Consider the following 113487-nt stretch of genomic DNA (forward strand, 5'->3'; position numbering starts at 1 on the left):
GAAAACGAGGCTGTCTCTTTATCGTGGCGGCGGCCGTCGGCCCGCCTCAGGACCGGCGGGGTTTCAGGACGAGTCCCTTTTCGAAGGGGCGCCAGAGCCGCGCCTTTTGCTCGTCCGTCAACTGGTCGGTGGGCCGGTGGTTTTCGCGGCGTTTGAACTGGATCCAGGCGGGGAACTCCGGGGCGCCGCCGTTGTCCAGGACCACGTCGCCGCCGTTGAAGCCGAGGAGGTTGTAGACCCAGTAGTTGTGGCGGCGCCCGTCCCGGCCCCGTTCCCCCCTGACCAGGGCGACGTGGAGGAACCGGCAGGTGCCGTCGGCCCGAAGATCCAGGAAGTCCCGCGGGTCCGGGTACCAGGTCCGGACCACCGAGACCTCGTAGCCGCCGGGGGCCGAGAGGACGAAGGCCACGTTGGCCATGGCGGCCTCGAGGCCCGGCTGTCCCGACCACACGAAGACCACGAAGTCCGGCCGGTGGTCGCCGTTGAGGTCCGCCCAGTAGACGGCGCGTTCCGTCCTGGGTCGCCGGGCCACGAGTTGTGGGGACAGGACTTCCCGGCCCCCTTCCAACACCGAGAGGAAGACCCCCTTCGGGTCCAGGGAGGGGATGACCCGGAGCCGGACCCGGGGCGCCGCCCCTCCGGCCTCGAAGGTGAGCACCGGGAGCCGCCAGTCCGCGGGCGACTCCACGATGTCCACCACCGCGCACTCGTGGACGGCGCAGGCCGGGGGAGACGCCCCGGGTGGGAAGGGGAGGTAGCGGGGATCGGCCGCCGCCGCCGGGGCGGCGGCCGCCGCCAGGCAGGCGGCGACGGCGGCCGCCAGGAAGATCCTCGGGTGGCGCATGGCGGTCCTCCGGGTGGCGGTGCGTGTGCTCGGGGTTCGGGCGGTCACCGGTTCTCCAGGACGTCGCGGATCCACGAGAAGGCGGCCGCGGCGGCCGGGAAACCCACGGTGCTCACCATCAGGTTGACCACGTGAAATAATTCATCGGGGGCAGCCCCGGCGTCAAGGGCCCTGCGGGCATGGGAATGGACCGCCCCCTCGCTCCGGATCCCCACGGCCGCGGCCAGCTGGACCAGGTGGGTGGTCTTCTCGTCGAGGGGGCCGGCGGTGCGGGCCCGGCGGGCGGCCTCCCGGTAGGCGTCGAACATCTCGGGGAATCGCTTCTGGTATTCCTGGAAGTTTGCGGGGCAGGTGGTGCAGGGGTCCATGGAGCCTCCTGAAGTCCGGTGGGGAAGGGGTCCCCGTGCCCCCGGCGGTCCGCGCCGCCGGTCATCCGCCCAGTATGTCCCGGAGGGCCGCTTCCACGGTGGGGAAGCGGAACTCGAAGCCTGCCTCGAGCAGGCGCTTCGGCACCACCCGCTCGCCCCTGAGGATGACCTCGGCCACCTCTCCCAGGAGGAGCCGCAAAAGGGGGGCCGGGACCGGCAGCAGGGCCGGCCGGTGCAGCACCCGGGCGAGGGCCCGGGTGAACTCGGCGTTTCGCACGGGGTTCGGGGCTGCCAGGTTCACCGGGCCCTCGAGGTCTTTCCGCTCGGCGAGGAAGGTGACGGCGCGGGCGAGGTCCGCGACGTGGATCCACGAGAACCACTGGCGCCCCGAGCCGAGGCGTCCGCCGAGGCCGAACCGGAAGGGTGGGAGCAGCCGGTCCAGGGCGCCGCCGCCCGGGCCGAGGACCGTCCCGAAACGGGTGACCACCACGCGGGTGCCGTGGTCCCGGGCCTTCTCTGCCTCCGCCTGCCAGCTCCGGGCGACCTCGGCCAGGAACCCGTCCCCGGGCGGGGCGTCCTCGGCGAGGATCTCGTCGCTCCCTCCCCGGTACCAGCCCACGGCGTTGGCGTTGATGAGGGTGCCGCCGGCGCCCGGGGCCCGGCGGGCGAGGGCCGCCACGGCCATCCGGGTGGACCGGACCCGGGTCTCGAGGATCTCCCGACGGACCGTCGGGGTCCAGCGGGCGAAGATCGGGCGCCCCACCAGGTTGACCAGGACGTCCGCCGCCGCGGCCGGTTCCTGCCATCCGCCGGGTTCGAGGGGGTTCCCGGCCACGGCCGCCACGCCCGGCGGCAGGGTCTTCTCCCCGGCGGCGGACCGGACCAGGGCCGCCACTTCGTGGCCCGCCTGGACGAGGTGGCAGAGGAGCGCCGTCCCGACGAAACCCGTTCCTCCCATCACGAAGAATCGCATGACCGTCCTCCCGGCCCGGCGTGTGCCCGCCGTTCGCCTTTTCGTTTGTCCTGGATCCGCGGGCGTTCAAGAACGGGCCAGATGCAAGGCGGCGACATCGATAATACCCCAAGTATATCGACGAGTCGTCAACGCTGCAGATGGCCCGTTATCGGGCGCCCCGAAGGGCGGCGGGGTGCCCCGTCCCTGGTCCGAAGTCCCCGGGGCCCGGCCCAATCCGCTGGAGGCCGCCACGGATCCAGGAGCATGACCGGGGATCATGTGCGGTTGAGACGCCAGTCGTAGGGGAGATAGCGCAGCCGGAATCCGCCGGGAGTCTCCCGCATCCGGGCCGCCAGGTCTCCGTCGCGGACGTAGGCCGCCAGGAACCGGATCCGGTCCTCCGGGCGGTCGCCGAAGTCCCGGGCGTACCACCGGAAGACCCGGGAGAGGAAGAGGGTGTCCCGGGCCGGGTCGAAGCGGAGGCCCTCCCCGTTGACGAAGGTCTCCGCCGCCAGCTCCAGCTGGTGGTCCAGGTGCTCGGCGGTGTAGACCTCGATGGGAGGGCACGAGGAGGAGGCGCAGACCAGGGCGAAGTGGATGCGGGGGTCGAGGGGGGCGAGGGCGAGGGCCCGCCGCGGGTCGCGCCGCCCGAAGGGGCGGAAGAGGCCGCCGGGCCGGCGCCGGTTGCCGCGGAGGATGCCGTGCTCGATGTGGTCGGGGGACAGGGTGTGGGGGCCGACCCGGTAGCGGATCTTCCGGAAGAAGGCCGGGACCTCCTTCACCGAGTCCCGGATGCCCAGCTCGATGACGCCGTGGATGACCAGCACGTTGTAGAGGTTGATCCAGAAGGCCTTCCTGGCCTCCGGCGTCTCCAGGGCCGAAGGATCGAAGGCCGAGAGCCCGCAGGCGAGGTCCAGGTAGTCCCGGTACTCGGGCGATCCCCGCATCTCCTCGTAGGCCACCCGCCCCCGGGCCGTGTCGAAGAAGGCCCCCCTGAGGATGTTGAGGTGCCGCATGAGCCGGGCGGCCAGGGCGGACGTGTCCAGGGGGCAGCTCTCGCCCGAGGCGTTCAGGACCAGCGGGCGGCCGAGGCGGCCGGGGCGCCGCGGTCGTGGGCGTTCGAGGCGGACCTCCGCCCGTCCCTGGGCCCGCCTCAGGGCGGCCACGCCGATCACCAGCCCGATATGGGTGAAGGCCTGGGGATAGTTGCCGAGGGCCTGGCGCCAGGCGGGGTCGTATTCCTCGGAGAAGAGGCCCAGGGGGCCGGCCAGGGCGGCCACCCGCCGGAGCGTCTCCTCCGCCTCTTCCAACCGCCCGAGGCCGGCGAGACACTGGGCCAGCCAGCAGGTGCAGAGCAGGAAGGCCCCCTCCCCGCCGGGGAGGCCGTCGCCTCCCTTGTACCGGTACAGGAGGCCGTCCGCCGCAAGCTCGGCCTGGACGGCCTCCACCGTGGCGCGGACCCTGGGGTCGTCGAAGGGGAGGAAACCCACGAGGGGAAGGCGCAGGCAGGCGGCGTCGAGGGTATCGCTTTCGTACCGCTGGACGAAGGCCCCCCGGGCGGGGTTCCACCCCCGCCGGAGGACTTCGTCCCGGATGGCGTCCCGGGTGGCCGCCCAGGCCCGCCGGTCGCAGGCAAAACCGTAGCGGCGGGCGATGGTGAGCCCCCGGTCCATGGCGACCCAGCACATGACCTTGGAGTGGACGAAGTGGGCCGGCGGGCCCCGGACCTCCCAGATGCCGGAATCAGGTTCCCGCCAGTGGGCGGCCACGTGGTCGCACACGGATCTCAGGAAGGGCCAGAGGTCCGGGCGGATCTTCCCCGCGTAGTTCGAAAGGCGCAGGGCCGCGTCCAGGATCTCTCCGTAGATGTCCATCTGCTGCTGGCCGGCGGCCGCGTTGCCGATCCGGACCGGTGCGGAGCCCTTGTATCCCTCGAGGTGGCCGAGGACGTCTTCCCGGAGGTCTTCCTCGCCGCGCAGACCGTACATGATGCGGAGATCCCGCGCCGACCGGTGCTTGAATCGTTCCTCGATCCACCCGAAGTAGCGCTCCATCTCTTCCAGGTGGCCGAGCTCGTACAGGGCCTGGAGCGTCAGGGAGGCGTCCCGGATCCAGGTGAACCGGTAGTCCCAGTTCCGCCCCCCGCCGATCTCCTCCGGGAGGGACGTGGTGGCCGCGGCGGCCACGGCGCCGCTCGGCCGGAACTGGAGGAGCTTGAGGACCAGGGCGGAGCGTTCCATGAGGGGGGTCCAGGGCCCGAACCAGGGCCGCCGCCCGGTCTCCCGGGTTTCGAGCCAGCGGCGCCAGAAATTCCGGGTGGCCTCGAGGCAGCGTTCGCAGGCCTCGGGGGCCGGCGGGGCGGGCCCCGGCCCGTAGTCCAGGCCCCACCACAGGACGTCGCCCCGGCGGAGGACGGCCCGCCCCCGGGCCCCGGCGCCCTCGATCTCCATGGGGAAGGGTGTCGCCAGGTCCAGGCGCCCCCCGCCGCCCTCGGCGGCCAGGCGTCCGGGCGCCTCCAGGCGGACACGGGTGGCGGCCCGGGCGTAGTCGAACCTCGGCTCGAAAAAGGCCTCCACCTCGATCTCTCCCCGGGTGCACTCGAGGCGGCGGAGGAGGCGCGAGGGGGGTCGGCCGCCGCCGTCTTCGTCCACGGGCATGAAGTCCGTGAGCTCGGCCTCGCCGGCCCGGGTCCGGAAGGCGGTCACGAGGATGTTGGTGCCGGCCAGGTAGCGGGCGGCGGTGTCGAAGGGGGCGGTGGGGGCGATCCGGAACCGGCCCCCCTTTTCGTCGTCGAGGATGGCCGCGAAGACGCCGGGGGCGTCGAGGTGGGGCGCGGGAAGCCAGTCGATGGACCCGTCGGGCCCCACCAGGGCGATGGTGTGGAGGTTGCCGATGGCGCCGTAGGTCTCGATGGGGTGGTAGGTCATGGGGTCGCTGGCGCGCCGATTCGATCCCGGGTATTTAGAAGGGGACTTCGGCGCGTTTCTTTTCACCTTAGGCCATGTCCGGTCCGCGGCCAAGGGGAGGCGGCGCCCTGGAGGGTCCCCGGTGCCTGGAAACCGGCTCGCCCGAGCACACAGTCCTTATCTCCTGGCCCACGCCGGCCAGCCCGTGGATTGGTATCCCTGGTGCGAGGAGGCCTTCCGGCGGGCGCGGATGGAGGATCGGCCGGTCTTCCTCTCCATCGGTTACGCCGCCTGCCACTGGTGCCACGTCATGTCCCGGGAATCCTTCGACGACCCGGAGGTCGCGGCGGTCCTGAACGAGACCTTCGTGAACGTCAAGGTGGACCGGGAGGAACGGCCCGACGTGGACGCCGTCTACATGGAGGCCTGCCGCCGGCTGACCGGCGGGGGCGGCTGGCCCCTCACCGTGATCCTCACGCCCGACGGGCGGCCCTTCTTCGCCGCGACGTATCTGCCGAAGGCATCACGCGGCGGCCGGATCGGGCTCCTGGACCTGGCCCGCCACGTGAAGCGGCTCTGGGCCACCCGCCGGGAGCCGGTGCTGCGGGCCGCGGCGGAGGTCACCGCCGTCCTCGCCGAGGAGGGCCGGGCGGCCTCCGGCCCCGGCCCGGACGCCGGCACCGTCCGCCTGGCGGTGGAGACCCTCTACGGGATCTTCGACCGGGTGCACGGGGGGTTCGGGGAGGCGCCCAAGTTCCCGTCGGGCACCGTCCTCTCCTTCCTCGTCCGCCATTGGCGCCGGGCGGGTGACCCGCGGGCCCGGGAGATGGCCGACTTGACCCTCCGGCGCATGCGCCGGGGCGGCATCTTCGACCAGGTGGGCCTGGGCTTCCACCGGTATTCCACGGACGGGCGATGGTTCCTGCCCCACTTCGAGAAGATGCTCACCGACCAGGCCCTCCTGGCCACGGCCTACGCCGAGGCCGCCGCGGCCTTCGGCGAGCCGGAGTTCGCCCGGACCGCCCGCGAGGTCTTCACCTACGTGCTCCGGGACCTGGCGGCCCCGGAAGGCGGCTTCTTCTCTTCGGAGGACGCGGACGTCGAGGGAGAGGAGGGGCGTTACACCACCTGGACCGAGGCGGAGATCCGGGCCGTGTTGCCGCCGGAGACGGCCGATGCCCTGTGCCGCGTCTTCGGCGTGGAACCCGAAGGCAACTACGCGGAGGAGGCCTCGGGCCGGGTCACGGGGCGCAACGTCCTCGCCTTTGCGGATCCCGGGGCGCCTCTGCCCGGCGACGACACCGTGGCGCGCGGCCTGGAACGTCTGGCCGAGGTCCGGGCCCGGCGCCGGCGTCCCCGCCTGGACGACAAGGTGCTGGCCGACTGGAACGGGCTCATGATCGAGGCGCTGGCCACGGGGGCGCGCGTGCTCGGTGACGACGCTCTCGCCGCCGCCGCGGTCCGCGCGGCCGATTTCGTCCTCTCCCGGATGCGGGGCCCGGGCGGGCGGCTGTTGCACCGCTGGCACCGCGGGGCCGTGGGCATCCCGGGCTTTCTCGACGACTACGTCTTCGTGACCGCCGGCCTGATCGCCCTCCACCAGGCGCTCCACGACTCGAGATACCTGGCCGCCGCCGTGGAACTCCAGGACATCCTCGACGAAGACTTCCGGGACGAGGCGGGCGGCGGTTATCACTTCACGTCCGCGGACGGGGAACCCCTTCTCGTCCGGCGCAAAGACATTTATGATGGGGCCGTTCCTTCCGGGAACGCGGTGGCGGCCGGGAACCTTCTCCGGCTGGCACGGTTGACGGGCGAGCCCCGGTACGAGGCGGCGGCCGACGCCCTCTTCGGCGCCTTCGGCGCCGCCGTCCGCGCGGCACCCGCCGCCGCGGTCACGCTCCTCGATGCCTCGGCCGCCGGGTCCGGGGTGGACGTGGTGGTGGCCGGGGAGGCCGGCGCCCGGGAACTCGTCGCCGTGACCCGGGAGGTGTGGCACCCGGACGACCTGGTCGTCGTTCGGAAGGCCGCCCCGGGCGAAGCCGAGGCGGCGGCGCCTCCCTTCGCCGCGGCATGCGGCCCCGTGGAGGGGCGGGCGGCGGCCTACGTCTGCAGCCGCCGCTCGTGCCGTCCGCCGGTGACGGACCCGGCGGCGCTTCGCCGGCTCCTGGCCGAGGCCCGGCAGGCGGGCGCCTTCCCGCCGGACCGGGATGCGCCCGGCGGGCCCGGCGCCTGAACGGCGCGGAGGGGCGCGGCCGGGCCCCCGCGGCTCCACGGCGACGAGAGGTTCGAAGGCCCCGCGGCGGCCATGCGTCCCCGGGGCGCCATCATCAACAACCAGAAGAGAGGACCCAAATGCCAGAACCCTTCACACAGCTGGACGAACGTTGCGTCAACGCCATCCGGATGCTGGCCGTGGACCAGGTGGAAGCGGCCCGGTCCGGCCATCCCGGCATGCCCATGGGGGCGGCGCCCATGGCCTATGTCCTCTGGACCCGGTTCCTGCGTTTCGACCCTCGGGACCCGGCCTGGCCCGACCGGGATCGCTTCGTGCTCTCGGCGGGTCACGGCTCCGCCCTGCTCTACGCCCTTCTCCACCTCTGCGGCTTCGATCTCCCCCTGGAGGAACTCAAGCGGTTCCGGCAGTGGGGCAGCCGGACCCCGGGGCACCCGGAGTACGGTCACACGCCGGGGGTGGAGACCACCACGGGCCCCCTGGGGCAGGGACTGGCCAACGGGGTGGGCATGGCCATGGCGGAGCGCTTCCTGGCCGCCCGCTTCAATCGCCCCGGGCACGAGATCGTGGACCACTACGTCTACGGCATCGTGAGCGACGGTGACCTCATGGAGGGGATCTCCCACGAGGCCGCCTCCCTGGCGGGGCATCTCCGCCTCGGCCGCCTGATCTACCTCTACGACGACAACCACATCTCCATCGACGGCCCCACCGAGATCTCCTTCACCGAGGACCGCGCGGCCCGCTTCGCCGCCTACGGGTGGCACGTCCAGCGGGTCGAGGACGGCAACGACCTCGCCGCCATCGCCGCCGCCATAGAGGCCGCGAGGGCGGAGCACGACCGCCCCTCCCTCATCGCCGTCCGGACCCACATCGGTTACGGCAGCCCCCACAAGCAGGACACCCCGTCCGTCCACGGCGAACCCCTCGGGCCGGAGGAGACCCGGCTCACCAAGGAACGGCTCGGGTGGCCGGTGGAACCGCCCTTCTTCGTTCCGGACGACGTGCGGGACCGTTTCCGTGAGGCGGCGGAGCGTGGCGCGGCCGCGGCCGCGGCCTGGCGGGAGCGGCTCTCGGCCTTCCGGTCGGCCTTCCCGGACGCCGCCGCCGAGTGGGACCGGGCGCTGGCGGGCCGGCTCCCCGAGGGATGGGATGCCGAGATCCCCGTGTTTCCGGCGGACCCGGCGGGGGCCGCCACCCGCGTCACCTCCGGGAAGGTCCTGAACGCCCTGGCCAAGAGGGTGCCCAACCTCGTCGGGGGGTCGGCGGACCTCTCCCCCTCCAACAAGACCCTCATCGAGGGGGAAGGGGACTTCGGGCCCGGGGACTACGGTTGCCGGAACGTCCGCTTCGGTGTCCGGGAGCACGGGATGGGCGGCATCCTGAACGGGATGGCCCTCCATGGCGGCCTCCTCCCCTACGGCGGCACCTTCCTCATCTTCTCCGACTACCTCCGCCCCTCCATCCGGCTGGCCGCCCTGATGCGGCTCCACGTGATCTACGTCTTCACCCACGACAGCATCGGGCTCGGCGAAGACGGTCCCACCCACCAGCCGGTGGAACACCTGGCCGCCCTCCGGGCCATGCCGGGGCTCACCGTGGTGCGACCGTGCGACGCCAACGAGACCGCCGAGGCATGGCGATGGGCCGTGGCGGAGGCGGAGGGCCCCGTGGCGCTGGCGCTCACCCGGCAGAAGGTGCCGGTGCTCGACCGCGGCGCCCTGGCCCCGGCGGACGGGCTCCGAAAGGGGGCCTACGTGCTCGCCGACATCGGCGGCGGCGCCCCCCGCCTGATCCTCGTGGCCAGCGGTTCCGAGGTGGCCCTGGCCCTGGAGGCCGCCCGGGAACTGGCGGCCGAGGCGGGAACGGTCCGTGTGGTCAGCATGCCGAGCTGGGAGCTCTTCGAGCGCCAGCCGGAGGCCTACCGCCGGGAGGTCTTCCCGCCCGAGGTGACCGCCCGCGTGGCCGTGGAGGCCGGGGTCGCCCAGGGATGGGAGCGCTACGTCGGTTCGGCGGGAGCGGTGGTGGGACTGGAGCACTTCGGGGCCAGCGCGCCCGCCAAGGTCCTCTTCGAGGAGTTCGGCATCACGGCGGCGGCGGTGGTGGATCGGGCCCGGAAGCTCCTTCGCGGTGGCGGGGCCGGCTAGGAGAGACCCCCACCGCCTCCCGGCCCGGCGCCCCGGGCCTCGGGCCGGGCCGTGGATCGCCGGCGGGGCGGCGCTCCTCGTCCTCCAGGGCGCCGTGGCCGTCCTGTCGCCCCGGTTCGGCCCGGCCGTCCCCATGGCCCTCCGGCCCATCGGGTGGTTCGTCGCCCTCCAGGCGGCGGCCGGAGGCGCCTACCTCTGGGCGGTCCTGGCGGGCCCCCGGCGGGGCGAACCCGGCCCCCGGATGTTGGCCTGGATGCTGGCGGTTGGCCTTGCGATGCGGCTGGCGGCGGGGCTCACGGCGCCCGTCCTCGAAAACGACTTCGAGCGGTATCTCTGGGACGGGGCCGTAACGGCCGCCGGCCTCAACCCCTACGCCGTGGCACCGGCCGAGGCCCGAGACGGCGGCCCCGGGTGGCGGCGGCTGGCGGCCGTCGCCGGGGACCTTCCCGCCCGCATCAACCACCCGGATCTGAAGACCGTCTATCCCCCCACGGCCCAGGCGGCCTTCGCCCTGGCCCATCTCGTCCGTCCCTGGAGCCTGGGTGCGTGGCGCGCCGTCCTGGCGGCGTTCGACCTCGCCGCCCTCGGGCTCCTCGCCCTCCTGCTCCGGTTGGCCGGCCGGTCTCCGGGCCGGCTTCTGGTCTACTGGTGGAATCCCCTCCTGGTCAAGGAGGTCTACAACTCGGCCCACGTGGACGTGGTGGCCCTGCCCCTGGTGCTCCTGGCCCTTCTCCTGGCCCTCCGCGGCCGGCCGGCTGGGACCGGGGGCGTCTTGGGCCTGGCCGCCGGGGTGAAGCTCTGGCCGGCCCTGCTTCTTCCCGCGTTCCTGCGCCGGGCTGCGGGCGGACGCTGGTCCGCGGGCGCCGCCGGGGGGCTCGCCTTCGCCGTGGCGGCGGCGGTGCTGGCCGTCCCGGTGGTCGCCGGAGGGCTCGACCCGTCCTCGGGCCTGGTGGCCTATGCCGACCGGTGGGAGATGAACGACGGGCCCTTCATGCTGGTCCTGTGGGGCTGGCGGGGGCTGCTCGGTTCCGCGGGCGGGGCGGCGCCGGCGCTGGCGCGGGCCACGGTGGCGGCGGTGGTGGCGGTTCTGGCGGCCCGGGCGGCCCTGGCGCCTCCCGGCGGCCCTGCGGAGACCGCTTCCAGGGCCCTCGTTCCCGTGGCCGCCCTCTTTCTCCTCGGCCCCACCCAGTTCCCCTGGTATTTTACATGGATGCTGCCCCTCCTGGTCTTCCGCCCCAGCCCGGGCCTCCTGGCCTACACCGCGCTTCTGCCCTTGTATTACTGGCGTTTTGCATGGGAGGCACGTGGCCGGGTCCCCGTCTTCGACGACGGAATCGTGTGGGTCGAGCACGCGCCGGTTCTGGCGATCCTCGCCTGGGAATGGTACAGGGCCCGGGCTCGGCGGGCGGGGGGCGGCGCATGAGGCGGGGGCGGCGTGTCGCCGTGGTGATCCCGGCGATGGACGAGGCGGCCGCCATCGGCCGGGTGCTCGCCGAGGTGCCGGGCTGGGTGGACGAGTGCATCGTCGCCGACAACGGGTCCACCGACGGTACCGGCGAGATCGCCGCCGCCCTCGGGGCCAGGGTGGTGCGGGTGGCGCGCCGCGGCTACGGGTCCGCCTGCCTGGCAGGGGTCGCCGCCGCCGTTTCCGCCGCCGATGTGGTGGTCTTCCTCGATGGGGACTACAGCGACAACCCCGCCGAGATGGACCGGCTGGTGGACCCGGTGCTCCGGAACGAGGCGGACCTCGTCGTCGGTTCCCGGGTACTGGGCCGGCCGGAGCGGGGGGCACTCCCGCCCCAGGCCCGCTTCGGGAACTGGCTGGCCACCCGGATGATCCGTCTCTTCTGGGGCGCCCGGTTCACGGACCTGGGTCCTTTCCGGGCCGTGAGGGGCGAGGTCCTCCGGTCTATGGGCATGACGGACCCGGACTACGGCTGGACCGTGGAGATGCAGCTCCGGGCGGTGCGCCAGGGGATCCCGTGGATCGAGGTGCCGGTGGGGTACCGGCGCCGGATCGGGCGCTCGAAGATCACGGGCACCGTGAAGGGCGTGGTGGGCGCCGGGACGAAGATCCTGTGGACCATCCTCCGCGCTCGGCTGGGCGGGCTGCCGACCCCGGAGCGGTGGCGTCCCCGGGAGGCCGTCGTCCTGTTCACCCGTTTCCCCCGGCCGGGTACCACGAAGACCCGGTTGATCCCGGCCCTCGGTCCCCGGGGGGCGGCGGATCTCCAGCGCCGGATGACGGAGCAGGCGGCGGCCACCGTGCGGGCCGCCCAGGCACGGCGGGGGTTCCGTGTCGAGGTGCGCCACGAGGGGGGCTCGGAGGAGGAACTGCGCCGCTGGCTGGGAGCGGGATGGACCTACCGGGCGCAGGGGCCGGGGGACCTCGGGGCGCGCCTGGACCGGGCGGTCCGGGAGGCCTTCTCGTCCGGGGCGGCGCGGGTGGTGCTCCTCGGTGCCGACTGTCCCGGCCTGCGGGCGTCGGACATCCTCCGGGCCCTTCGGGCCCTCGATCGCGCCGACGCGGCGGTCGGCCCCTCCGCGGACGGCGGCTACTACCTCTTGGGGCTCCGGCGGGTGGTGCCCGGCCTCTTCGAGGCGATACCGTGGGGGACGGCCTCGGTGAGGGAACGGACCCTGGCGGTTCTCCGCCGCCGCGGCCTCAAGTGGCGACTCTTGCCGGTTCGGCGGGACGTGGACCGGCCGGAGGACCTGGTCGTCCTCCGGGGGCGGTCATGAGCGGGGGTGCGGGACGCTCCGGGAGGTGCTGGCGGGCCTGCTAGGGGCCGGTGCCGTCCCCGGGGCCGGCGGGATCCGTGGGGGTGTCTTCCGGTGTGGTCTCGGCTGGGGTCTCGCCGCCGGCCTTCTCCAGCTTGCGCTTGCGCTTTTCTTCCCGTTTCCGGAGGCGGGCGAGTTCCTTCGCCCGCTTCTTGCCCTTGTAGTTGGGTCGTCGTGCCAAGTGTGAGGCCTCGCTTTCCAGGTGAAGGGGCGGCCCGTGGCGGGGGCCGCCGAGGACGCAAAAAGGCTCCCCCCGTCACCGGGGGGAGCCTTTGCATGCCGCTAGATGCGGGTGACGTTCACGGCCTTGGGGCCCTTGGGGCCGCTTTCCTCGTCGAACCGGACACGCTCGCCCTCGGAGAGGGACTTGAAGCCCTCGCCCAGGATGCCCGTGTGGTGGACGAAGACGTCGTGGCCGTCGGCGCTCTCGATGAAACCGAAGCCCTTGGAATCACTGAACCACTTCACTTTGCCTTCCGACATTCCGGGTACCTCCTTTCTTCAAAAATTGGGTCTCGGAATGGCGGTTGCGACAAAAAAAAGCCGCAAAGTCTGGTGTCTTTGCGGCCTGCAACGAACAAACACATCCGAAACTTCATGGTCCACACTACCTGCCTTCCGCCCGCTTGTCAACAAGGATCTTCAAGGGGCCGAAAGGAGGCAGCGGGAGTCGTTATCGAAATCGGCCGAAAGGCCGAAGAGCAGGTTGACCCCTGCCGGGCGATGGGGCAATCTGGCAACGTCCAACGTGATCGTCAACTAGGGAGAAAGTCCATGCGCGAGAGACGGGAGAAGATCCTTTCGGGGACGCGGCTGCGGTGGGGTCTCATGCTCTGCCTGGCCGTCGCCGCGTTTTCCGCCGTCCAGGCGGCTGCCGCCACGGAGCCGGCAGCCGGGGCGGCCCTCGAGCACCTCTATCTCACCGGCCGGGTCCTCGACAACCACAAGGAACCCGTGGCCGACGCCGAGCTCCAGGTCCTGGTGAACGGCGAGGTCCAGCCCGTCCGAGAGGGGAAGCACCGGGAGGCCATGGACGCCTTCACCACCGCCTCCGACGGGAGCTACCACGTGGTCTTCGGGCTCCCACCCGGCACCCTCGAGACGGCCCGGGTGGAGCTTGCCGTCTACAAGCCGAGCTTCGCGCGGCTCAAGGTCCCGCTCTCCTTCGAGGACATGGCCGTCCGCGGCCCGGACTACTACCACGCCCTCGACATCCAGCTCGAGCGGACCCTGGGGCCCGCCTTCTGGATCGCCACCTGCATCTTCCTCCTGGCCTACATCCTGATCTCCTTCGAGCTCCTGCACCGGACCCTGGCCGCCATGCTCGGGGCGGCCCTGATGCTGCTCATCAGCTACACCCTCGGGACCCTGGACCCCGACTACCACATCCTCTCCTACGAGCGGGCCGTCCACGCCATCGACATGAACGTGGTCTTCCTCCTCATGGGGATGATGATCATCGTGGGGATCCTCAAGAACACCGGGGTCTTCCAGTGGTGCGCCTACAAGTCGTACCAGTTGGCCCGGGGCAACGTCCTGGCGCTTTCCAGCATCCTGATGGCCTTCACCGCCTTCGCCTCGGCCTTCCTCGACAACGTGACCACCATGCTGCTGCTCACCCCGGTCACCATCGAGATCGCGCTGTCGCTGGGCATCTCGCCGCTGGCGCTCCTCGTCCCGGAGATCCTGGCCTCCAACATCGGCGGCACGGCCACCCTCATCGGGGACCCCCCCAACATCATGATCGGCTCCTACGCCGGGCTCACCTTCATGGACTTCGTGGTCAACCTGGCCCCCACGGTGGTGGCCAGCATGGTGGTGCTCTTCGTCTACTCGAAGTTCGCCTACGGCGGCGACTACGCCCGGGCCCGGGTGGAGGACGTCCCGGCCTTCATCGAGAAGCTCCGCGAGGAGTACCGCATCACCGACCGCTCCCTCCTCACCGTGGGCCTCATCGTCATGGGCATCACCGTGGCGTTCTTCCTCACCCACGGGTTCTGGCACATGGAGGTGAGCATCGCCGCCCTCTTCGGGGCCTCGGTGCTCTTCACCTACGGGATCGCCACCAAGCGGGTGGATCTCCTGAAACTCATCGAGAAGGACATCGAGTGGGCGACGCTCCTCTTCTTCATCTTTCTCTTCATCCTGGTGGGGGCCGTGGAAGAGACGGGGCTCCTGGCCCTCATCTCCGACTGGGTGCTCCGGCTCTCCGAGGGGAACCTCGTCGCCGCCATCTGCCTGATCCTCTGGGTCTCCGCCATCATGAGCGCCTTCGTGGACAACATCCCCTTCACCGCCACCATGCTGCCCATCGTGGCCTACCTCACCCGGGTGATCCCCGGGGCCGACTCGGGCGTCCTCTGGTGGGCCCTGGCCTTCGGGGCCTGCTTCGGCGGCAACGGCACCATGATCGGCGCGAGCGCCAACGTCGTGACCCTGGGCATCGCCGAGGCCGCCGGGCACCCGGTCCGCTTCTTCCAGTTCATGAAGGTGGCCTTCCTCTACATGGTCCTGAGCGTCGGCTTGGCCAACGTCTGGCTGCTGCTGTTCTATTAAAAGGCAAGGAGGCGGAAGCATGACGCCCACCACAGTCTCCCCCCTCACCAGGTTTCTCCTCCCCGTGGACGAGAGCGAGGCCGCCGGGCGGGCGGTCACCTTCGCCGGCTGCCTCCTCTCGGCCCTGGAGGACCGGGTCACCGGCCTCACCCTCCTCCACGTGCTCGACGGGCACTTCCTGAGCCAGCACATGGCCAATATCGACACCCGGGCGGAACGGGTCCTCGAGTCCGACCTCTTCCAGCGCCTGCGGGACCAGCACGTCGACGAGAAGATCCGCCCCATGCTCGCCGCCTACGAGGCGGAGCTCCGGCGCCTGGGCGTCACCGCCCCCGTCGACACCCTGGTGGAGGACGGCGACGTGGCCGACCGGATCGCGGCCGTGGCCGAGGAGGGGGGCTTTTCCACCGTGATGCTCGGGCGGCGGGGGCTCTCCCAGCTGAGCGAGACCTTCCTCGGCAGCGTCACCTCGTCGCTCCTCCACAAGGCCTACCATCCCGCCACCTACGTGGTGGGGAGCGATACCGTGCTGGAGGCGGGCGGCTGTCCCTTCCCCCACGTCTTGGTGGCCCTCGACGGCTCGCCCCACTCGGAGGCGGCCCTGGAGGAGGCGGCCGTGCTCGCCGGGTGCTTCGGCGAGGGGCTCGCCCGGGTGACCCTGCTCTACGTGGAAGACGGTGACGCGGAGGGCGAGGCCCTCCTCGCCGGGGGGCGGGCCCGCCTCGAGGCCGCCGGGGTTCCCGGCGGCCGGATCGCCTCGCTCACCCGGGAGGGCGACGTGGCGGAAGCCATCATCCAGGCGGCCGCGGACCTCGGGGCCTCCCTCATCCTCATGGGCCGGAAGGGACGCTCCTCCGTGGCGGACCTCTTCACCGGGGGCGTCAGCAGCGCCGTGCTCCACGGTGTGGCCGGCCCCACCGTGGCCGTCGTCTGCGGCCGGCAGGAGGCCGGCTAGGGGACGGAAAGGACGGCGCCGCCCCGCGGGGGCGGGGAGGGTACCCGCCGCACCGTGTCCGGTGCCCCGAGTGCATCGGGCGGCGCCTGTCCGGGTGGCGCCGTGACGGCTATTCGCCGTGCACGATGGTGGTGAACTTGTTGTAGATCCCGAGGATGCTGTAGCTCTTGTGATCCACGTGGTGGATCTTGGTGATGTGGCCGTTCTTCATGGCTGTCTCGATGCTGGCGTCGCCCATGGCCACCAGGCCGAGGTAGCCCACGGCCGTGGCCGTCCCCACCTTGGGGGAGCGGGCCTGCGAGGTGGCGGCCACCGGCCCCTGGATGTCGGTGTAGACCATGCCCACGATGGGCGTGGCCACGCAGCCGGAGAGCAGGAACAGGGCCAGTACCGGGAACGTCGCTCGGAGCAGGATTTTTCGCATCTCGTCGACCTCCATCTCTTGTGGATTGGGGTACCCTCCTGTCCCCCTAGTATCCACACCTGATCCCGTCGATCAAGGGAAAATCTGCGGCATGTCCTGGGCCCCGGGGTTCAGGGGACGAGGCCCTCGGTCCTTTCGCTGAAGATCTCCGCGGAGAAGACGTGGATCTCGGTGGCGGGGTCCCGCCAGCACCCGGGCGGAAGACCCGCCTTCCGGCAGGTCTGGTCCAGGAAGGTCTCCCTGTCCCAGCCGTATTCCACGGCGACCTGGGGCAGGAGGACACCGTGGAAGGGGCCGTTCGAGAGGTAGATCCCGTGGGTGCCCACCTGGATCTCTTCCACGTCGGTGATGCGCCGGAGGGGAGTGAGGGCGGAGATCTCGATCTCCACCTCGGCCAGCTCCGCCTCCTGGAGGGGCGGAAAGCGCGGGTCCTTGAAGGCGGCCGATATGGCCATCTCCGCCACGGTCTCGTAGAGGGGCCGCGGGGTGGTGAAGCAGCCGATGCAGCCCCGGAGGGCCCCGTCACGGTGCAGGGTCACGAAGGCCCCCCGGGGTTGTTCCAGGCCGGGGGTCTTCCGGAAGGAGAGGGAGATCTTCTTCCCGGAGAACCGGGCGGCGATGGCCTCCCGGGCGATGCGGAGGAGCTCGGCGCGTTCCGGCGGGGTCAACGGCTCGGATGACATGGGCTGGGCCTCCATCGCGCCCCGGCCGCCGGCTCAGGCGGGCGGGGGGGTGTCGGCGGCTCCCGCCTGGGCCCGCGGGCGGAAGCGCCGGATCTCCCGGGCCGGGTTCCCCGCCACCACGGTGTAGGGGGGGACGTCGCGGGTGACCACGGCGTTGGCCCCCACCACGGCCCGTTCCCCGATGGTGACGCCCTTGAGCACGGCGCACCCCGCCCCGATGAGGGCCCCGTCCCCGATGACCACGGGGGCGGCCTTGAGGTCGGGGCAGAGGGCCGGGGGGAGGTGCGGGTGGTCGAAGACGTGGTCGTGGTCGGTGACGAGGACCCGCTCGGCGATGCCGACGTTTCGGCCGATGGTCACCGAGGCCGCCGCCCCGCAGTGGAAGTGGGACATGATGACCGTTCCGTCGCCGATCCGGATCCGGGGCGTGGCGCCGTCCCACGGGCCCACGGCCTCGAGGCGGGCGTTTCGGCGGATGGTGACGCGGCTGCCGATGTGGATGGCCCGGGGCTTGGCGAGGTTCTCCCACCGTTCCACCCGGGAGCCCGGCCCCACCGAGCCGAAGACCCGGCGGAGGTAGAGGCGCCGGAGGGTGTCGAGGAACCCCCTTATGATCTTTTTGAGGTTGAGGCTCATGCGGGCGGGCGCTCTGGGCCGAAGACGGCGCTTGCGCCAATATAGGGCGGCCCCGGGCGGACTGTCAACGACGATGGCCCCGCGCCGGCCGCCGTCCTTCGGACCGCTCGCCGGGAGGCGCCCTTGAATTGCCGGGGGGTCTCGATTAAAGATACAGCCGACTTTTCCGGAGGGGGCCGCCCCGGCCCCCTCCGGGCCGTGGAGAGGAGTGCGTGCACGTGGCGATCACCGCCGTTCGAGGGTTCAAGGATCTCCTGCCGGGCGAGACGGAACACTGGCAGCGGCTGGAGGCGGCCGCCCGCCGGGTGTTCCGGAGCTTCGGTTTCCGCGAGATCCGGCTGCCCGTCCTGGAGAAGACCGAGCTCTTCGCCCGGAGCATCGGGGCGCACACGGACATCGTGGAGAAGGAGATGTACACCTTCACCGACCGCAGCGGCGACTCCCTCACGCTCCGGCCGGAGGCCACGGCGGGCATCCTCAGGGCCGTGGTGGAGCACAAGCTCCACGGATCCGGGGCCACGTTGAAGTTCTTCACCATCGGCCCCATGTTCCGGCACGAACGGCCGCAGAAGGGGCGGCTCCGGCAGTTCCACCAGATGAACGTGGAGATGGTGGGGGCCGCCGAGCCCCTGGCCGACGTGGAGGTGATGGCGGCGGCCTGGGAGGTGCTGGCCGCGGCCGGGGTGGCGGCGGCGGACGTCCAGCTCCAGGTGAACTCCCTGGGCTGTCCGGCCTGCCGGCCGCGGCACCGGGAAGACCTCCTTCTCTACCTCCAGGGCGTCGAGGACCGGCTCTGCGACGACTGCCGGCGCCGTGCCCGGGAAAACCCCCTCCGGGTCTTCGACTGCAAGCAGGAAGGGTGCCGCGCCGCCATGCAGCGGGCGCCCCTCATCAAGCACTCGCTCTGCCCGGCCTGCGCCGACCACCAGGGGCGGGTGCACGACGCCCTGGAGGCCATGGGGATCCCCTACGTGGCGAATCCCTACCTGGTTCGGGGGCTGGACTACTACATGCGGACCACCTTCGAGATCGTCTCGCCGCGGCTGGGGGCCCAGAGCGCCGTGGCGGCGGGCGGGCGCTATGACGGCCTCGTGGCCGCGCTCGGGGGGCCGGACCTGCCGGGGGTGGGCATGGCCGTGGGGATGGAACGGCTCCTCCTGCTCTTGGACGCCGGGCCGGAGGGGCCCGCGTGCGACGTCTTCGTGGCGGCCCTGGGGGAGGAGGCCCGCCTGGCCAGCCTTCCCTGGATGCAGGCCTGGCGGCGGGCGGCGCTTCGCGTGGAGACGGCCTACGGAGACCTGAGCCTCAAGGCCCAGCTTCGCCACGCCCACCGGGCCGGCGCCCGCCTGGCCCTCATCGTCGGCGAGCGCGAGCTGGAAGAAGGGCGTCTGATCCTTCGCGACATGGCCTCCGGCGACCAGCGGGAGATCCCCTTGCCAGAGGTGGAGGCCGCCGTCGCGGCGGCGGCGAGGTGAAGCGGATGGAATCCATGCACGGGCTGAAACGGACCCACGACTGCGACAGCCTCACCGAGGCCGCCCTGGGCGAGGAGGTCGTCCTCATGGGGTGGGTCCACCGGCGGCGGGACCACGGCGGGCTCATCTTCATCGACCTTCGCGACCGCCGCGGGCTCACCCAGGTGGTCTTCGCCCCGGAGGTGGACGCGGGCAGCCACCAGAAGGCCCACGGCCTGCGGAGTGAATACGTGGTGGCCGTCCGCGGCCTGGTCCGGCGCCGGCCCGAGGGCATGGAGAACCCGAAGATCCGGACCGGCATGATCGAGGTGGCCTGCCGGGAGCTGCGGATCCTCGCCCGGGCGCGGACGCCGGCCTTTCCCCTGGACGAGGACGGGGAGATCGCCGAGACCCTGCGTCTCAAGTACCGGTACCTGGACCTCCGGCGTCCTTACATGGTGGAGGGACTGGCCCTGCGCCACCGCGTCTGCCAGGCCATGCGCCGCTACCTGAACGACCGGGACTTCCTCGAGGTGGAGACCCCCGTGCTCACACGGAGCACCCCCGAGGGCGCCCGGGACTACCTCGTCCCGAGCCGGGTGAACCCCGGCCGTTTCTACGCCCTGCCGCAGAGCCCGCAGCTCTACAAGCAGATCCTCATGGTGGGGGGGATCGAGCGGTACTACCAGATCGCCCGGTGCTTCCGGGACGAAGACCTCCGGGCCGACCGGCAGCCCGAGTTCACGCAGCTCGACATGGAGATGAGCTTCGTGGAGGAGGAAGACGTCATGGCCCTGGTGGAGGGCCTCATGGCGGCGGTCTTCGAAGAGGCCTTGGGGGTGCGGCTCGAGCCGCCGTTCCCGCGCCTTTCCTACGGCGACGCCATGGACCGGTACGGAACGGACCGGCCCGATACGCGGTACAGCCTCGAGCTGCGGGACCTCACCGACGTGGCCCGCGGGTGCGGGTTCAAGGTCTTCCGGGAGGCGGCCGCCGGCGGCGGGGTGGTGAAGGCCGTCAACGCCGCGGGCATGGGGGATCTCTCCCGCCGGGAGATCGACGAGCTCACCGATTACGTCTCGGCCTTCGGGGCCCGGGGCCTGGCCTGGGTGAAGATCCGGGAGGACGGCTCCTGGCAGTCGCCCATCGCCAAGTTCTTCACCGACGGCGAGCGGGCCGCCATGGGGGAACGGCTCGGGGCCGCGCCCGGCGACATCCTCTTCTTCGGCGCCGACCGGGCCGAGACCGTGCACCGGGTGCTGGGGGAGCTTCGGGCGGAACTGGCCCGGCGGCGCGGCCTCATCCCGGAGGGCACCTTCAGCTTCGTCTGGGTCACCGACTTTCCGCTCCTCGAGTACGACGAGGACGAGGGACGCTACGTGGCCGTCCACCACCCCTTCACCGCCCCCCGGGAGGAAGACGTGGAGCGCCTTGCCGACGCCCCCGCCGCCGCCCGTGCCCGGGCCTACGACCTCGTCCTGAACGGCGTGGAGATCGGCGGCGGCAGCATCCGCGTCCACACCCCGGAACTCCAGGCCCGCCTCTTCGAGGTGCTTTCCATCCCGGCGGCGGAGGCGGCGGAGAAGTTCGGCTTCCTGCTCGCGGCCCTGGAGCACGGCGCCCCGCCCCACGGCGGGATCGCCTTCGGGCTGGACCGCCTGGTCATGCTCATGGCCGGGCGGGAGACCATCCGCGACGTCATCGCCTTTCCGAAGACCCAGAAGGCCCAGTGCCTCCTCGCCGAGGCCCCGTCCCCGGTGAGCATGGCCCAGCTGGCCGAGCTCTACCTGAAGCCCGGCTGGAAGGCGGGGTGAGGCCCCGGGCGCGTCGAGAGCCCCCGGCCGCTCCTCGGACGCCCGCCTCCCGGCCGGCGGGGGGCGCAGTGACATGAACCGGGAGCCCCGCCGCGAGCAGGGCGCGGTCCGAAAGACCTGGGCCGGCCGCGTCTCCATCGCCCTCATCTTTCCCAACACCTACGCGGTGGGGATGGCGAATCTCGGCCTCCAGGCCGTCTACCGGCTCCTGAACCGCCACGACGGCCTGGCGGCGGAGCGGGTCTTCCGGCCGCCGGGAGGCCCCTCCGCCCCCTGGATCTCCGAGGAATCGGGTCGCCCCCTCGCCGATTTCGACCTCGTTCTCTTCTCCCTGAGCTTCGAGGCGGACTACCCCGGGGTGCCGGCGGCGCTCCGGGCCTCGGGGATCGCGCCCCGGGCCGCCGAGCGGGGCGGGGCCGCCCCCTTGGTCCTGGCCGGCGGGGTGGCGGCCATGATCAACCCGGAGCCCGTGGCCCCGTTCCTGGACGCCGTGCTCCTGGGGGAGTTCGAGGCCCAGTCGGAGGTCTTCGCCCGGCTGGCGCCGCACCTGGCGAACCGGGATCTTTCCCGGGAGGAACGGCTGCACCGGCTTCGGGCCGATGTGCCGGGGACCTACGTCCCCGCCCTCTACCGCCCCAGGTGGACTCGGGATGGGCGCTTCGCCGGGTTCGCGCCCGGGGCCGGTATCCCCATTCCCGTGGTTCCGGCCAGGGCGGACCCGGGGGCCGGGGCCGCGCCGGCCACCCGGGTCCGCAGCCCGGACGCCGCCTTCGGGGACATGCACATGGTGGAACTGGCCCGCGGGTGCGGGCGGGGGTGCCGTTTCTGCGCCGCCGGCTTCGTCTACCGTCCGCCCCGTCCCTGGCCGGCCGCGGCCATCCGAGCGGCCCTGGACGCCCGGGCGGAGGCCGGGCGGGTGGGGCTCGTGGGCCTCGAGTTCCTGGGCCGCCGCGAGGTGGAGGAGATCTGCGAGGGGCTCCTGCGGGAGGGGATCTCCCTGGGGTTCTCCTCCCTGCGGGCCGACGCGGTGACGCCGCGTTTCGCCCGGCTGCTCGCAGCCTCCGGGGCCCGGGTCGCCACCCTCGCCCCGGAGGCCGGCTCGGAGCGGCTCCGGCGCGTCCTCAACAAGAACCTCTCGGAGGCGGACCTCCTCCGGGCCGCGGATGCCCTGGCCGGGGCCGGCATCCCCAACCTCAAGCTCTACCTCATGCTGGGGCTGCCCACCGAGACCGAGGCGGACGTCCGGGCCGCCGCGGACCTGGTGGAACGCATCCGGGAGGTGCTCCTCGCCCACGGCCGCCGCCGGGGGCGCCTGGGCCGCATCACCGTGACCGCCGCCTCCTTCGTGCCGAAGGCCTGGACCCCTTTCCAGTGGGCCGCCTTCGATCCCGGGGGGTGCCTGGCCCGCCACCGGCGCCTCCTCTCCCGCCTCGTCGGTCCGATCCCCAACGTCCGGCTCCGGCTCGACTCCATGCGGGAGGCCCGGCTCCAGGCGGTCCTCAGCCGCGGCGACCGGCGGCTCGCCCCGGTCCTGGAGCGGGTGGCCGGCGGCCAGGCCTTCGCAAAGGCATTATCGGCGGAGGGCCTTCGTGCCGATCTCTATACCAGGGAACGCTCCCGGGACGAGCCCTTCCCATGGGAAATCGCCGGTCACGGGGTGCGGCGCGCCTATCTCCTGGCGGAATGGGACCGGGCGCACCGCGAGAAATCCACCCCGTTCTGCCGGCCCGCGGGCTGCAGCCGTTGCGGTGCCTGCGGTGACCGGCCCGGCGGCGTGCGCGGCAGGCCATGACGACCGACGACATCTTCCAGAAACCGGCCACGGAAGCCCCGAAACGGACCCCGGAGGAGGTGGCCGCATGGATCCTCGACACCCAGGAGGTCGTCCGCTTCGGCTCCGACGTGGTCCGGGCGGCCATGGACCTTCCACCCTGGCGCGAGGCCGACCCGAAGACCCTGGTCCGTGCCCTCGACATCGTCTGCGAGAACTTCCACATCGAGCTCCCCGCCGAGGTGAAGGATTCCCTCCAACGGGCCCCGTACGAGAAGGTGAGTTTCTTCGCTTCCGCCAGGGGCGAGGACCTCCTCCCAAGGATGGTGGACATCAATCCCGCGCCCGAGGTCCGGACCTTCATCGTCAAGGGAGAGGAACCCCGGGACGGGGAGGACGGGTTCGTCCAGCTCCTCTACGACTTCCGCGTGCGGCCGGGCCGGCCGCTGCCCGACGGTTCCATCGACTTCCGGGACATCAACAAGTTTCCCCAGGCCCAGGAAGGCGAGTTCCTCGTCCGGGTCTACGAGCCCACCGAGGGAAAGCCCGGGACCGACGTCTACGGGCTCCCCATCCCCGCGCGGCCCGGAACTCCATGCGACCTCAAGGTCGGCGACGGCATCCACGTGGAGCGCGAGTTCGATGCCGATCTGGAACGGCCCTTCCGGCTGCTTTCCGCTGCCAAGTCCGGGATCATCGTGGCGGAATTTTCCGGGGAGAAGCGGGACGCCGCCTCCCTGAAGGCCCTCTCCCTCCAGAACCAGATCGTGGTGAAGGACGTGGACTTCAGCACCGGCAACCTCGGGGACCGCCTCGACGAGATCCGGTGCCTGGCCGACGTGGTGGTGGAGGGCGACATCCGGGGCAGCTTCGTGGTGCTGGTGGAGGGGGCCTTGGAGGTCAAGGGCGCCATCGAGGGCGAGAACGTGGAGGCCTCCGGGCCCATCACCGCCTCCTTCATCCGGAGCTCGGCCCGGTCGGGTGCCACCATCCAGACCGGGGCGGCCGTGAATGCGAGGCTCCTGGCGGAGGAGGCCGTGGTCGTCGGGCGGGAGGTGGCCGGGTGCCGGGTGGTGGCGCCCCGGTTCGAGACCTCCCCCCAGGGCGTGGCCGAGGTCTTGTGCGGCCACGTCCACGTGGTGGCTCGGAAGGTCCGGATGGAGAAGGCGGCCATCCGGAACGAGGTGGTCCTGGACCTCGGGACGGAGCTCTTCGCGCGGCTCGACGACCTCGCCGAGCGGGAGGCCGACATCCGGCTCCGCAAGGAGGCCGAGTCGCGGAACCTCAAGGACCGGGTCAAGGTCCTGGCCAACAAGCTGAAGTTCGCCCAGGTGGCCCTTGATCCCGAGGACCAGCCGGCGCTTCAGCAGCTCCGCGGGATGCTGGTGGCGGTCCTGCGGGGCCAGATGGCCTTGGATGATGCCCGCCGGGGCCTCGAGGCCTGGGTCCAGGAGGCGGTCCCGTCACTCTATCGCATGGGGAAGTGGGTCCGGCAGATCCTGGCCATCCTGGGGAACATGGTCCAGCTGGAGGCCCAGCGGGCCGAGATCGCCGGCATGCGGGAGGCCGTGGTGGAGGAGCTTCGCGGGCTCTCGGTGGACGTGGAGGGGACCGTATGGTCGGGCGGCCGGGTGGTGATCCGGTGCGGGACCCTCGAGGAGGTCGTCCAGCCGCCGCCGGAGGTCGCCAAGGAGAAGGTCGAGATCCACCTGGTCTACGACCCGGACGTGAAGCGGCTGGTGGAGGCCTTCTGAGCCCGAGGGGCTCCGGGCGGTCCTAGTCCGCTTCCTGTTGCTGGCGCCGGAGCCGGAGCTGGAGCACCTGGCGCTGGAAGATGTGTTCGATGAGGCGGTCCAGGTCGTCCTCGGCGATCCAGATGAACTTCACCGCCACCGCGTAGGGGGCGCCACCGCTCTCCCGGTCGCACCGGAGCACCTCGCCGTAGAGCCGCATGAAGGTGTGGCTCGGCAGCAGGCCGAGGTCCATCTCGAGGACCTGGCCGACGGGGATGGCCTCGTCGCTCTGGAAGGCGATTCCGACCCCGCTGATGTCCACGAGGTGGGGCTTGGCCTCGCATTCGTCCTCTTCGGGCCGGGCCAGCCGGTTCAGGAGCATCGTGAGCTTCTGGTCCAGGATCTCCACCACCGCGGCCAGGGCGGGGTCTTTCTCCCGAAGGCGCTTCAGGGGGGCGTCGATCTTGGGAAACTCGTAGGCCCGGGTGCATTCCGACCAGGGCGTGGTCCTTCCCTCCCGGAAGGCCTGCATGATGCCCTCGAATGCCTCCCGGGTGATGGGCCGCCAGGCCAGGAGGACCTGGTCGTGGATGCGGATGTGGCTTCGGCGGTCTTCGCTGTTCATGTCCTTGTCCTTGCCATCGAGGAATGAGGCGGCGTCGGCTCCGTCGCCATGACGAGAACGTCCGAAGCAACCCGGCCGCCCACGACCTTTTGCGACGCCGTCATCCTTCCGGCTTGAGGGGCGGCATCATCTCCTGCTCCCGGAAGCCCTTCTCCGTGATGGGGGCCACCTCGAGATCCTCGAGCTGGGTCGGCTGCATGAAGATGATTTCCACCCGGCGGTTGGCCGCCCGGTGCTCCGGGGTGTCGTTGGGATAGCGGGGGCGGCTCGGTCCGTAACCCGTGGCGGCCATCCGGTTCGGCGCGATGGTGCCCTTGGCGAGGAGATACTCCACCACGCTGGAGGCCCGGGCGGCCGACAGGCTCCAGTTGCTCGGGTACCGGCCGCCCCGAAGGGGCACGTCGTCGGTATGGCCCGCCACCAGGACCTCTCCGGGGACCTCCTCGATGATGCGCCGGATCTTGTCCAGGTAGGCCCGGGCCGCCGGCTTCAGGGTGGCCCGGCCCGGCGGGAAGGTGATCTCGTTGTCGAGCCGGAGGATCACCCGGTCGTCCAGGGCCTCGATGTCGATCTCCCCCTTGATGAGCTCCAGCATGATGGCGGAGCGGATCTTCTCGAGCAGGACGTCCACGTTGAAGGTGGCGGCGAACTCCCGGGAGACGATGTCGAGGCCCTTGGGGAGGTCGGGGTGGTACTCCTCCCGCTGGACCCCGAAGGCCTCCTTGAGGGAGCCCGAGACCTCCTTGAACATGGCCGGGTCCATGGTGGAGAAGGAGAGCAGCAGTACGAAGAAGCAGAGCAGGAGGGACATGAGGTCCCCGAAGGTGACCATCCATTTCGGTGCCCCGGCCTCCTCGGTCTTCTTTGGCATGGCGGTCCTACTCGCCTTCCCGCTGCTTGGGCGGGAGGAAGGTCTTGAGGAGCTCCTCGAGCACCCTTGGATTCAGGCCCTTTTGGAGGCCGAGCACCCCCTCCACCACGAGCCGCTTGTTGAGTTCTTCCTCCTGGCTGCGGCGCCGGAGCTTGTCGGCGATGGGCAGCGCCATGAGGTTGGCGATGATGGCGCCGTAGAGGGTGGTGAGGAGGGCGACGGCCATGGAGGGGCCGATGCTGGCCGGGTCCTTCATGTTTCCCAGCATCTTCACGAGGCCGATCAGGGTGCCGATCATCCCGAAGGCCGGGGCGGCGTCGCCCAGGGAGCGGAAGATTCCCTGGCCGAGGTCGTGGCGCTCGAGGGTGAGGTCGATCTCCTTGTCGAGGACCTCCTGGATGAACTCGGCGTCGTGGCCGTCGACGCAGTACATGATGGCCTTCTTGAGGAACTCGTCGTTGATGGGCTGCTTCTCGAGCTTGAGGAGGCCTTCCTTGCGGGCGATGTTGGAGAGGGTCACCAGCTCCCGGATGATGTCCTCCGGGGGCTGGACCTTCACGAAGAAGGCCTTCATGGCCACGTTGATGCTGTTGATGAGGTCGCCCAGGGTGAAACGGATGAACGTGGCGCCCATGGACCCCCCCACCACGATGAGGACCGAGGGGACGTCCACGAAGCCCATCACGTCTCCGCCGAGGACGATGGCCGAGAGGATGAGGACGAGGCCCGAGACGAGGCCGACTACGGTTCCGATATCCATGCAGGCACGCCTTTCCAGCCGTCGATTGGAATCGCGCCGGGCGGTGGAGGGCCGGCCGCCCCGGGGCGGGTCCGCGCGGGTTCTCTCCCTTTATCGGCCGGGACGCGCCAAATTTTAAATGCAAAGGGGGGAGGCGGGGCGGGGATCAGTGGTTCCCGGCGCGGCGGAGCCCGGCTTCCTTGAGGCCGCAGTAGAGCACCGGCACCACCAGCACGGTGAGGACCTGGATACACATCCCCCCGAAGGAGGGGATGGCCATGGGGACCATGATGTCGGACCCCCGGCCGGTGGAGGTCAGCACCGGGAGGAGGGCGAGGATGGTGGTGGCCGAGGTCATGAGGGCCGGCCGGATCCGGCGGGTGGCCCCTTCCACCACGGCCCGGCGGATTTCCGCCGTGGTGGCCGGGGGGCGCTCCGCGAAGGTCTGGTCCAGGACCGTGGCCACCAGGACGCCGTTGTCCGAGGCGATGCCGAAGAGGGCGAGGAAGCCCACCCAGATGGCCACGCTCAGGTTGATGGGGTGTACCTGGAAGAGTTCCCGCATGTTCACCCCGAAGACCGCGAAGTCCAGGAACCAGGGCTGCCCGTAGAGCCAGACGGTGAGGAAGCCCCCGGCCCAGGCGACGAGGATCCCCGAGAAGACCAGGGTCGTCACCGGCACCGACCCGAAGTGAAGGTAGAGGATGAGGAAGATGATGAAGAGGGCCACGGGGAGCACCACTCGGAGCTTCCGCTCCGATCGGACCTGGCTCTCGTAGCTCCCGGTGAAGGCGTAGCTCACCCCGGCGGGAAGGACCAGCTCGCCCGAGGCGATCTTCTCCTGTAGGTGGCGCTGGGCCTCGCGGACCACGTCCACCTCGGCGGTCCCCGGGCGCTTGTCGAAGACCACGTAGCCGGTGAGGAAGGTGTCCTCGCTCTTGATGACCTGCGGGCCGCGGACGTAGCGGACCTCGGCGAGCTGCCCGAGGGGGATCTGTGCCCCGCCCGGGGCGGGCACCAGGATGTCCGCCAGGCGTTCCGGCGAATCCCGGAGCTCGCGGAGGTAGCGGACCCGGACGGGGTAGCGCTCCCGTCCCTCCACGGTGGTGGTGACGATGCGGCCCCCCACCGCGGTCTCGATGACGTCCTGGACGTCGCGTACCTTGAGCCCGTAGCGGGCGATGGCCTCCCGGTCGAGGTGGATCTCGAGGTAGGGCTTTCCCACGATCCGGTCGGCGATGACCGTGGATGGCTCGATGGAGGGGACCTCCTTGAGGAGCCTCTCGATGTCGAGCCCCGCCTTCTCGATGGCGGCCAGGGTGGGGCCCTTGACCTTGACGCCCATGGGGGCCCGCATCCCGCTCTGGAGCATGACCACCCGGGCGGCGATGGGCTGGAGCTTGGGGGCCGCGGTGGTGCCCGGGAGGGCGGCCGCGGCCACGATGGCGTCCCAGATGTCGTCGGGACTCCGGACGCCGGGCCAGGCCTTTCGCCCGGGGTTGAGCTCCGGGTCGAGGGCCGGGCGCCAGAGGCGGAAGGGGCGGCCGCCGGGGTCCGGGACGAGCCGGCCCCGGTCGTCCCGCACGAAGCGGCCCCGGACCCGGTAGGGCAGGCCGTCCGGCGCGGCGACCGGCTCCCCGGCCGCGTTCCGGTAAAGGTCGGTGGCGTCCGGGTCGAACCGGAAGCGCCGGCGGTGCCCGCCCTCGTCCACCAGGTACTGGGGCTTGTAGGTGATGATGGTCTCGATCATGGAGATGGGGGCCGGGTCCAGGGGGCTTTCCACCCGGCCGAGCTTGCCCACCACGGTCTCGATCTCCGGGATGGTCCGGATGGCCATGTCCTGCTTGCGCAGCACGTCGTGGGCCTCGCCGATGGAGGCATGGGGCATGGTGGTGGGCATGAAGAGAAAGGCGCCCTCGTCGAGGGGCGGCATGAACTCCTTCCCGAGGCCGGGGAAGGCCCGGGCCAGTGCCCGGACCGGGGCCAGCTCGAGGACGGGGTCCGGCAGCCAGCCGAAGAAGGCCGGGAAGCCCAGCCACACGAGCCCGCCGAGGACGACGAAGAAGCCGGGCACGGCCAGGAAGGCGGCCTTGCGCTCCAGGCACCAGGCGAGCAGCGCGGGGTACACCCGCCGGAAGGCCTGGAAGAGGCCGAGGAGGCCGAAGATCATGGCCGCCACCACGACGAGGTTCCGGGCGAGCCCCCGTTCCGGGCCCAGCGGCAGCCAGTGCTCGGTGAGGCTCACCAGCACCACCAGGACGGCGAGGAGGTTGGCCGCCAGGGGGGCGCGATCCCGCCAGCGGGCCGGCAGCCTCGGGGCCGCCAGGTGGTAGGCCCCCGCGGCGGCCACGGCGAGGCCGGCCCACCACGAGACCGTGGCGGCGAGGGCGAGGCCGGCGGGGACGAGGCCCCCCCCCGCCCAGGCCCGCAGCCGCGAGGACATCCGCCCCGGCCGGAAGAGGAGGTGGGCCAGGGGCGGGATCACCGTGAGGGCCACCACGATGGAGGCCGCCAGGGCGAAGGTCTTGGTGAAGGCCAGGGGCTTGAAGAGCTTCCCCTCCGCCGCCTCCATGGTGAAGACCGGGAGGAAGCTCACCACGGTGGTGGAGACCGCGGTGAGCACGGCGCCGCCCACCTCGCTGGACGCCCGGAAGATGATCTCCTTCCGGTCCGCGTCCGGAGGGGCCCGGTCGAGGTGCCGGAGGATGTTCTCGCAGATCACGATCCCCATGTCCACCATGGTGCCGATGGCGATGGCGATGCCGGAGAGGGCCACCACGTTGGCGTCCACGCCGAAGGCCTTCATGGCGATGAAGCACATGAGCACCGCCAGGGGGAGGAGCCCGGAGATCAGGAGGGAACTCCGCAGGTGCATCACCACCATGAGCACCACGATCACCGTGACCAGGATCTCCTCCACCAGGGCCGTGTCCAGGGTGCCGAGGGTCTCGTGGATGAGGCCGGTCCGGTCGTAGAAGGGGACGATGGTGACCCGGCTCACGGTGCCGTCGGGGAGGGTCTTCGTGGGGAGACCCGGGGCGATCTCGGCGATCTTGCGCTTGACGTTCTCGATGGCCGCCAGGGGATTGGCCCCGTAGCGGACCACCACCACGCCGCCCACGGCTTCGGCGCCCCCCTTGTCGAGGACCCCGCGCCGGAGGGCGGGGCCGAGGTGGACGTCGGCCACGTCCGAGACGCGGACGGGCACGTTGTCCACCGACCGGATCACCGCCTGGCCGATGTCGGAGAGGCGCTTGACGAACCCGATCCCCCGGATCACGTATTCCACCCGGTTGATCTCCATGGTGCGCGCCCCCACGTCGAGGTTGGCGCCCCGGACGGCCGCGGCCACGTCGGCGAGCTTCACCCCGTAGGCCCGCATGGCGTCCGGGTCCACGTCCACCTGGTACTCCCGCACGAAGCCGCCCACGGAGGCCACCTCGCTCACGCCCTCCGCGGATTGCAGGGCGTAGCGGACGATCCAGTCCTGGATGCTCCGGAGCTCGTGGAGGTCCCAGCCGCCCGTGGGGCGGCCCTCCGGGTCGCGTCCCTCGAGGGTGTACCAGAAGACCTGGCCCAGCGCCGTGGCGTCGGGACCGAGCCGCGGGCGCACCCCGGGGGGCAGCGTCCCGGCGGGGAGGCTCGCCAGCTTCTCCAGGATCCGCGACCGGGACCAGTAGAAGTCCACCTTCTCCTTGAAGATGACGTAGATGGTGGAGAAGCCGAACATGGAGTAGCCGCGGATGGTCTTCACCCCCGGGATGCCGAGCAGCGACACGGTGAGCGGGTAGGTGACCTGGTCTTCCACGTCCTGGGGCGAGCGCCCCATCCACTCGGTGAAGACGATTTGCTGGTTCTCGCCGATGTCCGGGATGGCGTCCACCGGGACGGGGTCCCGGGGCAGCCAGGAGATCTTCCAGTCGAAGGGGGCCACCATGACCCCCCAGAGACAGGTGAAGGCCACGAGGAGGAAGACGACGATCTTCTTCTCCAGGCAGAACCGGAGGACCCGGTCGATCCAGGAGGCGGCGGGGGGCGGGCCGGCGGGGCTGGCGGGCACGGGTCTACCTCCCCGCCGTCGGGGCCGCTTTGGTGCCCGAGCCTTCGTGCACCCTGCCGGCGTCCCCCCCGGCCCCGGGCGGGGCGGCCTCGTGCTTGGTGCCCGAGCCGCCGTGCATGTGCCCGGGAGCGGGGCCGCCGCCCTCGGGGTTCATCATGCTGGGCCGGGCCTGGATCTGGAGGGCGCTGTCGATCTTGAAGTTGCCGTTGGTGACCACCCGCTCGCCGGGGTGGAGGCCCTCCCGGACCACGTAGAATTCGCCGGCCCGGGGGCCGAGGACCACCTCGCGCCCCTCGAAGACGCCCGGCCGGCCGGGAACGGCCACGTAGACCACGGCGCGCTTGCCGGTGAGGAGGGGGGCCGAGGCCGGGATCACCACCGGAGGGGCGGCCCCGGCCCCCGGCCCGGGGAGCCGGGCCCGGACCACGGCGTGGACCAGCATCCCGGGGCGGAGGCGGCCCCCGGGGTTGGGGGCCTCCACCCGGAGCCGGACGGTGCGGGTCTGCTCGTCCAGGTAGGGGTCCACGAAGGTGACGGTGCCGTGGAAGCGCTCGCCGGGGCGCGCCTCCACCCGGAACTCCACGTCCTGGCCCAGGTGGACCCAGGCCAGGTCCTTCTCGTAGGCGTCGAGCCGGATCCAGACCCGGGAGAGATCCGCGATGGTGTAGATGGGGGTCCCGGTCTTCACGTACAGGCCTTCCACGGCGTTCTTGTGGATGACCACCCCGCCCAGGGGCGCGAGGATGGTGACGTGGTCCGAGGCCGCCCCGCGCCGCTCGATCTCCCGGACCTGCCCGGGGGTGAGCCCCCAGAGCCGGAGCTTTTCCCGGACGGCCTCGAGGTTCCGGCGGGCGTCCTCCCGGAGGCGGGCGTTGCGCCCGGGCGGCGTGGAGCGGTAGGTCTCGAGGGCCTGGAGCAGCTCCTCCTGGGCGGAGAGGAGTTCCGGGCTGTAGAGGCCGACCATGGGCTGGCCCCGTTGGACGGTGGTGCCGGTGAAGTCCACGTAGAGGCGGTCGATCCGCCCGGCGACCCACGAGGCGATGGTGGCGAGCCGGGTCTCGTCGTAGGCGATCTTTCCGAAGAGGCGGATCTCCACGTCCACGGGGCGGCGCTCCACCGGTGCGGTCTGGATCTCGGCCAGTTTCACGGCCTCCGGCGAGAGCCGGATTTGGCGGGGGCCGAGGGGGGCCTCTTTTTCCGGCGCGGGCCGGAGGGGGATGAGGTCCATGCCGCAGATGGGGCATTTCCCGGGTGCCGGGAGCCGGATCTGGGGGTGCATGGCGCAGGTCCATATGGTCCCGGCGGCCGGTGCGGCGGTCGGGGCCGGCGTGGCGGGCCCGGGGGTCCGGCCGCCCATGGCGAGCCCGATCAGGAAGGCGGCGACCAGGGCGGCCGAGAGAAGGAGGCGCCGGTCGGAGAGGCGGCGCAGGCTAGGGGAGAGGCGCATGGGGACCTCCGGTGGCGGGGCGCCCGGTCTCGCCGCCGGGCGTTCTTTCGGGGCGGGGGCGGCTCGGGCCCCCGGCGAGCATCTCGATGGCCGCGGCGCTTACGGCCCGGTCGGCCCGGGCGCGGGCCAGGGCCAGCTCGAATTCGAGCAGGGTCCGCTGGGCCTCCACGAGGTCGAGGAAGTCCGCCTTCCCGGCGGTGAAGGCCCGCTCCGTGGCCCGGACCGATTCCTGGGCCTTGCGGACCAGGCTGTCGCCGTAGAGGCGCACCTTCCGCTCCGCGTCGTCGTAGCGGAAGAGGAGTCGGTCGAGGTCGGCCGCCAGCCGGTATTCCGCGTCGTGCCGCTCGGCCAGGGCGGCGCGGCGCCCGGCCTCGGCCTCGCGTTCCGCGGCCCGGTAGGTGCCGAACCAGATGGGGAGATTCACCGTGATCCGGCCCATCACGGGGTCTTTCCCACTGTCCGGGACGCCCGTGGCCAGGGCGCCGTCGGTCTGGACGTAGTCCACGCCCAGGGTGAAGTCGGGCCGGGCGAGCTTTCGGGCGAGTTCCACCCCGGCCTCGGCCCGGGCGGCCCGGTGGGCGAGGGCAAGGAGCTCGGGGTTGGCGGAGAGGACCCGTTGCCGGAGATGCTCCCGGGGCGGCGGGGGCGGGAGGTCCGGGATCTCGGCCGCCGCCGGCAGCGGCGCGTCCGCAGGCCGGCCGAGGGCGCTGTTCAGGAGGGCGGCGGCCGGGGTGAGCATGTCCCGGAGGGAGCGCACGCGGTCGTCCAGGCGTTCCCGTTCCACCTGGGCCTTGATGAGAGCGGCGTGCGAGCCGGTTCCGGCGCGGAGCCGGGTCCGGATGACCCCCTCCCACGTTTCGAGGAGCCCGGCGCTGGCCTCGGTGATCGCCACGGCCCGCCGGAGGTAGGCGAACTCGGTGTAGGCCTCCCGGACCCGGTACGCGACCCGCAGGCGGACGGCCTCGAGTCGCTGGCGGGCCGCCTCGGCCGCCTCGGCCGCCATCCGGGCCCGGAGGCCGAGCTTGCCGAACCAGGGAAACGTCTGGGAGAGGCCGAACCGCTGCCGCTGGGGGCCCACCCGGGTCTCCACCTCCTGGAAGTAGTAACCGTAGGTGAAGCGCGGGTCCGGGAGGCTCGCGGCCTGGGGGACACGGGCGCGGGCCGCCTCCCAGGCCGCCCGGGCCGCCCGGAGGCCGGGGTTGTGGCGCTCGGCGTAGGCGAGCATCTGGTCGAGGCCGGCGTCGGCGGGGAGCTCGGCGCCCGCGGCCGGCGGGGCCGAAGGGGACGGGGCGGCCAGCGGGCGGCAGACCGGGAGCAGGGAGAAGAGGAGGAGGATGCCGAGGGTGCGGATCAGGAGCGGCATGGGGGCCGGGGGCCTTTCCCTTGGAAGGATGCGGATGCTATGCTGATGGCGTCGCGGGAATCGCCAAGCGGAACGCTCGGCGCGGTGCTTCCCATCGCATTTCAAGTACGCCTCGTTCCTCGTGGTGGTCGCGCCTTGTCCTTGGCGATGCCCGCTTGGCCATCCACTCAATTTGCGAGTCTATAATTTATACAGGATGGATGGTGAGTTTCCTAGGGATCGGGGTCGGCCGCGGGCGGATCGGCCCGCACGAAGGGGGTGGGCCATGAAGATCGTCCTCTTGTCACCGCTGTTCCTGGTGCTCTGGGCCGCCGCCCCGGCGGCCGCCGGGGCCGACTTCGACCACTCGGCCTTCGATGCCGCCTTGAAGGCCCACGTGGACGCGGAGGGCCTCGTGGACTACGCCGGCATGGCGCGCGACCCTCGGTTCCGGGCCTACCTGGCCGCTCTGGAGGGGGCCGACCCGGAACGCCTCGACCGGGCCGGGCGGCTCGCCTTCTGGATCAACGCCTACAACGCGGTGACCATCGACAAGGTCATCCGGAAGCGCCCCCGGAAGAGCGTCCGCGAGACCCTGGTGCCCGGGGTCTGGATCTCCACGCGGTTCTTCACCACGAGGGACCACGTGGTGGCCGGGCGGCGGCTCAGCCAGGACGATATCGAGCACCGGATCCTGCGGCCCGTCTTCCGGGATCCCCGGGTGCACTTCGCCCTGATCTGCGCCTCCATGGGGTGTCCGAAGATGCCTCGGGCGGCCTACACCGCCGCGGACGTGGACCGGCGGCTCGACGAGGAGGTCCGCCGCTACCTCGCCTCCGGCCGCGGCCTTCGCGTGGACCGGCGCCGGAACGTCCTCTACGTCTCCCGCATCTTCGAGTGGTTCGAGGAAGACTTCGGTGGGCCGAGCGGGGTCGTCGCCTTTCTCCGGAAGTACGCCCCGGCCGAGGCCCGGGCCTTTCTCGAGGGCAGTCCCCGCATCGATTACCTTCCCTACGACTGGTCGTTGAACGCCCAGGCCCCGCTCCGGTGAGGCCGGGGGCTAGGCGGCGGGGCCGAAGGCGGCCCGGAACCGGTCCAGGAAGGCCGAGAGCCGGTCGGCGGGGAGCCGGTTGATCCCCGCCGCGGCGGCCCTGCCGCCGCCGGTGGGAAACTGGCGGCACAGGGCGTCCGCCCCCTTCCGGCGGGCCAGGGGCGCCCGGACGCTCACCACGAAGGCGCCGTCTCCCGTGTCGGTGAGCACCGCGTGGGCCCGGCCCGGGGCGGCGGCTGCGAGCCGGTTGGCGAAGTCTCCCGAGACGCGGCGTGCCCAGGCGGCGTCGGGCAGGACGTAGACCGCCCCCCACTCCTCGGACAGGACCGGGGCCGCGGACGCGGCCTTCCGGAGGTCCGCCTCCCGGGCCTCCCGGAGCCGGGCCACCAGGTCGAAGGCCGCCAGGAAGTCCGAGGGGCTCCGGTGGCCTTCCATGCGTTCCAGGAGTGTCTCGGGGCGGAAGTGGAGGTCTGCGGGGTCGCGCCCGTAGGCGTTGTAGTTCAGGAGCTCCCCCAGGAGCCGCAGGCGCTCCAGCTCGGCCGCTTCCAGCCCCAGTCCGCGCCCCATGGCGTCGGCCACGTCGTGGAGGTTGTCCCCGTAGGCCCCCACCAGGGCCCATTCGGTGAAGGGGCCGCCGAGGTGGCGGTCCACGATGAGGCTGGTGTTGGTGGTGGGGGAAGGGTCGATGTGGGTGACGAGGTTGGGGTGATCCGGGATCTCGCCGGCGTAGTGGTGATCGAAGTATTCCACCCGGCAGCCGTTGGCGAGGAGATCCAGGAGGGCCGGCCGGTTCTTGTCCAGGGAGACGTCCAGGACAAGGACCTCCGCCCGGGTGAGGCCTCGGAGCCGTTCGAGGAGGGCGATGTCGCGCTTGACGCCGGTGACCGGAACGGTCTTCCGGGGCCGGCGGAAGAGGCGGAGCTGGTGGAGCGCGCAGATGCCGTCGGCGTCGCCGTTGAAGACTTCGTAGAGGGGCGGTTCCACTGGCCGGTCCTCCTGCAGGGGGAATCCGCCCCAGGGTACCGGGAGACGTCCCCTCGGGTCAAACGGGGGCGCAGACGGAACGGGCCCGCCCGTTTCGACGGGCGGGCCCCGGGGGGCTCGGAGGGCCCTTCCCTATGGGGTGGGGCCGTCGTTCATGGGCATGGGCATGGCCCAGGCCGGGCCCATCTCGCGGACCTTGGCCCGCTGCTCGGCCGTCAGGACCTTGCGGGCCTCGGCCGCGGTCTTGACGGCGGCGACGCGGACATTCGTCTGGAGCCCGGCGATACGCTCGAGGAGCTTTTCCGCCGCCTTCGTGTCCGGAACGTCCTTGGCCATGAGGCGCTGGAGCCGAATGCGGGCCACCTGGATGTCGGCCCGGGTGCGGGCCGCGGTGGCGGCGAGGTCGTCGGCCAGGTCCTCGAGCCGTTCCTGCTGCTTGTCGTCCAGGCCGAGGAACCGGGCGCCGGCCAGGTAGCCGCGGATCTCGCGGAAGGCAGCGGCCACGATCCGGCCGCCGCCGCGGTGGCCCCGGCCCATGCCGCATCCGCAGCCGCCGCCCTTCCAGCAGTTGCCGCCCATGCAGCCGCCCATGCCGGGCCCCATCATCATCCGGCCGCCCATGGGGCCGGGCGCGGCGTTCATCATGCCCATGCCCATCATGCCGGGTCCGCCGCCAGCCCGGGCGCCGGGGCCCGGCTGGGCCAGGGCCGGTACGGCCGCGAGGGCCAGGAGGGCGAGGAGGGTCAAGAAGGGGAAGAGGGGGCGTTTGGTCGTAAGGGGGGGACGCTGCTTCATGGCACATGTCTCCTTTCTCTTTTTTCCCTGTTGGTGGGCCCGCGGAGGGGCGAGATGGATGCATGGACCCGCATCGTTGCCAGGCGTGGTCCGTCATCGATAGCTGACACTCCACATCGCAAGGGGTGTACCGATCCGGGCCTTGCCATCATAACGGACGTTTCATCTAAGGATTATGAATCAGTTCTGGGTGGATCTCACGCCCGGAGCGCGGGGAAGGGGGCGCAAGATTTGCGCCTTCCGGGGCAGGTTTTGCATGCGGGCCGAGGGGAGCGGCGGGGCGGGCGGCGACACCGGTGGGTTCCCGGAGAGATCCTGGGCAGATTTCCGCGGTGCGCCCGGCCGATGTCGCCGACGGCCGGCGGTCCACCGTTCCGGCGTTTCGGTATCGCGCAGGCGGGCCTCGGGGACGGCATCCGGGGGTTCCTTCCCGTGTTCGTTGACCCGGCCGGGGCGTTGTGCTACCGGTAAAACCGGATCATAAAGGCTGGCAGGTCGCCAGAACAAGGAAGGAATATGAAAATCCCCTTCTTCCAGGTCGACGCATTTTCGAGTAAAGTATTCGGCAGGGAATTCTGCAGCCGTTTGTATATTAACTTCATGGAAGGAGACGGATCTTCTCCAAAAAACGCTGCTGAAAACAACTTATCTGAAACAGCGTTTCTCGTTCCGACAGGTCAAGGCAATTATGAGCTGAGATGGTTTACGCCGACAACGGAAATCGACCTTTGCGGGCATGCAACCCTGGCAAGCGCATTCATCCTTATTCGAACACTACGATCGGGACAAATCCGTCATAAAATTCCAAACAGGAAGTGGGGAATTGCCGGTAGAAAAATCAGAGGGCTTGCTGTCCATGAATTTTCCGTCCCGGCCGCCTGTTGAAACGTCGTTTCCGGGAAGACTCGCCGAAGCCCTTGGGAGCGTGCCGTGCCATGTCCTGGAATCGAGGGATCTCCCGGCGGTCTTCGAAGACGAAAAAAAAACGATTCGGGGGATGCGGCCGGACTTCGACAAGATCCAAGTAATAAAGGCTCACTTCGCAGTGATTGTGACGGCGCCAGGGAAGATGCCGATTTCGTGTCGAGGTTTTCGCGCCAAATGCCGGCATGGATGAAGACCCTGTCACAGGTTGATGGCCTCGTAACAAATCTTCTGAATGGATGACTCAGCAAAAATCGCCAACTGCAAGGTGCGGGGATATCGAGGAATGATGGGTGCTTGGGTACGCCGTAATGACGAGAGCATCCGAAGCAACGCAGCAGCCCGTGGCTTTTTGCGACGCCATCACAGGTTCTGCCCACTCCACTCTAATACCTTGCTGGGCAAAGCGTTTCGGGAAAAACAAGTTACACGCATATCAGTTGTCGAGCCGAAAAGGGAACTGGTTTGTGAGGATTTGGGAGAGCGTGTCAGGATTTCCGGAAAAGCAGCTTCATTTGCAAAGAGTGAAATATAGGAGGCTGGTTGTCGTTGCATATTCAGATCTCTTGATGGAAGAAAAAATCGTCGAAATAAATGAAAATAAAATGAAATGGCATTTCGATATTGGATCTTTGGTGGTTATTGTTGTCACATTTATTTTGTTTGTTTTGGCGCTGATTGTTAAGGGATTTACGCATGATTTATTGATAGAGTCAGCTGTATTTCTTATTTCTGTAAAATTAATCTTGATGTCATACAAAAACAGCGCAATCGCCGATGAGCTCATGAAAGAAATCAAAGAAATCAGGGACAGGCTGGAGAGCGGGAGATGAGCACATCTCCCAAGGGTCCTTTGTAGAGAAGCCGCCTCGAGGTCGGGTGCCCCCGGCCGGGGGGCGAAGCACGCCCGTGGATCGGCCTCCGCCCGCCCTCCTTCGCCCCCGGAGAGGCCCCGGCCGACTTGTGGGCGGTGGCCGCGGCGGCTAAGATATTCCAGGCCGTGGGGTGTCCCGGGCGGCCTCTTGGCCGGCCCCGGGCGTGCCCGAAGAGAGGGACCGCGAGTTGGAGAACGAGAACGCACAGGGGCGAAGCCCCTTCCACGTCCGGGACTGCTCCCTGGTGGCCATGGCCACGGGGATCCGGGCCCAGAACCTCCGGGAGTTCCGGGACGGGCTCCTCGCCTGCCATCCCGGCAGCATCTACCACCACTTCTGGGGCCGTCTCCTCCAGCCGCAGTTCGACGAGCCCGAGTACAGCAACGACTTCGCCGCCTGGGTCTTCCACGGCCTCCACGAGAAGGCCCTGGCGGAACGGCTCAGCGTGGTGGACCCCCGCGAGTACGACGACATGGAGGCTCTCCGGGACGAGCTGGTGGAGCGGGTGGAACTCCACCTCGAGGAGATGGAGTTCATCCCGTGGGCCCGGGCCGACCAGCAGTTCCACTTCATGAGGTCGGCCATCGTGGTCTTCGACACTGGTGTCGAGATCCAGGACCCGGCCCAGCTCGCCGACCTGGTGGCGCACATGTCCCTTGGGAGCGTCTTCTACCACTTCATCGACGCGCGCCGGCGCACCGAGCACCGCTGCGACGACTTCTGCGCCTGGCTCGGCGGCATGAGTGACACGTACCCGGAGCTGCGCCGGCGCATCATGACCCTCGATCCCTATTTCTCCTCCCTGAAGGAACTCCGGTTTCGGCTGGCGGAGCTCTTCCGGGAGTACTTCGCCGGGGGGGAGACCTGAGATGGCCGACATCCTCGAACAGTACGCGGAGGTGGCCGGGGCCGACGTGGTCCGGCACCTCCGCCAGCTGGCCGAGCCCCTCAAGGGGGCCAAGGTGGTCCACGTCAACTCCACCCGAGAGGGCGGCGGGGTGGCGGAGATCCTGCGCAAGCTCGTCCCCCTGATGCAGGCCTTGGAGCTCGACACCACATGGGAGGTGGTCACCGGCGAGGCCGAGTACTACCAGTGCACGAAGGGATTCCACAACGCCCTCCAGGGGTTCCCGGTGGGGATCTCCCAGGCCATGCTCGCCGCCTACGAGGCCACCAACGCCCAGAACGCGGAGCGGCTCCGCCCGGTGCTCGAGGAGGCCGACTTCGTCTTCATCCACGACCCGCAGCCCGCGCCGCTGCTCCACTTCTGCCCGGGGCGCAAGGGCAAGTGGCTCTGGCGCTGCCACATCGACGTGAGCCGTCCCTACCGGGCCGTCTGGAAGTACCTTCGGAACTGGGTCCAGGCCTACGACGCGAGCATCTTCTCGCTGGCGGCCTTCGCCCAGCGGCTCCCCCACCCGCAGTACCTCATCGCGCCCAGCATCGATCCTCTGAGCGAGAAGAACATGGATCTGCCGCCCGAGGAGATCGACGAGGTCCGGCGCCGCTTCGAGCTGAACCCGGACCTGCCGCTGGTGCTCCAGGTCTCCCGGTTCGACCGGTTCAAGGACCCGCTGGGGGTCATCGAGGCCTACCGGATCGTGAAGCGTATGACCCCGCTCCAGCTGGTGCTCGCCGGCGGCGGCGCCGCCGACGACCCGGAGGGCGCCGTGGTGCTGGAGGAGGTCCGCCGGGCCGCGGCGGACGATCCCCACATCCGGGTGCTGCTCCTGCCGCCCGACGCCCACCGGACCATCAACGCCCTCCAGCGGGCGGCGGACATCGTCTTCCAGAAGTCCACCAAGGAGGGCTTCGGCCTTACCGTGGCCGAGGCCATGTGGAAGGGCAAGCCCGTGATCGGCGGCGACACCGGGGGCATCCGGCTCCAGGTCATCGACCATTACACCGGCTTCCGCGTCCGGACCCCGGAGGGCGCGGCGCTCCGGACGCGCTACCTCCTGCACCGGCGGGACGAGATGGAGGCCATGGGCGCCCGGGCCCGGCGCCACGTCCGGGAGAACTTCCTGGTGACGCGCCACCTCCGGGAGTACCTCGCCCTCATGGTGAGCATCCAGCGGGGCCTGGAGGACCGGATCGAGGTCGGGGCGTGAAGGCCCTGGACACCGGCCTGGAGCCGGAGGCCTTCTGGTCGGCCCTGCGGCGGGCCCCGGCCCGCGGTCTCTTCCTGGACTACGACGGGACGCTGGCCCCCTTCCGTGTGGAGCGGGACCGGGCCGTCCCCTATCCCGGCGTCCGGGAGGCCCTGGCGGAGATCCTCCGCGGCGGGGGCACGCGGCTCGTGGTGGTGAGCGGGCGGGCCGTCGCGGACCTCCTCCCGCTCCTGGCGCTCGACCGCCCCGTGGAGATCTGGGGCGCCCACGGGTTTGAACGCCTCCGCCCCGACGGCCGCCACGAGGTGCAGGAACTGCCGCCGGCCCTCCGAAACGGCCTCGACGCGGCCCGCCGTTGGGCCGCGGAGCACCTGGAGCCGGAGCGCTTCGAGGAGAAACCGGGGTGCCTGGCCGTGCACTGGCGGGGCCTGCCGGCCGATGCGGCCCGGGCCCTCGAGGGCCGGGTGCGGGAGGCCTGGACCCCGGTCGCCCGGGAGGCCGGGCTGGCGCTCCGCCCCTTCGACGGGGGACTCGAACTGCGGTCTCCCGGGTGGACCAAGGGATCCGTGGTGGAACGGCTCCTCGCCGAGATGGCGCCGGGGGCGGCGGCGGCCTACCTCGGCGACGACGACACCGACGAGGACGCCTTCCGGGCCCTCGGCCCCGGCGGGCTCTCGGTGCTGGTCCGGGACCGGTTCCGGCCCACCCGGGCCCGGCTCTGGATTCGGCCGCCGGCGGAACTTCTCGATTTCCTCGGACGCTGGGCGTGCGAGACCGGAACGCATGGGGGTGACCGATGAACCAGGACCAGCCGCGGCTCGTCGCCGTCTCCAACCGGCTTCCGGTGTCCCTGGTCCGGGAGGGCGACCAGTGGACGGTCCGCCCGGGTTCCGGGGGCCTGGTCACGGCCCTGGCCCCCGTGCTCCGGAACCGGGGCGGGCTCTGGATCGGGTGGTGCGGGGCCACGGAAGGGGCCGAGATCGAGGCCCTCATGGGGCCGGCGTCCCGGGAGGCGGGCTACAGCCTGCACCCGGTCACCCTCACCGCCGACGAGGTCCGCGACTTCTACTACGGCTTCTCCAACGAGATCATCTGGCCCCTCTTCCACGACCTCCAGGTCCGGTGCAACTTCCAGCCCCGCTACTGGCACGCCTACCAGGAGGCCAACCGGAAGTTCGCCGCGGTGGCCGCCGACTTCAGCCGGCCCTCCGACTTCATCTGGGTCCACGACTATCACCTCATGCAGATGGCCCGGGCCCTGAAGGCCATGGGGATCCAGCGGCGAACGGGCTTCTTCCTCCACATCCCCTTTCCCCCGCTGGACATCTTCCTCAAGTTGCCCTGGCGGGCCGAGATCCTGAGCGGCCTCCTGGAATACGATCTCATCGGCTTCCAGACCCAGCGGGACCGGCGAAACTTCCTCTCCTGCGTCCATCACCTCATGCCCCAGCTCCGCGTCCGGGGCCGGGGCGGCGTGGTGCGTCTCGCGGTGGGGGAGCGGGAGGTCCGTGTGGGGGCCTTCCCCATCAGCATCGACTTCGACGAGTTCGCCCGGGGGGCGGGCTCCCAGGAGGTGGCGGACTGCGCCTGGTTCCTCCACGAGCGGTTCCCCGAGCGCCAGGTCATCCTCGGCGTGGACCGCCTCGACTACACCAAGGGCATCCCGGAGCGGCTCTTCGCCTTCCGCAACGCGCTGGAACGGTTCCCCGACCTCCACGAGCGGGTGAACCTGGTCCTGGTGGTGGTGCCCAGCCGGGAGGAGGCGCCGGAGTACCGGGCCCTCAAGGCGGAGATCGACCGGCTGGTAGGGGAGGTCAACGGCCGCTTCACCCGGTCGGGCTGGGTGCCCATCCACTACTACTACCGCTCGCTCAGCCGGACGGAACTCCTGGCCTACTACCGCCTGTCCGAGATCGCCCTGGTGACGCCCCTCAAGGACGGGATGAACCTGGTATGCAAGGAGTATTGCGCCTGCAAGCTCGAGGAGGACGGGGTCCTCATCCTGAGCGAGTTCGCCGGGGCCGTCTCCCAGCTCCACCGGGACGCCCTCCTCGTCAACCCCTACGACATGGAGGGGGTCGCCAACGCCATCCACCAGGCCTTCCGGATGGACACCGACGAGCGGCGCCAGCGGATGCACCGGCTCCGGGCCGCCATCCGCCGGCGCGACATCTATTGGTGGGTGAACACCTTCCTCCGGGCCGCCCTGGCCAAGGACCTCGCCGACTTCCCCCCGGTGGAGGATTACATGCCGCAGATGGACATCACGCCCGGGACGGAGGAGGGGGGCGGGGCGCCGTCCGGGGAGTGAGCGCCGGGCCGCCCCCCGGCCGGGCCCTCCGGGGGCCGGCCGGCTGCTTCCTCGCCTCCGCCTTTCTCGGGGCCGTCGCCACCGGGATCTTCTTCGGGAGCCTCAACAACTACCTGGCCGACGTCTTCGACCTCTCGCCCGGCGCCCGGGGCGTGGTGGAGACGGTCCGGGAGGTCCCGGGCATGCTGCTCTTCCTGGTGCTGGCTCCCCTGGCGCGCCTCGGAGAGGGCCGGATCCTCTTCGCCGCCCTCCTCGTGGTGGCCCTCGGCATCTACGGGGCCGCGGACCGGGCGCCGGATGTCGTCCGGGTCACCCTGTGGCTCTTCGTCTGGTCCCTCGGGGCCCACGTGGTGATGGCGCTCCGGGAGAGTTTCTGCGTGGCCTTCAGCGGGCCGGGGGGGCGGGGGCGGCTCTTCGGCGTGGTCCGGGGGATCCGCAGCGTGGGGATGATCCTGGGGGCTGCGGCCGTGTGGGTGGGGATGGACGTCTTCCACGTGGGGTACCGGGAGCTCTACCGCGGGGCCGCTCTGCTCACACTGGCCGCCGCCGCGGCGGCCTGGTACGTGGGGGATCCCGGGCACACGGGGGTGAAGCGGAAGGCCTTCGTCTTCCGGAGGGAATACGGGCTCTTCTACCTGCTGGCGGTGCTCTTCGGCGTTCGCAAGCAGATCTTCCTGGTCTTCGGCCCCTGGGTGCTCATCCGGGTCTTCGGGCAGGATGCCGCCGCCATGGCCCGGCTCTTCATCGTCTCGTCGGTGGCCGGCATCTTCCTGAAGCCTTGGTTGTGCGGCTTGATCGACCGCTTCGGGGAGCGGCGCGTCCTGACGGGCGACGCCGTCGTCCTCTTCCTGGTCTGCCTCACCTATGCCGGGGCCGAGCGCCTCCTGCCCCCGGCGGCCGCTCTGGCGGCGGTATTTGCCTGCTACGTCCTCGACGACGCCCTCTTCGCCCTGCGCGCGGCCCACGTCACCTACCTCGCCCGGATCGTGGCCTCGGCGGACGAGCTCACGGCCTCCATCTCCACCAGTTACTCCCTGGAACACGTGGTCTCCCTGGTCGCCCCCGTCCTGGCGGGGATGATCTGGACCTGGGCCGGGTACCCGTGGGTCTTCGGGGCGGCGGCCGGGACGGCGGTCCTCATGGGCCTGGCCGCGCGCCGGATCCCGGAGGCGGGGCCGGTTGACAGCAGGCCGCGGGGCTGATAGCCACAAGGGAGGGAGATCGGCGGGCCGGGTCCGGTGGCCGGCCCATTCCAGGACGGGTCTTCGGCCCGGCCGGCACTAAAGGAGGCGCTCATGCGGTATGGACGGATGCTGGGATCGGCGGTGATGGGCCTCGTCGCGGCGGGCCTCTTGGGGGCCTGCGCCGGGACGGGGGGCCGGGGCATGACGGCCGGGCCGGGGGACGTGAAGCGGGGCGAGTACCTCTTCAACCAGCCGGGCTTCGGCGGCGGAAAGAACGGGAAGTCCTGCGCCGCCTGCCACCCCGGCGGGCGGGGGCTGGAGCAGGTGGCGGCCCGTTACGCCGGCCGCGACGCCGAGCTCCGCAGCATGGTGAACCGCTGCATCCGGATGGCCCTCAAGGGCGAGGGGATCCGGGACGACAGCCAGGCCATGGCGGACATCCTGGCCTACCTCCGTTCCCTGGGAGGCTAGCACCGGGCGGATGGCCGGGACGAGAGCCGGGGGGGCGGTCCCGCCCGCCCGGGGCCTTCTCCAGACGGGCCAATCCCGGTGCTATGACGCGGGGGGGCGCGAGATCCCCTGCAACGGGTCGGGCCAGGACGGCCAGTTCCGGTCGGGCCTCGCCTGGCCGGAGCCCCGGTTCACCCGGAACGGGGAGACGGTGGTGGACCGCGCCACGGGGCTCGTCTGGACCCTGGACGCCAACCTGGCGGAGTTCGCGGTCACCTGGGCGGAGGCCCTGGCCTTCGTGGCCGACATGAACCGGTCGGCCGCCCTCGGCCACCGGGACTGGCGTCTCCCCAACCGGCGGGAGCTCCGCAGCCTCGTCTCCTACCAGGAGACCCGTCCGCCGCTTCCCGGGGGCCATCCCTTCGTGAACGTCTTCCCGGGCTGGTACTGGACCTCCACCTCCGCCGCCGTCAACCCCGCCTACGCCTGGGCCGTCCACATGGACGGTGCGCGGATGTTCTACCCGCGCAAGGACCAGGAGGCCCTGGTCTGGGCCGTGCGCGGTCGGGGGAAGGCGCTCCTGCCGGCGACCGGCCAGGCGCGGTGCTTCGACGTCTCGGGGGCGGAGGTCCCGTGCGGCGGCACGGGCCAGGACGGCGAGCACCGGTCCGGGGCGGCCTGGCCCGTACCGCGGTTCGAGGTGCGGGGGGACGCCGTCCTGGACCGGCTGACGGGGCTTTACTGGGCCCGGGCGGCCGACGCCGCGGGCCCAGTGGAGTGGGAGACGGCCCTCCGGGCCGCGGCGGCTTTTCCCGCCGCCGCCGGGGTCCGGTGGCGGCTCCCCAACATCAACGAGCTGGAATCCCTGGTGGACTGCAGCCGGCACACCCCGGCGCTTCCGGCCGGGCATCCCTTCCGGGGGGTCCAGGAGGTCTACTGGTCCGCCACCACGAGTACCTACGAGCCCGACTGGGCCTGGGCCCTCTACCTCCACAAGGGAGCTGTGGGGGTGGGGTGGAAGCCCGGGGCGAGATTCCACGTGTGGCCCGTGGGAGATTCGAGTAAATTGGAAACGGACTCGGTTTCCCGATGAACGCGGGGAACGAGGCGGCCCGGCGCGGAGCGCCGGCCGCTTCGAAGGTCCGTGCGGCGCCGTTCGTTCCCCGACATCCCGGCCGCGCGGCAGCGGAGGGAGCCATGGCACAACGCACCTGTCCCTATTGCAAGGAACGCATCCGGAAGGGGGCCGTCGTCTGCCGGTATTGCCGGCGGGACCTCCCGGACCCGCCGTCTCCGTCGGTCCGGTGGCCCTACCTCGTGCTCTCGGTCATGGGCGTCTTGGCCGCCGTGGCGGTCTTGTCCCTGGGAACCGGCTACTACCAGGAACGGCTCCGGTGGACCGAGGAGGAAGGGGGATGGGAAGAGCCCCCGGGGACATAGCATAGGACCGGGGACCGGGCACGTGGGCCCTCACCCGGCGCGCCGGGCGCGCCGCTCACCCGTCCTTCGGCCCGCCCGCTCGCACCGCCGCCGGCAGTTGGCGCAGACCGCCGGGTGGGTGGGGCGGTAGGGTTTCTTGAGGCAATTCATCATGTCGCTCCACGTTGCGTGGCCTTGGCGCCCGCGGGGGCCTCTTCCGGACGGGCAGCGTCTCCGGCGGCCCGGCCTTTCCCAGGGCGTCAATGGCCAAAATCCAACGTTATATTTTTATATTGTATTTAATTGTTAATCACTCCCTTCCCTTTATGCAATCCCTGTTCCGATTTTTTTCCATTGCCGGTGAGGCGGCCCGGGAGGCACGGGCCCTGCGGAGCGGTGCCGGGGAGGAGAGGCGGGCGGGGCTAGGCCTTGTTGCGGCGGAAGACCACGCGGAGGCCGCAGGCGGCTCCGTAGGCGGCGATCTCGTCCTGGAGCCGCCGCACGTAGGGACAATCCAGGACGGCGAGCAGCGTCTCCCGGAGCACCTGCCGGGTGCCGGGCCTCCCGGGATCCGCGGGCTCCAGCACCACCGGGAAGATCTGCGGCCGGCGGCAGGTGTCGGGCCGGTCCGGGTACACGGCGCACCTGCCTGCCGGGGCGAGGTGCGGGCAGCGGGCTCCCCGGCCGAGGACGAGGCCCCAGCCGTGCCGCCACCGGTAGATCGCGGGCGGGTGGCGATGGAACGGGCGGCCGTCCACGACGAGCTCGGGGTCTTCGTAGGGATCGGCGGCGCGGGAGGCCGGGGTGTCCACCCGGGGGAGGTCGAACCGGTCCAGCTCGTCTTCCGAAAGGGGGATCTCGAAGAAGTCGTGGACCGCCGCCGGCCCGGGGCCGACGCAGCAGAGGGTGCACGCGCACGGGGCGCAGAGCCGGGCGTTGATGTCCTCGAGCTCCGCCTCCAGGACCTGCTGCTGGATCCGGGCGATCGAGCCCTCGAGGGCGTCCACGGGGGAGCCGTCTTCCCGGACCACCGGCGCGGCGGCCTTGCCCGCCGCCGGGTCCTTGAGCATCCGGGCCGCCTCCAGGATGGAGAGATAGGGGGCGAGGATGCGCCCCGGGTCCTCGTAGACGGGACCGTCCGTCTCCACCGGGTCCGGCAGGGCGGCGACGACGTCCCCGACCCGGTCGAAGGGCCCGGTGAGGTAGAGCAGGAGCACGAGGCGGCAGAGGGGCCAGGCCGGCCGGGCCAAGGCCCGGCACCCGGCCTCCCACGACGGATGTCGGGGCGCGGTGTCCGGAAGCTCCGGGAGGTCCGGGGGAGAATCTGTGCGGGGGGGCATGTTCACGTCGTCCGTCGGCGGCCGCCGGCCGGCGACACGTCCGGCATTCGGCGTCCCGGAAGGATACACCGCGTGACGCCGGGTGCAACCCGGGCGCCGGCCGCCGCGGGCCGTCCGATGCGGCGGGGCGCTTCATGATGAAACCGGACTGGCAGACCCTGCGCCTCAAGCGCGGGGAGGATCGCCGGATCCGGGCCGGCCACGCCTGGGTCTTCAGTAACGAGGTCGACACCCGCGCCACGCCGCTTCGCGGCCTCTCCCCCGGAACGCCCGTGGTGGTGGAAGACCACCTCGGCCGGACCCTGGGCTCCGCCTACGTGAACCCCGCTTCCTTGATCTGCGCCCGCCTCTACAGCCCGGTGCCGGGACGCCGTCTCGACCGGGAGTTCTTCCGGGAACGGCTCGCGGCGGCCCTCTCGCTCCGGCGCCGGTATTTCCCGGAGCCGTACTACCGCCTGGCCCACGGCGAATCCGACGACCTCCCCGGCCTGGTGGTGGACCGCTACGGCGGCGTCTGCGTCGTCCAGGTCACCACCGCCGGCATGGAGGCCGCCCGGGGGGCGGCGGCCGCGGCCCTGGAGGAGTTGCTGCGCCCGGAGATCCTGGTCTTCAAGGATGACAGCCCGCTTCGGGCGCTGGAAGGGCTGCCCGTGGTGGATCCCTCGGCCGCCCCCGGCATGCCCGAGGCGGTCCGGGTGGTGGAGAACGGGGTCGCCTTCCGGGCTCCCCTCCGGGAGGGGCAGAAGACGGGGTGGTACTTCGACCACCGGCTGAACCGGAGGGAATTGGCGGGCCTGGCCCGGGGGGCCCGGGTGCTGGACTGTTTCTGTTACGTCGGGGGCTGGGGCCTCCAGGCCCTGGCGGCGGGCGCCCGAGAGCTCGTCGCGGTGGACGCCTCGGCGACGGCCCTCTCCGTCCTCGAGGCCAACGCCCGGGAGCTTGGGGTGGGGGAACGCGTGGAGGTCCGCCGGGGCGACGTCTTCGAGGTGGCGGCCCGGCTGCGGCGCTCCGGGGCGGTCTTCGACGTGGTGGTCCTGGACCCGCCCGCCTTCATCAAGCGGCGCCGGGACGCCGCCGCCGGCCGTGCCGCCTACCTTCGGCTCAACCGGGCGGCCATGGAGCTGGTGGCGGACGGCGGGCTCCTGGTCTCCGCCTCCTGTTCCCACCACCTGGCCCGGGCGGAGCTGGTGGACATCGTCCGCCGGGCGGCGCTCCGGGCCGGGCGCCGGGCGCGGATCGTCTTCGAGGGGCACCAGGGGCCGGATCACCCCGTGCACCCGGCCATCCCCGAGACCGCCTATCTCAAGGCCCTCTTCGTGGAGATCCGGCGCCCGTGAGAGAGGGGCGCCCCTGCCCGGCGCTTCCGAAAAAGGGGAGGCGGGCGCCCGTCGGCGCCGGCGCGGCTAGCCGGACCGGACCGGTCGGAGCCGGGCGGCCGCTCCCGTGCGGCGTCCCTCGGCCGCCAGGGCCTCGGCCGCGGCCCGGATGCCCTCGGCGTCGATGCCCAGCTCCCGCCGGAGCGTGGCCTGGGCCCCTTGTTCCACGAACCGGTCGGGGAGGCCCAGCCGGCGGACGCGGACTCCGGTGAGGCCCCGGTCCGCGAGGCACTCGAGCACGGCGGTCCCGAACCCGCCCGCCAGGGCGTTTTCCTCCACGGTCACCACCCGGCCCGTGCGGCGGGCGGCCTCGGTCACCAGGTCGGCGTCGATGGGCTTGGCGAAGCGGGCGTTCACCACCGTGGCCTCGATGCCCTCGGCCGCGAGGGCCTCCGCCGCCTCGAGGGCGGGGGCCACCCCCGACCCGATGGCCACGATGGCCACGTCGTTCCCCTCCCGGAGCACCTCGCCCCGGCCCACGGGGAGCGCCTCCAGTCGCCAGTCGAGGCTCACCCCCACGCCGGCCCCCCTCGGGTACCGGACGGCCACGGGGCCGGGGTGGTTCAGGGCGGTGTAGAGCATGTGCTGGAGCTCGTTTTCGTCCTTCGGGGCCATGATCACCAGGTTGGGCACGGCCCGGAGGAAGGAGAGGTCGAAGGCGCCGTGGTGTGTGGGGCCGTCGTCGCCCACGAGCCCACCCCGGTCCAGGGCGAAGACCACGGGCTGTCCCGTGAGGCAGACGTCGTGGACGACCTGGTCGTAGGCCCGCTGGAGGAAGGTGGAATAGACCGCCACCACGGGTCTGAGCCCCTCCATGGCAAGCCCCGCCGCGAAGGTCACGGCGTGCTGCTCCGCGATGCCCACGTCGAAGAAGCGGTGCGGGAGGGCGTCGGCGAAGGCCGAAAGCCCCGTTCCCGCCGGCATGGCCGCGGTGATGGCCACGATCCGGGGGTCGTCCATGGCCAGCCGGAGGAGGGTCTGGCTGAAGATCTGGGTATAGGTCGGCGGCGCGGGCCGCTCGGGCCGCCGCGGCTCCCCCGTGGCGGGGTCGAAGGGGCCGATGCCGTGGAACCGGTCGGGCTCCTTCTCTGCGGGAGGGTAGCCCTTGCCCTTCTTGGTGAGGACGTGGACCAGGACCGGGCCCTCGAGGTTCCGGACGTTGTCGAGGGTGTCGATGAGGGTGTCGAGGTGGTGGCCCGGGAGGGGGCCCACGTACTCGAACTGGAGGGCCTCGAAGAGCATCCCCGGGGTGAGGAGGCTCTTGAGCGAGTCCTCGCTCCGTTTCAGGACGCTCCAGATCTGTTCCCCCACCCCGCTCTTCTTGAGGAAGGACTCCATCTCCCGCTTGAACCGGGTGGCCAGGCGCCCGGTGAGCTTCCGGCTGAGGAACGAGGAGAGGGCCCCCACGTTGGGGGAGATGGACATCTCGTTGTCGTTGAGGATGACCACCAGGTCCTTCCGGAGGTGGCCGGCGTTGTTGAGGGCCTCGAAGGCGAGGCCCGCCGTCATGGACCCGTCGCCGATCACGGCCACCACCCGGCCCTCCTGGCCGGAAAGGTCCAGGGCCGTGGTCATCCCCAGGGCGGCGGAGATGGAGGTGCTGCTGTGGCCCGTGTCCAGGACGTCGTAGGGGCTCTCGCTGCGCTTCGGGAAGCCGCTGATGCCGCCGTGCTGGCGCAGGGTGTGGAAGCGGTCGTAACGGCCGGTCACCAGCTTGTGGGCGTAGGCCTGGTGACCGACGTCCCAGATGATGCGGTCCTTCGGGGCCTCGAAGACGTAGTGCAGGGCCAGGGTGAGTTCCACCACCCCGAGGCTGGGGGCGAGATGCCCCCCCGTCTTCGCCACGGTCTCGATGATGACCTTTCGGATCTCCGCCGCCAGCCTGGGGAGGTCCTCCCGGGAGAGGCGCTTGAGGTCGTCCGGACCCTGGATGTGCGGGAGCAGTTCCATGTTCACCCTCGTGCCGGCGCCCGGATGGCCGCCGGCGTCCTTCATCGGTCGCGTTCCACCACGAACCGGGCGATGGCCCGGAGGGGGTCCGCTTTCTCGTCGAACCCCTCCAGCGCCGCCAGCGCCTGGTCGAGGAGCTCGGCCGCCCGCCGGCGGGTCTGTTCCACGCCGAAGAGGGCGGGGTAGGTGGCCTTCTGACGCCGGGCGTCCGATCCCACCGGCTTCCCGGTGACCGCCGGGTCGCCCTCCACGTCGAGGAGGTCGTCCACCACCTGGAAGGCCAGCCCCAGGAAGCGCCCGTACTCGCCCAGGGCGAGCACCTCCCGTTCGCTTCCGCCGCCCAGGATGGCGCCCATGCGGACGGCGGCCTGGATGAGGGCGCCGGTCTTCTTCTGGTGGATGTAGGCCAGGGTGGAGGCGTCCACCTCCCGCCCCTCCATGAGGACGTCGGCGGCCTGGCCGCCCACCATGCCGGAGACGCCGGCCCCGTGGGCGAGGATGTGGATGGCCTCGAGGAGCCGGGCCGGGTCCACCTCCCGCCGGGTGGACGGCCGGGCGAGGAGCTCGAAGGCGAAGGTGAGGAGGCCGTCTCCGGCCAGGATGGCCAGCGCCTCTCCGAACCGCTTGTGGCAGGTGGGCCTTCCCCGGCGGAGGTCGTCGTCGTCCATGGCGGGGAGATCGTCGTGGACCAGGGAGTAGGTGTGGATACACTCCAGGGCGCAGGCCACGGGGAGGAGCGGTGTCTCCGGGGCGCCCACGGCCCGGGCCGCCGCCAGGAGCAGGATGGGCCGGATGCGTTTGCCGCCCGCGGTGAGGCTGTAGCGCATGGCCTCGCAGACCGGGGCCCCGGCCCCGTCGATTTCGGGCAAGAGGTCGGCGAGGGCCGCTTCCACCCGGTCCCGCTGGCGTTCGAGGTAGGCCCGGATGTCGAATTCCTGGGATGGACGGTTCATGCGTCCTCGGCGGGGTCGACCCCGGCGTCCGCCTCGAGGGGGTGGAGCACCGGGCGTCCCTCCTCGTCGCGGGTCAGCTCCTGGATGCGCCGTTCCGCCGCCTCCAGCGCCGCCGTGCAGTAGCGGGTGAGACGCACCCCCTCCTCGAAGCGTTCCAGGGCGGCCTCGAGGGGGAGTTCGTCGGACTCGAGCTGGGCCACCACGGCCTCGAGTTCCTTGATCGCGGTCTCGAAGGATTTCGCTTCCTTTTCTTCTGCCATGGTGGACTCGCAACGATCCAAGGTGGGGGAGGTGCGGCGCGAATCGCCGGGAGGCGCGGCGTCGGGCCTGCCCCGTGGACGCGAGGCTCGAAGGGCCGCGTTACGACGGCGATTCGTGTGCCGCCGGCGCGGTGGGCGATCCCGGCTGCACCGGCGCCTGCGACTTGAACCCCGAAGTTCCTTATGGTACCTCAAGCGCCATGAAAGTGCGAGAGGGGGCGCCGGGAGGCGGCTCCATCATGGAGGCGGGGCCCATCGGCTGGGGGCCGAAGGCCCTGGTCCGGTCGGTGGAGGCATGGATGGGCACCTGCCGGCTCCGGGTCGTCGGCCGCGATCGGGTCGGCGACCTCTTCACCCCGGGCCGGCCGGGGATCGTCGCCCTCTGGCACTTCAGCCTCGTCTACATCCTCTACCACTTCCGGAAGGTGCGGGGCCTCATCATGGTGAGCGGCAGCCGCGACGGCGACTGGGTGGCCCGGGCGGTCCGGGCCTGGGGGCAGGTGCCGGTCCGGGGCTCCCGCCACAAGGGGGGGCTGGCGGCCATCCGCGGGATGGCGGAGGCCATGCGGCGCCACCGCTACGGCGCGGGCATCGTGGCGGACGGGTCCCGGGGGCCGGCCCGGGTGGCCCAGAAGGGGGCCGTGGTCCTGGCCCGCGACACCGGGGTGCCCATGGTTCCGGTGGGGTTCGCCGCCCGCCCGGCCTGGCGATTCAACAGCTGGGACCGCCTGGTGCTGCCCGTCCCGGGGGCCCGGGTGGTGGTGGCCTACGGCGCGCCCATCCACGTCCCGGCCGGCGCCCGCGGCGGCACCATAGAGGCATATCGCAACCGCCTGGAAACGGACCTGAACGGCGCCACCGCCGAGGCGGAGGCCGCCCTGTGAACCCCTCGAGGCGGGGCCGCCGGCCGGGGACGTGATGGGCGGCTGGTTCCCGGATTTCACCTGGGTCGACTACGTCATCGCCGCGATGGTGGCGGTCATGCTGGTCCGCAGCCTCCTCAAGGGGTTCAGCCGGTCCATCGCCTCCGTCCTGGGCCTGGTGCTCGGCTTCGTGGCGGCCGTTTCTTGGGGCCCCGCCCTGGGCAAGGTCCTCTCCCCCTGGGTGGAGAACCCCGGGTGGCGGACGGTCCTCGCCTTCGTCTTCATCCTCGTGACGGCGGTCCTGGCCGCCACCGCGGCCGGGGTCCTGGCCCGGAACACCTTGGAGTCGTTGAAGCTGGGGTGGCTGGACCGCGCCCTCGGCGCCGCGCTCGGCCTGGTGAAGGGGATCCTCCTCGCGGCCGTCTTCTTCGCCGCTCTGTCCCTGGTGCTCCCGGGAGACTACCCGGCGATCCGCGGCTCGGTCCTCGGTCCCCGGATCGTCCGCCCCCTCGGCCTCCTGAAGTCGCTCCTTTTCCGCGACGCCCGCCCCTTCAAGGGCCTGGCGCCCTGGCGGCGCGGCGTGACGGCGGCCCCGCCCGCCGCCCGCCGGGCCGCCTGATCCCTTCCGGCCCGCCGCCCTTGCAATGCCCGGGGATCCGGTTATTATCGTGAATCGATTGCGATAAGACGCCCCGGCACGGGGCGGAAGGGAAACCGCTTCATGGATCTCACCATCGCCCTCGCCGGCAACCCCAACGCCGGCAAGACCACCATCTTCAACCACCTCACCGGTGCCCGCCAGAAGGTGGGCAACTGGCCGGGCGTCACCGTGGAAAAGAAGGAGGGGACCGTGGTCCACCGGGAGCACCGGGTGCGCGTGGTGGATCTGCCCGGCATCTATTCCCTCACCGCCTACTCGGTGGAGGAGATGGTGGCCCGGGACTACATCCTGAACGAGCGCCCGGACGTGGTGGTGGACATCCTCGACGCCTCCAACCTCGAGCGCAACCTCTATCTCGCCGTCCAGCTCATCGAGCTCAACGTCCGCCTGGTGTTCGCCATGAACATGGTGGACGTCGCCCGGGCCCGGGGGATCCGGGTGGACTACGCGCACCTGGGCCGGCTGCTCGGCGTGCCGGTGGTGGAGACCGTTGGGACTCGGGGGGAGGGGATCGACGCCCTGCTCGACAAGGCGGTGGAGGTGGCGGAGGGGCGGGACCCGGTGGCCCGCCACGTCCACGTGAACTACGGGCCCGAGGTGGAGGAGGAGATCGCCCTCGTCCGCCGGGCCGTCCAAAAGGACCCGGAGCTGGCCGCCAGCTGCTACCCCCGGTGGCTCGCCGTCAAGCTCATCGAGGGGGACCCGGCCGTCCGCCGCCGGGTGGAGGAGAGCCCGGCCGCGGCGGCCGTCCTCGCCCAGGTGGACCGGAGCCGGGCACATCTCCAGCGGATCTTCTCCGACGACCCCGAGACCCTCATCGCCGAGGCCCGCTACGGCTTCATCGCCGGGGCCCTCAAGGAGTGCGTGCGGCTGTCCCCGGCGGCGAAGAAGACGGTGAGCGACCGGATCGACCAGGTGGTGACCAACCGCGTCCTCGGCTTCCCGGTCTTCCTCCTCATCATGTACCTCCTCTTCCAGGGAACCTTCACCCTGGGCGAGTACCCGGTGAGCTGGATCGAGGCCGCGGTGGCGTGGCTCGGCCGCGCGGCCGGGGCGGCGCTGCCCGCCGGGCTCCTGCGGGACCTGGTGGTGGACGGCGTCATCGGCGGGGTGGGGGGGGTGATCGTCTTCCTCCCGAACATCGTGCTCCTCTTCCTCGGCATCAGCCTCCTGGAGGACACGGGGTACCTCGCCCGCGCGGCCTTCATCATGGACCGGGTCATGCACACCCTCGGACTCCACGGAAAGTCCTTCATCCCGCTCCTCATGGGCTTCGGCTGCAACGTCCCGGCCATCATGGCCACCCGGACCCTGGAGACCCGGCGGGACCGGATCCTCACCATCCTCATCAACCCCCTCATGAGCTGCTCGGCGCGTCTGCCGGTCTACGTCCTCCTGGCCGGGGCCTTCTTCCCCGGCCGGGAGGGGAACGTCCTCTTCGCCATGTACCTTCTGGGCGTGACGCTGGCCATCCTGGTGGGGCAGGTCTTCAAGCGGACCCTGTTCCGGGGGGAGTCCTCCCCCTTCGTCATGGAGCTCCCGCCCTACCGGATGCCCACGGGGCGCAGCCTCGTCATCCACATGTGGGACCGGGCCCGGGTCTACCTCCAGAAGATGGGGGGCGTGGTCCTGGCCTTCTCCGTGGTCATCTGGTTCCTCGGGGCCTTTCCGCGGGACGTGCCCCTGGAGCGGGACTACGGCGCGGAACGGGCCCGGGCGGCGGCGGAGATCCAGGCCGCCGAGGCCGCGGCCGCCACCCCCGAGGCCGCGGCCGCCCTCCGGGCGGCGGCCGCGGAACGGCTCGCCGCCATCGACCGGGCCGAGGCCCGGGACCGGGTGGCCCACAGCTACATCGGCCGCCTCGGACGGTGGATCGAGCCCGTGCTTCGGCCGCTGGGCTTCGATTGGCGGCTCGGGGTGAGTCTCGTCACGGGATTCGTGGCCAAGGAGGTGGTGGTGAGCACCCTGGGGGTCCTCTTCCAGGCGGAGGGGACCGGGGAGGAGGCCCACGGCCTCAAGGCGGCGCTCAGGCGGAGCGGGCTCACCCCGGTCACCGCCTTCGGTTTCATGGCCTTCGTCCTGATCTACGTCCCGTGCGTGGTGACGGTGGTGACCATCTGGCGCGAGACGGGCTCGGTGGGCTGGACGGCCTTCGCCGTCTCCTATCTGATGGTGCTCGCCTGGATCGTGGCCTTCCTCATACGGTGGGGAGGGACCCTCGCCCGGCTGGCGGCCTGATCCGGGCGGTCACCCGGCCCGCCGCAGCCGGAGGGCGTTGGCCACCACGGTGACGGAACTCATGGCCATGGCCGCCGCGGCCACCGCCGGCGACAGCCGGAGACCCCAGGCCGGGTAGAAGACCCCGGCCGCCAGCGGGATGGCGAGGACGTTGTAGGCGAAGGCCCAGAAGAGGTTCTGCCGGATGACCCGGACCGTGGCCCGCACCAGGCGGACGGCCCGGACCACCCCGGTGAGGTCCCCCCGCATGAGGCCGATGTCCGCGGCGTCCAGGGCGATGTCCGTGCCGGTCCCCAGGGCGATCCCCACGTCGGCCTGCACCAGGGCGGGGGCGTCGTTGACGCCGTCACCCACCATGGCCACGGTGGCTCCGCCCGTCTGGAGCTCCCTTACCCGGTCGGCCTTTTCCGCCGGGAGCACCCCGGCCCAGAACCCGTCGAGTTCGAGCCGCTCCGAGATGGCCATGGCCGTCCGCCGGCCGTCTCCGGTGAGCATGAAGACCCTGAGGCCCAGTTCCCGGAGGGCCCTGACCACCGCCGGGGCCTCGGGCTTGAGCTCGTCGGCCAGGGCCACGGCGCCCGCCACCCGGCCCGCGTGGGCCACGTAGACCAGGGTGTGGCCCTTGTCCACCAGGGGCGTCACCGCGGCCTCGAGGCCGGCGGTGGAGAGGCCGTTCTGCTCGAGGAGTTCCTGCTTCCCCGCCAGGAGCTCCCCGTCGGGGAGGGCGGCCCGGACGCCGAAGCCGGCCAGGGCCTCGAAGGCCGAGGGCCGGGGGATCTCTATTCCCCGGCGCCGGGCCGCGGCCAGGACGGCCTGCGCCAGGGGGTGCTCGGAGCCCCGCTCGGCCGCGGCGGCGAGGCGCAGGAGGCCGGCCTCGTCGAACCCCTCCGCCGGGACCAGGGCCGAGACCACCGGCCGGCCCGCGGTGAGGGTCCCGGTCTTGTCGAAGACGCAGACCGACAGGTTCGCCGCCTTTTCCATGGCCACGGCGTCCTTTACGAGGATGCCGAGTTCCGCCCCGCGCCCGGTCCCCACCATGACGGCCGCCGGGGTCGCCAGGCCCATGGCGCACGGGCAGGCGATGACCAGGACCGAGACGAAGGCGAGGAGGGCGTTGGTGAGCCGGGGTTCCGGCCCGAGGGCCAGCCAGGCCGCCAGGGTGACGAGGGCGGCGGCCAGCACCGCCGGCACGAAGACGGCCGCCACCCGATCGGCCAGGCGCTGGATTCGGGCCTTCGAACCCTGCGCCTCCTGGACCACGCGGACGATCTGGGCGAGCACCGTCTCGCTTCCCACCTTCTCGGCCCGGTACCGGAGCACGCCGTTCAGGTTGAGGGTCCCCCCGATGACGACGTCGCCCGGGGCCTTTTCCACGGGCATGGCCTCGCCCGTGAGCATGGACTCGTCCACGGCGGAGGCCCCGCCCACCACCACCCCGTCCACGGGGACCCGTTGCCCGGGTTTCACCACCACGGTGTCGCCCGGGACGATGAGCCCCGCCGGGATCTCCCGCTCTTCGCCGTTTCGGATCACGACGGCGGTCTTCGGGGCCAGTTCCATGAGCCGCCGCATGGCCGCCGTGGCCCGCCCCCGGGCGCGCCGCTCGAGATACCGGCCGAGGAGCACGAAGACCACGATCATGGCGGCCGAATCGAAGTAGACGTGGAGCGGCAGGCCCGCCCGGGTGAAGGGGGCGGGGAAGAGGGTCACCACCGAGGAATAGGTGAAGGCGGAGAGGGTCCCCAGGGCCACCAGGCTGTTCATGTCGGCGCTCCGGTGCCGGAGGGCCTTCCAGGCGCCGGAGAGGAAGTCGGCCCCCACGTGGAACTGGATGGGGGCCGTGAGGACCAGGAGCAACAGGAAGCGTGCCCGGTCCGGGAGCCACCGGGCCGGCGGAAAGAGGGCGGGCATGGAGAGCAGGAAGACGGGGAGGGCCAGGGCCGCGCCCAAGAGGAGCCGGTCCCGGAGCCGGCGGACGTGGGCCGCCTCGTCCCGGGCGCTCTCCCCGGTGTCGGTGACGGCGGATACCAGGCCGAGGAACCGGTACCCTTCGTCTTCCACCGCCCGGCGGACGTCGTCCAGGCCGGCCCGGGCCGGGTCGTAGGAGAAGGTCGCCCGGCCCGCGGCCAGGTTGACGGTCACGTCCGTCGTGCCCGGCAGGCGGGCGATGGCCCGCTCCACCCGGACCACGCAGGCGGCGCAGCTCATGCCGCCGATACCCACCGTCACCCGCCGCCCGGGCGGGGCCAGGGGACGGGCCCCGTAGCCGGCCTCCCGGATGGCGCGGACGAGGTCGTCCGGCGAGGTCCGGGCCGGGTCGAACCACGCCGTGGCGCGCTCGGCGGCCAGGTTCACGGCGGCCCGCCGGACCCCGGCAAGGGCCGAGAGGGCCTTCTCGATGCGGGCCGCGCAGGCGGCGCACCCCATGCCCGTGACGGCGAGGTCCAGGCGGGTCTCGTCCTTTCCGGCGGCGTCGTCCATGTCAGCCGTCCACCCCGTAGCCGGCCGCCCGAACGGCGCGGGCGATCTCCTCGTCGGGAACCGCCCCCGGGTTTTCGAAGGTGGCGGTCCCCGAGGCGAGGTCCACCTGGACGTCCGCCAGGCCGGGAAGGGCCTCGAGGGCCTCCCGGACCCGCATGACGCAGTGCTGGCAGCTCATTCCCGTGACCTTGATCGTTTGCGGCATGGTCGTGTCTCCTCCGGTGCGGTCGGGGTGCCCAGGCGGTCGCGGCCGAGAGGGCCGGCTTTGACCGCCGGGATCCGCCAGTTTAATACTGAAGGCGGTGTTTGCCGACCCCGGCGGTGGGGCGGCGGATCCCGAGGAGGGTTTCATGCGGTTTCCCCCGTGCGTGCTCGGTGCCTGGATCCTGCTCCTTCCGGCCCTTTCAGCGGCCGGTGCCGGTGAGGGGGCGGTGGGCGCGTTCGACCTGGGGCTTCTCACCCCGGCGGCGCTTTCGGCCGAAAGGGAGCGCTGGGTCGTCCTGGACGGCCGCTCCCGCCGGGCCTACGAGGCGGGCCACATCCCCGGGGCCCGGCCCTTCTCCTGGGAGGACCACACCGGCACCGACCCGTCCGGCGTGCCCTACCGGATGTGGCCGCCGGGCCGCATGGCCGGGGCCCTGGCCCGGGTCGGGATCGGCCCGGACACCCCGGTGGCGGCCTACGGGGACGCCGGCCGGAGCTGGGGGGGCGAGGCCTGGATCTGCTGGGTGCTGGCCTACCTGGGCCACCGGGGGCCCATCCGGCTCCTGGCCGGCGGCATCCAGGCATGGCGCCGGGCCGGGCTCCCGCTGGAACGGGGCCCGGCCCCGCCGCCCCGGCCGGGGCCCGGCTACACGGTGGCCCTCCGCCCGGACGTGCTGGCCGACCGGGCGGCGGCGGCCCGGGCCGCCCGCGAGGGGCGCCTGGTGGACGTCCGGTCCACGTGGGAGTGGTGGACGGGCCGGATCCCCGGGGCGGTCCACGTCCCCTGGACGGACTTCCGGGAGGGGGATCCCCCGGTACCGATCTCCGCCGGGCGGTTCCGGGCGGTGCTGGCCCGGGTGGGGGTTCCGGCCGACGGCCCCGTGGTCTTCTACTGCGCGGGCGGGGTGCGATCCGCCTGGGCCTGGCTCGCGGCGGTGCTCGCGGGCCGCGCGGGCGCCCGGAACTACGAGGGCGGCATGGCCGAGTGGCGGCAGGCGGCGCGCTAGCATGGACGTCCCGGCGGCGGCCTGGCTCCTGCTCCTTGCCGCGGCCGAGCTCGCCGCGGCCCTCCGGGGTCTCGCCGCCTGGCCCCTGGCCCTGGCGGCGGGGGCCCTCCTCGGGCCGGCGGCCGGTTCCGCCGCCGCGGCGGCCGGGGCCGTGGGCGGTGCCGCCGCGGCCTTCGGCCGGGCCCGCCGCCTGGGGCCCGCCCGGGTCGCCCGGCGGGTCGGCGCCGGGCGCCTTTCGGCCCTGGAGCGGGAGGTGGCCCGGTCCGGGTGGCGGGCGGTCCTCCTGGCGCGCCTCCATCCCTTCCTCCCGGCCCACCGGTTGGGCCTGGCCTTCGGCGCTACGCGGGTGGGGTGGAGGGCGTACCTGGCCGGGTCCGCGCTCGGATGCCTCCTTCCCTGCACGGCGCTGGCCGTTTCCGGCAGCGCCCTCCCGGGGCTCGCGGCCGGCCGGCCGAGCCCTTCCGCCTGGGTCGGGTCGGCGCTCCTCGCCCTATGGCTGCTGGTGCCGGCCGCCAGGAAGGCCGCCGCCGGACGGTCGGGATTTTTGATAGACGAAACCGATAGATCATCCTTATCCGAGCGATAATTACCATTCGACATCCCGGCGGCCCCGGGCTAGGTTCGAACCAGGAACGGAGGGCGTCCCTCCCCCCTTGGTGCGGTGCGCGAGCGGTTCGGTCCGCGCCGGCCCTCCGGTTCCCTCCAACCCACCCCGGGGTCCCGCGGCGGCGCGGGGCCCCGGTCTTCCACGGCGAGGAGTCACCCCAAGGAGTCATCGAAGATGGGCGGCGACTACGACGAGATGTGGCGCGGGCTCGGCCTGGACCTTCCCGCCCACGAACGGCTCCTCGAGCTCCTCGGCGGCTATTACCGGGAGGTCTACCTCTCCCAGGCCGACCGGCCCCGGGCCATGGCCTACCTGGACGCCGTCATGGCGGACATCCACGGCGGGCGGGTCCGGGAGCTCCAGGCGGCCCGGGCCGAGGGCCGGAAGGTGGTGGGCACCTTCTGCGTCTTCGTGCCCGAGGAACTGGTTCTGGCCGCGGGCGCGGCGTGCGTGGGCCTGTGCGCGGGGGCGGAGGTCGGCTTCGCGGAGGCCGAGCGGCTTCTCCCCCGCAACACCTGCCCCCTGGTGAAGTCCTTCTTCGGCTTCCGCCTCGCCCGGCTCTGCCCGTTCATGGCCGCCTGCGATCTCCTGGTGGGGGAGACCACGTGCGACGGCAAGAAGAAGGCCTACGAGCTGCTGGCCGACCTCGCCCCCACCTACGTCATGGAGGTCCCCCAGGCGAAGCGCTCCGCCGACCGGGCCCTCTTCCGGGAGGAAGTCCGGCGCCTGGCGGAGGCCCTCGAGGCCCTCACCGGCCGCCGCATCACCGCCGAGGGGCTCGCCCGGGCCGTCCGCCTCGTCAATCGGCGCCGCCGGGCGCTCCAGCGGCTGGCCCGGCTCCGGGGCGCCGACCCGGCCCCCATCAGCGGCCGCGACGCCCTCCTGGTGAACCAGGTGGCCTTCTACGACGACCCGGAGCGCTTCACCGGCGCGGTGGAGGCCCTCTGCGACGAGCTTGAGGCACGGGTGGCCGCCGGGCGGGGCGTGGCACCGGCCGGGACGCCGCGCCTCCTGGTGGCCGGGGCCCCCATGGCCGTCCCCAACTGGAAGGTGCCCCACGTGGTGGAGGGGGCCGGCGCCGTGATCGTGGGGGAGGAGAGCTGCATCGGGGAGCGCCACACCCGGGACCTCGTGGACGAGGCCGCCGCGGACCTCGATGCCCTCCTCGACGCCCTGGTGGACCGCTACCTGCGGATCGACTGCGCCTGCTTCACCCCCAACGACGACCGCCTGGACCACGTGGTGGAGATGGTCCGCCGGACCCGCGCCGACGGGGTCGTCCACTTCGCCCTCCAGTTCTGCCAGCCCTACGCCATCGAGGCCGCGCGGGTCCGGGACCGGCTCGACCGGGAAGGGATTCCCATGCTGCGGATCGAGACGGACTACTCCATGGAGGACGTGGACGCCCTGGCGACCCGGATCGAGGCCTTCGTCGAGACCCTGGGGTGATGGGGCGGCGGGGCGTGGACGCCGTGGGCATCGACGTGGGCTCCCGCACCGTGGAGGTGGTGGCGGTGGCGGCGGGGGCGGTCCGCGTCCGCCGCCGGGCGGAGACCGCCTTCGATTACCTGGACCAGGTGCGGCGGATGCTTTCGGACCTCGACTTCCGGTCGGCCCTGGCCACGGGGTACGGCCGGCACCTGGTGGCCAAGGAACTCGGCATCGGCGCCGTCACCGAGATCCGGGCCCACGCCGCGGGCGCGGCCGTCCTGCGGCCCGGGGCCCGGGCGGTGCTCGACATCGGCGGCCAGGACACCAAGGCCATGACCCTCGGGCCCGGGGGGCGGGTGCTCCGGTTCGAGATGAACGACCGCTGCGCCGCCGGGACGGGCCGGTTCTTCGAGGTGACGGCCCAGTCCCTCGGCTGCCCGCTGGAAGACTTCGGGGCGCTCGCCCTCTCCGGGGCCGATACCGTGGCCATCAGCAGCATGTGCACCGTCTTCGCCGAGACCGAGGTGGTGGCCCTCCGGAGCCGAGGCGTGCCCGCGGCGGACGTGGCCCGCGCCCTGGTGGCCTCGGTGGCGGGGCGGGCGGCGGCCATGCTCCGGCGCGTGGGGGCGGCGGGGGAGGTGGTCTTCACCGGCGGGGTGGCCCGGAACCGCGCCATGGCGGAGGTGCTTGCCGGGGTCGCGGGGCTCCCGGTCTGGGTGCCCCCCGAGCCGGACTTCACCGGCGCCCTCGGGGCGGCGCTGCTGGCCGCGCGGCCCCGTCCCGGGAAGGTGGACCCGGTCCCGCCCCGGGATGAAGCGGCCCGGAACGGGCCGCCGGGCACACGGTGCGGCGAACCCGGGGGATGAGGCCGGCCGGGGCGGCCCCCGTCATCCCTCCCGCCGACGGAGGAGGAAGTCGTAGAAGGCCTCGGCCACCGGGGAGAGGGTGCGCTTGCGGTGGCGTACCAGGAAAAACCGCCGCCGGAGATCGACGCCGTCGATCTCCCGGATCGCGAGGAGGCCGTTTCGGACGTCGTCCTCCACGGCCCGCCGCGAGACCACGGCGCAGCCCAGCCCCGCCTTGACCGCCTGGCGGACCGCCTCGGTGCTGCCGAGCTCGGCCACCACCTCCAGCCGGCGGATGACGTCGCCGGCCTGTTCCAGGGCCCGCTCGGCGGCGATCCGGGTGCCGGAGCCCCGCTCCCGGGTGACCACGGGGAACCGCGCAAGATCGTCCGGGGTGACCCGGGGGGCATCGGCCAGGGGGTGGTCCGGCGGCACCACCAGGACGAGGCGGTCCTCGAGGAAGGACTCGTAGTGGAGTTCCGACCGGTTCAGCCGGGCCCCCACCACGCCCAGCTCCAGGTCCCCCTCGGCCACCGCGGCGGTGATGGACCGGGTGTCGCCCACGGTGAGGCTGATGCCCACCTTGGGCCGGGTGCGCCGGAAGGCCCCGATCAGCCCGGGAAGGATGTACTGGCCGGGGATGTTGCTGCCGCCGATCTCGAGCGTGCCCTTCTCCTGGCCCGCGAAGAGGGCCATCTCCCGTTCCGCCTGGCCCTGGAGGCGCCAGATCTGCCGGGCATAGGGGTAGAAGAGGGCGCCGGCCTTGGTGGGGGTGACCTCGCGGCCGGACCGGTCGAAGAGGCGGGCGCCGAGGTGGTCCTCCAGGGCGGCGATGTGGCCGCTCACCGTGGGCTGGGTGAGATGGACCGCCTCGGCCGCGCGGCTGAAGCTCCTGAGGCGCCAGACGGCGAGGAAGACCTGGACCTGGCGCATCTCGATCACGGCCGCCTCCGCCTCCGCACCGGGCCGCTCCCGCCGGCCACGGCCCGCAGGGCCTGCCGGTAGAGGTCGAGGTAACGGCCGCGGACCCGTTCCCAGGTGAAGTGCTCGCGGATGTGCCGGACGGCGTCCCGGCGCATCCGGTCGAGGACCTGCGGCCGCTGCCGGTGGTCCCGGAGCGCCCGGACCACGGCGGCCTTGAGGGCCGCCGGGGTGTTGGGCGCGTAGCCGTAACCGTTGAAGCCGTCCCGGACCTTGACGAGCCCGCCCGTCAGGTGCACTACCGGGAGGTTCCCCATGAGCTGGGCCATGAAGTCGGTGAGGCCGCAGGGCTCGTACCTGGAGGGGATGAGAAAGAAGTCCCCGGCGGCGTAGACCTTGAGGGCGAGGGCCGGGTCGTGGCCGAGCAGCAGGAGGAAGCGCCCCGCGTGCTCCGGCCGTTCCGCCAGCCTGGCCAGCCGCTCCTCCACGGCCCGTTCGCCGGCGCCCAGGATCAGCACCCCGAAGTCCGGTTCCTCGACCAGGAGGTCTTCCAGGGCCTCGGCCAGGATGTCCATCCCCTTCTGTTCGGAGAGCCGGGTGACGGCGGTGAGGAGCGGGACGTCCGCCGCGGTGTCCAGGGAACCGATGGCCGCGGCCCGGCCGGTCCGCCCGGCGGCGAGGTCGGCCAGCAACCGCCGCCGGCAGGCGGCCTTTCCGGCCAGGTCCCCGGTGGCGGGATCGAAGGGGGCCGCCAGCCCCAGGCGCCGGTGGCGGCGCGGATCGAAGGCGTCGGGGTTGATCCCGTTGGTGATGCCCTCGAGCCGGACGCCCCGGTCGCGCAGGGCGTGACCCAGCCAGCCGGTGAGGGCGTCCAGCTCCGTCTCCTGGAGTTCCCGGGCGTAGTTCTCGCTCACGGTGTTCATCGGGGCATAGGCGGCCCCGGCGAGGAAGGGATCGAAGGCCCCGTTGAGGAGCGAACCGGTGATCACCCGCCAGGGGAGGCCCGTGTTGGCCCGGGCGAAGGGGAGGTCCTGGATCTCCTGGTGGTAGCCGATGCCCGCGTTGTGGAGGGTGACGAGGGCCGCGCTCCGGCGGAAGAAGACCCGGAACCCCTCGAGCTCGCGCATGAGGGCGGGGAGCGTCGCCGTGTGGCCGTCGTGGCAGTGAAAGACCTCCGGCGCCCGCCCCCGGGCCACGGCCAGGGCCAGGGCGGCCTTCTGGTGGAGGACGTTCATGGCGAAGTAGTCGTAGTGACCGGCACCCCGCCGGTGGGTGGGGTCGGCGGCCTCCTCCTCGGCGGTGTAGGCGTAGACGCCGTGTTTTTCTGCGAACCTGTCCGCCTCCACCAGGACGATCTCCACGCCCCTTCGGCGCAGGGCGTGGAACGCCACCCGCTCCCGGCGTTCCTCGTGGGTGTAGTTCATGTCGATGTCGAAGCCGAGGTCCAGGGGGCGGAAGCCGAGGTCCGCCGCCGGCACGAACCCGTACCGGGGGAGCACCACGGTGACCCGGACCCCGGCGCGGGCCAGGGCCTCGGCGAGGTCACAGGTGACGTCCTGGACGCCGCCGGCGCCGGCGATCCCACGGTATTCCCGGGAGAGGAACCAGACCCGGAGCGGGCGGGCGGCCTTCGATGGGCCGGAGGTGGCGGGGCGGGGGGAGGTCTTCATCAGCGCTCGTATCGTTTCGTATCGACTAGGCCGATGACAACAGAGGCGGCGCCACTTGTCAAGCAGCGGTGGGGCCTATATGCTGGCCCCGTCTCGAAGTCGGGGCCGGAGCCGGAGAAGATGGCGAACAACGGACAGACCCCCCCGCGGCCGCGGGGCAACATCCTCGACCAGATCGGCCGCACCCCCCTGGTTCCCATCCGCAGCCTCAACCCCTACCCGCGGGTCGAGATCCTCGCCAAGCTCGAGTCCTTCAACCCCGGCGGCTCCATCAAGGACCGGATCGCCCTCGGAATGATCGAGGGGGCCGAGGCCCGGGGCGAGCTCACCCGGGGCAAGGTCATCCTGGAGGCCAGCAGCGGCAATACCGGCATCGGGCTCGCCCTGGTGGCGGCGGTCAAGGGCTACCGGTGCTGCATCGCCATGAGCGAGGCGGCCAGCATCGAGCGGCGCAAGATCATGCGGGCCTACGGGGCCGAGATCCTGCTGACACCCGCCCGGCTCGGCACCGACGGTGCCATAGAGGAGGTCTATCGGCTCGCCCGCCGGCATCCCGACCGCTACTTCTGCACCGACCAGTTCAACAACCCCGACAACTGGCGGACCCACTACGAGCACACCGCCATGGAGATCTGGGAGCAGACCGGGGGGCGGCTCGACGCGGTGGTGGCCACCATGGGCACCACCGGGACCCTCATGGGGCTGGCCCGGCGCTTCCGGGAGCTCGATCCCTCCATCCGCGTGGTGGGCATGGAGCCCTACCTCGGCCACCGGCTCCAGGGGCTCAAGAACATGAAGGAGTCCTACCGCCCGGGGATCTTCGACAAGCGGCTCCCGGACGAGATCCTCCACGTGGCCGACGAGGAGGCCCTGGAGATGACCCGGCGCCTGGCCCGGGAGGAGGGCATCTTCGCCGGCATGAGCAGCGGGGCGGCGCTCGCGGCGGCCCTCCGGGTGGCCGCCCGCATGGAGTCCGGCCGCGTCGTGGTCATCTTCCCCGACGGCGGCGAGCGTTACCTCAGCACCGACCTCTTCCACTACCCGGAGGAAGACGAGGAGGCCCGGCCCGGCGCCCTCCATCTCACCAACACCCTCACCCGGCGCAAGGAGATCTTCGAGCCCCTCGAGGCCGGAAAGGTGCGCATCTACTCCTGCGGGCCCACGGCCTACGAGTTCGCCCACCTCGGCCTCTGCCGGCGCGTGGTGGTGGCCGACCTCCTCCGGCGGGTGCTGGAGGCCCAGGGCTACGAGGTCCGCCACGTCATGAACATCACCGACGTGGACGACAAGACCATCCGCGCCGCCCTGGACCAGGGGCGCACCCTCGAGGAACTGACGGACCACTACGCCGCCGCCTTCCTCGAGGACGTCCGGAGTCTCGGCGTCCGCACCGCCGAGGCCTACCCCCGCGCCAGCCGCCACGTTCCGGACATGGTGCGCCTGGCCCAGCGGCTCGTGGAGGCGGGCTACGCCTACGAGAAGCACGGCTCCATCTACTTCGACATCTCGAAGCTGCCCAACTACGGGCGGCTTTCCCGGGTGGATCTGTCCCGGATCCGGCTCGGGGCCACCGTGGACCTCGACGACTACGAGAAGGACAGCCCGGTGGACTTCACCCTCTTCAAGCGGGTGACCCTGGAGGAGCTCAAGAACGGCATCGGCTACGAGACCCCCTGGGGACAGGTCCGGCCGGGGTGGCACATCGAGTGCGCCGCCATGTCCATGAAGGAACTGGGGGACTTCTTCGACATCCACACCAGCGGCTGCGACCTGGTCTTCCCCCACCACGAGAACGAGATCGCCATGGCCGTGGCCCTCACCGGCCAGCCCCTGGCCCGGTACTGGCTCCACAGCGAGCTGGTCCTGGCGGACGGGAAGAAGATGTCCCGCTCGGCCGGCAACGTGGTGACGCTCCGGGACCTCCTCGACGAGGGGTACACCGGGCGCCAGGTGCGCTTCTTCCTCCTTCGCACCCACTACCGGAAACCCCTCAACTTCTCCCGCCGGTTCCTCGATGAGGCGGCCCGGGCCCTGGACCGGCTGGACCAGTTCACCGGCGAGGTCCGCTGCCTGGCGGAGGCGGGGGCGGACGAGGGCGGCGATCCCCGGCCGGAGGTCATCGAGGCGGTGGCCGGGATGGAACACGGCTTCTCCCGGGCCGTGAACGACGACCTCAACGTCTCCCGTGCCCTCGCCCACCTCTACGGTTTGGTCCGGCGGCTCCAGCCCCTGGTGGCCGGGCGGCGCCTGTCGGCCCCGGACGCCCGGGCCGTGGTGGAGGGGCTCGCCCGGGTGGACGCCGTGCTCGGGTTCCTCGACGTGGATCACGCCTCGGCCCCGGTGGATCCGGAGATCCTGGCCCTCCTCGAGGAGCGGGAGGCGGCCCGGGCCCGGAAGGAGTGGCAGCGGGCGGACGAGCTGCGCGGGCGGCTCCTCGCCCTGGGGGTCGAGGTCATGGACACACCGAGGGGCCAGCGTTGGCGGTGGACGGTCCGCCGCCCCGGCCGGCCGGCGTGAACGGGCGGACCGGTCCGGCCGCGGGTGGACCCCGCCGCCCCGCCGGGGGCGGCGAAACCGCCGGCATCGCCAGGTCCGCCGGCTCCGTTGGGTTCGCGGTGCTGCTCTCCCGGGTGCTGGGCCTCGTCCGGGAGCAGGTCCTCGCCGGGCTCTTCGGCGCCGGGACGGCCATGGACGCCTTCGTGGTGGCCTACCGGATCCCGAACCTCCTCCGGGACCTCTTCGCCGAGGGGGCCCTGAGCGCCGCCTTCGTGGCGGTCTTCACCGACTACGACCAGAAGCGGACCCGGGAGGAGACCTGGGCCCTGGTGAACAACGTCATGGCCGTCCTGGCGGTGCTCCTCGGCCTGGTGGTCCTTCTGGGAACGGTCTTCTCCGACGAGATCGTCCGGCTCATGGCCACGGGGTTCGAGGGGCAGGCGCCGGGGAAGCTCCTCCTCACCCGGCGCCTCACCGTGATCATGTTCCCGTTCCTGATCCTGGTCTCGTTGGCCTCCGTGGTCATGGGGGTGCTCAACACCAAGGGCCGGTTCTTCATACCGGCCCTGGCCTCGAGCTGCTTCAATCTCACCTGCATCCTCCTCGGGGGCGGGCTGGCCCTGGTGCTTCCCCGCCACGGGGTGCCGGGGATCGTGGGGATGGCCGTGGGGACGCTGGCCGGGGGGCTGGCGCAGCTCCTCGTCCAGTGGCCGCTCCTGCACCGCCTCGGCTTCCGGCTCCGGCCGCGGATCGATCTCCGGGATCCGGGCCTGCGGCGCATCGGCCTCCTCATGGTGCCGGCCGTGGTGGGGCTCTCCGCCACGCAGATCAACATCTTCGTGAACACCCGCTTCGCCTCCCTGTGCGCCCCCGGCAGCGTGGCCTGGCTGAGCTACGCCTTCCGGATCATGTTCCTCCCCATCGGGATGTTCGGCGTGGCGCTGAGCATCGCCACCATGCCCGTGGTTTCGCGCCAGGCGGCCCGGCGCGAGATCGGCCCCATGCGCGAGACCCTGGTCTCCTCCCTCACCCTGGGCTTCGCACTCACCGTGCCCGCGGCCGTGGGGCTGTGGATCCTGGCAGAGCCGGTGGTCCGGCTCCTCTTCGAGCACGGCCGCTTCGGGCCCCACGACACCCTCATGACCGCCGCGGCCCTGCGGTTCTTCCTCATCGGGCTCTTCGCCTACGGGGCCGTCAAGATCGTGGTGCCCGTCTTCTACGCCCTGGACGACGCCAAGTGGCCGGTGATCGGCAGCTTTACCGCGGTGGGGGTGAACCTCGCCGTGGTCTGGTGGCTGCTCGGGCCGCTCCAGCACCGGGCCGTGGCCCTGGCCCTCTCCGTGGCCATGACGGCGAACTTCCTCCTCTTGGCCGTGGTCCTCTACCGGAAGGTCGGGGGGTATCCGGCGGGTCGGCTCGTGGCCTCGCTGGCGAAGATCTGCCTCGCCTCGGCGGTCATGGGCTGGGTGCTCGTCCTGCTCCGGGGCCCGCTTTTCCTGGAGCCCGGGGCCGGGTTCTGGGCCACGCTCTGGGGGGTGGGGGCGGCGGTGGTCCTCGGGGCCGCTTGCTACGCCGTGGTGCTGGCGCCGCTCCGGGTGCCGGAGGTGGCGGTCCTCGCCTCGGCCCTCCGGCGGCGGCTCGGTCGGACCGGGACGGCCTGAGGGGGAGGCCGGGTCAGCGCCGCTTCGGGACGAAGAGCACCGGGAGCGGTCCGTGGCGGGCCACGGCGTTGGCGGTGCTCCCCATGTAGACCTCGGGGAGGAAGCCCCGCCCCTGGGTCCCCATGACCACCAGGCTGAAATCCTTGTTGCGGGCGAGGTGCAGGATCCGCTGCGCCGGGACGCCGTAGGAGACCTCCACGTGGCAGGGGCCCGCCCCGTTGGCCTCGAGGTGGGCCTTGAGCCGCTCGAGGCGTTCCCGGTCCACCCGGTCGAACTCGGGGAGCCGGTCGCGGAGGTAGGGATCGATGCGCGCCCGGTCGTGGACGTGGTAGAGGGTGACCTCGGAACCGGCGGCCCGCGCCAGGGCCTCGAGGTAGAGGAAGGCCCGCTCGGCCGTCTCGGAGAAATCCGTGGGGAAGAGGATGTGGCGCAGGCACTGCGCGGGGCCCGCGGGGGCGTCGCAGGCGCCGTCCCCCCAGAGCCGCACCAGAAGCACCGGCCGGTCCGTCTCGTGGAGGACGCTGTAGCTGGTGCTCCCCACCAGGGCGCCCCGGAGGGTGCCCCGGTGATGGGACCCCACCACGATGACCGAGGCGTCGTGCCGGTCGGCCGCCTCGAGGATGGCCCGGGTCGGCACCCCGGCGGGGAGGTCCACCTTCACGCAAAATCCCCGGGCCTCGAGGCCCCGCCGGGCGGCCGCGATCCGGTCCGCCGCCCCGGCGGCGTCCGGCCCGGCCACGTGGACCAGGACGATTTCCTCCACGCCCAGGGGGTTGCCCTCGGGCAGGCATTCCAGGATCCGCGGCGAGGCCGCGTCGGTGTCGGTGGCGATGAGGAGTCTCTTGAACATCGATGCCCGCTGGGCCGGGCACCTCCGGGCCCGGCGCATTTTTTCAACTTAGGACGGCCACGCGGGGCTTGTCAAATCAGGGCGCAAAATCGGGTGATTTCGCACGCCTTTTCCCGGGGAGATCCGGGGGGTAAGATGAAATCGAAATGGAACGCCGGCCGGGCGGCCGCCGATCCATCAGGAGGGACATCGCATGGAAACCGCCGTACTGCTGGGTTTTGCCGCGGGGATCGTGGTGGGCCTCGTGCTCGCCTGGTGGCGCCATGCCCGCTCCGGCGGGGGTGGGGTCTCCTGCCTGCTCAAGGGCCCGGCGCGCCTTCTCCGGGAGCGGTTCGAGCGGGGAGAGATCACCCGGGCGGAGTACGAGGCCAAGATGCGGTACCTGGCCGAGTGCGGGTGAGACCGGTCCAGGCCCGGCGGCGCCGGGTGAGGATCAGCGGCGGCGGGTGCCCGCCCGGGGCGCTTCGCCCCGGGCGGTGTCCAGCGGCTGCACCGGCGGCGAGAGGATGCTGAAAAAGTCCGTGATGTCGTCCAGCCGGGCCGACCGGGCCAGGCTGTCGTCCACCAGGCCCGAGACGTCGTCCGTGCCGACGAGTCCCACCTCCATCATCCGGTGCGCCAGCTCCCGGAGTTCCTCCACCTTCGGCACGAACCGGTCGTAGACGAATCGTCCCCGGGGGTGGGTGAGGCAGTCGGCCACCGTCTCCGCGGGCATGTTCCAGTACTTCGCCACGATCCGGGCCGCCTCCTCGGGATGGCGCGAGGCCCACAGGCCGGAGCGCGCGGCACCCTCCACCAGGCGCGCGATCCATTCCCTGCGGCGTTCGAGCAGGTCTTCCCGTACCACCAGGAGGTTGCAGATGAAGCCGGGCCAGACGTCCTCCACGTGGAGCAGGACCCGGGCCCGTCCCGTCCGCACCGCCTGCATGGCGAAGGGCTCCCCCACGAAGTAGGCGTCGAGCCCCCCGGAGAGCAGGGCCGATGGCATGTCCGGCGGGTTCATCTCGAGGATCCGGATCCGGTCCTCGATGCCGTACTTCCGGGCCAGCAGGCGGGCGGCCACGTTGTGGCCGCTGTAGCGCATGGGGACCGCCAGGGTGTGCCCCGCCAGGTCGCGGAAGGTCCGGACCGGGAGTTCGGATCGCACCACCAGGGTGCTCTCGTGGCGGTTGCCGATGTAGACCACCTTGACGGGGACGCCCTGCTGGCGCATCACGATGGCCAGGGGGGCGATCATGAAGGCGGCGTCGATGTGGCCCTCGCGGAGGGCGTCGCCCATTTCCGCGAAGGAGCCGAATTTGAGGGCCTCGAACCGGACGTCGGCGGCGTTCCGGGTGGCGTAGTCAAGGAGGGGGCAGGCCAGGTTGGTCACCACGGGCATGTAGCCCATGCGGAGGACCTGGACCCGCCCGTGGTCCACGTTCCTCCAGTAGTGCAGGGCCGAGATGAGGGCCACCCAGGCCACGGTGGCGAGGGTGATCCGCCAGGCGTTGGAAGAGAGGTGGGTCGGGCTCATGGCGCGGTGGGCCGGGCGACCGGCTCCCCCTACTATAGCCCCCGGAACCGTGCCGGGAAACCGGGGATCATGGGGCGGGGGGCGGCGTCCGGTCTGTGGCCGGCGGCAGTTCCGGCAGGGTCACCACCGGCGGGCGGCCGGTGAGGGATTCGAGGAAGCGGGTGACCAGGGTGACCTCGCCGGGCGCAAGGCGGAGACCCAGCTGTGCCGATCCCATGATGGCCACGGCCGTGTGCAGGTCCCACACCTTTCCGGAGTGGAAGTAGGGCGGGGTCATGGCCACGTTGCGCAGGGACGGGGCCTTGAAGACGAACTCGCAGGTGATGGTCTCCACGACGGCCTCGCGGCCCGGGTCCGTGGAGGGACAGACGCCGGCGGGCGGAGCGTCGGCCACCCCGAACTGGTAGTAGCCGTTGCCGCCCACGTTCAGGCTCATGTGGCAGGCCGCGCATCCCTTGTCCATGAAGAGGGCGAGCCCCTTGCGCTGCTCCGGGGTGAGGGCGTCCGGGTCGCCCTGGAGAAAACGGTCGAAGGGGGCGCCGGGGGTCAGGAGCGTGGCCTCGAAGGCCTCGATGGCGAGGGTGGCGTTCCGGAAGGTGACGGGGTCGGCTTCCCCGGGGAAGGCCTCCCGGAAGAGGCGGAGGTAGCCCGGCATGCTCGAGAGGACCTGGACCACGTAGGCCTTCGAGGCCGCCATCTCCAGGGGCGACTGGATGGGAACGCCCGCCTGCTCGGCGAGATCCCGGGCCCGGCCGTCCCAGAACTGGGCCAGGTTGAAGACGGCGTTCAGCACGGTGGGGGCGTTTCTGGGGCCCCGCTGCCAGGCGTGGCCGATGGATGTCTCCTGGCGGTCCACGCCCCACAGGGAGAGGTTGTGGCAGGTGTGGCAGCTCACCGCCTGGCTCCGGGAGATGCGGGGGTCGAAGAAGAGGGTCTTTCCCAGGCGGACCTTCTCGGGGGTCACGGGGTTGGCGGGCCGGTCGGGCGGGTGGTCCGGCAGGGGGTCGAAGTGGAGGCGGGCCCGCTCGAGGAGCGGGTCGGCGGCGAAGGCCGGAAGGAGGGCACAGGACCAGCCGAGGGCCAGGAGGAGGGCGGCGAGGCGGTGCTTCACGGTGAACCTCCGGTGGGGCCGGCGTCGGCCGGCGGGGCGAGGTCGGCCGGCGGTCAATACCGGGCGTCCTCGGGTTTTCCTCCCTTGGGCCAATCCCGTTCCTTGCCGGGAAAGTCGGGCCGGGGCTGGTGGATGACGAAGTCGGCGATGTCGTAGGCCTCCTGGACGGTGAGGGTCCCGCCGGCGGCGAGCGGCATGTTCCGCTGGATGAAGGCCGCGGCCTTGTGGAGCCGCGCCATGCCCGCCGCGATGTTGAAGGAGCGCGGTCCCCAGAGCGGCGGGAAGCCGTAGGGGTAGCGGGGCGGCTTCTGGTCGAGCCGACCGGCCCCGTCCTCCCCGTGGCAGACGGCGCAGCGGTCCAGGTAGAGGCGGGCGCCCCGGCGCCGGTCCGGGACGGCGGGTTCGTCCAGCATGGGCATGCCGCGGCCCTCCACGGTGGCGCCGGGCGGGAGGTCCTTGGACAGCCAGCGGATGTAGGCCACCAGGGCGTCCATGGCCCGGCTGTCCTTCCGCGGGGCCTTCCCGTTCAGGCTGCGCTGGAAGCACCCCTGGATGCGTTCCCGAAGGTCCACCTGCCGGGCGTTCCGGGCGCTGTAGCGCGGGTACCGCGCCGGGGCTCCCACCCACGGCGCGGCGTAGGGAACCGTCCCGGCCTTGAGGTGGCAGTTGCTGCACCGGAGGGCGTTGCCGCCGAGATCCGGCAGTTCCGCCGGGGTATGCGTGGCGATGCGGCGCCCCAGGCGGACGAGGTCGGCGCCGGGGCCGGCGGGGCGTTCCGTCTCGGGCGGGGCGCGGAAGGGGAGGACCTCGCCGGCGCCGGCCGGGGCCGCGAAGAGCAGGACGGACAGCAGGAGGGCGCCGCGCCGGCCGAGGCGCCGCGGCGGGGGGGTGGGCCCGTGGGATGTCATGCCTCGTCCTCCTTTTCTCGGGAGGTGGCCTCCCGCAGGAGTTCCCTGAACCGCTCCAGGGTCTTTTCGTCTTCCGCCAGCGTCAAGAGGACGTCCCCCGCCTCGAGGCGGGTCTTGCCCCTGGGTACCATCATCTGCTCGCCCCGGAGGACCGCCACCACCAGGAGGCCGCCGGGCACGGCCAGGTCCGCGAGCCGCCGGCCGGCGCCCGCGCCGGCGTCCAGCTCGGCCAGCCGCAGCCCGCCCCTGGCCACCAGGGAGAAATCGAGGCGATGGAGGCCCCGTATCGTCGAGAGGATCTCCGCCGCCGCGGCGATCTTGGGAGCGATCACCCGGGTGACCCCGATCTCCTGGCACGCGGCGCGGAGGCCCACGTCGTTCAGCTTCACCACGATCTTCCCGACTCCCATCCGGTGGCCCAGCATGGCGATCACCGTGTTGATGGCGTCGGTGCCGGTGGCGCAGACCAGGGCGTCGGCCTCCGGAAGGCCCGCGTCCTTGAGGAGCTTTGGGTCGGTGGCGTCGCCGTGGAGCACCAGGGCGTCCAGCTCCTCGGAAAGATGCTCGCAGAGCCTCTCGTCGCTGTCCACCAGGACCAGTTCCACGTCGTCCCCGCGGGCGAGCATGTCCGCCAGGTTGCGCCCCGTGTCCCCGACGCCGGTGATGACGACCTTCATGGCCGCGTCCTTCCCGGGCGGCGCCGGGGCCGCCAGTGCCAGGGGGCCAAGAGGACGAGGAGGGGCAGGATCTCGAGCCGGCCCGCCAGCATGTCGAATATCAGGAGGGCCTTGGCGGGGAGGGGGAGCCCCGGGCCCGTGACGCCCGCCGAGAGGCCCACCGTCCCCAGGGCCGAGGCGGACTCGAAGGCCGCGTCCCCCGCGGGAAAGCCCCACAGGGTGAGGACGAGGGTGGAGGCGGTGAAGATGAGGGCGTACAGGGCCAGGAAGCCGAAGGCCGACCGGATGTCCGTCTCGGAGAACTGGACGCCGCCGATGGCCAGGGGGACCTTGGCCTCCGGCGGGAGGAGGAGCCGCTTCATACCCCATGATACCACACGGAGTGCCAGGACGAGCCGCAGGATCTTGATGCCGCCGGCGGTGGACCCAGTGCTTCCGCCCACCAGCATGAGGATCGTGGCCAGGGTCTTCTCCGGGGGCGCCCAGGCGGCGGGGTCCGAGAGGGCGAAGCCGGTGGTGGAGAGGGCGCTCACCGCCCGGAAGGCGGCCGCGTGGAGCCCGGGGGCGCCGAGCGCCAGGAAGGCGGCGGTGGCCGCGGCGGCGATCCCCGCCATCCAGCGGAGTTCCACGTCCCGGGCCGCGGCCCGCAGCCCCTTGGTCCGTACCCGGTGGTAGAGGGGGAAGCTCACGGCACCGAGGAACATGGCCGCCGTCACCGCGGCCGAAAGGCCGGGGCCCGCCCCGGAAAGGCCCTCGCGGGCGGGGGAGAAGCCGCCGGTGGAGATCGTGGAGAAGGCGTGGAGCACCGCGTCGAGGGGGGACATCCCGAGGCCCAGGTAGAGGAGGCAGCAGCCGGCCGTCAGCAGCACGTAGGCGCCGAGGACCACGCGGCCCGTGGCCCGGACGCTCCCGACCAGGTTCTCCCCGCCGAACTCCGCCCCGTAGAGCCGGAAGGCCGCCTGGCCGGGCCCGAAGAGCAGCACCACGGAAAGGACGATGATGCCGGCGCCGCCGACCCACTGGGCATAGGAGCGGAAAAAGAGGAGGGAGCGCGGCAGGGCCCCCGGGTCGAGGATGCCGAGGCCGGTGGTGGTGAAGCCGCTCACGGCTTCGAAGAGGGCATCCCAGAAGCCGGCCGCCGGGACGAAGGCCAGGGCGCCCGCCAGCCCGGCGGCCACGTAGGCCAGAGCCGTGACCACCAGGGCCTCCCGGAGGGGCAGGTCCGGGCCGTGGCCGCGGCCGCCGAGGAACCCGGCCCCCCACGTGCCGGCGGCCAGGAGGGCGAAGCGCGCCGCCGGTTCCCATTCGCCGCCGGCCGCGGCCACGGCGGCGGGGACCGCCAGGAGGAGGCCCAGGAGCCGGAGCACCGCCGCGAGATGGTGCCCCACGGCCCGGAGGTCCAAGGGCGGGATGTAGGCGGCGAGGCCGGGCACGTTCGCTGGACTCTCGGCGGCTCCTGGATGAAGTGGCGCAGCAGCGGCCGCCGCGGGCGTCCGCTCCAGGCCCCGGGAACGAGCCTAGGACGGCTCCGGGCCCGGGTCAAGGTGCCGGGGGATGATGGAGACCGGGCCCGCGGGCGGCGGGTCCCCCCGCCTGGCCGGCATGAACCCGCCGAAACGAAGACGGCCCCGGGGAAGCCGGGGCCGGGCCGTTCTGGGTGGTGCCGAGAGACGGAGTCGAACCGCCGACACGAGGATTTTCAGTCCTCTGCTCTACCAACTGAGCTATCTCGGCCTCGAAGCGGCCCCATTATTATGGGGGGTCCGGGCTTTGTCAAGGATCGGCGGCGCGGCGGAAGGCCGCGGGCCGCCACGGCGGCGGGCAGTTCGAGGGGCAGGCCGCGGCCGGAAGGGGGCTTGCGGCGCCGCCCTCTTTGACACCGTTTCCGGCCCCCGTTACATTCCGTGCATGCGGATGGAAGAACTCACCATGGAGGCCTTCGAGGCCGAGCTTCGCCGCACCCGGACCGTCATCGTCCCCTTCGGCTCCGTGGAAGAGCACGGGGCGCACCTCCCCCTGGGCACCGACACCCTCCACGTGGCCGAGCTGGCCGCCGCCGCCGCGAAGAAGCGACGGGCCCTGGTGGCGCCGCCGGTCTGGTACGGCCTGTGCCGGAGCACCCGCCGCCACCCCGGGACCCTCACCCTGTCCTTCGGGACGGTCCGGCGGCTGGCCGTCGAGATCGCCGGGAGCCTCTATGCCCAGGGCCTCCGGAACTTCGTCCTCGTCTCCGGCCACGCCGGGGGGACCCACATGGCGGCCCTGGAGGATGCCGGGGAGGAGATCCTGTCCACCCTGCCAGAGAGCCGGGTGGCCGTCCTCTCCGTCCTCGATCTCGTGGCCGGGCTCGAGGACGGGCTGGTGGAGACCCCGGGAGATTCCCACGCCGGCGAGGTGGAGACGGCCCTCATGCAGCATCTCCGGCCGGCCCTCGTCCACGGCACCAGCCCCGCGGAGTATCCCTCCTTCCCGAGGCCCCTCCTGGTCCGGGACAAGCGCCGGTACTGGCCCGGCGGCGTCTGGGGCGACCCCTCCAAGGCCTCCCCGGAAAAGGGACGCCGGATCCTCGAGGCCGAGGCCGAGGCGCTGGCCGCCGTGATCGAGCGACTCGAGAAGACCGACCCCGGTTCAGACCTCTAGAGCGAAAAATCCAAGCGGCCGGTTCGATGCCCTCGCGGGCCCCGGTGCCGGCCTTGCAGCGAGGAACTTCATGACAAAACACTGCCTGCGCATCCTGTTGCCGGTCGTCGTCGCGGTGAGCATCCTGTGGGGGGTCTGGAGCCCCGGTCCGGCCGCCGAGGCGGCCGCGCGGCCTCCGGCCCCGGATTTCCTGCTCCTGAACCTCTCCGGCCAGGAGGTTCGGCTCTCCGATTTTCGAGGCAAGGTGGTCCTGCTGAACTTCTTCGCCACCTTCTGCCCGCCCTGCCGCATGGAGATACCGGACTTCGTGGAGCTCAAGAAGGCCTACGCCGGCCGGGGCTTCGAGGTGGTGGGGATCTCGGTGGATTCCAACCCGGTCCGCGTCTTGCCGGGCTTCGTGGCGGGGTACGAGATCAACTACCCGGTCCTCCTCGGGACCGAAGACGTCATCCGCGACTACGGGAACATCTACGCCATCCCGGTGACGTTCCTTGTGGACCGGAAGGGTCGCATCGTGCTGCGGTACCAGGGCATGGTCTCCCGGGGCGATCTCGAGCCCTACATACGGAGGGTCCTGGCCGAGCGGTGATCCGGTGGCCGGGGGGGCGGCCTACTTGCGCATGGTGGCGATCATCCGGTGGGGCTTCAGGAAGATGTCCAGGGCGTCGAGGATGTTCAGGAACACCACCCGGCTGGCCTGGATGGCCTTGGTGGAGGCCCCCTCCGGGCCGATGACGCAGATGCCGAAGGCCGCTTCCCGGAGCATGAGGGCGTCGTTGCAGCCGTTGCCGATGGCCACGGTCTTTTCGCGGCCGAGCCGCTCGATGTAGGCCAGCTTCTGGATGTCGCCCCGGCCGGATTCCAGGGCGTGCAGGGTGATGTCCATGTGGCCCGTCAGCTCCGGGGCGATCCGGTCCAGGGTCTGGTTGGTGTCCGCGGTGAGGATGTGGACGTTCAGGATCTGGGTGAGTTGCTTCAGCCGGTCGGGCACGCCCTCGATCATCCGCCCGTCCACGGTGAGGGTCCCGTTGAGGTCCAGGACGAGGTTCGAGAGGTCGTAGAAGACCCCGCAGGGCAGGTCCAGCGCGATATGCCTTTCAGCCATGAAATCCTCCTTGCAGCGTGGTGACGCAGCTTGTATGCGACCCCGCCCTCCGCGGGCGGGGTGGATGCCGCACGGGGGCTGGCCGGGTGCCGCGCTAGGCGTTCACCTTGGCCAGCAAGGCGTGGCGGATCCGCTCGGGGAGGAAGCGGATCGCCAGCTCGGCGATCTCCCGGGCGCTTCGGACGATGTCGCCCTCTCCCCGCCAGTGTTCCCGGAGGACCGCCTCGTCGGTCCGGACCAGGAGCCGGAGGAGGGCCAGGGCCACCAGGTAGACGTCGTCCACCATGCCGAGGAAGGGGATCCAGTCCGGGACGAGGTCCACCGGGTTCAGGAGGTAGGCCACGGTGGCTCCGAGGATGGCCTTGTCACCGGCCGAGACCCTGGGGTCCCGGAGCAGGTTGACCAGGAGGGCCAGGAACTTGGGGATGCTCCTCGCGGCCCTGCGAAGCACTTCCGTGTCGAATGCGGGGGGCATCGAGGTCACCTCCCTCGGCGAGATCTCCGGCGGTTCGTTCACGACGGCGCCCGCAAGGACGCCGGGGCTGCCGCAGGGCCCCGGCCGGGATCGATGCCGCCGGGCCTCCGCGTTGCGCACTCGGTGATCCGTTCCGGGCCGTCCCGTTCGTCGTCGTGCGCCTTCCGTTTCAACGGAAATAAAACCGATCGGCGGAGATTCGTAAAGTGAGGCCGCCAGCGGCGGCATCCGCATCCGTCCGTCGGCCTGGAATGGTTCCAAGAAAGAGGCCGACCATGACGGCGTCGCAAAAAGTCGCGGGCTGCGGCGTTGCTTTGGATGTTCTCGTCATTGCGGTGTACCGTAGGGTACGCTTCATTCCCCGACATCTTCGCGCCTTGCATCTGGCGATTTTTGCTTGGCCATCCACTCAGAAGACTTTTTAAGAGGCCATCAACCATGAATGTCCCGGACGCCCTGATCTATCCCGTCACCTTCCCGCGCCGCCGCCTCCTCGCCCCCCTCTCCGGCCTCTTCCGCCGCCTCGTCCTGCTCCAGCCCACCGAGGAGGTCCGGCCGCCGGGCCTCGACGAGACGTGGGTGCCGGGGGCGCGGGTCGATTTGGTGGCGCCCCTTCCCCTGGGGGCCGGGCTCGGCGACTTCCAGCGCCGCCTCCGGGAGGCGCTGGCGTGGGCCCGGGAGGTCGGCCTCGGCGAGGGCCGGGTCCTTTCGGCCCTCGTGGGGCTTTCCGGGCGCGGCGGTGAGGAGACCCCCCAGGACATCCTGGCGGCCCTCAAGGGGCCGGCGGCGGACGGCGGCCTGGAGGCGGCCCGGTGGCTCCTCCAGCTCGCCCAGGTCCAGGACGAGGAAGAGGACGCCGTGGACGCCGATTTGATCGACCTGGAAGGACGCCGGGCCCGCCTCGAGTCGCTCCTCCGGGGGGCCGACGGGGTGCCCCTGGAGGTCCGGTCTCCCTGGGTGGGGGACACCGGCCGGGGGGTGCCGCCCGTCGCCCACGCCGGTCCCCGCCTCCAGGCCTGGGCCCGGCTCTGGTCGGCGGGGCGGCCGGCGGTGCCGGCGGCCTGCCCCGTGGGATGCGGGGCCGCGGTGAAGGACGAGCTGGAGCGGTTGCACGAGGCGGAGCGGACGGGCGGCGTGGCCCGCGACCTCGCCGTCCTCCGGCTGGACGAGCCCCCGGGGGAGGCCGCGGCGATGGCGGCCGCGCTGGCGGATTTGGCCCGGGAGGCCGGTGTCCGGGCCCTCGGCCCCGGCGGATCGGCGGCGGCGCGGATCGAGGAGATCGAGGCCCGCTGGAACGGCGGCGGGCCGCCGGACCCGGCGTGCCCGAGGCTCGTCCTCACCGGGTTTCCCGGCCGCCGCCTGGAAGATCTCTTCCGGCGGGCCGCCGGGGCGCCCCCGGACGAGGCCCGTGGGGCGGCGGACGGCTGGTCGTTCTTCCTGGTCTAGGGGGCCGATCCCGCCGCGGCCGCCCCGCTCAGCCGCCACTTCAGCGTCTTTTCGAGGCCTTCCGCGAGCCCGGTCCGGGGCTGCCACCCGAGGCCGTCCCGGGCCTTTTCGATGCGCAGGCAGCTGCGGCGGATGTCGCCGGGCCGGGCCGGGGCGGTCTCGAGGCGCCGGAGCGCCGGATCGAGGCCGGGGATGAGGCCGGCGGCCAGGTCGAAGAGGGTCTCGTAGAGCTGCCGGGTCCGGGTCCCTACGCCGGTGGCGATGTTGAAGGCCGCGCCCCCGCCCACGGAGAGGGCCTTGAGGTTGGCCTCGGCCACGTCGCCCACGTAGCAGTAATCTCGCACCATCCCGTCGGGTTCGCCGGGGAAGTGGTAGAGGGTGGAGGGCCGGCCCGCCGCCAGGTTGTCCATGAAGATGGCCACCACTCCCGCCTCCCCGTGGGGGACCTGGCGGGGGCCGTAGACGTTGCTGTAGCGGAGGACGGTGTAGTCCAGGCCGTGCTGGGCGCGGTAGAAGGCGAGGTACTGCTCGGCCACCGCCTTGGTGATGGCATAGGGCGAGACGGGCTGCGGCGGCGCCGCCTCCGAGGTGGGGTACTCCTGGGCTTCGCCGTAGATGGCGCCGCCGGACGAGATGAAGATCACCTTCCGGACGCCGGTGCGGCGGGCCGCCTCCATGAGGTTCAGGAAGCCGTCCACGTTGACGGCGGCATCGCGGCGGGGATCCCGGACGGAGTCCGGCACGGAGATCTGGGCGGCGTGGTGGTTGAGGACGTCGGGGCGCTCCTGCTCGAAGAGGCGCCGGATCCCATCGTCCCGGATGTCGGCGCGGTGGAAGCGGGCCGCGGGGTGGAGGTTTTCCGGGCGGCCGGAGGAGAGGTCGTCCACCACCACCACGTCGTGGCCGGCCTCGATGTAGGCGTCCACCACGTTGGAGCCGATGAACCCGGCCCCGCCGGTCACGAGGATCTTCATCTCGACGGCCTCCTGCCAGGGCTCCTGGGTCCGTGGGCGTTCAAGAACGGATGGCGTCGCGAGAATCGCCGATAACGGTGGTGTTCCAAGCTCCTCGCTCCTCCGCAGAGTTTTCAGTGACGCCTCATTCCTCGCGATGGCCGTGCCTTGTCTTTGGCGATTCTCGCTCGGCCATCCGTGCAGAGGACCTTTTACGAGGGCGTCACCGCGGGGGGCATGCCTCGCCCATGACCTGAAGCTCGAGGCGACGGGTCCAGTGCATCTCGAAGCCGCCACGGATCCAGGAAGGTCTCAGGCGGGCATGCTAGCACGGAACGGGCCGGGGGCAAAGGGCCCCGGCCGGTCCGGCCGGGGGCACTGGACGCGGCCTTTCCCTTTTTGCTAATATCCTCGGGTCGGCCGCCGCCGGGCGGGCCCGCCCGGGGCCGGCGGCCGTATCCACATGGGAAGCCGCTGGAACGGGGCGGGCGAGGGGGGCCGACATGCCGAAGGTGACGTTCCTGCCATCCGGGGTCGAAGTCGATGTCCCGCCGGGGGAGAACCTCCTGCGGGCCGCCATGCTGGCCGGTCTCCACGTCAATGCCTCCTGCGGGGGCGCCGGCGTGTGCAACAAGTGCAAGGTGCTCCTCGAGGCCGGCGAGGCCCGGGGCGAAAGGCTCCCCGACGGGGGCTGGAAGGCCTGCGCCACCGTCCCCGCCGGCGACGTCCAGGTGCGGATCCCGGTGGAGTCGGAGATGGACCGGCGGGCGCTGGCCCGGCCGCGGCGGGCCGCCGCGTGGATCCAGGCCGGCGAAGGGCGGGCCGAGTGGCCGGTGGCCCCCCTGGTCCAGAAGACCTTCCTCACCCTCCCCGCGCCGACGCCCCAGGACAACGTGAGCGACCTCTACCGGCTCCGCCGCGAGTTGGCCCAGGGAGAGCTGGCCGACGTGGCCCTCGAGGTGGACCCTCCGGTCCTCTACACCCTCGCCGAGACCCTCCGCGCCGACGACTGGCGGGTGACCGTGAGCCTCCGTGGGCATCTCGGCGTCCCGGCGCCGCCCCGGCTCATCCGGGTGGAGGCCGGCGACACCACGGGCGCCCACGCCGCGGTGGCCGTGGACATCGGCACCACCACCGTCTCGGCCGAGCTGGTGGACCTTGCCACCGGTGCCGTTCTGGCCGAGGTCTCCGACTACAACCCCCAGGTGAGCTACGGCGAGGACGTGATCTCCCGCATGGAGTTCGCCCGGAAGGGGGACGGGCTGGCCGTGCTCCAGCGGAAGGTGGTGGAGCGTCTGAACGGCCTCGTCCGCGAGCTCTTCCAACAGGCTGAGCTCTCCCCCGACCGTCTCTCCCTCATCACCGTGGGCGCCAATTCCGTCATGACCCACTTCCTCCTCGGGCTCGACCCGCGCCATCTCCGCATGAAGCCCTACACCCCGGTGGCGAACCACTTCCCGGCCTTTCGGGGGAGGGACATCGGCCTGCACGTGGCGCCCCACGTCCGGGTCTACCTCGCCCCGTGCGTCGCCAGCTACGTGGGCGGCGACATCGTGGCCGGGGTGGTGGGGGTCGGGCTCCAGCGTGAGGAGGCCCTCACCCTCTTCATCGACATCGGGACCAACGGGGAGATCGTGCTGGGCAACCGCGACTGGATGGCCTGCGCGGCCTGCTCCGCCGGCCCGGCCTTCGAGGGCGGGGGGATCCGCCACGGCATGCGGGCCACCACCGGGGCGGTGGAGCTGGTCCACGTGCACCCCGAGACCCACGAGCCCATGGTGCTCACCATCGGCGGGCGGCGGGCCAAGGGGATCTGCGGCTCCGGGATCATCTCGCTCCTGGCCGGGCTCTTCACCTCCGGGGCCGTGGATCCCCAGGGGAAGTTCCGGCGCGACCTGGCCACCCCCCGGATCCGCGAGGGGCGGGACGGATGGGAGTACGTGGTGGTGGAGGCGGAGGCCACGGCCACGGGCGAGGACATCGTCTTCACCGAGGTGGACATCGAGAACCTCATCCGGGCCAAGGGGGCCATGTTCGCCGGCTACCTCACCCTGCTCGAGTCCGTGGGGATGACCTTCGAGGACCTCGACCGGGTGGTGCTCGCCGGCAACTTCGGCAGCTACCTCGACCTGGAACAGGCGATCACCATCGGTCTCTTGCCCGACATCCCGCGGGAGCGGTTCTTCTTCGCCGGGAATGCCTCCCTGCTCGGGGCCCGGTCGGCGGCGGTCTCGCGGGAGGCGGCGGCGGAGCAGCACCGCGTGGCCCAGATGATGACCCACTTCGACCTCAGCGACAACCCGCAGTTCATGCAGCACTACATGTCGTCGCTCTTCCTGCCCCACACGGACGCCGCGCTCTTTCCCAGCGTCGGGGGCGGGGCGGCCTGAGGGCGGCTACCGGAGGTCGGCGAGGAGCCCCGCCGCGTGGCGGCGGCAGGCCTCGGCGTAGTCTTCCGGGTAGTGCCCGGTGACCCACCGCTGCTGCCATTCGCTGAAGGCGCCGGGCGATTGGGGGTGGCGGGGCAGGAAGCAGTAGAAGAGCCGCTGGTCGGTCCCCGCCTCGTCGAAGCGTTTCGAGACTTCGTACACGGTGATCATCCGGGCGCCGAGGCGGTCGAGCACCCGCATGGCGAGCCAGAGGGCCCGGTCGAGGGCGGCCCGGAACCGGGTGCCGGCCTCGAGGACGTTGCCCACCGGCTCGGCGGCGAGCACCTGGATCTCCCCCTGCGAGCGCTGGGCCTTGGGCACGTGGAGGAGGACGCCGTCCGCCTCGTGGATCACGAGGTCCGCGGGGCCGCCGCGGCGGCCGTCGAGGCGGGTGTTGCCGCGGATGGCCGCAATGTAGGCGTCGAAGAAGTCCCGCCCGGCGGCCCGCCGGTACCGGCGGGCGAAGGCCGCCACCTGGTCCCCCACGGCGTAGCTGGGCGTCTCCCCTCCGCCGCCGGCCGCCTGGACGGTGGGCCGCACCAGGGCGAACTGCTGGTGGATCTGCTGGTGGGTGGCGTTGAGCCGGTAGCCGGAGGGAGAGAAGTCGAAGCCGAAGTTCCATCCCCACATGGTGGCCGTGAAGGGAAGGGGACTGCCGCCCTCGCGCCGGCGGTGGACCTCGTCGAGGACCCTCCGGCGCAGGTCTTCCAACTCGTCCGTGGAGAGCCGGCGTCCCCGGCCCGGTACCTCGAGCCCGAGCTCGATGGCCATCTGGACGAAGGTCCGCTGGTAGTAGAGGTGGCGGAGGCCGGCCATGTCCCGGGGGGAGAGGTCCCCGAGGCGGTAGCGGACGGCGTCCTGGGCCATGTTCGAGGCGTAGTGGCCCCAGGGGATGTAGCTGTTGGCCCTCAGGTATTCCCAGACGTGGGTGACGCCGGGGTCGAGGTATTCCCCCACCACGGGGTTCCGGCCCTGGACCCCGGGGTTGAGGGCCATGGCGCGCTTGATCGCGTCGGGGAGGGCGGGGTTGTTGAGGACCACCTCGAAGAGGTCGTGGTCGTGGACCAGGGGCCGGGGCTCGCCCGACGGACCCGGCCGGAAACCGATGCCGCCGCCGGGCTCGAGTTCGCAGGCGAGCGCCGCCAGCGCCGCCAGCAGCTCCGGGTCGTCCGAGGTCTGGGCCAGGGCCAGCTTGAGGGTGCGGGGGAGGTCCGCCAGACCGTAGCGGCGCCCGCCCGGCCCTTCGAGGCCGGGGCCGAGGAGATCCCGGAGGAGGCCCCGGGCGGGCGGGGGATCCGGGGGTGGCTCGTCCCGCAGGCGGAAGGCGGCCGGGGCCTCGGCCAGGCGGTCGGCCGGGGCCTGCAGGATGTAGGTGGCCCCCCAGAAGGGGAAGGGATTGGGGACCTCGAAGACCCCCTCCGTCTCGGCCAGTTCCAGGTCGCCCTCCGGGAAGTTGGCGTCGTTGCGGATCTCAACGCCGCCCGGCAGGTGCCCGAGCACCAGGGGGGCCGAGGTCCCGCGCAGGTTGGCCGCCCGGAAGGAGGGGCGGTGGTGCCCGCACCGGAAGACCCCGTCCGGGTGCACGCAGGTGGGTGGGAGGTCGGCGTCCTGCACGGTCTTCGGGTTCGGGCCGGCGGCGGGCCGGGTCACAGCTCCAGGCGGCTCCGGCGCTTCCGGCGGCCTCCCAGGGCACCGAGGAGCCATCCCACCAGGAGGACGCCTCCGCCCGCGAGGAAGTAGCTCACGAACCGGTCCCGCTCGAGCTGTTGGTTCTTCTGCTCGAGGATGGCCACCCGCTGGCGGAGCTTTTGGACCTCCGACTGGCTTTCGTCGTAGGCGTTCTTGAGCGCCACCACGTCCTTGGCGTCCTCGGCGAGGGTCTTGTAGGCCTTTTGGGCCTGGTCGCGGGCCTTTTCGGCCTCGGCGAGGGCCTTTCGGGCCTTGGCCAGCTCCTCCTTGAGGGCGGCGTTCAGGGTCCTTTCTTCCTTGAGCCGCCGGCCGAGGCGGTCCCGCTCTCTCTCGACCTCGGTCAGGACATCCCTCAGGGGGCGCTCCGTGGTGACGAAGCGGCTGGGCATCCAGCCTTCCTTCCCGCTGGGCAGCCGCACCCGGACCCACTTGTCCCCTTCTTCCAGGACCTCCACCGGCGTCCCGTTGGGGACCAGGGCGATGATCCGGTAGGTGGTGTCCTGGCCCGTCCGGAGGGGGACCTCGATGGCGGGGGCCACGTAGTGGCGGGTGGTGGCGTTGGCCTCCGTGGGCTCGGCGGCGGCCGCGCCGGGCAGGGCGGCGGCCGCCAGGGACGCGGCCAGGAGGACGATCAGCACCAGGTCCACGGGGACGGCGGATCGGCGGCGGAAGGAGGGGGATGGACCCATGGCGTATGCTCCCTTGTACCAGGCTGGCGGGTTGGGGTGGCGGAACACCGGCTATTTTAGGGCACGAGGCCCCGAGGGCGCAAGGCGCCAGGGGGGCCGCGCCCGTCCCCGCCGCGTGACGACGCCGTCAAAATTGTCAGGCGCGGGTGCCGGAGTTATGGTGCCGCCGAGGCCCGGTCCGGGTCCGGCCGGGTCATCTCCGTGCGACAAGGAGGAACCCATGGATCGCCGAACCTTTCTCAAGACGGCCGGTGCGGCGGCGGTCGCGGCCGCCGGGGCCGCACCCGCGGTGCATGCCGGGGGCCGCCGCCTCTGGCGGATGGTGACCGCCTGGCCCCCGGGGATGCCCATCCTCCAGACCGGGGCAGAGGGCTTCGCCCGCCGGGTCTCGGAACTCACCGGCGGGCGGCTCACCATCCAGGTCTTCGCCGGGGGCGAGCTCATCCCGCCCCTCGAGGTCTTCGACGCCGTCTCCCAGGGCACGGTGCAGTGCGGGCACGGGGCCGCCTACTACTGGGCCGGCAAGGAGCCGGCCTTCCAGTGGTTCACCTCCGTCCCCTTCGGGCTGAACGGCCAGGGCATGAACACCTGGCTCTACGAAGGCGGGGGCCTCGAGCTGTGGGAGAAGGTCTATGCGCCCTACAACCTCGTGCCCCGGCCCTGCGGGAACACCGGCGTCCAGATGGGGGGCTGGTTCAACCGCGAGATCCGCCGGCTGGCCGACTTCAAGGGGCTCAAGATGCGGATCCCGGGCCTGGGCGGCCGGGTCTTCGCCCGGGCGGGCGGCACGGTGGTTCTCCTGCCCGGCGGCGAGATCTACACCTCCCTGGAGCGGGGGGTCATCGACGCCACCGAGTGGGTCGGGCCCTACCACGACATGCGGATGGGCTTCCACCGGATCGCCAAGTACTACTACGGGCCTGGCTGGCACGAGCCCGGGAGTACCCTGGAGCTCATCGTGCACCGGCCCGCCTACGAGGCCTTGCCTGCGGACATGAAGGCCGCGGTGGATGCCGCCGCCGCCGAGGCGAACCTCCGCATGCTTGCCGAGTTCGAGGCCCGGAACGCCGAGGCCCTGGCCGCCATCCGGAAGGAGGGCAAGGTCGCGGTGCGGACCTTCCCGGCCGATCTCCTCGAGGCCCTTCGGAAGCTCTCGAACGAGACTCTGGAGGAAGAGGCGGGCAAGAATCCGGTGACCCGGAAGGTGCACGCCGCCTTCACGGCCTTCCGCCGGCGGTGGCGGGCCTGGGAAGAGCTGTCCGAGGGGGCCTACTACCGGTCGCTGCTCTAGGCGGCCCTTCCGCGCGGGGCCTCCGCCCGCCTCACCGGGCGGCCACCACCCCCGGCAGCCAGGTGGCCAGGCCCGGCACCAGGACCACGATGGCCAGGGCCGCCAGTTGCAGGGCCACGAAGGGGACGATGCCCCGGTAGATGGAGAGGGTGGAGACCCCCGGAGGGGCCACGCCCTTGAGGTAGAAGAGGGAGAAGCCGAAGGGCGGCGTGAGGAAGGAGGTCTGGAGGTTCATGGCGAAGAGCACCGCGAACCAGACGGGGTCGAAGTGGAGGGCGTGGAGAATCGGTGTGAGGATTGGCACATAAATAAAAGTTATTTCGATAAAATCAAGAAAGAAGCCCACCACGAAGATCAGCCCCATCACCAGGGCCAGGATCCCCCACCGCCCCAGTGGCAGGGCGAAGATGAACTCCCGGATGAGCGCGGGGCCCCCGAGGCCGCGGAAGACCAGCCCGAAGGCCGCCGCCCCCACCAGGATGATGAAGACCATGCTGGTGAGCTGGGTGGTGGCCGCCATGACCTCCCGGAGGATGCGCCGGTCGAACCGGCCCCGGGCCATGCAGAGCAGGGTGGCGCCGGAGGCCCCGAGCCCCGCGGCCTCGGTGGGCGAGGCGATGCCGGCGAAGATGGAGCCGAGCACCGCCACGATGAGGACCATCGGGGGGACGAGGGCCCGGGCCACGAGGCGCGGCAGCGAGGTCCCCTCAGGGATGTCCGCCTCCCGCCGGTCCACGGCCGGGGCCCGTTCCGGGTGGCGCCAGGCCTGGACCAGGATGTAGGCCATGTAGAGCCCCACCAGGAGGAGGCCCGGCAGCAGCGCCCCCACGAAGAGATCCCCCACCGAGACGCCGATCACGTCGCCGAGGAGCACCAGGATGATGCTCGGCGGGATGATCTGGCCCAGGGTGCCGGCGGCCGCCACGGTCCCGGTAGCCAGTTCGTGCTGGTAGCGGTGCTTGAGCATGGTGGGCAGGGCGAGCAGCCCCATGGTGACCACGGTGGCCCCGACGATGCCCGTGGAGGCCCCGAGGAGGGCCCCCACCACCACCACGGTCACCGCGAGCCCCCCGCGGATGCGCCCGAAGAGGAGGGCCATGGCCTCGAGGAGCTCGCCGGCGATCCCGGCCCGTTCCAGCATCACCCCCATGAAGACGAACAGCGGCACCGCCACCAGGGTGAAGTTGGTCATGACGCCCCAGACCCGGAGGGGGAGCAGATCGAAGAAGCTCCAGCCGAAGCCCAGGAGGCCGAAGAAGAGGGAGGTGCCGAGCAGGGTGAAGGCCACCGGGAAGCCCAGGAGCAGGAGGGCGGTCATCACCACGAACATCCAGATCGCAAGGTACTCCATCAGCGGGGCTCCTCGGGTTCGCCGGCCCGCCGGCCCGCCAGGGCCGCGGCGCTCCTCACGGCCAGGGAGACGCCCTGGAGGGCGAGCAGCACGAAGGCGAGGGGGATCATGGCCTTCAAGGCGAAGCGGTAGGGGAGGCCCCCCGGGTCCGGCGACCCCTCGAGGGCGCGCCACGAGGCGGCCACGAAGGGCCACGAGGTCTTGATGACCAGGAAGCAGCCGGGGAACAGGAAGAAGAGGCAGCCGAGGAGGTTCACCAGGGCCCGGGTGCGGGGGCCGAAGCGCTGGTAGAAGACGTCCACCCGGACGTGGGCGTCATGCCGGAGGGTGTAGCCGGCGCCGAGGAGGAAGAGGACGGCGAAGAGGTGCCATTCCAGTTCCTGGGCGGCCACGAAGCTCACCCGGAAGAGGTAGCGGAGCGCCACGTCCACGGTCACCAGCACCACCAGGGCCAGGGAGAGCCACGAGGCGGCCCGGCCCACGGCGTCGTTCAAGGCGTCCGCGGCGCGGGCGATCTTTTCGGGCAAGCGGGTCATGGCGATCAGGCGCCACCATTTGGATCCGTGGGCGTTCGAGAACGGGCCGGATGCAAGGCGGCGACGATGTCGATGATACCTGAAGTATATCGACGAGTTGCCAACGCAGCAGATGGCCTGTCATCGGGCGCCCCGAAGGGCGGCGGGATGAATTCGCCACAGGGGATTATGTCCGCCCATGGCCTGAAATTCCAGGCGACTCGGTCCAATGCATCTCGAGGCCGCCGCGGATCGCAGGTTAGCGCCCCGGGGGCGGTGGTGCAAGCAGTCGGGGGCACCGGCCGGAAATGGAATGCGGCAGCTTCCTTTTCGGCGCCTGTCCGGAATGTTGATGGCCTCGCAAAAAGGCCTCCGAGTGGATGGCCCAGCAAAGATCGCCAGATGCTGGGCGCGACCCTCGCGTCATGATACGCTGCGGCGTTTTGCACGGGACAGGAGGCAAATCCGGCGTTCCGGCGGCGGCGCGGTGCCGCCGTCGCCTGCGGCGGGCGTTACTTTTCTTTGCGTGCCCAAAGAAAAGTAACCAAAAGAAAGGGCAGCCCACTGTGGAGCCCCGCCCCGTCCCGCCAACGGCGGGGCGGGGGACGGGGCGGGGTTCCCTCGGCGTCTCGGCGGGGCCGGGCGCGACGAGAACTCGCCCCGCTTCGCGGGGCTCGGACAGTTCGTCGCGCTCTTTCCGGCCCCGCCATCGACGCCTTCGGCTCCACAGAGGGCGGGGGGCGGCGATGGGCCGGGAGCAATCCATTTTTCCGGAGAGCCTGGAGCGATGTTCTGATTCCCCGGCGATGCTGATCTCCTCGCAAAAAGGCCTCCGAGTGGATGGCCCAGCAAAGATCGCCAGATGCAGGGCGCGGGGATATCGAGGAACGAGGCGTACTTGAGCTGCGCCGCAATGACGAGGGCATCCGAAGAGCGCCGCCGCCCACGACTTTTTTGCGACGCCATCATATTTGCCGTTTTGCTTCCGGTGCCCTATATATACCCCAACCTACATCTCGCACTTCGAAGGGAGGACTTTGCCATGCGTTTGATCCTGTTGGGCGGGCCCGGGGCCGGAAAAGGCACCCAGGCCAATTTCATCATCCAGAAGCTGGGCATTCCGCAGATCTCCACCGGTGACATGCTCCGGGCCGCCGTGAAGGCCGGCACCGAGCTCGGCCTCGAGGCCAAGAAGTACATGGATTCCGGGGCCCTCGTCCCCGACGAGGTCATCATCGGCCTCGTCAAGGAGCGCATCACCCAGCCCGACTGCCAGAAGGGCTTCCTCTTCGACGGCTTTCCCCGGACCATCCCCCAGGCCGAGGCCATGAAGGAGGCCGGCGTGGACATCGACTACGTGGTGGAGATCGCCGTGCCCGACGAGGAGATCATCAAGCGGATGAGCGGGCGCCGGGTGCATCTCCCCTCTGGCCGGACCTACCACGTGGTCTTCAACCCGCCCAAGGTCGAGGGCAAGGACGACGTCACGGGCGAGCCCCTCATCCAGCGCGACGACGACAAGGAAGAGACCGTCCGCAAGCGCCTCGAGGTCTACCACGCCCAGACCGAGCCCCTGGTGGACTACTACAAGAAGTGGGAGGCCTCCGGCGACCCGAAGGCCCCGAAGTACGTCCGGATCGACGGCATCGGGAAGGTGGAGGAGATCCGCGACCGGATCTTCGCCGCCATCGGCGCCTGATCCGCCCGGACGGCGTCCCGCCGTGCCGAAGAGACGGGGCCCGGGGGTCTTCCCCCGGGCTCCGTCGTCTCCCTTGCTTGTCCCCGGCGGCGTTCCGCCGTCTCCCTACTCCGCCGCCTCCCCCACGTCCCACCAGGTCAGCAGCCCCAGCTCGAACTTGTGGGAGAGACCCTTCCGGTAGGGGTAGCACCGGAGGGTGAGGCCGATCCGGCCGCTGGAGAGGCACAGGAGGTGGCCCTGGTAGAGGTGGCCCCGCTCGCTTCGCTCCCCCGTGTAGAGGAGGGGCAGGGCGTGGCCCTCCGGGATGTTGCCCTCCGCGTCGAGGCGGCCGATGTAGGCCTCCACCCGGACCTCTTCCGGGGAGAGGCCGTCCATCTCCACCGCGGCGCGGATGGGCAGCCGGTCGCCCACCTTGGGGGTCCCCTCCATGGGGAGCTGGACGTCGGTGATGGAGACCCCGCTCCACTTCTGCTGGACCGCCTTCTTCCAGGTGCAGATCTCCTTGGCCTCCCGCCACTGTTCCTTTTCCAGGTTGTGCCAGGTGTCGATCTTGGGGAGATAGGCGCTGTTGGCGTATTCCTCCACCATCCGGTTCGTGTTGAAGAAAGGGGCGATGCTCTTGATGGAGTTCCGGATGGTGGCCACCCATTCCACGGGGATGTTCTGGGAGTTGCGCGTGTAGAACATGGGGACCACGGTGTTCTCGAGGAGTTCGTAGAGGAGCCGGCTCTCCACGTCGTCCTGGTAGTTGTGGTCGTCGTATTCCTCGCCGGCCCCGATGGCCCAGCCGTTGTCGCCCTGGTAGCCTTCCACCCACCAGCCGTCCAGGATGCTGAGGTTGAGCCCGCCGTTGGCCACCACCTTCATACCGCTGGTGCCGCTGGCCTCGTTGGGCCGGCGGGGGGTGTTCAGCCAGACGTCCACCCCCTGGACGAGGTTCCGGGCCACCTCGATGTCGTAGTTCTCGATGAAGACGAGGCGGTTGCGGAACTCGGGCCGGTTGGCCATCTGGATGACCAGGTGGATGAGCTCCTTCCCCTCCATGTCCTTGGGATGGGCCTTGCCGGCGAAGACGATCTGGACCGGCCGGTCCTTGTGGTTCAGGATGGCGGCGAGCCGTTCCGGGTCGCGGAAGATGAGGTTGGCCCGCTTGTAGGTGGCAAAGCGCCGGGCGAAACCGATGGTGAGGGCCTCGGGGTCGAGGACCTCCTCGGCCTGGTCGAGCTGGTAGCCCGGGGCGCCCTTGGCCTTGAGCTGCTGGACCAGGCGGCGGCGGGCGAAGGCGATGAGCCACTCCCGGAGCCGTTCCCGGCTGCGCCAGAGCTCGAAGTCCGGGATGAGGTCCACCCGTTCCCAGACGGCGTGGTTGGCCGGCTCGTCGATCCAGCGCGAGCCGAGGTAGCGCTCGTAGAGGCGGGCCATCTCGCTGGAGAGCCAGCCCAGGGTGTGGACCCCGTTGGTGACGTGGGTGATGGGGGTCTCGTGGCGCGGGATGCGGGGCCAGATCTCGGCCCACATCCGACGGGAGACCTCGGCGTGGAGCTTGCTGACCCCGTTGGTCTGCGAGGCGGTCTTGATGGCCAGCACCGCCATGCAGAAGGGTTCCGCCGGGTCGGCGGGGTTCATGCGGCCGAGGGCCAGGAAGTCGTCCATGCCGATCCCGAGCTGCTTCACCATGCCGGCGAAGTAGCGCTTCATGAGTTCCGGAGGGAAGCGGTCGATCCCCGCCGGGACCGGGGTGTGGGTGGTGAAGATGTTGGTGGCCCGGACCACCTCCAGGGCCTCGTCGAAGTCCAGCTTCTGTTCCTCGACGAGGCAGCGGATCCGCTCCACCGCCATGAAGGCCGAGTGGCCCTCGTTCATGTGGCAGACGGTGTGGCAGAGGTCCAGGGCCCGAAGCGCCCGGAACCCGCCGATGCCGAGGATCATCTCCTGCTGGAGGCGGGTCTCGAGGCTCCCCCCGTAGAGGAACGAGGTGATCTGGCGGTCGGCCAGGGTGTTGGTGGGGACGTCGGTGTCCAGCAGGTAGATGGGGACCCGGCCCACCACGAGGGACCAGATCCGCGCCTTCACCTCGCGGCCCAGGATCTCCACGGAGACGGTGAGGGGCTCGCCGGCCTCGTCCCGGACCAGGGTGAGCGGCATGTTGTCGAACTCGTTCAGGGGATAGGTCTCGAGCTGCCAGCCGTCGGGGTTGAGGTATTGCTGGAAGTAGCCGTGCTTGTAGAGGAGTCCCACGCCCACCATGGGGAGCCCGAGGTCGCTGGCGGACTTCATGTGGTCGCCGGCGAGGATCCCGAGGCCGCCGGAGTAGAAGGGGAGGCTCTCGTGCAGGCCGAATTCCGCCGAGAAGTAGGCGATGCGGCCCTGGGCTCGGCCCTCCGAGGCGGTCCCGTACCAGGTCTGGAAGTTCAGGTAGCGGTCGAGTTCCTCCAGGACCTCGTTCATCCGGGCCAGGAAGATCTTGTCCCGCTCCAGGGCCTCGAGCCTGGGCTGCTCGATGCTGCCCAGGAGGGCCACCGGGTTGTGGCCGCAGCGTTCCCACAGCTCCCGGTCCATGTCCTGGAAGAGGTGGATGGCCCGCGGGGTCCAGGTCCACCAGAGGTTGCGGGCCAGGGTGAGGAGCGGGGCCAGCCGTTCCGGCAGGCTCGGCAGGATGGTGACGGTCTGGATGGTGGGCATGGCGGCTCTCCGTGGGGCGGGCGCCCGGGCGGTCTTCCGCGCGGTTCCCCAGGCCCCTATGGTGACCCAATTCGCGTTTCTTCACAAGCCGTTCGTGGGGTCGCCGAGGGGGCGCCGGGACGGCCGGCCGTCGTTTCTCGGATCGGCATTCCGGCCGGTGTCCGTGAGCGACTTCCAGCGCGGCCGGCCGGGGAGGGGCGGGCCCGGCATCCCGGGGCGGTGCCTTCCGTTGACGGGCCCCGCCGGGTATGGAAAGATCGCCTGCGGGCGGGAGGGCGATGGAGGGCCGATGGTGGAGATCTTCGGGCCAGGGCACACGGATCGGCGGGAGGGGAGGCGTCTTTCGGTCCGGCGGGTCCTCGCGCGGCTGTCCCGGGCCGCCGGTGACGGCCGCGCAGGCGGCGGGGAAGGGGCCCGGCGCATCGCGGCGCTCTTCGACCCGCCGCCCCCGCCCGCGGCCGGCCGGCCCCGCGTCACCCTGAGCTACGCGCAGAGCCTCGACGGCTGCATCGCCGCGGAGCCCGGGCGGCCCCTGGCCCTCAGCGGCCGGCCGTCCCTCGCCCTCACCCACGGCCTCCGGGCCCGGCACGACGCCATCCTGGTGGGCATCGGCACGGTGCTCGCCGACGACCCCCGGCTGAACGTCCGGCTGGCCGAGGGGCCCGATCCCCGGCCCGTGGTGCTCGACACGGGGCTCCGGTTCCCGGAAGGGGCCCGGATGCTGGCCAACGCCGGGCCGCGGCCCTGGATCGTGGCGGGGGCCGGCGCCGACCCGGGCCGCGCCCGGCGTCTCGAGGCCCTGGGGGCCCGGGTGGTCCGGGTGCGGCGCGGCCCGGGCGGCGTGGACCTGCCGGCGGCGCTGGCCCGGCTGGCGGAGCTGGGCGTCCGGCGGCTCATGGTGGAGGGGGGCGCCCGGGTCATCACCGCCTTCCTCTGCGGCCGGCTGGTGGACCGGGTGGTGGTCACGGTGGCGCCGGTCCTGGTGGGCGGGCTCAAGGCGGTGGACCGGTTCTGCCCCCCCGACCCCGCCTGCCTGCCGCGGCTTCGAAACGTCCGGTACGAGCGGGTGGGAGAAGACATGGTGGTGTGCGGCGACCTCGAGTGCGAGGCGGCGTGAGAGCCCGGGCGGTCTGGTTCACCGGGCCCTGGCGGGTGGAGGTTCGCGATGAGCCGGTCCGCGAGCCGGGCCCGGGCGAGGTCCGGGTACGGACCCGGCTCTCGGCCGTGAGCCGGGGGACCGAGCTCCTGGTCCTCTCCGGGGCGGCGCCGGCGGCGCTCGCCGCCGACGAGCACATCGGGGCCCTGGCGGGGGCGTTGTCTTTTCCGCTCAAGTACGGCTACGGGTGCGTGGGCGAGGTGGAGGCCGCCGGCCCCGGCACGGCCCCGGATCTCGTCGGCCGGACCGTCTTCGCCTTCCATCCCCACCAGGACCTTTTCTGCCTGCCGGCCGCGGACCTCCGGCCGGTGCCGGAGGACCTGGCCGGCGAGGACGCCCTCTTCTTTGCGGCCATGGAGACGGCCGTCACCCTGGTGCTCGACGGGCGGCCCTTCCTCGGCGCCCGGGTGGTGGTCTTCGGCCTCGGCGTGGTGGGGCTGCTGGCGACGGCACTTTTGGCCCGCTTTCCGCTGGAGGTGCTCGCCGGGATCGACCCGGCGCCCCTCCGGCGCAAGATCGCCCGCGAGGCCGGGGCCCACGCCGTGTTCCCGCCGCCGGAGGCCCGGCCCGGCGGGGCGCTCTTGGAGCGGCTCGGCGCCGGGGGGCGGACCGCGGGCGCCGACCTCGTCCTCGAGACCTCGGGGGTGCCGGAGGCCCTGGACGCCGCGGTGGGCGTCGCCGGCTTCTCGGGCACGGTGGTGGTGGGGTCCTGGTACGGCACCCGGCGGGTCTCGCTGGACCTGGGAAGCGCCTTCCACCGGCGCCGGCTGCGTCTCGTGAGCAGCCAGGTGAGCACCCTGGCGCCGGAGGCCACCGGGCGCTGGAGCCGCAACCGACGTACCGGTACGACGTGGGAGTGGATCCGCCGCCTCCAACCCGGTCGGTACCTCACCCACCGATTTCCCCTGGAGGCGGCCCCCGAGGCCTACGAGTTTCTCAGGGGGGGCACCGGGGAGGCCCTCCAGGTGGCCCTGGTCCACCAGGGCTGACGGCGCGGCGGGCGTCACCCGGCGGCGGCACCGGGCCATCACCCCGACGGCTGAACGGAGGACGGCGGAGATGTACACGGTCTGCGTCATCCGGGAGTTCCGGGCCCGGCACCATCTCTCCGGCGGGGACTGGGGCGGCGAGAACCGGCCGCATGCCCACGCCTACCGGCTGGAGGTCCGGGTGTCCGGTCCGGAGCTCGACGCCCACGGGTTCCTGGTGGACGTGACGGTGGTGGAGGCCGCCCTCGACGACCTCCTCCGCCGGTACGAGGGGGCCTTGCTGAACGAGCTTCCGGAGTTCGGGGGGCGGAATCCTACCATGGAACGCCTGGCACGGGCCGTGTGCCGGCGGGTGGCCGCCTGCCTCCCCGGCGGCCCGGGGTGGCGGGTACGGGCCAGGGTCTGGGAGAGCGACCGGGCGTGGGCGGAGCACGCCCTGGGCGGGGCGGGGTCGGACGGATGACCGGGGCGAGGGTCGGGGTTGAAGAAAATCCGCCGCTTGTACGATAATGCACTAAGGGACGGCCGCGCCGCTTGCGGCGCCGTTCGGATTCGGATGGGGCGGGACCCGATGATGAGGGACCGGAAGACACATCCCGGCCCCGGGACGAGAGATTGACGGGGAGGCTGTGATGGCCCTGGCAACCAGGTGGACGTGGCGGCTCTTGCTGATGGTCGGCTTGGCGGTGGTGTGGTGTGCGCCCACGGTGGGGGCCGAAGAGTCGGGGCTCGAGGATCTCCTCATGTTCTACCGGCCGGAGGACCTCATCATCACCGCCACCCGGACCCTCAAGCGCGTGGAGGACGCCCCCGCCATGGCCACCGTGGTTACCGCCGACGAGATCCAGCGCATGGGGGCCCGCACCCTGGCCGACGTGGTGGAACGGGTCCCGGGGTTCGGGGTGAGCATTACCAATATCGGCAACCGGGTTTTCGAGGTCAGAGGCATCAAAAGCTATCATGGGGAAAAGATCCTCCTCATGGTGGACGGCCACCGGGTGAACGATGGATGGCACGGGGGCGCTGCCTGGACCTTCAACCGGATGCCCGTGGACAACGTGGAGCGGATCGAGTTCATCCGGGGGCCGGGCTCGGCCCTCTACGGGGAAAATGCCTTTGCCGGCGTCATCAACGTCATCACCAAGCACTTCGTCCCGTTGGGGGACGTGGCCCCGGCGAAACACCTCATGGAGCCCCAGCGGTTCGTCACCGCCTACGGGGGAACGGAAGACACCGGCGGCGGGAGCTGTTACGCCGGGGACGCCGACCGGAACTGGGCGGTCACGGCCTATGCCCATCACTTCCATACCAACGGGCAGGACCAGACCGTCCCGGCGGACATCCTGAGCCTCAACCCGGCGGTGGCCGGCTACTCCCTGGCCCCGGGCCACACGGATGACCGCCTGGATCAGCAGGATGCCGACCTCTGGCTCCAGTACAAGGAGCTCACCTGGCGGACTCGGTACCTTCAAAAGCACCAGGGCCCGTACATCGGTATCACCGACGTCTTGGAGCCTGATTCCAGGCGCCTGAGTAAGAGTCTTTTTACTGAGCTGTCATGGGAGAACATCCCTCTTCTCGGGCCCCACTATATTGTCAAGGCCTACCTCGATCACCAAGAGATGGACAACCTGTGGGTGGGAGGGCCGCCGGGTTACCTGGGTCTTCCCCAATTCGGCAATGGTGTCCGAGCGGAGGTCAAGGGCAAATTCGAGACCTTTGGTTTAGAGGGACAGGTTGATTTTCACCCGTTCCAGGGGCATACCCTTTCCGTCGGCGCCACCTATCGGCGCCAGCACCAGTTCGACATCGAACAGTATGCCAACTATGACCCGAGAAATTCCATAATTACTCCGCTGCCTGGTGGATTTCAGGACGTGTCCTCTTTTTCAAACTGGGCCAGCCGTTCCGACCACTGGGATTATGACTGGGCCATCTTCCTCCAGGAGGAATGGCAGATCATGAAGGCGCTCGACCTGGTGGCCGGGGTCCGGCACGACCATTACAAGAACTTCGGAAGCACCACCAACCCACGGGTGGGGATGGTTTGGAAGCTCATGGAGAACTGGCAAGTGAAGGCCCTTTATGGGGAGGCATTCCGAGCGCCAAGTTTCATCGAGCAGTTCAATACCAACAATCCTGTCTTTATCGGAAATCCTAACCTGGATCCTGAGAAGGTGCGCACTACGGAGCTGGGGGTGATTGGCCCACTTTGGGGCGCGCACGTGGAGGCCACTCTGTTCTACAGCCGGTACAAAGATCTTATCATCCAGGGTCCCAAACCTTCTCTTACGACGGCGGCCCAGTATGTCAACAAGGGTGCCGCCGAGGTCCAAGGATTCGAGCTGTCTGCGGCCAAGAGAGTGATGCTCGGTGTCACGGTTTCCGGCAACTACGCCTACCAGTATACCCGGGACGAGGAAAGAGGCGGACGGATCCCCTACGTTCCTGCCCATCGCGGGAACATCATGCTGGATTGGAAGGTGCTGGACAACGTATTCGTGAACGGTCGTCTCTACTTTTGCGGCAAGCGGTATCGAGAGAAGGGGGACCCGAGGGATGAGCTCCCTGGGTTTGCTACGGTGGATCTCTCTCTGCTGTTTCGAAATGTTGGGATCAAGCGGTTGGACTTTTGGGTGAAAGCCTCGAACCTCTTGGATCAAGACTACAAGGATCCGGCCCCTGTGGCAACCATCTCGAGAGATTATCCTCGTAATGGACGGGCTATTTTGGCCACCGTGGAGTATACTTTTTAGGTGGCTTCATCTAGGACTTCATATATGAATGCGAAGTCTTTCTGGATTTTATTTTTGGAGAGGCCAAAGTCTTCTGGTGAATATCTGTGATGCGAAGTGTAGTTATTTTGTTTTGATGATTGGTCCTTCAATATTTTCTGGAAATTTTTTCCAGGATGAATCTGGCAGAAATCTAGTAATTGTTCTATAGTTTTTATAAATCTTTTTTTTAAATAATTATAATTAATCACAAGTAATTCGTTCCCAGGCGTTCTTATTTTTTTGTTTAGTTCTTTATAGTATAAAATTGACATATTGTAAATATTCTTTATATATTGTTGCTTCATCTTCGGATCATTTTTTTCAAAGTTCATTAATTTGCTCTGGACCCGGCACTCTAGAGAAAGCATTGATGGGACGGCATCCAGAGGATCACGAACCAACAGGATGATCTTGGGATCATGGAAGTGTTTCCTGATGAGATCAATTTGAAACAGGAGCGTGAAGGATTTGGAAATTGCTCTTTGCCCGGTGCCATGCGTATTCACGGCGTGGAGACGTTCCAAATACGGCAAAAAACGAGGGTCTTGCGTGAAACGGGCAATGCTGTTTTCCAGGTGGGCCGTTGTCGGGTAATGACCCCATGCGGCGAAGTATATCCATGAGAGGAGCCCGCTAAAGAATCTCAAGGAAAGTGCGATGTCATCGGCCTCGGGCAGCATGGGGCCTGTCCGATGGATATCCGGATCATAGATACGATCGAATGTTTTCCCTCGCAAGATTGGTAGGAGTGGTTTTAGAAGGATTTTGGTGGATTTATATGGAGCAGCTATTTCCCAGAGATGGGCGCCGCGAATTTCTGGGCAGTTCTGAACGAGGAAACGATGCAAAAAAGTCGTTCCACTTCGAAGGTGGCCGATGAGAAAAATTGGGCGATCCAATTGGTGGCACTTGCTGCCGGGAACGAGATCGTCAATGACGCGCGCTGTTGTGAGAAGAGAACACAAAAAAAGTCGAGAGAAAGCAAGTCCTGCAAATTGGCTTCTAATTCCTAGAGTTTCGTAAATTTTTTTTATGGTATATGGAAAATTATACATCGTTGACTAGTATTTCCCAAAAACTAAAGAGATATTTGTCCCGCCAAATCCAAAAGAATTGGACATGGCGACTTTTACTGCTGCCGATCTCGCTTCATGAGGTACGTAATCAAGATCGCATTCCTCGTCAGGCTCGTCAAGGTTGATGGTGGGCGGGATTACATCGTTTTTGACCGCCAAGGCCGTGAACATGGCCTCCATAGCACTTGCGCCGCCTATTGCATGCCCTGTCATGGACTTCGATGCACTGATTTTGAGCTTGTATGCATGATCTCCGAAGACTCTTTTGATGGCGAGGGTTTCTGCGACATCACCTCGTTTGGTCCCCGTAGCGTGTGCGTTGATGTAGTCGACCTCTTCAACCTGGATCCCAGCATTCCGAAGGGCGTTTTGCATGCATTGTGCTGCCCCTCTCCCGTCGGCCGGCGGAGCCGTAATATGGTAGGCGTCGCAAGAGGTCCCGTAGCCGAGTAGTTCTGCGTAGATGGGGGCATTGCGGTTCTTGGCGTGTTCCAAGTCTTCCAGAGCCAAGATGGCGGCTCCCTCAGACATGACGATACCGCTTCGGTTTTTGTCGAAAGGGCGACAGGCCTTTTGGGGATTATCGTTTCGAAGTGAAACGGCCTTCATGGAGATGAAGCACCCGATGCCCATGGCGCAGATGGTGCTTTCGCTGGCCCCGGCAATGGCCACATCCAATGCGCCACTCTTGATTGCATCGTAGGCGTTGGCAATGGCATTCGCCCCTGTCGAACAACCGTTAGCAACTCCGAGGGTGAGGCCTTTGAGTCCATAGATGATGGCCACGTTGGCGGCGGCCATGTTAATGCTGACGCGCGGGATCAAGAAAGGAGAAATGCATTTGTGTCCGCGTTCCTTGTATAGGTCGTAGTTTTCGAAGAGGGACAAGAGTCCACCGATTCCCGAACCGATGATCACCCCGACCCGGTATGGGTCCTCCCGGTCCAGGTCGAGGCCGCTGTCGGCGATGGCCATGGCGGCGGAGGCCATGGCATAATGGGAGAACGGGTCCATCTTGGAGACGTTCTTCCCGGGTATCCACTCGGCGGGGTCGAAGTTTTTGACTTCGCCCGCAATCCTGCAGGGGAGCTCGCTGGCGTCGAACTTGGTGATGGGGCCGATGCCGGAGCGGCCGTGCACCAGGTTGTCCCAGTTCTCCTCGACGCCGATGCCGAGCGGGGTCACCGCCCCGAGGCCCGTGACGACCACCCGTCGTTCAGAGTCCCTGCCCATGGCGCCAGTCGATGACCTCCTCGCATCCTGATGTGCCCGGCCGCGGGGCCGGGGTGAGTCCATGCGGTTCGTCCTGCTGACCTGCGATCCTCCGGGGGCGGTCTCGGGCGGCGCCCTCTACGACCGCCGCCTGGCCGATGCCCTCGAGGCCGCCGGTCACCGGGTCGTCCCGGTGTCGGTCCGGGGCGCCGGCGGCCTTTCGGCCCGGTGGGTGGAGGCGGTCCGGGGGCTGTCCCCGGACGCCGTCCTCCAGGACGAGTTGTGCCACGTCGCCTTCCTGCGGGCCCACCGGCGCCTGCGGCGGGCGTTCCGGGGCCCGGTGGCGGCGGTGTTCCACAACCTCGGGGCCCGGGAACGCCGGGGCCCGGCGGCTCCCCTGGCCCGGCGCCTCGAGGCGGCCTACCTTCGCCGGGTGGACGGCGTCGTCTGCAGCACCCGTGCCGCGGCCGCGGACCTGGCGGCGCTGCTTCGGCCGCCGCCCCCGCACGTCACGGCGCCTCCCGGCCGGGACCACCTCGGCCCGGACATCCCGGATCCCCGGGAGATCGCCGCCCGGGCCGGCCGCCCGGGGCCGCTCCGCGTGCTCTTCCTCGCCAACCTCACCCCCCACAAGGGGCTGCACGTCCTGATCCGGGCCCTCGGGCGCCTCGCGCCGGAGAGCTGGACCCTCGACGTGATCGGCAGCCCGGAGGCCGCCCCCGCCTATGCCCGGCGCCTTTCCAGTGAGATCCGCCGGCGGGGCCTGGCGGGCCGGGTTCGTCTCCACGGGCGGCGCACCGGTGCCGCCCTGGCGGCGCTCCTCCGGCGGGACCACGTCCTGGCCGTTCCCTCCCGCTACGAGTCCTTCGGCATCGCCTACCTGGAGGGGATGACCTTCGGGCTTCCCCCCCTCGCCACGGCCGAGGGCGGCGCCGGGGATCTCGTCGCCCACGGGGTCAGCGGGTTCCTCGTGGCCCCGGGGGACGCGCCGGGGCTGGCCGCTCACCTCGCGGCCCTCGCCGGCGACCGTTCCCGGCTCGCCCGCATGGGTTGCGCGGCCCGGGCCAGGGCCCTGGCGCACCCCACATGGGCCGAGGGCCTCGCCCCGGCCGTCCGTTTCCTGGAGGAACTGGTCCACCGGCACCGGGGCTGACCCCTCCGGCCCGGCACCGGGCGGGTCCCTGTGCGGACCGGTACGAACAGGCCTTTCATGCCGTCTGCGCGGCGGGTTTTGCAAGAATCCCCTGAGACGCCAACACGTACGAATACATTATATTAATCATAATAGCGTTCGAGCGCTTTGTCCAGCAACCCCTTGAGATCGAGGAGGCGCTCCGCCGCCTCCCGGACGGCGCCGTGCCCGCCGGGCGCCCGGGTGACCAGGGCGCAGGCCCGCCGGACGGCGGCCGGGGCGCCGGGCACGGTGACCGGGAACCCCGCCCGGCGGAGGACGGGGAGGTCCACGTAGTCGTCCCCCATGTAGAGGACTTCCGGATCGGAGAGCCCGTGGCGGGCCTTGAAGGCCTCGTAGGCGGGGAGCTTGGCCTTGGCGTCGGCGTGGATCTCCGGGGCCTCGAGCTCCAGGGCCCGGGCGAGGACCCCCGAGGGGGTGGCGCGGCCCGTGAGGAAGGCGGCCCGGATCCCCCCCCGGGCGAGCAGCCGGAGGCCGAGGCCGTCCCGCGCGGAGAACCGCTTGTATTCCCGGCCCTCCGGGTCGTAGGCGAGGCCGCCGTCCGTGACCACCCCGTCCACGTCGAGGAGCACCCAGCGGACGGGGGCGGCCAGGCGGCGGAGCCGGTCCTCGGTCTTCACGGCCGGCCTCCCCGGCCCCCGGCGGAGGCGGCCGCGTCGAGCCCCGTCTCGGCCCATGCGGCCTCGAGGCGCTTCGGCGAGACGGGGACGGCAGTCTTGAGCTCCGGGGCGAAGAGGGAGACCCGGTATTCCTCGAGGAGGAAGTCGTAGGCCGCCAGGCGCGCCTCGGCGGCGGGGCCGGCCGCGCGCCGCCGGGCCTCGAAGGGGGCGAGCCGCGCCTCCTTGGCCGCGTCCTTGGCCGGGTCGGCATGGGCGCGGCGTGCCCGGACGGCCAGGGCCCGGAGGTAGCGGGGGAGGTGCGGCAGGCGGTCCGCCGGCACCCCCGAGGGGAACTCTGGCGGGACGATCCGATGGAGCTCGGCCCGGACCCGGCCCATCCACGCCGGCTCGCCTCCCGGCCGGCCGGCCGCGGCGCCGGAGAGGCGCCGGAGTTCCCGGTGGACGGCGAGGCGTTCCGAGAAGACCCGTTCCACCGCCTCCAGGATGGGGCGGGCCCGGGCGAAGAGCCGGCCCTCCAGCGCGGCGGCCGCCCTTCGGAGTTCTTCCGGGGCCGGGAGCCCCGGCCCCCCGGGGAGGGGCAGGAGCTCTGCCTTCAGGAGGGCCAGGGTCCGCTCGGCCACGATCTCCGGGCCGCCGAAGGGGGCCACGGCCTCGAGGCGGTCCTTCCCGGGGCGTGCGAGCCGGGCCAGATCCTTGAAGTCCCGGGCGAACCTGGCCTCGAAGAGCCGCGGGAGGGCCGCCCGGGTGGCGGCCTCGGCGGCGTCCGGGGATGGGAAGAGCCGGAGGGCCACACCGCCGTCCTCGGCGGACAGGCCCGGGTAGGCCGCCGGGGCGCCGGGGTCGTCCGGGTCCACCGGGACGGCGGGCGGGACCTCCGGGAGGTCGTCCAGGCTGACGCGGCCGCGTTCCCACCGCGCCCTGGCGGCGGGCCAGGCCGGGTGCGACTCCGCGGTTCGGGCGAGGGCGCTGGAGAGCCGGGCCCGGAGCCCGGCGGGATCCCGGGCCGCGGCGAGGACCCGCCCCCGGGGGTCGCGGACCTCGAGGCGCATCCGGAGGTGGGGCGCGAGGCCCGCCTCGGCGGCGGCGAGCGCCGACGGGTCCAGCACCAGGCCGAACCGGCGGCGGACGGCCCGGGCCAGGGCGCCGGCGAAGTCCCCTTCCCGGTCGGCGGAGATGTCGCCGGCCAGGGCCTCGGCCGCGGCGGGGAGGGGGACCAGGGGCCGGCGGAGGGCCTTCGGAAGGGCGCGGAGGACCTCCTCCACCTTGTCCGGGAGGAGGCCCGGCACCAGGCGGTCGAAGTGGGCCGGCCGGAGGACCGGGACGAGCTCCGGCGGGATCTCGGCGGTGACCCCGTCCTCCGGGTCGCCGGGAGCGAAGCGGTAGCGGAGGGGGACGCGCCGGCCGGCCACCTCGATGTGCCCCGGGTAACGTGCCAACTCGAACGGGGAGGGGAGGGCCCGCCGGACCTGGTCGGCCGTGAGCCGCAGGAACCGGTCGGATCCCGCGGCCTTGATCGCCCCCCTCAGGGTGGCGGCGTCGCAGATCCGCCCGGCGGGCCCGAGGGCCCGCCGCACCGCCGGCGTCGCCTCCAGGGCGTCGAGGGCCTCTCGGTAGAAGCCGGCCAGGACCTCCTCGTCCACCAGGAGGTCCGTCCGGCGCGTCCGCTGCTCCAGATCCCGGATCTCCTCCACGAGCGCCGCGTTGTGGCGAAGGAAGGCGGGGGGACGGGAGACCTCGCCGGGGACGAGGCCCTCCCGGATGAAGATTTCCCGGGCCTCGTCCGGGTTCACCGGGGAGAGGCGCACCCGGCGGCCCTGGACCAGGGGGAGCCCGTAGAGGGAGACCCGCTCGAGGGCCGTCACCTCCCCCCGCCGCTTGTCCCACCGGGGCTCGGCGTAGGAGCGGGTCACCTGGTCCCCGGCCACCGCCTCGATCCACTCGGGCTCCACGGCGGCCGCGGTGCGGGCGAAGACCTGGGAGGTCTTCACGATCTCCGCCGCCACGATCCACCGGGGCCGCCGCTTGTAGAGGGCGGAACCGGGGAAGAGAAGGAGTTCCCGGCCGCGGGCGCCGAGATAGCGTCCCTTTTCCTTGTGCACGGCCACGTGGCCGAGGAAACCCGCGAGGATCGACCGGTGCACCGCGGCGGGATCCGCCGGCTCCCGGTTGGGGCGGAACCCGCCGGCCTCGGCGAGGATGGACCGGAGCTGGTCGTGGATGTCGTCCCACTCCCGCATCCGGTTCCAGGAGAGGAAGCGGTCGCGGCAGAACCGCCGGAGGCGCCCGCCGCTCCCGGCCGCCTTCTCGCGCTGCCAGGCATCCCAGAGCCGCAGCCAGAAGACGAAGTCGGAGGCCGGATCCCGGAAGGCGGCGTGGGCCTGGTCCGCCTGGACCGCCTTTTCGGCGGGCCGCTCCCGGGGGTCCTGCACGCTGAGGGCCGCCGCGATGACGAGGATCTCGCGGAGCGCTCCCTCTTGCCGGGCCTGGAGGATCATCCGGGCCAGGCGCGGGTCCAGGGGGAGCCGCGCCATGAGCCGTCCCGTGCGGGTGAGGCGCCCGTCCGCGGTCAAGGCGCCGAGCTCCCGGAGGGTCCGGACCCCCTCCCGGAGGGCCCGGGGCGAGGGCGGCGTCACGAAGGGGAAGGCCGACGGGTCGCGGAAGCCCAGGGCGGCCAGGCGCAGGATCACCTCCGCCAGGTTGGAACGGAGGATCTCCGGCGGGGTGTGGGCGGGCCGGGCCTCGTAGTCGGCCTCCGGGTAGAGGCGCACGCAGCGGCCGGCCTGGACGCGCCCCGCGCGGCCCGCCCGCTGGTCGGCGCTGGCCCGGGAGACGGGCGCCACCGGGAGGGTGGTGGTGCCGGATCGGACGTTGTAGCGGGGGATGCGGGCGAGGCCCGAGTCGATGACGGTCCGGATGCCCGGGACGGTGATGGAGGTCTCGGCCACGTTGGTGGCGCAGACGATCTTCTGTACCGGGGCGGGGCGGAAGATCCGGCGCTGGTCGGCCCCGGAGAGGCGGCCGAACATGGGGAGGACGAGGGCCTCCTCCCCGGTTTCGTCGCGGAGGGCGGCCACGGCCTCCAGGATGTCCCGCTCGGTGGGGAGGAAGACCAGGATGTCGCCGCGGCGGTCCTCCCGCCGGACCTCCCGCACCGCCGCGCAGACCTGTTCCACGAGCCCCGGGGCCTCGCCGTCCGCGGCCTCGTCCGGGGGACGGTAGCGGACCTCCACCGGGTGGCCCCGGCCGGTGACCGCCACGTGGGGCGCCTCGGGGAAGGCGGCCCGGATGGCGTCGAGGTCCAGGGTGGCCGAGGTCACCAGGACGCGGAGGTCCGGCCGGCGGGGGAGGATCGTCTTCAGGAGGCCGAGGAGGAGATCGATGTTCAGGGTCCGCTCGTGCACCTCGTCCACGATGACGGTGTCGTAGCGGCGGAGCAGGAGATCGCGCTGGGCCTCGGCCAGGAGGAGGCCGTCGGTGACGAACCGGATGCGGGTTTCCGGGCCCGTCCGGTCGCGGAACCGGATGCGGTAACCCACGAGCCGCCCGCCCGGCGGCCCCAGCTCCTCGGCGACCCGTTCCGCCACCGTCACGGCCGCCACGCGCCGGGGCTGAGTGCAGGCGATGGAGCCGCTTCTGCCCCGCCCGGCGGCGAGGCAGATCTTGGGCAGCTGGGTGGTCTTGCCGGAGCCGGTCTCGCCGGTGACGACGACCACCGGGTGGCGGCGGACGGCGGCCACGAGTTCCTCCCGGGCGGCGGCGATGGGGAGGCCCGGCGGACAGGCGAGTTCGGCCTCCCGGATGAGCATCTCCACGTCGCTCACCGGCGGCCGGTGCGGGACGAGGCGCGCGGCGGGGCGGGGGGAGGATCGGGGGTGAGAGCGGGCCATCTCTTCTGCTCCACGGGCACCGGCCGGCGCGGCGATCGGGGCGCGGTTCCGCGTGTCACTTTACCATACCGGGTCCCGGGCGGTGAAGAGAACGCCCCCGGGCGCCGGAGGGCGGCCCGGGGGCGGGGGCGCGGCCGTGCGGCGCGCCGGGTCAGTCGGTCTTGAAGACGGCGAGGAGATCCTGGAGCTGTGCGGAGAGCGTCTCCAGCTTGGAGGCGGCGGCGCGGACCGCCTCGGCGCCCTCGGCGTTCCGGGTGCTGGCCTCGGTGATGCCCTCGCTCACCTGGGCCATCTCCTGGACCTCTTCGCTCACCTGCTGGGCGCTGGAACTCACCTCGCTGGTGGTGGCGGTCTGCTCCTCCACGGCCGCGGCGATGCTGTTGCTGAGCTCCAGCACCCGCTCCATCACCGAGACGATGCGGGAGACGGCCTCGGTGGCCTCCCGGGCCTCCTGCTGGAGGCCCTGGACGATCTCGTCGATCTCCGTCACCGAGTTGCTGGTCTGCTTGGCGAGTTCCTTCACCTCGTCGGCCACCACGGCGAAGCCCTTGCCGGCCTCGCCGGCCCGGGCGGCCTCGATGGTGGCGTTCAGGGCGAGGAGGTTGGTCTGCTCGGCGATGGAGCCGATGAGCTGGCTCACCTCGCCGATCTTGGTGGAAGACTCGGCGAGACTCGCGATGACTTTCTGGGCGCCGGTGGCCTGGGCGTTCGCCTCCTGGGCCACGTCCCGGGCCTCCCCGGTGTGCTTGGCGATCTCGGCCACGGTGGCGGTCATCTCCTCCATGGCGGCGGCCACCCCGGTGACGTGCTCGCTGGTGCTCTCGGCCACGCGGTGGACCTCCGCGGCCTGGGCCTGGGCCTCGGTGGCCATGGAGGCCATCTGCTCCGAGGTCGAAAGGAGCGCCCCGGCCTCGGCCTTCACCTGGTCTCCCTCGCCCCGGATCTGGCGGATGATGTGGGCGATGCGGTGCATGAAGGCGTTGACGAAGGCGGCGGTGGCGGTGAGCTCGTTCCCCACGGCGCGGCGGAAGATCTCGCAGTGCTCGCAACTGGCGAGCTTGCCGGACTTGATGCGTGGGCAGTGGATCTCGGGGGCGAAGCTGCCCGCCTCGTACCAGCAGTGGCCCTCCCGGCCGTAGACGGGGCACTCCCGTTGGCCGCAGCCCAGCTTCTCGGAGCAGTTCACCGCGGGGACGTCGAGGTCCCGGGTGAGATCGGCTTCGCCGGTGGACAGCCCCCGCATGTTGTCCACGAGGCGGTGGAGGGGGACGAGGGCCTCGTGCCGGATCACGAGCCAGAGGAGGGGCAGGGCGAGGGCTAAGGCCCCGAGCACCAGGGCCAGCATGAGGACGGCCCCCCGGTGCTGGACGCCGAGGACCGCCGAGAGGTCGCTCCGGATCACCAGGGCGCCGAGGATGGGCTTGGACTTTTCGTGGCACTGGTGGCAGGCGGAGCCGTTGTCGAGCCGGTGGAGGCCGAGGATCATCCCCTTGCCATCGCCCAGGTCCACCAGCCGGACCGCCATGTCCCCGCCCGTGGAGCGCAGGGTCTCCGCCCCTTCCCGCCATTCAGCGAAGTCCGGCATCCGCCAGACGTTCCGCCCCTTGTCCGCCGGGTGGGTGGCATAGGTGACCACGCCGGCCTCGTTCACCATCCAGACGTCGGCCACATCGGCCAGGCTGCGAAGGGCGGCGTCGATGCCGTCCTCGTCTCCTTGGGCCATGGGATACTGCAGGGCCGCCTTCACGCTGTCGAGCAGGGCGCTGGCCTGGATGTGGACACTGGCCCAGTTGCCCTTCCCGACGATGTAGAAGTGGAGGGCGAGGCAGGCCAGGGTGCCGCCCACGAAGAAGACGAAGATGGGGACGAGCAGCCGGAAGGCCATGCTGTGGGTGTTGATCTTGCCGAAGAGGTGCATCTCCCGATCCCCCTTTCGCGGTGACGGTGGCGGTGACGCCGGGCGGGGCCGAAGCTGGAGACCCGGAGTTTCCTTTTTCCTATCGGCGAAGATCGTCGCGGCCTTTAGGCCCGCGGCGGGGGGCTCATGGAGGCCGGCCGGCGTGCCGAAACGTAGGGAGAGGGCCCGGGTCCGGGTCCGACCGACACCGCCCATCGAGGCGAGGGGGGGCCATGGCACAGGAACTCGGCATCTTGGTGATGGACGACGCGGAAGACGTGACCTTCATGCTCCGGCAGGCCCTCTCCGGCCCCGGGCGGCGGGTGGACACCGCCCGGGACGGACGGGAGGGGCTTCGCCTGGCCGGGGAGCGGGTGTACGATCTCTTCGTGGTGGACCTCGTCATGCCCCGGATGAACGGCTACGAGGTCTGCCGGGCCCTCCGGGAGATCCCGCGGTACCGGCGGACCCCCATCCTGGTGCTCACCGGGCGCGACGACCCCGGCGACCGCGACCTGGTCCACGCCCTGGGGGTGGAGAAGTTTCTCACCAAGCCCGTGGCGGTGGCCGAGCTCAAGGAGACGGTGGACCGCATCCTCTGCGACCGGATGCTGCAGGAGCTCGACGACGAGATGGAGACGGATTGACGGGATACCCGCGATGAGGGACCACGCCGACGATCCCAGGGCCCTTCGGGTCCAGCTGGAGACGGAGGGGATTTCCGCCTTTGACGGGAGGTTCCGCCTGGTGGTCCGGGACCGGGGCATGGCGCTCCACCTCGTCCCGGAGCAGGGATGGGAGCATGCCGACCTGCCGGACATCGGCGATATCTTCACCACGCTTTCCGGCCTGGGGCTCGACGCCGAGCTCTTCTCCACGCCCCGGCGGCGGGGCGACGGCTGGATCCTCGCCGAGGGTGTGCCACCTCTCGACGGGGCGGACGGCAGGCTCGAGATCCTGGCCGAGGATCCCGCGCCCCCCGGCACCGCGGCGAACGGCCCGGCGGAGCGGACCGACTGGCGGGAGCCTTCCGACCTGATCCGCAACGTCCTCCAGGATCAGCCGGTGGCGGTCCTCAGGAAGCCGAGCCCCGGCTACGCGGGGAAGAACGTCTTCGGGGAGCCCATCCCCGCCCGCGCCGGCCGGCCCGCCAAGGTCCGGCTGGGGGACGGGGTCGCGGCCGAGGAGGACGAGGAGGGGGTCCGGGTCCGGGCCGCGCGCGACGGGCACCTGGCCTGGAACGGGTCCGTGCTGTCGGTGGCGGACGTCTTCACGGTACCCGGCGACGTGGACTACGCCACGGGGAACCTCATGTTCGTGGGGCGGCGCCTGGAGATCGGCGGCGACGTCCTGCCCGGTTTCCGCGTCCAGTGCCGGGGCGACGTGCACGTGAAGGGCCTCGTGAACGACGGCACGGTGGAGGCCGTGGGAGACGTCCATGTGGACGGCGGGGTCATCGGGGAGAAGGCCGAGGTGCGGGCCGGGGGTGACATCCGGGTGGGGTTCGCCGAGAACGCCCGGCTGGACGCCGGGCAGGACCTCTACGTGAGGGATCACCTCCTCCAGGTGGACTGTTTCTGTCGGGGGCGCCTCGTGGTCGTCGAGGGCAAGGGCGCCATCGTGGGCGGGAGTTCCCTGGCCCTGCGCGGCGTGGAGGCCCAGGTCATCGGGTCGGCGGCCGCCGTGCCCACCCTGGTCCACGTGGGCTACGATCCCAAGGCCGAGGAGACCAAGGAGCACCTGAAGGACGAGCTCGACGGTTGGAAGCTCCGCCTCATGAAGGTCAAGCGCAAGATCCGGGAACTCCGGGAGCGGAACGGCGGCGCCGGGGCCCTCGAGAAGGCCGAGCGGATCGAGGCCATGGTCCAGCAGGCCATCCGGGAGGCAGAGGCCCGGATGGATACCCTGAACCAGCACTTCTCCCGGTGCCGGAAGGCCCGCGTGGTGATCCGGAGGGAGGTCTTCCCCAACATCCAGGTGGGCATCTACAACGCCTGGGACGTGAACAAGGTGCACCGCTCCGGGCCCTGCGAGTTCTTCCTGGACGACGCCGCCCGCGTGGCCCTCTCTGCGGGCGGCGAAGTCAGGCCCCTGGACGGGTGACCCGGCTCCCCTTGCATCCCGTTTCCATCCTTGTACATTAGGGCCGTATGCCGTCGCGGACGGCGCCATGCCGGTGCCGACGTTCCTCGGCGGCGCCGCCCGAATGCGCCGAGCGGGACGCTTGGCGGCGTGGCTTCGGATGTTCGTCCCGGCGGCGTACCCGGGTACGCCCCGTCCCTGGGCATCCCCGCGCGTGCATTCGGCGCTTTTTGCTGAGCCATCCACGCGGAGCGGCCTCTTGCGAAGCATCTTTTGATTCTTGTCGAGGAGGGATTCTCGCGCATGACCTCGGAACGGACGTCTCCCGCCCCCGGCCTGGTGGTCCAGAAGGACGGTTCCCTGGCGCTCAGCCTCGAGTTCGCCGGCGGCCTCGTGTCCCCGGAGGTGCTCGAGGCCGCGGCCGCCGTGGCCCGCCGGCACGGGGCCCTGCTGCACCTCACCACCGCCCAGAAGCTCATGGTCCTGGGGCTCGACGACCGGTCCGGGCCCGCCGCCATGGAGGCCCTCGAGGCCGCCGGCGCCGTGGTCCGCAAGGCCCGGGACATCTCCCAGGCCCGGGTCTGCGTCGGGAAGCCCTACTGCCCCCTCGCCCTCCAGGAGACCCTCCCGGCGGCGCGGCTTCTCTACGAGCGGGCGGCCCGGCATCCCATCCCGCCCAAGATGAAGGTGGGCATCGCCGGCTGTCCCGCCTGCTGCTCGTGGGCCAACGTCATGGACCTCGGGTTCGTGGGCCTGCGCAGCGGGTTCAAGGTGATGCTGGGCGGCCACGGCGGTTACCGGCCGCGACCCGGGGTGGACATCGGGCGGGTGCCCGACGCCGAGGCCGCGGCCGCCGTCCTGCTCCGGCTCGCGGATCTCTTCGCCCGGGAGACGGAGAAGAAGGGGCGGGTGGACAAGATCGTCGAGAAGCTGGGCGTCGAGACCCTCCAGCGGGAGCTCGGGCTCTGAGTTCCCGCCGGCGGGGGACTACTTCTGCCGCCGTGGCGGACCGCCCCGCGACAGCCCCGAGGATCCTCCTCCTCTTCTTTTCCCTGAGCGGCCAGACCCGGCGGCTCATCCGGGCCATGGCCGACGGCATGCGGGCGGCGGGGGCCGATGTGGTGGAGGCGCGGCTCCGGCCCGAGCGCCCCATCCCGTTTCCCCTGCCTTCGCTCCGGCGGACGTTCTGGATGATGCTCCGGACCTTCTTCCGGGCCCGGACGCCCATCCGCCCTCTGGCCCCGGAGGCGCGGTCCGGGCGCTTCGACCTCGTGGTGCTCGCCGGCCCCACGTGGTCCTTCAATCCCAGCGGCCCGGTGCTGGCCTTCCTCGACCGGGACGGCGCGGCGGTGCTCGGCGGGCGGACCGTCCTGCCCGTCATCTCGTGCCGGGGCTACTGGCGGGCGCACTGGTGGGGGCTCTACGGGCGGATCCGCCGGTGCGGCGGGCGGCCGTTGGCGCCCTGGGTCTACACCCACCCGGTGGCCGAGCCCTGGCGGACGCTCGGGGTGCTCCTCACCATCGCGGGCTGGAACGTGAAACGGGTGGGGTTCCTGGCGCGGCGCTACGCCCACTACGGCCACTCGGAGGACCAGGTCCGGGACGCCGCGGAGAAGGGGCGGCGGTTCGTCCGCTGGATGGCGGACCGCCCGCCCGGGGGCTGAGCCGTGGCGCCCTGGGCGGCCTGGCTCGTGGTGGGGGGCGCCGCCTTCGTGCACGGGCTGGCGGGGTTCGGCTCGGCCCTCTTCGCCATGCCGCTCCTGGCCCTCTACCTGGATCTCCGGACCGTGAGCCCGGCGGTGGCCCTCATGGGGCTCACCCTGAACCTCGTCCTCCTCTGGCAGCTCCGGGGCCGGGTGGCCTGGCGGCACCTGCCGCCCGTCCTCGCCGGGGCCCTGGCCGGCGTGCCGGTGGGGGTGGGGATCCTGCGGGAATGGCCCGTGGCGTGGCTGAAGGCCGTTCTCGGGGTGGTGCTCGTGGCCTACGGGGCCTGGCGGCTGCGCCGCCGCCCGACGCCGGGCGCGGGGGACCGGCCCTGGCCGGCCGCGCTCCTGGGCTTTGCCGCCGGGTGCCTCGGGGGGGCGTTCAACACCTCGGGCCCGCCGGTGATCCTCTGGGCGGGCCGCCAGCCCTGGCCGAAGGACACCGTGAAGGCCACGCTCCAGGCCTTCTTCCTCGTCCTCTCCGCCGGGGTGGTCGCCGGCCATGCCTGGGCCGGGCTGATCGACGCCCGGGTCACCGCCTTCTACCTCTCGACGCTCCCCGCGCTCCTGGCGGGGCTCGCCCTCGGGGCGTTCCTCTATCGCCGTGTCACCACCGAGGGGTACCGGGATCTCCTCCACCTGGCCCTGGTCGGCCTCGGCCTCCTCTCCCTCTGGAGCGCCAGGGGCGGGTGAACGGGGCCGGCCCGCTCCACCTTGATCTCCTGCCGGGGGGCGGGGCGTCAGCCGCGGACCGCCCGGGCGGCGGCATAGGCGTAGACCTCCCCCGCCCCGGCCCGGCGGAGCACCCGGGCGCACTCGGCGAGGGTGGCCCCGGTGGTCATGACGTCGTCCACGAGGAGGATCCGCCCGTCGCCCGGGGGCGGGCCGGCGGCGGCGAAGGCCCCGCGGACGTTCCGGCGCCGCTCGTCGAGGGGGAGGCGGGCCTGGGGCGGGGTGGGGCGCACCCGGCGGAGGAGGCCCGGCGCGGCAGGGACGCCGGGGAAGAGCCGCCGGGAAAGGCGCAGGGCCTGGTTGAAGCCCCGTTCCCGGAGCCGTGCCGGGTGGAGCGGCACGGGAACGAGGAGGTCCGGCGGGGGGAGATCCGGCGCCGGGGCGGCCCGGGCCAGCTCGCAGAGGGCGCGGAAGGCGTGGCCGTCGTCCCGGTACTTGAAGCGCTGGAGGAGCACCCGGACCGGGCCCTCGTACCGGAAGGAGGCCCGGGCTGCGGCGAAGGGCGGGGGCTGTCGGAGGCACCGGCCGCAGAGGTGGCCGGTGCCCGGCGGGCCGTGGAAGGGTTCCCCGCAGGCGGTGCAGCAGGGCGGGGTGACGGCGCGGACCTCCGAGCGGCAGGCCCCGCAGAGGCGGTCCGCGCCGCCCGGGGCGAGCGGCCGGTCGCAGGCCGCGCACCGGGGCGGGAAGACCAGGTCGCGGAGGAGGGCCGCGCCCCGGCGGATCAGAGCGCGGCCACGATGGCGTCGGCGAATTCCGAGCACCGGACCTCGACCGCCCCCTCGATCTGGCGGGCCAGGTCGTAGGTGACCCGCTTGCCGGCGATGGCCCGCTCGAGGCCCGCGTGGATCCGGTCCCGGGCCTCGGTCCAGCCGAGGTATTCCAGCATCAGGGCCCCGGAGAGGATGAGGGAGCCCGGGTTCACCTTGTCCTGCCCGGCGTACTTCGGCGCCGTTCCGTGGGTGGCCTCGAAGACGGCGAACCCGTCGCCGATGTTGGCCCCCGGGGCCATGCCGAGCCCCCCGACCTGGGCGGCCAGGGCGTCGGACATGTAGTCGCCGTTCAGGTTGGGGAGCGCCAGGACGTCGTACTCGTCGGGGCGGAGCAGCACCTGCTGGAACATGGCGTCGGCGATCCGGTCCTTGACCACCACCTTGCCGGCCGGCGCCCGCCCGCCGTGGGCGTCCCAGAGCTCGGTCTCGGTGAGGGTCTCGTCCGGGAACTCGTCGCGGGCCAGCTCGTAGCCCCAGGTCCGGAAGGCCCCCTCGGTGTACTTCATGATGTTGCCCTTGTGGACCAGGGTGACGCTCCGGCGGCCGTTGTCCAGGGCGTAGCGGATGGCCTTCCGGACGAGGCGCCGGGTGCCGGTCCGGCTGATGGGCTTGATGCCGATGCCGGAGTCCGGCCGGAGACCGGCCCCCATCTCCCGGGAGAGGAAGTCGATGACCTTGCGGGCCTCCGGGGTGCCTTCCTCCCACTCGATGCCGGCGTAGACGTCCTCGGTGTTCTCCCGGAAGATCACCATGTCCACCCGCTCGGGGTGTTTCACCGGGCTCGGGACCCCGTTGAAGTAGCGGACCGGGCGGACGCAGGCGTAGAGGTCCAGCTCCTGGCGGAGGGTCACGTTCAGGCTCCGGATCCCGCCGCCCACCGGGGTGGTGAGGGGGCCCTTGATGGCCACCACGTATTCCCGGACGGCCTCCAGGGTCTCGGGGGGCAGCCACTG

At 71.3% G+C, this 113487-nt stretch carries 94 protein-coding genes and 1 tRNA gene (1 of these 95 only partly in view); 48 read left to right on the top strand and 47 right to left on the bottom strand.

The window, feature by feature from the left end; all coding sequences use genetic code 11:
• Positions 1–46 precede the first annotated feature (46 nt).
• From HCU62_RS03665 to HCU62_RS03680, 4 genes are all read right to left on the bottom strand, one after another.
• Positions 47–844, bottom strand: coding sequence for a hypothetical protein (locus tag HCU62_RS03665; RefSeq protein ID WP_163298430.1), 798 nt, complete (start codon positions 842–844; stop codon positions 47–49).
• Between the two features lie 44 nt (positions 845–888).
• Positions 889–1212, bottom strand: coding sequence for a carboxymuconolactone decarboxylase family protein (locus tag HCU62_RS03670; protein WP_163298431.1), 324 nt, complete (start codon positions 1210–1212; stop codon positions 889–891).
• Between the two features lie 61 nt (positions 1213–1273).
• Entirely contained in the window at positions 1274–2185 is a 912-nt protein-coding gene (locus HCU62_RS03675; RefSeq protein ID WP_163298432.1) for a TIGR01777 family oxidoreductase, read from the bottom strand.
• A gap of 257 nt (positions 2186–2442) precedes the next feature.
• Positions 2443–5094 (bottom strand): glycoside hydrolase family 15 protein, encoded by a 2652-nt coding sequence (locus tag HCU62_RS03680; protein WP_163298433.1) that lies wholly within the window; start codon positions 5092–5094, stop codon positions 2443–2445.
• Between the two features lie 121 nt (positions 5095–5215).
• Between HCU62_RS03680 and HCU62_RS03685 the strand changes: the two genes are divergently transcribed.
• From HCU62_RS03685 to HCU62_RS12815, 4 genes are all read left to right on the top strand, one after another.
• Positions 5216–7309, top strand: a complete 2094-nt coding sequence (locus HCU62_RS03685; protein WP_167522307.1) for a thioredoxin domain-containing protein — start codon at positions 5216–5218, stop codon at positions 7307–7309.
• A 119-nt stretch (positions 7310–7428) separates the two neighbouring features.
• A complete protein-coding gene (gene tkt / locus HCU62_RS03690; RefSeq protein ID WP_163298435.1) occupies positions 7429–9456 on the top strand; it encodes a transketolase in 2028 nt (675 codons plus the stop codon).
• On the top strand, positions 9440–10879 hold the full coding sequence (locus HCU62_RS03695; protein ID WP_169755443.1) for a glycosyltransferase 87 family protein: 1440 nt from the start codon (positions 9440–9442) through the stop codon (positions 10877–10879). Before tkt ends, HCU62_RS03695 begins: the two co-directional genes overlap by 17 nt.
• A complete protein-coding gene (locus HCU62_RS12815; RefSeq protein WP_163298169.1) occupies positions 10876–12198 on the top strand; it encodes a TIGR04282 family arsenosugar biosynthesis glycosyltransferase in 1323 nt (440 codons plus the stop codon). The genes HCU62_RS03695 and HCU62_RS12815 overlap by 4 nt, the downstream gene beginning before the upstream one ends.
• 40 nt (positions 12199–12238) lie before the next feature.
• On the opposite strand, the gene HCU62_RS03710 is transcribed toward HCU62_RS12815, so the two are convergent.
• Entirely contained in the window at positions 12239–12418 is a 180-nt protein-coding gene (locus HCU62_RS03710; protein ID WP_163298170.1) for a hypothetical protein, read from the bottom strand.
• A gap of 101 nt (positions 12419–12519) precedes the next feature.
• Positions 12520–12720 (bottom strand): cold-shock protein, encoded by a 201-nt coding sequence (locus tag HCU62_RS03715; protein ID WP_163298171.1) that lies wholly within the window; start codon positions 12718–12720, stop codon positions 12520–12522.
• A 291-nt stretch (positions 12721–13011) separates the two neighbouring features.
• Here HCU62_RS03715 and HCU62_RS03720 point away from each other — a divergent pair, with 291 nt between their 5' ends.
• Together HCU62_RS03720 and HCU62_RS03725 are read left to right on the top strand one after the other, a co-directional pair.
• Positions 13012–14793, top strand: coding sequence for an ArsB/NhaD family transporter (locus tag HCU62_RS03720; protein ID WP_246325255.1), 1782 nt, complete (start codon positions 13012–13014; stop codon positions 14791–14793).
• A gap of 19 nt (positions 14794–14812) precedes the next feature.
• Entirely contained in the window at positions 14813–15748 is a 936-nt protein-coding gene (locus HCU62_RS03725; RefSeq protein WP_163298172.1) for a universal stress protein, read from the top strand.
• A gap of 109 nt (positions 15749–15857) precedes the next feature.
• Here HCU62_RS03725 and HCU62_RS03730 read toward each other — a convergent pair whose 3' ends face one another.
• The 3 genes from HCU62_RS03730 to HCU62_RS12520 all read right to left on the bottom strand — a co-directional run bounded on the left by HCU62_RS03730 (position 15858) and on the right by HCU62_RS12520 (position 17491).
• A complete protein-coding gene (locus HCU62_RS03730; RefSeq protein WP_163298173.1) occupies positions 15858–16172 on the bottom strand; it encodes a TRL-like family protein in 315 nt (104 codons plus the stop codon).
• 110 nt (positions 16173–16282) lie between these two features.
• On the bottom strand, positions 16283–16855 hold the full coding sequence (amrA, locus tag HCU62_RS03735; RefSeq protein ID WP_163298174.1) for an AmmeMemoRadiSam system protein A: 573 nt from the start codon (positions 16853–16855) through the stop codon (positions 16283–16285).
• A 33-nt stretch (positions 16856–16888) separates the two neighbouring features.
• Entirely contained in the window at positions 16889–17491 is a 603-nt protein-coding gene (locus HCU62_RS12520; RefSeq protein ID WP_163298175.1) for an acyltransferase, read from the bottom strand.
• A 218-nt stretch (positions 17492–17709) separates the two neighbouring features.
• On the opposite strand from HCU62_RS12520, the gene hisS reads away from it, so the two are divergent.
• The 4 genes from hisS to HCU62_RS03760 all read left to right on the top strand — a co-directional run bounded on the left by hisS (position 17710) and on the right by HCU62_RS03760 (position 24284).
• Positions 17710–18966 carry a histidine--tRNA ligase gene (hisS, locus tag HCU62_RS03745; RefSeq protein ID WP_163298176.1) on the top strand — a complete coding sequence of 419 codons (1257 nt, stop codon included), beginning with the start codon at positions 17710–17712 and terminating at the stop codon, positions 18964–18966.
• Between the two features lie 5 nt (positions 18967–18971).
• Complete coding sequence (gene aspS, locus HCU62_RS03750; RefSeq protein ID WP_163298177.1) at positions 18972–20759, top strand: aspartate--tRNA ligase; 1788 nt, start codon at positions 18972–18974, stop codon at positions 20757–20759.
• A 73-nt stretch (positions 20760–20832) separates the two neighbouring features.
• Positions 20833–22551 (top strand): radical SAM protein, encoded by a 1719-nt coding sequence (locus HCU62_RS03755; protein WP_163298178.1) that lies wholly within the window; start codon positions 20833–20835, stop codon positions 22549–22551.
• Entirely contained in the window at positions 22548–24284 is a 1737-nt protein-coding gene (locus HCU62_RS03760; protein ID WP_163298179.1) for a FapA family protein, read from the top strand. The genes HCU62_RS03755 and HCU62_RS03760 overlap by 4 nt, the downstream gene beginning before the upstream one ends.
• A 22-nt stretch (positions 24285–24306) precedes the next feature.
• Here HCU62_RS03760 and HCU62_RS03765 read toward each other — a convergent pair whose 3' ends face one another.
• The 6 genes from HCU62_RS03765 to HCU62_RS03790 form a co-directional block, all read right to left on the bottom strand.
• Positions 24307–24888 carry a PilZ domain-containing protein gene (locus HCU62_RS03765; RefSeq protein ID WP_163298180.1) on the bottom strand — a complete coding sequence of 194 codons (582 nt, stop codon included), beginning with the start codon at positions 24886–24888 and terminating at the stop codon, positions 24307–24309.
• A gap of 100 nt (positions 24889–24988) precedes the next feature.
• Positions 24989–25759, bottom strand: coding sequence for a flagellar motor protein MotB (locus HCU62_RS03770; RefSeq protein ID WP_163298181.1), 771 nt, complete (start codon positions 25757–25759; stop codon positions 24989–24991).
• A 7-nt stretch (positions 25760–25766) separates the two neighbouring features.
• A complete protein-coding gene (locus HCU62_RS03775; RefSeq protein ID WP_163298182.1) occupies positions 25767–26519 on the bottom strand; it encodes a MotA/TolQ/ExbB proton channel family protein in 753 nt (250 codons plus the stop codon).
• A gap of 145 nt (positions 26520–26664) precedes the next feature.
• Positions 26665–30558 carry an efflux RND transporter permease subunit gene (locus HCU62_RS03780; protein WP_169755444.1) on the bottom strand — a complete coding sequence of 1298 codons (3894 nt, stop codon included), beginning with the start codon at positions 30556–30558 and terminating at the stop codon, positions 26665–26667.
• Between the two features lie 4 nt (positions 30559–30562).
• A complete protein-coding gene (locus HCU62_RS03785) occupies positions 30563–32005 on the bottom strand; it encodes an efflux RND transporter periplasmic adaptor subunit (protein WP_163298760.1) in 1443 nt (480 codons plus the stop codon).
• Positions 31989–33368 carry a TolC family protein gene (locus HCU62_RS03790; RefSeq protein ID WP_163298761.1) on the bottom strand — a complete coding sequence of 460 codons (1380 nt, stop codon included), beginning with the start codon at positions 33366–33368 and terminating at the stop codon, positions 31989–31991. The genes HCU62_RS03785 and HCU62_RS03790 overlap by 17 nt, the downstream gene beginning before the upstream one ends.
• A 265-nt stretch (positions 33369–33633) precedes the next feature.
• On the opposite strand from HCU62_RS03790, the gene HCU62_RS03795 reads away from it, so the two are divergent.
• On the top strand, positions 33634–34398 hold the full coding sequence (locus HCU62_RS03795) for a DUF547 domain-containing protein (RefSeq protein ID WP_163298762.1): 765 nt from the start codon (positions 33634–33636) through the stop codon (positions 34396–34398).
• A gap of 9 nt (positions 34399–34407) precedes the next feature.
• Here the strand turns inward: HCU62_RS03795 and HCU62_RS03800 are convergent, their stop codons facing one another.
• Both HCU62_RS03800 and HCU62_RS03805 read right to left on the bottom strand, forming a co-directional pair.
• The gene (locus tag HCU62_RS03800; protein ID WP_163298763.1) at positions 34408–35382 is read right to left on the bottom strand and encodes an acetyltransferase; all 975 of its coding nucleotides are present in this window, start codon (positions 35380–35382) and stop codon (positions 34408–34410) included.
• A gap of 132 nt (positions 35383–35514) precedes the next feature.
• A complete protein-coding gene (locus tag HCU62_RS03805) occupies positions 35515–36177 on the bottom strand; it encodes a Spy/CpxP family protein refolding chaperone (RefSeq protein ID WP_163298764.1) in 663 nt (220 codons plus the stop codon).
• Positions 36178–36693: 516 nt separating this feature from the next.
• On the opposite strand from HCU62_RS03805, the gene HCU62_RS11920 reads away from it, so the two are divergent.
• The 10 genes from HCU62_RS11920 (at position 36694) to HCU62_RS03855 (ending at position 45472) form a co-directional block, all read left to right on the top strand.
• The gene (locus tag HCU62_RS11920; protein ID WP_246325256.1) at positions 36694–37062 is read left to right on the top strand and encodes a PhzF family phenazine biosynthesis protein; all 369 of its coding nucleotides are present in this window, start codon (positions 36694–36696) and stop codon (positions 37060–37062) included.
• Between the two features lie 350 nt (positions 37063–37412).
• Entirely contained in the window at positions 37413–37934 is a 522-nt protein-coding gene (locus tag HCU62_RS11925) for a hypothetical protein (RefSeq protein ID WP_246325257.1), read from the top strand.
• A 205-nt stretch (positions 37935–38139) separates the two neighbouring features.
• Positions 38140–38844 (top strand): DUF5752 family protein, encoded by a 705-nt coding sequence (locus HCU62_RS03820; protein WP_309474805.1) that lies wholly within the window; start codon positions 38140–38142, stop codon positions 38842–38844.
• A 1-nt stretch (position 38845) separates the two neighbouring features.
• Positions 38846–40087 (top strand): glycosyltransferase, encoded by a 1242-nt coding sequence (locus HCU62_RS03825; RefSeq protein ID WP_163298765.1) that lies wholly within the window; start codon positions 38846–38848, stop codon positions 40085–40087.
• Complete coding sequence (gene otsB / locus HCU62_RS03830) at positions 40084–40887, top strand: trehalose-phosphatase (protein ID WP_163298766.1); 804 nt, start codon at positions 40084–40086, stop codon at positions 40885–40887. Before HCU62_RS03825 ends, otsB begins: the two co-directional genes overlap by 4 nt.
• On the top strand, positions 40884–42398 hold the full coding sequence (locus tag HCU62_RS03835) for an alpha,alpha-trehalose-phosphate synthase (UDP-forming) (RefSeq protein ID WP_163298767.1): 1515 nt from the start codon (positions 40884–40886) through the stop codon (positions 42396–42398). Before otsB ends, HCU62_RS03835 begins: the two co-directional genes overlap by 4 nt.
• The gene (locus HCU62_RS03840) at positions 42395–43600 is read left to right on the top strand and encodes an MFS transporter (protein WP_169755445.1); all 1206 of its coding nucleotides are present in this window, start codon (positions 42395–42397) and stop codon (positions 43598–43600) included. The genes HCU62_RS03835 and HCU62_RS03840 overlap by 4 nt, the downstream gene beginning before the upstream one ends.
• Positions 43601–43693: 93 nt before the next feature.
• Complete coding sequence (locus HCU62_RS03845) at positions 43694–44053, top strand: hypothetical protein (RefSeq protein ID WP_169755446.1); 360 nt, start codon at positions 43694–43696, stop codon at positions 44051–44053.
• Between the two features lie 10 nt (positions 44054–44063).
• Positions 44064–45125, top strand: a complete 1062-nt coding sequence (locus HCU62_RS03850; RefSeq protein WP_163298286.1) for an Lcl C-terminal domain-containing protein — start codon at positions 44064–44066, stop codon at positions 45123–45125.
• A gap of 104 nt (positions 45126–45229) precedes the next feature.
• Positions 45230–45472 (top strand): hypothetical protein, encoded by a 243-nt coding sequence (locus HCU62_RS03855; protein ID WP_163298287.1) that lies wholly within the window; start codon positions 45230–45232, stop codon positions 45470–45472.
• A gap of 401 nt (positions 45473–45873) precedes the next feature.
• Here the strand turns inward: HCU62_RS03855 and HCU62_RS03860 are convergent, their stop codons facing one another.
• Complete coding sequence (locus tag HCU62_RS03860) at positions 45874–46791, bottom strand: YkgJ family cysteine cluster protein (protein WP_163298288.1); 918 nt, start codon at positions 46789–46791, stop codon at positions 45874–45876.
• A 134-nt stretch (positions 46792–46925) separates the two neighbouring features.
• Between HCU62_RS03860 and HCU62_RS03865 the strand changes: the two genes are divergently transcribed.
• Entirely contained in the window at positions 46926–48128 is a 1203-nt protein-coding gene (locus tag HCU62_RS03865; RefSeq protein ID WP_163298289.1) for a class I SAM-dependent rRNA methyltransferase, read from the top strand.
• 66 nt (positions 48129–48194) lie between these two features.
• Here the strand turns inward: HCU62_RS03865 and dxs are convergent, their stop codons facing one another.
• From dxs to xseB, 3 genes are read right to left on the bottom strand one after another with little or no spacing between them, the layout of a single operon-like run.
• Complete coding sequence (gene dxs / locus HCU62_RS03870) at positions 48195–50117, bottom strand: 1-deoxy-D-xylulose-5-phosphate synthase (protein ID WP_163298290.1); 1923 nt, start codon at positions 50115–50117, stop codon at positions 48195–48197.
• Positions 50118–50158: 41 nt separating this feature from the next.
• Positions 50159–51070, bottom strand: coding sequence for a polyprenyl synthetase family protein (locus HCU62_RS03875; protein WP_163298291.1), 912 nt, complete (start codon positions 51068–51070; stop codon positions 50159–50161).
• The gene (xseB, locus tag HCU62_RS03880; RefSeq protein WP_163298292.1) at positions 51067–51330 is read right to left on the bottom strand and encodes an exodeoxyribonuclease VII small subunit; all 264 of its coding nucleotides are present in this window, start codon (positions 51328–51330) and stop codon (positions 51067–51069) included. Before xseB ends, HCU62_RS03875 begins: the two co-directional genes overlap by 4 nt.
• Before the next feature lie 200 nt (positions 51331–51530).
• On the opposite strand from xseB, the gene HCU62_RS03885 reads away from it, so the two are divergent.
• The 3 genes from HCU62_RS03885 to feoB all read left to right on the top strand — a co-directional run bounded on the left by HCU62_RS03885 (position 51531) and on the right by feoB (position 55092).
• Positions 51531–52214 (top strand): lysophospholipid acyltransferase family protein, encoded by a 684-nt coding sequence (locus tag HCU62_RS03885; protein WP_163298293.1) that lies wholly within the window; start codon positions 51531–51533, stop codon positions 52212–52214.
• 34 nt (positions 52215–52248) lie between these two features.
• On the top strand, positions 52249–52812 hold the full coding sequence (locus tag HCU62_RS03890; protein WP_163298294.1) for a CvpA family protein: 564 nt from the start codon (positions 52249–52251) through the stop codon (positions 52810–52812).
• Between the two features lie 102 nt (positions 52813–52914).
• Positions 52915–55092 (top strand): ferrous iron transport protein B, encoded by a 2178-nt coding sequence (feoB, locus tag HCU62_RS03895; RefSeq protein WP_163298295.1) that lies wholly within the window; start codon positions 52915–52917, stop codon positions 55090–55092.
• 9 nt (positions 55093–55101) lie between these two features.
• Here the strand turns inward: feoB and HCU62_RS03900 are convergent, their stop codons facing one another.
• Positions 55102–57573, bottom strand: a complete 2472-nt coding sequence (locus HCU62_RS03900; protein ID WP_163298296.1) for a heavy metal translocating P-type ATPase — start codon at positions 57571–57573, stop codon at positions 55102–55104.
• A 1-nt stretch (position 57574) separates the two neighbouring features.
• Positions 57575–57778, bottom strand: coding sequence for a heavy-metal-associated domain-containing protein (locus tag HCU62_RS03905; RefSeq protein WP_163298297.1), 204 nt, complete (start codon positions 57776–57778; stop codon positions 57575–57577).
• A gap of 145 nt (positions 57779–57923) precedes the next feature.
• Between HCU62_RS03905 and HCU62_RS03910 the strand changes: the two genes are divergently transcribed.
• The 4 genes from HCU62_RS03910 (at position 57924) to HCU62_RS03925 (ending at position 61688) form a co-directional block, all read left to right on the top strand.
• A complete protein-coding gene (locus tag HCU62_RS03910) occupies positions 57924–58784 on the top strand; it encodes a sulfurtransferase (RefSeq protein WP_163298298.1) in 861 nt (286 codons plus the stop codon).
• A 1-nt stretch (position 58785) separates the two neighbouring features.
• Positions 58786–59370, top strand: coding sequence for a TVP38/TMEM64 family protein (locus HCU62_RS03915; RefSeq protein WP_163298299.1), 585 nt, complete (start codon positions 58786–58788; stop codon positions 59368–59370).
• Between the two features lie 195 nt (positions 59371–59565).
• Positions 59566–60840: a double-cubane-cluster-containing anaerobic reductase gene (locus HCU62_RS03920; protein WP_163298300.1), complete on the top strand. Its 1275-nt coding sequence runs from the start codon at positions 59566–59568 to the stop codon at positions 60838–60840.
• The gene (locus HCU62_RS03925) at positions 60840–61688 is read left to right on the top strand and encodes an acyl-CoA dehydratase activase (RefSeq protein ID WP_169755465.1); all 849 of its coding nucleotides are present in this window, start codon (positions 60840–60842) and stop codon (positions 61686–61688) included. The genes HCU62_RS03920 and HCU62_RS03925 overlap by 1 nt, the downstream gene beginning before the upstream one ends.
• Before the next feature lie 21 nt (positions 61689–61709).
• On the opposite strand, the gene HCU62_RS03930 is transcribed toward HCU62_RS03925, so the two are convergent.
• Positions 61710–62600, bottom strand: coding sequence for a selenium metabolism-associated LysR family transcriptional regulator (locus HCU62_RS03930; RefSeq protein ID WP_246325275.1), 891 nt, complete (start codon positions 62598–62600; stop codon positions 61710–61712).
• 5 nt (positions 62601–62605) lie between these two features.
• Positions 62606–64258 (bottom strand): glycogen synthase, encoded by a 1653-nt coding sequence (locus HCU62_RS03935; RefSeq protein WP_169755447.1) that lies wholly within the window; start codon positions 64256–64258, stop codon positions 62606–62608.
• Positions 64259–64378: 120 nt separating this feature from the next.
• Between HCU62_RS03935 and cysS the strand changes: the two genes are divergently transcribed.
• Positions 64379–66775 (top strand): cysteine--tRNA ligase, encoded by a 2397-nt coding sequence (gene cysS, locus HCU62_RS03940; RefSeq protein WP_163299633.1) that lies wholly within the window; start codon positions 64379–64381, stop codon positions 66773–66775.
• Positions 66772–68415 (top strand): murein biosynthesis integral membrane protein MurJ, encoded by a 1644-nt coding sequence (gene murJ, locus HCU62_RS03945; RefSeq protein WP_343066720.1) that lies wholly within the window; start codon positions 66772–66774, stop codon positions 68413–68415. The genes cysS and murJ overlap by 4 nt, the downstream gene beginning before the upstream one ends.
• Before the next feature lie 13 nt (positions 68416–68428).
• Here murJ and HCU62_RS03950 read toward each other — a convergent pair whose 3' ends face one another.
• Positions 68429–69265 (bottom strand): universal stress protein, encoded by an 837-nt coding sequence (locus tag HCU62_RS03950; RefSeq protein ID WP_163299701.1) that lies wholly within the window; start codon positions 69263–69265, stop codon positions 68429–68431.
• 193 nt (positions 69266–69458) lie between these two features.
• On the opposite strand from HCU62_RS03950, the gene HCU62_RS03955 reads away from it, so the two are divergent.
• Complete coding sequence (locus HCU62_RS03955) at positions 69459–69665, top strand: SHOCT domain-containing protein (protein WP_163299704.1); 207 nt, start codon at positions 69459–69461, stop codon at positions 69663–69665.
• 33 nt (positions 69666–69698) lie between these two features.
• On the opposite strand, the gene HCU62_RS03960 is transcribed toward HCU62_RS03955, so the two are convergent.
• From HCU62_RS03960 to HCU62_RS03985, 6 genes are all read right to left on the bottom strand, one after another.
• Positions 69699–70781 carry an ABC transporter substrate-binding protein gene (locus HCU62_RS03960; protein ID WP_163299707.1) on the bottom strand — a complete coding sequence of 361 codons (1083 nt, stop codon included), beginning with the start codon at positions 70779–70781 and terminating at the stop codon, positions 69699–69701.
• A gap of 67 nt (positions 70782–70848) precedes the next feature.
• Positions 70849–71892 (bottom strand): cytochrome c peroxidase, encoded by a 1044-nt coding sequence (locus HCU62_RS03965; RefSeq protein ID WP_169755448.1) that lies wholly within the window; start codon positions 71890–71892, stop codon positions 70849–70851.
• Positions 71893–71945: 53 nt separating this feature from the next.
• Positions 71946–72800, bottom strand: a complete 855-nt coding sequence (locus tag HCU62_RS03970; RefSeq protein ID WP_163298781.1) for a c-type cytochrome — start codon at positions 72798–72800, stop codon at positions 71946–71948.
• Positions 72797–73477 (bottom strand): potassium channel family protein, encoded by a 681-nt coding sequence (locus HCU62_RS03975; protein ID WP_163298782.1) that lies wholly within the window; start codon positions 73475–73477, stop codon positions 72797–72799. The genes HCU62_RS03970 and HCU62_RS03975 overlap by 4 nt, the downstream gene beginning before the upstream one ends.
• Complete coding sequence (locus HCU62_RS03980; RefSeq protein ID WP_163298783.1) at positions 73474–74910, bottom strand: TrkH family potassium uptake protein; 1437 nt, start codon at positions 74908–74910, stop codon at positions 73474–73476. The genes HCU62_RS03975 and HCU62_RS03980 overlap by 4 nt, the downstream gene beginning before the upstream one ends.
• 225 nt (positions 74911–75135) lie before the next feature.
• A tRNA-Phe gene (locus tag HCU62_RS03985) sits at positions 75136–75211 on the bottom strand.
• 174 nt (positions 75212–75385) lie between these two features.
• On the opposite strand from HCU62_RS03985, the gene HCU62_RS03990 reads away from it, so the two are divergent.
• The gene (locus HCU62_RS03990; protein WP_169755449.1) at positions 75386–76117 is read left to right on the top strand and encodes a creatininase family protein; all 732 of its coding nucleotides are present in this window, start codon (positions 75386–75388) and stop codon (positions 76115–76117) included.
• Between the two features lie 70 nt (positions 76118–76187).
• Positions 76188–76706, top strand: coding sequence for a TlpA family protein disulfide reductase (locus tag HCU62_RS03995; RefSeq protein WP_163298785.1), 519 nt, complete (start codon positions 76188–76190; stop codon positions 76704–76706).
• Between the two features lie 21 nt (positions 76707–76727).
• Here the strand turns inward: HCU62_RS03995 and HCU62_RS04000 are convergent, their stop codons facing one another.
• Positions 76728–77222 (bottom strand): HAD family hydrolase, encoded by a 495-nt coding sequence (locus tag HCU62_RS04000; RefSeq protein WP_163298786.1) that lies wholly within the window; start codon positions 77220–77222, stop codon positions 76728–76730.
• A 94-nt stretch (positions 77223–77316) separates the two neighbouring features.
• The gene (locus HCU62_RS04005; RefSeq protein ID WP_163298787.1) at positions 77317–77697 is read right to left on the bottom strand and encodes a YkvA family protein; all 381 of its coding nucleotides are present in this window, start codon (positions 77695–77697) and stop codon (positions 77317–77319) included.
• Positions 77698–78135: 438 nt separating this feature from the next.
• Here HCU62_RS04005 and HCU62_RS12525 point away from each other — a divergent pair, with 438 nt between their 5' ends.
• The gene (locus HCU62_RS12525) at positions 78136–79143 is read left to right on the top strand and encodes a hypothetical protein (RefSeq protein ID WP_169755450.1); all 1008 of its coding nucleotides are present in this window, start codon (positions 78136–78138) and stop codon (positions 79141–79143) included.
• On the opposite strand, the gene HCU62_RS04015 is transcribed toward HCU62_RS12525, so the two are convergent.
• Positions 79140–80117, bottom strand: coding sequence for an NAD-dependent epimerase/dehydratase family protein (locus HCU62_RS04015; protein ID WP_163298789.1), 978 nt, complete (start codon positions 80115–80117; stop codon positions 79140–79142). The two genes, HCU62_RS12525 and HCU62_RS04015, sit on opposite strands and share 4 nt — an antisense overlap.
• A 482-nt stretch (positions 80118–80599) precedes the next feature.
• On the opposite strand from HCU62_RS04015, the gene HCU62_RS04020 reads away from it, so the two are divergent.
• Positions 80600–82486 (top strand): ASKHA domain-containing protein, encoded by a 1887-nt coding sequence (locus HCU62_RS04020; RefSeq protein WP_163298790.1) that lies wholly within the window; start codon positions 80600–80602, stop codon positions 82484–82486.
• A gap of 6 nt (positions 82487–82492) precedes the next feature.
• Here the strand turns inward: HCU62_RS04020 and HCU62_RS04025 are convergent, their stop codons facing one another.
• Entirely contained in the window at positions 82493–84139 is a 1647-nt protein-coding gene (locus tag HCU62_RS04025; RefSeq protein ID WP_220096318.1) for a hypothetical protein, read from the bottom strand.
• 32 nt (positions 84140–84171) lie between these two features.
• Positions 84172–84903: a TIGR04211 family SH3 domain-containing protein gene (locus tag HCU62_RS04030; RefSeq protein ID WP_163298074.1), complete on the bottom strand. Its 732-nt coding sequence runs from the start codon at positions 84901–84903 to the stop codon at positions 84172–84174.
• 220 nt (positions 84904–85123) lie between these two features.
• On the opposite strand from HCU62_RS04030, the gene HCU62_RS04035 reads away from it, so the two are divergent.
• The gene (locus HCU62_RS04035; protein WP_163298075.1) at positions 85124–86194 is read left to right on the top strand and encodes a TRAP transporter substrate-binding protein; all 1071 of its coding nucleotides are present in this window, start codon (positions 85124–85126) and stop codon (positions 86192–86194) included.
• A gap of 31 nt (positions 86195–86225) precedes the next feature.
• Here the strand turns inward: HCU62_RS04035 and HCU62_RS04040 are convergent, their stop codons facing one another.
• Together HCU62_RS04040 and HCU62_RS04045 are read right to left on the bottom strand one after the other, a co-directional pair.
• A complete protein-coding gene (locus HCU62_RS04040) occupies positions 86226–87545 on the bottom strand; it encodes a TRAP transporter large permease (protein WP_163298076.1) in 1320 nt (439 codons plus the stop codon).
• Positions 87545–88081, bottom strand: coding sequence for a TRAP transporter small permease subunit (locus tag HCU62_RS04045; RefSeq protein WP_163298077.1), 537 nt, complete (start codon positions 88079–88081; stop codon positions 87545–87547). The genes HCU62_RS04040 and HCU62_RS04045 overlap by 1 nt, the downstream gene beginning before the upstream one ends.
• Positions 88082–89102: 1021 nt before the next feature.
• Here HCU62_RS04045 and adk point away from each other — a divergent pair.
• On the top strand, positions 89103–89759 hold the full coding sequence (gene adk, locus HCU62_RS04050) for an adenylate kinase (protein WP_163298078.1): 657 nt from the start codon (positions 89103–89105) through the stop codon (positions 89757–89759).
• Positions 89760–89864: 105 nt separating this feature from the next.
• On the opposite strand, the gene glgP is transcribed toward adk, so the two are convergent.
• Positions 89865–92441, bottom strand: coding sequence for an alpha-glucan family phosphorylase (gene glgP, locus HCU62_RS04055; RefSeq protein ID WP_163298079.1), 2577 nt, complete (start codon positions 92439–92441; stop codon positions 89865–89867).
• Between the two features lie 289 nt (positions 92442–92730).
• Here glgP and HCU62_RS04060 point away from each other — a divergent pair, with 289 nt between their 5' ends.
• From HCU62_RS04060 to HCU62_RS04075, 4 genes are all read left to right on the top strand, one after another.
• A complete protein-coding gene (locus HCU62_RS04060) occupies positions 92731–93558 on the top strand; it encodes a RibD family protein (RefSeq protein WP_163298080.1) in 828 nt (275 codons plus the stop codon).
• Positions 93555–94586: a zinc-binding dehydrogenase gene (locus HCU62_RS12820; protein ID WP_163298081.1), complete on the top strand. Its 1032-nt coding sequence runs from the start codon at positions 93555–93557 to the stop codon at positions 94584–94586. Before HCU62_RS04060 ends, HCU62_RS12820 begins: the two co-directional genes overlap by 4 nt.
• Before the next feature lie 70 nt (positions 94587–94656).
• Positions 94657–95049 carry a 6-pyruvoyl trahydropterin synthase family protein gene (locus tag HCU62_RS04070; RefSeq protein ID WP_169755451.1) on the top strand — a complete coding sequence of 131 codons (393 nt, stop codon included), beginning with the start codon at positions 94657–94659 and terminating at the stop codon, positions 95047–95049.
• A gap of 169 nt (positions 95050–95218) precedes the next feature.
• On the top strand, positions 95219–97342 hold the full coding sequence (locus tag HCU62_RS04075) for a TonB-dependent receptor plug domain-containing protein (protein WP_163298083.1): 2124 nt from the start codon (positions 95219–95221) through the stop codon (positions 97340–97342).
• Here the strand turns inward: HCU62_RS04075 and HCU62_RS04080 are convergent.
• Both HCU62_RS04080 and fabF read right to left on the bottom strand, forming a co-directional pair.
• Positions 97339–98418 (bottom strand): sulfotransferase, encoded by a 1080-nt coding sequence (locus HCU62_RS04080; RefSeq protein ID WP_163298084.1) that lies wholly within the window; start codon positions 98416–98418, stop codon positions 97339–97341. The genes HCU62_RS04075 and HCU62_RS04080 overlap by 4 nt on opposite strands.
• A gap of 6 nt (positions 98419–98424) precedes the next feature.
• Positions 98425–99672, bottom strand: coding sequence for a beta-ketoacyl-ACP synthase II (fabF, locus tag HCU62_RS04085; protein ID WP_163298085.1), 1248 nt, complete (start codon positions 99670–99672; stop codon positions 98425–98427).
• A gap of 61 nt (positions 99673–99733) precedes the next feature.
• On the opposite strand from fabF, the gene HCU62_RS04090 reads away from it, so the two are divergent.
• Positions 99734–100804, top strand: coding sequence for a glycosyltransferase family 4 protein (locus tag HCU62_RS04090; protein ID WP_163298086.1), 1071 nt, complete (start codon positions 99734–99736; stop codon positions 100802–100804).
• A gap of 122 nt (positions 100805–100926) precedes the next feature.
• Here the strand turns inward: HCU62_RS04090 and HCU62_RS04095 are convergent, their stop codons facing one another.
• The 3 genes from HCU62_RS04095 to HCU62_RS04105 all read right to left on the bottom strand — a co-directional run bounded on the left by HCU62_RS04095 (position 100927) and on the right by HCU62_RS04105 (position 107268).
• Complete coding sequence (locus HCU62_RS04095) at positions 100927–101463, bottom strand: KdsC family phosphatase (protein ID WP_163298087.1); 537 nt, start codon at positions 101461–101463, stop codon at positions 100927–100929.
• The gene (gene hrpA / locus HCU62_RS04100; protein WP_169755452.1) at positions 101460–105350 is read right to left on the bottom strand and encodes an ATP-dependent RNA helicase HrpA; all 3891 of its coding nucleotides are present in this window, start codon (positions 105348–105350) and stop codon (positions 101460–101462) included. The genes HCU62_RS04095 and hrpA overlap by 4 nt, the downstream gene beginning before the upstream one ends.
• Before the next feature lie 151 nt (positions 105351–105501).
• Complete coding sequence (locus tag HCU62_RS04105) at positions 105502–107268, bottom strand: methyl-accepting chemotaxis protein (protein ID WP_163299368.1); 1767 nt, start codon at positions 107266–107268, stop codon at positions 105502–105504.
• 212 nt (positions 107269–107480) lie between these two features.
• Here HCU62_RS04105 and HCU62_RS04110 point away from each other — a divergent pair, with 212 nt between their 5' ends.
• The 5 genes from HCU62_RS04110 to HCU62_RS04130 all read left to right on the top strand — a co-directional run bounded on the left by HCU62_RS04110 (position 107481) and on the right by HCU62_RS04130 (position 111725).
• Positions 107481–107894 carry a response regulator gene (locus HCU62_RS04110; protein WP_163299367.1) on the top strand — a complete coding sequence of 138 codons (414 nt, stop codon included), beginning with the start codon at positions 107481–107483 and terminating at the stop codon, positions 107892–107894.
• A gap of 13 nt (positions 107895–107907) precedes the next feature.
• Positions 107908–109350 carry a flagellar assembly protein A gene (locus HCU62_RS04115; RefSeq protein WP_163299366.1) on the top strand — a complete coding sequence of 481 codons (1443 nt, stop codon included), beginning with the start codon at positions 107908–107910 and terminating at the stop codon, positions 109348–109350.
• Between the two features lie 282 nt (positions 109351–109632).
• Complete coding sequence (locus tag HCU62_RS04120) at positions 109633–110298, top strand: hypothetical protein (protein WP_163299365.1); 666 nt, start codon at positions 109633–109635, stop codon at positions 110296–110298.
• Between the two features lie 32 nt (positions 110299–110330).
• The gene (locus HCU62_RS04125; RefSeq protein WP_163299364.1) at positions 110331–110993 is read left to right on the top strand and encodes a flavodoxin family protein; all 663 of its coding nucleotides are present in this window, start codon (positions 110331–110333) and stop codon (positions 110991–110993) included.
• Between the two features lie 3 nt (positions 110994–110996).
• Positions 110997–111725 carry a sulfite exporter TauE/SafE family protein gene (locus HCU62_RS04130; protein WP_163299363.1) on the top strand — a complete coding sequence of 243 codons (729 nt, stop codon included), beginning with the start codon at positions 110997–110999 and terminating at the stop codon, positions 111723–111725.
• A gap of 47 nt (positions 111726–111772) precedes the next feature.
• On the opposite strand, the gene HCU62_RS04135 is transcribed toward HCU62_RS04130, so the two are convergent.
• Complete coding sequence (locus HCU62_RS04135; RefSeq protein ID WP_169755453.1) at positions 111773–112525, bottom strand: double zinc ribbon domain-containing protein; 753 nt, start codon at positions 112523–112525, stop codon at positions 111773–111775.
• Positions 112486–113487 carry the 3' portion of an isocitrate dehydrogenase (NADP(+)) gene (gene icd / locus HCU62_RS04140; protein WP_163299730.1) on the bottom strand. 222 nt of this gene lie beyond the right edge of the window, so only the last 1002 of its 1224 coding nucleotides appear in the window; the start codon falls outside the window, past its right edge; its stop codon occupies positions 112486–112488. The genes HCU62_RS04135 and icd overlap by 40 nt, the downstream gene beginning before the upstream one ends.

It is taken from the genome of Dissulfurirhabdus thermomarina (genome assembly GCF_012979235.1).
Taxonomy (GTDB): domain Bacteria; phylum Desulfobacterota; class Dissulfuribacteria; order Dissulfuribacterales; family Dissulfurirhabdaceae; genus Dissulfurirhabdus; species Dissulfurirhabdus thermomarina.

Excerpts from the sequence above, each read along its gene's own strand:
- HCU62_RS04035 (WP_163298075.1), top strand. The coding sequence starts at position 85,124 with ATGGATCGCCGAACCTTTCTCAAGACGGCCGGTGCGGCGGCGGTCGCG.
- fabF (WP_163298085.1), bottom strand. The coding sequence starts at position 99,672 with ATGGGCAGGGACTCTGAACGACGGGTGGTCGTCACGGGCCTCGGGGCG.
- HCU62_RS03755 (WP_163298178.1), top strand. The coding sequence starts at position 20,833 with ATGAACCGGGAGCCCCGCCGCGAGCAGGGCGCGGTCCGAAAGACCTGG.
- HCU62_RS03960 (WP_163299707.1), bottom strand. The coding sequence starts at position 70,781 with ATGAGCCCGACCCACCTCTCTTCCAACGCCTGGCGGATCACCCTCGCC.
- HCU62_RS03715 (WP_163298171.1), bottom strand. The coding sequence starts at position 12,720 with ATGTCGGAAGGCAAAGTGAAGTGGTTCAGTGATTCCAAGGGCTTCGGT.
- HCU62_RS03770 (WP_163298181.1), bottom strand. The coding sequence starts at position 25,759 with ATGCCAAAGAAGACCGAGGAGGCCGGGGCACCGAAATGGATGGTCACC.
- HCU62_RS03910 (WP_163298298.1), top strand. The coding sequence starts at position 57,924 with ATGCGGTTTCCCCCGTGCGTGCTCGGTGCCTGGATCCTGCTCCTTCCG.
- cysS (WP_163299633.1), top strand. The coding sequence starts at position 64,379 with ATGGCGAACAACGGACAGACCCCCCCGCGGCCGCGGGGCAACATCCTC.
- HCU62_RS03925 (WP_169755465.1), top strand. The coding sequence starts at position 60,840 with ATGGGGCGGCGGGGCGTGGACGCCGTGGGCATCGACGTGGGCTCCCGC.
- HCU62_RS11920 (WP_246325256.1), top strand. The coding sequence starts at position 36,694 with ATGAAAATCCCCTTCTTCCAGGTCGACGCATTTTCGAGTAAAGTATTC.
- HCU62_RS03855 (WP_163298287.1), top strand. The coding sequence starts at position 45,230 with ATGGCACAACGCACCTGTCCCTATTGCAAGGAACGCATCCGGAAGGGG.
- HCU62_RS03865 (WP_163298289.1), top strand. The coding sequence starts at position 46,926 with ATGATGAAACCGGACTGGCAGACCCTGCGCCTCAAGCGCGGGGAGGAT.
- HCU62_RS12525 (WP_169755450.1), top strand. The coding sequence starts at position 78,136 with ATGAATGTCCCGGACGCCCTGATCTATCCCGTCACCTTCCCGCGCCGC.
- HCU62_RS03760 (WP_163298179.1), top strand. The coding sequence starts at position 22,548 with ATGACGACCGACGACATCTTCCAGAAACCGGCCACGGAAGCCCCGAAA.
- hrpA (WP_169755452.1), bottom strand. The coding sequence starts at position 105,350 with ATGGCCCGCTCTCACCCCCGATCCTCCCCCCGCCCCGCCGCGCGCCTC.
- feoB (WP_163298295.1), top strand. The coding sequence starts at position 52,915 with ATGGATCTCACCATCGCCCTCGCCGGCAACCCCAACGCCGGCAAGACC.
- HCU62_RS04000 (WP_163298786.1), bottom strand. The coding sequence starts at position 77,222 with ATGGCTGAAAGGCATATCGCGCTGGACCTGCCCTGCGGGGTCTTCTAC.
- HCU62_RS03680 (WP_163298433.1), bottom strand. The coding sequence starts at position 5,094 with ATGACCTACCACCCCATCGAGACCTACGGCGCCATCGGCAACCTCCAC.
- xseB (WP_163298292.1), bottom strand. The coding sequence starts at position 51,330 with ATGGCAGAAGAAAAGGAAGCGAAATCCTTCGAGACCGCGATCAAGGAA.
- HCU62_RS03845 (WP_169755446.1), top strand. The coding sequence starts at position 43,694 with ATGCGGTATGGACGGATGCTGGGATCGGCGGTGATGGGCCTCGTCGCG.
- HCU62_RS03900 (WP_163298296.1), bottom strand. The coding sequence starts at position 57,573 with ATGGACGACGCCGCCGGAAAGGACGAGACCCGCCTGGACCTCGCCGTC.
- HCU62_RS04005 (WP_163298787.1), bottom strand. The coding sequence starts at position 77,697 with ATGCCCCCCGCATTCGACACGGAAGTGCTTCGCAGGGCCGCGAGGAGC.
- HCU62_RS03860 (WP_163298288.1), bottom strand. The coding sequence starts at position 46,791 with ATGCCCCCCCGCACAGATTCTCCCCCGGACCTCCCGGAGCTTCCGGAC.
- HCU62_RS03905 (WP_163298297.1), bottom strand. The coding sequence starts at position 57,778 with ATGCCGCAAACGATCAAGGTCACGGGAATGAGCTGCCAGCACTGCGTC.
- HCU62_RS04115 (WP_163299366.1), top strand. The coding sequence starts at position 107,908 with ATGAGGGACCACGCCGACGATCCCAGGGCCCTTCGGGTCCAGCTGGAG.
- HCU62_RS12520 (WP_163298175.1), bottom strand. The coding sequence starts at position 17,491 with ATGAGCCTCAACCTCAAAAAGATCATAAGGGGGTTCCTCGACACCCTC.
- HCU62_RS04020 (WP_163298790.1), top strand. The coding sequence starts at position 80,600 with ATGCCGAAGGTGACGTTCCTGCCATCCGGGGTCGAAGTCGATGTCCCG.
- tkt (WP_163298435.1), top strand. The coding sequence starts at position 7,429 with ATGCCAGAACCCTTCACACAGCTGGACGAACGTTGCGTCAACGCCATC.
- HCU62_RS03970 (WP_163298781.1), bottom strand. The coding sequence starts at position 72,800 with ATGACATCCCACGGGCCCACCCCCCCGCCGCGGCGCCTCGGCCGGCGC.
- HCU62_RS11925 (WP_246325257.1), top strand. The coding sequence starts at position 37,413 with ATGACGAGAGCATCCGAAGCAACGCAGCAGCCCGTGGCTTTTTGCGAC.
- HCU62_RS03920 (WP_163298300.1), top strand. The coding sequence starts at position 59,566 with ATGGGCGGCGACTACGACGAGATGTGGCGCGGGCTCGGCCTGGACCTT.
- HCU62_RS04110 (WP_163299367.1), top strand. The coding sequence starts at position 107,481 with ATGGCACAGGAACTCGGCATCTTGGTGATGGACGACGCGGAAGACGTG.
- HCU62_RS03775 (WP_163298182.1), bottom strand. The coding sequence starts at position 26,519 with ATGGATATCGGAACCGTAGTCGGCCTCGTCTCGGGCCTCGTCCTCATC.
- dxs (WP_163298290.1), bottom strand. The coding sequence starts at position 50,117 with ATGGAACTGCTCCCGCACATCCAGGGTCCGGACGACCTCAAGCGCCTC.
- HCU62_RS03725 (WP_163298172.1), top strand. The coding sequence starts at position 14,813 with ATGACGCCCACCACAGTCTCCCCCCTCACCAGGTTTCTCCTCCCCGTG.
- HCU62_RS04105 (WP_163299368.1), bottom strand. The coding sequence starts at position 107,268 with ATGCACCTCTTCGGCAAGATCAACACCCACAGCATGGCCTTCCGGCTG.
- HCU62_RS03850 (WP_163298286.1), top strand. The coding sequence starts at position 44,064 with ATGGCCGGGACGAGAGCCGGGGGGGCGGTCCCGCCCGCCCGGGGCCTT.
- HCU62_RS03930 (WP_246325275.1), bottom strand. The coding sequence starts at position 62,600 with ATGCGCCAGGTCCAGGTCTTCCTCGCCGTCTGGCGCCTCAGGAGCTTC.
- HCU62_RS04120 (WP_163299365.1), top strand. The coding sequence starts at position 109,633 with ATGACCTCGGAACGGACGTCTCCCGCCCCCGGCCTGGTGGTCCAGAAG.
- HCU62_RS03890 (WP_163298294.1), top strand. The coding sequence starts at position 52,249 with ATGGGCGGCTGGTTCCCGGATTTCACCTGGGTCGACTACGTCATCGCC.
- HCU62_RS03955 (WP_163299704.1), top strand. The coding sequence starts at position 69,459 with ATGGAAACCGCCGTACTGCTGGGTTTTGCCGCGGGGATCGTGGTGGGC.
- glgP (WP_163298079.1), bottom strand. The coding sequence starts at position 92,441 with ATGCCCACCATCCAGACCGTCACCATCCTGCCGAGCCTGCCGGAACGG.
- HCU62_RS04070 (WP_169755451.1), top strand. The coding sequence starts at position 94,657 with ATGTACACGGTCTGCGTCATCCGGGAGTTCCGGGCCCGGCACCATCTC.
- HCU62_RS03825 (WP_163298765.1), top strand. The coding sequence starts at position 38,846 with ATGGCCGACATCCTCGAACAGTACGCGGAGGTGGCCGGGGCCGACGTG.
- HCU62_RS03875 (WP_163298291.1), bottom strand. The coding sequence starts at position 51,070 with ATGAACCGTCCATCCCAGGAATTCGACATCCGGGCCTACCTCGAACGC.
- HCU62_RS04080 (WP_163298084.1), bottom strand. The coding sequence starts at position 98,418 with ATGTATAATTTTCCATATACCATAAAAAAAATTTACGAAACTCTAGGA.
- HCU62_RS12815 (WP_163298169.1), top strand. The coding sequence starts at position 10,876 with ATGAGGCGGGGGCGGCGTGTCGCCGTGGTGATCCCGGCGATGGACGAG.
- HCU62_RS03785 (WP_163298760.1), bottom strand. The coding sequence starts at position 32,005 with ATGCGCCTCTCCCCTAGCCTGCGCCGCCTCTCCGACCGGCGCCTCCTT.
- HCU62_RS03995 (WP_163298785.1), top strand. The coding sequence starts at position 76,188 with ATGACAAAACACTGCCTGCGCATCCTGTTGCCGGTCGTCGTCGCGGTG.
- HCU62_RS04045 (WP_163298077.1), bottom strand. The coding sequence starts at position 88,081 with ATGACCCGCTTGCCCGAAAAGATCGCCCGCGCCGCGGACGCCTTGAAC.
- HCU62_RS03720 (WP_246325255.1), top strand. The coding sequence starts at position 13,012 with ATGCGCGAGAGACGGGAGAAGATCCTTTCGGGGACGCGGCTGCGGTGG.
- HCU62_RS03790 (WP_163298761.1), bottom strand. The coding sequence starts at position 33,368 with ATGCCGCTCCTGATCCGCACCCTCGGCATCCTCCTCCTCTTCTCCCTG.
- HCU62_RS03665 (WP_163298430.1), bottom strand. The coding sequence starts at position 844 with ATGCGCCACCCGAGGATCTTCCTGGCGGCCGCCGTCGCCGCCTGCCTG.
- amrA (WP_163298174.1), bottom strand. The coding sequence starts at position 16,855 with ATGTCATCCGAGCCGTTGACCCCGCCGGAACGCGCCGAGCTCCTCCGC.
- HCU62_RS03975 (WP_163298782.1), bottom strand. The coding sequence starts at position 73,477 with ATGAAGGTCGTCATCACCGGCGTCGGGGACACGGGGCGCAACCTGGCG.
- HCU62_RS03935 (WP_169755447.1), bottom strand. The coding sequence starts at position 64,258 with ATGAAGACCTCCCCCCGCCCCGCCACCTCCGGCCCATCGAAGGCCGCC.
- HCU62_RS04075 (WP_163298083.1), top strand. The coding sequence starts at position 95,219 with ATGGCCCTGGCAACCAGGTGGACGTGGCGGCTCTTGCTGATGGTCGGC.
- HCU62_RS03730 (WP_163298173.1), bottom strand. The coding sequence starts at position 16,172 with ATGCGAAAAATCCTGCTCCGAGCGACGTTCCCGGTACTGGCCCTGTTC.
- HCU62_RS03950 (WP_163299701.1), bottom strand. The coding sequence starts at position 69,265 with ATGTTCAAGAGACTCCTCATCGCCACCGACACCGACGCGGCCTCGCCG.
- HCU62_RS04060 (WP_163298080.1), top strand. The coding sequence starts at position 92,731 with ATGGTGGAGATCTTCGGGCCAGGGCACACGGATCGGCGGGAGGGGAGG.
- HCU62_RS03795 (WP_163298762.1), top strand. The coding sequence starts at position 33,634 with ATGAAGATCGTCCTCTTGTCACCGCTGTTCCTGGTGCTCTGGGCCGCC.
- HCU62_RS03675 (WP_163298432.1), bottom strand. The coding sequence starts at position 2,185 with ATGCGATTCTTCGTGATGGGAGGAACGGGTTTCGTCGGGACGGCGCTC.
- HCU62_RS03765 (WP_163298180.1), bottom strand. The coding sequence starts at position 24,888 with ATGAACAGCGAAGACCGCCGAAGCCACATCCGCATCCACGACCAGGTC.
- HCU62_RS04040 (WP_163298076.1), bottom strand. The coding sequence starts at position 87,545 with ATGGAGTACCTTGCGATCTGGATGTTCGTGGTGATGACCGCCCTCCTG.
- aspS (WP_163298177.1), top strand. The coding sequence starts at position 18,972 with ATGGAATCCATGCACGGGCTGAAACGGACCCACGACTGCGACAGCCTC.
- adk (WP_163298078.1), top strand. The coding sequence starts at position 89,103 with ATGCGTTTGATCCTGTTGGGCGGGCCCGGGGCCGGAAAAGGCACCCAG.
- HCU62_RS04030 (WP_163298074.1), bottom strand. The coding sequence starts at position 84,903 with ATGGGTCCATCCCCCTCCTTCCGCCGCCGATCCGCCGTCCCCGTGGAC.
- HCU62_RS04090 (WP_163298086.1), top strand. The coding sequence starts at position 99,734 with ATGCGGTTCGTCCTGCTGACCTGCGATCCTCCGGGGGCGGTCTCGGGC.
- HCU62_RS03885 (WP_163298293.1), top strand. The coding sequence starts at position 51,531 with ATGAAAGTGCGAGAGGGGGCGCCGGGAGGCGGCTCCATCATGGAGGCG.
- HCU62_RS03990 (WP_169755449.1), top strand. The coding sequence starts at position 75,386 with ATGCGGATGGAAGAACTCACCATGGAGGCCTTCGAGGCCGAGCTTCGC.
- HCU62_RS03835 (WP_163298767.1), top strand. The coding sequence starts at position 40,884 with ATGAACCAGGACCAGCCGCGGCTCGTCGCCGTCTCCAACCGGCTTCCG.
- HCU62_RS04015 (WP_163298789.1), bottom strand. The coding sequence starts at position 80,117 with ATGAAGATCCTCGTGACCGGCGGGGCCGGGTTCATCGGCTCCAACGTG.
- HCU62_RS03670 (WP_163298431.1), bottom strand. The coding sequence starts at position 1,212 with ATGGACCCCTGCACCACCTGCCCCGCAAACTTCCAGGAATACCAGAAG.
- HCU62_RS03805 (WP_163298764.1), bottom strand. The coding sequence starts at position 36,177 with ATGAAGCAGCGTCCCCCCCTTACGACCAAACGCCCCCTCTTCCCCTTC.
- HCU62_RS03915 (WP_163298299.1), top strand. The coding sequence starts at position 58,786 with ATGGACGTCCCGGCGGCGGCCTGGCTCCTGCTCCTTGCCGCGGCCGAG.